The organism is Actinoplanes sp. ATCC 53533 (assembly GCF_003947245.1).
Genome location: NZ_QHHV01000028.1, coordinates 114,742 through 230,084 on the forward strand (window position 1 = coordinate 114,742; position 115,343 = coordinate 230,084).

General features: G+C 70.3%; 97 protein-coding genes and 3 pseudogenes (2 of these 100 only partly in view). 40 read left to right on the forward strand and 60 right to left on the reverse strand.

Features of this window, described 5'->3' with window-relative positions; translation table 11 throughout:
* Window positions 1-1,392, reverse strand: partial view of an ATP-binding protein gene (locus tag DMB66_RS10855; protein WP_125803915.1) — the 5' portion only. Its footprint begins 87 nt before the window's first position; only the first 1,392 of its 1,479 coding nucleotides appear in the window; its start codon is at window positions 1,390-1,392; its stop codon lies beyond the left edge, outside the window.
* A gap of 112 nt (window positions 1,393-1,504) precedes the next feature.
* Entirely contained in the window at window positions 1,505-2,149 is a 645-nt protein-coding gene (locus tag DMB66_RS10860) for an ATP-grasp domain-containing protein (protein WP_158647200.1), read from the reverse strand.
* Window positions 2,150-2,450: 301 nt separating this feature from the next.
* Between DMB66_RS10860 and DMB66_RS10865 the strand changes: the two genes are divergently transcribed.
* Entirely contained in the window at window positions 2,451-2,786 is a 336-nt protein-coding gene (locus DMB66_RS10865; protein WP_125803917.1) for a hypothetical protein, read from the forward strand.
* Here DMB66_RS10865 and DMB66_RS10870 read toward each other — a convergent pair.
* Window positions 2,732-5,827 carry an amino acid adenylation domain-containing SDR family oxidoreductase gene (locus DMB66_RS10870; protein WP_125803918.1) on the reverse strand — a complete coding sequence of 1,032 codons (3,096 nt, stop codon included), beginning with the start codon at window positions 5,825-5,827 and terminating at the stop codon, window positions 2,732-2,734. The genes DMB66_RS10865 and DMB66_RS10870 overlap by 55 nt on opposite strands.
* Window positions 5,828-6,306: 479 nt before the next feature.
* Here DMB66_RS10870 and DMB66_RS10875 point away from each other — a divergent pair, with 479 nt between their 5' ends.
* Window positions 6,307-7,806 carry a cellulase family glycosylhydrolase gene (locus tag DMB66_RS10875; RefSeq protein ID WP_158647201.1) on the forward strand — a complete coding sequence of 500 codons (1,500 nt, stop codon included), beginning with the start codon at window positions 6,307-6,309 and terminating at the stop codon, window positions 7,804-7,806.
* Window positions 7,807-7,843: 37 nt separating this feature from the next.
* Complete coding sequence (locus tag DMB66_RS10880) at window positions 7,844-8,311, forward strand: hypothetical protein (protein WP_125803920.1); 468 nt, start codon at window positions 7,844-7,846, stop codon at window positions 8,309-8,311.
* Between the two features lie 97 nt (window positions 8,312-8,408).
* On the opposite strand, the gene DMB66_RS10885 is transcribed toward DMB66_RS10880, so the two are convergent.
* Together DMB66_RS10885 and DMB66_RS65810 are read right to left on the reverse strand one after the other, a co-directional pair.
* A complete protein-coding gene (locus tag DMB66_RS10885) occupies window positions 8,409-10,178 on the reverse strand; it encodes a BTAD domain-containing putative transcriptional regulator (protein ID WP_125803921.1) in 1,770 nt (589 codons plus the stop codon).
* A 50-nt stretch (window positions 10,179-10,228) separates the two neighbouring features.
* Window positions 10,229-10,810, reverse strand: coding sequence for a zinc ribbon domain-containing protein (locus DMB66_RS65810; protein ID WP_125803922.1), 582 nt, complete (start codon window positions 10,808-10,810; stop codon window positions 10,229-10,231).
* Window positions 10,811-11,877: 1,067 nt separating this feature from the next.
* On the opposite strand from DMB66_RS65810, the pseudogene DMB66_RS65210 reads away from it, so the two are divergent.
* Window positions 11,878-12,660 (forward strand): annotated as a pseudogene (locus tag DMB66_RS65210) (HEXXH motif-containing putative peptide modification protein); the annotation flags it as partial.
* Between the two features lie 652 nt (window positions 12,661-13,312).
* Here DMB66_RS65210 and fxsT read toward each other — a convergent pair.
* The 4 genes from fxsT to DMB66_RS10915 form a co-directional block, all read right to left on the reverse strand.
* Window positions 13,313-17,638, reverse strand: coding sequence for an FxSxx-COOH system tetratricopeptide repeat protein (fxsT, locus tag DMB66_RS10900; protein ID WP_125803924.1), 4,326 nt, complete (start codon window positions 17,636-17,638; stop codon window positions 13,313-13,315).
* Window positions 17,639-17,640: 2 nt separating this feature from the next.
* A complete protein-coding gene (locus tag DMB66_RS10905) occupies window positions 17,641-18,678 on the reverse strand; it encodes an AAA family ATPase (RefSeq protein WP_125803925.1) in 1,038 nt (345 codons plus the stop codon).
* Window positions 18,675-20,723, reverse strand: a complete 2,049-nt coding sequence (locus tag DMB66_RS10910; protein WP_125803926.1) for a hypothetical protein — start codon at window positions 20,721-20,723, stop codon at window positions 18,675-18,677. The genes DMB66_RS10905 and DMB66_RS10910 overlap by 4 nt, the downstream gene beginning before the upstream one ends.
* 414 nt (window positions 20,724-21,137) lie before the next feature.
* Window positions 21,138-21,803, reverse strand: coding sequence for a TetR/AcrR family transcriptional regulator (locus tag DMB66_RS10915; protein ID WP_125803927.1), 666 nt, complete (start codon window positions 21,801-21,803; stop codon window positions 21,138-21,140).
* A gap of 96 nt (window positions 21,804-21,899) precedes the next feature.
* Here DMB66_RS10915 and DMB66_RS10920 point away from each other — a divergent pair, with 96 nt between their 5' ends.
* Complete coding sequence (locus DMB66_RS10920; RefSeq protein WP_125803928.1) at window positions 21,900-22,793, forward strand: SDR family NAD(P)-dependent oxidoreductase; 894 nt, start codon at window positions 21,900-21,902, stop codon at window positions 22,791-22,793.
* A gap of 23 nt (window positions 22,794-22,816) precedes the next feature.
* Here the strand turns inward: DMB66_RS10920 and DMB66_RS10925 are convergent, their stop codons facing one another.
* Window positions 22,817-23,611, reverse strand: coding sequence for an SAM-dependent methyltransferase (locus DMB66_RS10925; protein ID WP_125803929.1), 795 nt, complete (start codon window positions 23,609-23,611; stop codon window positions 22,817-22,819).
* A 120-nt stretch (window positions 23,612-23,731) separates the two neighbouring features.
* On the opposite strand from DMB66_RS10925, the gene DMB66_RS10930 reads away from it, so the two are divergent.
* On the forward strand, window positions 23,732-25,186 hold the full coding sequence (locus tag DMB66_RS10930) for an Nramp family divalent metal transporter (protein ID WP_125803930.1): 1,455 nt from the start codon (window positions 23,732-23,734) through the stop codon (window positions 25,184-25,186).
* 26 nt (window positions 25,187-25,212) lie between these two features.
* Here the strand turns inward: DMB66_RS10930 and DMB66_RS10935 are convergent, their stop codons facing one another.
* The 3 genes from DMB66_RS10935 to DMB66_RS10945 form a co-directional block, all read right to left on the reverse strand.
* Window positions 25,213-25,947: a hypothetical protein gene (locus DMB66_RS10935; RefSeq protein WP_125803931.1), complete on the reverse strand. Its 735-nt coding sequence runs from the start codon at window positions 25,945-25,947 to the stop codon at window positions 25,213-25,215.
* Window positions 25,948-26,089: 142 nt separating this feature from the next.
* On the reverse strand, window positions 26,090-26,281 hold the full coding sequence (locus DMB66_RS10940) for a hypothetical protein (protein ID WP_233624466.1): 192 nt from the start codon (window positions 26,279-26,281) through the stop codon (window positions 26,090-26,092).
* 93 nt (window positions 26,282-26,374) lie between these two features.
* Window positions 26,375-27,376: a DUF808 domain-containing protein gene (locus DMB66_RS10945; RefSeq protein WP_125803933.1), complete on the reverse strand. Its 1,002-nt coding sequence runs from the start codon at window positions 27,374-27,376 to the stop codon at window positions 26,375-26,377.
* Window positions 27,377-27,528: 152 nt separating this feature from the next.
* Here DMB66_RS10945 and DMB66_RS10950 point away from each other — a divergent pair, with 152 nt between their 5' ends.
* The 8 genes and pseudogenes from DMB66_RS10950 to DMB66_RS10975 all read left to right on the forward strand — a co-directional run bounded on the left by DMB66_RS10950 (window position 27,529) and on the right by DMB66_RS10975 (window position 35,524).
* A complete protein-coding gene (locus tag DMB66_RS10950) occupies window positions 27,529-28,308 on the forward strand; it encodes an ABC transporter ATP-binding protein (protein ID WP_125803934.1) in 780 nt (259 codons plus the stop codon).
* A gap of 31 nt (window positions 28,309-28,339) precedes the next feature.
* Window positions 28,340-29,233, forward strand: a complete 894-nt coding sequence (locus DMB66_RS10955; protein ID WP_125803935.1) for an ABC transporter ATP-binding protein — start codon at window positions 28,340-28,342, stop codon at window positions 29,231-29,233.
* Between the two features lie 23 nt (window positions 29,234-29,256).
* Window positions 29,257-30,141 (forward strand): annotated as a pseudogene (locus DMB66_RS65815) (ABC transporter substrate-binding protein); the annotation flags it as partial.
* Between the two features lie 214 nt (window positions 30,142-30,355).
* Window positions 30,356-30,736, forward strand: a complete 381-nt coding sequence (locus DMB66_RS63620; protein WP_233624468.1) for a hypothetical protein — start codon at window positions 30,356-30,358, stop codon at window positions 30,734-30,736.
* Window positions 30,733-32,496: an ABC transporter permease subunit gene (locus DMB66_RS63625; protein ID WP_233624469.1), complete on the forward strand. Its 1,764-nt coding sequence runs from the start codon at window positions 30,733-30,735 to the stop codon at window positions 32,494-32,496. Before DMB66_RS63620 ends, DMB66_RS63625 begins: the two co-directional genes overlap by 4 nt.
* 230 nt (window positions 32,497-32,726) lie before the next feature.
* Window positions 32,727-33,713: a serine protease gene (locus DMB66_RS10965; protein WP_125803937.1), complete on the forward strand. Its 987-nt coding sequence runs from the start codon at window positions 32,727-32,729 to the stop codon at window positions 33,711-33,713.
* Between the two features lie 161 nt (window positions 33,714-33,874).
* A complete protein-coding gene (locus DMB66_RS10970; protein WP_125803938.1) occupies window positions 33,875-34,141 on the forward strand; it encodes a hypothetical protein in 267 nt (88 codons plus the stop codon).
* 18 nt (window positions 34,142-34,159) lie between these two features.
* A complete protein-coding gene (locus tag DMB66_RS10975; RefSeq protein WP_125803939.1) occupies window positions 34,160-35,524 on the forward strand; it encodes a lactate racemase domain-containing protein in 1,365 nt (454 codons plus the stop codon).
* 66 nt (window positions 35,525-35,590) lie between these two features.
* Here the strand turns inward: DMB66_RS10975 and DMB66_RS10980 are convergent.
* The 4 genes and pseudogenes from DMB66_RS10980 to DMB66_RS10995 form a co-directional block, all read right to left on the reverse strand.
* Window positions 35,591-35,773: pseudogene (locus tag DMB66_RS10980) on the reverse strand (RidA family protein); the annotation flags it as partial.
* 103 nt (window positions 35,774-35,876) lie between these two features.
* Window positions 35,877-37,106 carry a nickel pincer cofactor biosynthesis protein LarC gene (gene larC / locus DMB66_RS10985; protein ID WP_125803940.1) on the reverse strand — a complete coding sequence of 410 codons (1,230 nt, stop codon included), beginning with the start codon at window positions 37,104-37,106 and terminating at the stop codon, window positions 35,877-35,879.
* Complete coding sequence (gene larB, locus DMB66_RS10990; protein WP_125803941.1) at window positions 37,093-37,908, reverse strand: nickel pincer cofactor biosynthesis protein LarB; 816 nt, start codon at window positions 37,906-37,908, stop codon at window positions 37,093-37,095. Before larB ends, larC begins: the two co-directional genes overlap by 14 nt.
* Window positions 37,901-38,761, reverse strand: a complete 861-nt coding sequence (locus DMB66_RS10995; RefSeq protein ID WP_125803942.1) for an asparagine synthase-related protein — start codon at window positions 38,759-38,761, stop codon at window positions 37,901-37,903. Before DMB66_RS10995 ends, larB begins: the two co-directional genes overlap by 8 nt.
* 67 nt (window positions 38,762-38,828) lie before the next feature.
* On the opposite strand from DMB66_RS10995, the gene DMB66_RS11000 reads away from it, so the two are divergent.
* The gene (locus DMB66_RS11000) at window positions 38,829-39,872 is read left to right on the forward strand and encodes a LacI family DNA-binding transcriptional regulator (RefSeq protein ID WP_125803943.1); all 1,044 of its coding nucleotides are present in this window, start codon (window positions 38,829-38,831) and stop codon (window positions 39,870-39,872) included.
* Window position 39,873: 1 nt separating this feature from the next.
* On the opposite strand, the gene DMB66_RS11005 is transcribed toward DMB66_RS11000, so the two are convergent.
* The 7 genes from DMB66_RS11005 to DMB66_RS11035 are packed head-to-tail and all read right to left on the reverse strand — an operon-like array spanning window position 39,874 to window position 46,890.
* Entirely contained in the window at window positions 39,874-40,743 is an 870-nt protein-coding gene (locus tag DMB66_RS11005) for a sugar phosphate isomerase/epimerase (protein ID WP_125803944.1), read from the reverse strand.
* The gene (locus DMB66_RS11010; protein ID WP_125803945.1) at window positions 40,740-41,798 is read right to left on the reverse strand and encodes a Gfo/Idh/MocA family protein; all 1,059 of its coding nucleotides are present in this window, start codon (window positions 41,796-41,798) and stop codon (window positions 40,740-40,742) included. The genes DMB66_RS11005 and DMB66_RS11010 overlap by 4 nt, the downstream gene beginning before the upstream one ends.
* On the reverse strand, window positions 41,795-42,622 hold the full coding sequence (locus DMB66_RS11015) for a sugar phosphate isomerase/epimerase (RefSeq protein WP_125803946.1): 828 nt from the start codon (window positions 42,620-42,622) through the stop codon (window positions 41,795-41,797). The genes DMB66_RS11010 and DMB66_RS11015 overlap by 4 nt, the downstream gene beginning before the upstream one ends.
* 21 nt (window positions 42,623-42,643) lie before the next feature.
* Window positions 42,644-43,627: a Gfo/Idh/MocA family protein gene (locus DMB66_RS11020; RefSeq protein ID WP_125803947.1), complete on the reverse strand. Its 984-nt coding sequence runs from the start codon at window positions 43,625-43,627 to the stop codon at window positions 42,644-42,646.
* Window positions 43,628-43,629: 2 nt separating this feature from the next.
* Entirely contained in the window at window positions 43,630-44,544 is a 915-nt protein-coding gene (locus tag DMB66_RS11025; protein WP_125803948.1) for a carbohydrate ABC transporter permease, read from the reverse strand.
* On the reverse strand, window positions 44,541-45,539 hold the full coding sequence (locus DMB66_RS11030) for a carbohydrate ABC transporter permease (protein WP_125803949.1): 999 nt from the start codon (window positions 45,537-45,539) through the stop codon (window positions 44,541-44,543). The genes DMB66_RS11025 and DMB66_RS11030 overlap by 4 nt, the downstream gene beginning before the upstream one ends.
* Before the next feature lie 13 nt (window positions 45,540-45,552).
* Complete coding sequence (locus DMB66_RS11035) at window positions 45,553-46,890, reverse strand: ABC transporter substrate-binding protein (RefSeq protein WP_233624470.1); 1,338 nt, start codon at window positions 46,888-46,890, stop codon at window positions 45,553-45,555.
* Between the two features lie 183 nt (window positions 46,891-47,073).
* On the opposite strand from DMB66_RS11035, the gene uxaC reads away from it, so the two are divergent.
* Together uxaC and DMB66_RS11045 are read left to right on the forward strand one after the other, a co-directional pair.
* Entirely contained in the window at window positions 47,074-48,471 is a 1,398-nt protein-coding gene (gene uxaC / locus DMB66_RS11040) for a glucuronate isomerase (protein WP_125803950.1), read from the forward strand.
* A complete protein-coding gene (locus DMB66_RS11045) occupies window positions 48,468-49,772 on the forward strand; it encodes a mannitol dehydrogenase family protein (RefSeq protein WP_125803951.1) in 1,305 nt (434 codons plus the stop codon). Before uxaC ends, DMB66_RS11045 begins: the two co-directional genes overlap by 4 nt.
* A 17-nt stretch (window positions 49,773-49,789) precedes the next feature.
* Here DMB66_RS11045 and DMB66_RS11050 read toward each other — a convergent pair whose 3' ends face one another.
* Entirely contained in the window at window positions 49,790-50,491 is a 702-nt protein-coding gene (locus DMB66_RS11050; protein ID WP_125803952.1) for a FadR/GntR family transcriptional regulator, read from the reverse strand.
* 117 nt (window positions 50,492-50,608) lie between these two features.
* Here DMB66_RS11050 and DMB66_RS11055 point away from each other — a divergent pair, with 117 nt between their 5' ends.
* The 4 genes from DMB66_RS11055 (at window position 50,609) to DMB66_RS11070 (ending at window position 55,531) form a co-directional block, all read left to right on the forward strand.
* Window positions 50,609-51,928 carry an SLC13 family permease gene (locus tag DMB66_RS11055; RefSeq protein ID WP_125803953.1) on the forward strand — a complete coding sequence of 440 codons (1,320 nt, stop codon included), beginning with the start codon at window positions 50,609-50,611 and terminating at the stop codon, window positions 51,926-51,928.
* A 6-nt stretch (window positions 51,929-51,934) separates the two neighbouring features.
* On the forward strand, window positions 51,935-53,362 hold the full coding sequence (locus tag DMB66_RS11060; protein WP_125803954.1) for an acyl-CoA synthetase: 1,428 nt from the start codon (window positions 51,935-51,937) through the stop codon (window positions 53,360-53,362).
* On the forward strand, window positions 53,355-54,710 hold the full coding sequence (locus tag DMB66_RS11065; protein ID WP_125803955.1) for a carboxyl transferase domain-containing protein: 1,356 nt from the start codon (window positions 53,355-53,357) through the stop codon (window positions 54,708-54,710). The genes DMB66_RS11060 and DMB66_RS11065 overlap by 8 nt, the downstream gene beginning before the upstream one ends.
* Before the next feature lie 275 nt (window positions 54,711-54,985).
* On the forward strand, window positions 54,986-55,531 hold the full coding sequence (locus tag DMB66_RS11070; protein ID WP_199752230.1) for a DoxX family protein: 546 nt from the start codon (window positions 54,986-54,988) through the stop codon (window positions 55,529-55,531).
* 25 nt (window positions 55,532-55,556) lie between these two features.
* Here DMB66_RS11070 and DMB66_RS11075 read toward each other — a convergent pair whose 3' ends face one another.
* The 5 genes from DMB66_RS11075 to DMB66_RS11095 all read right to left on the reverse strand — a co-directional run bounded on the left by DMB66_RS11075 (window position 55,557) and on the right by DMB66_RS11095 (window position 60,549).
* Window positions 55,557-57,803, reverse strand: coding sequence for a molybdopterin-dependent oxidoreductase (locus DMB66_RS11075; protein WP_125803957.1), 2,247 nt, complete (start codon window positions 57,801-57,803; stop codon window positions 55,557-55,559).
* Window positions 57,804-57,861: 58 nt separating this feature from the next.
* Window positions 57,862-58,446 carry a TetR/AcrR family transcriptional regulator gene (locus DMB66_RS11080; RefSeq protein WP_199752232.1) on the reverse strand — a complete coding sequence of 195 codons (585 nt, stop codon included), beginning with the start codon at window positions 58,444-58,446 and terminating at the stop codon, window positions 57,862-57,864.
* Window positions 58,447-58,632: 186 nt separating this feature from the next.
* A complete protein-coding gene (locus DMB66_RS11085; protein WP_125803958.1) occupies window positions 58,633-59,037 on the reverse strand; it encodes a hypothetical protein in 405 nt (134 codons plus the stop codon).
* Between the two features lie 112 nt (window positions 59,038-59,149).
* Window positions 59,150-59,764, reverse strand: a complete 615-nt coding sequence (locus DMB66_RS11090; RefSeq protein WP_125803959.1) for an NAD(P)-dependent oxidoreductase — start codon at window positions 59,762-59,764, stop codon at window positions 59,150-59,152.
* On the reverse strand, window positions 59,764-60,549 hold the full coding sequence (locus tag DMB66_RS11095) for an inositol monophosphatase family protein (protein ID WP_125803960.1): 786 nt from the start codon (window positions 60,547-60,549) through the stop codon (window positions 59,764-59,766). The genes DMB66_RS11090 and DMB66_RS11095 overlap by 1 nt, the downstream gene beginning before the upstream one ends.
* Before the next feature lie 66 nt (window positions 60,550-60,615).
* Here DMB66_RS11095 and DMB66_RS11100 point away from each other — a divergent pair, with 66 nt between their 5' ends.
* The 3 genes from DMB66_RS11100 to DMB66_RS11110 all read left to right on the forward strand — a co-directional run bounded on the left by DMB66_RS11100 (window position 60,616) and on the right by DMB66_RS11110 (window position 63,830).
* Entirely contained in the window at window positions 60,616-61,521 is a 906-nt protein-coding gene (locus DMB66_RS11100; protein WP_125803961.1) for a LysR family transcriptional regulator, read from the forward strand.
* A 198-nt stretch (window positions 61,522-61,719) separates the two neighbouring features.
* Entirely contained in the window at window positions 61,720-62,052 is a 333-nt protein-coding gene (locus DMB66_RS11105; protein ID WP_125803962.1) for a hypothetical protein, read from the forward strand.
* Between the two features lie 98 nt (window positions 62,053-62,150).
* Window positions 62,151-63,830 carry a PAS domain-containing protein gene (locus DMB66_RS11110; protein WP_233624471.1) on the forward strand — a complete coding sequence of 560 codons (1,680 nt, stop codon included), beginning with the start codon at window positions 62,151-62,153 and terminating at the stop codon, window positions 63,828-63,830.
* A gap of 91 nt (window positions 63,831-63,921) precedes the next feature.
* Here the strand turns inward: DMB66_RS11110 and DMB66_RS11115 are convergent, their stop codons facing one another.
* Complete coding sequence (locus DMB66_RS11115; RefSeq protein ID WP_125803963.1) at window positions 63,922-64,356, reverse strand: hypothetical protein; 435 nt, start codon at window positions 64,354-64,356, stop codon at window positions 63,922-63,924.
* Between the two features lie 167 nt (window positions 64,357-64,523).
* On the opposite strand from DMB66_RS11115, the gene DMB66_RS11120 reads away from it, so the two are divergent.
* Together DMB66_RS11120 and DMB66_RS11125 are read left to right on the forward strand one after the other, a co-directional pair.
* Complete coding sequence (locus tag DMB66_RS11120; RefSeq protein WP_125803964.1) at window positions 64,524-65,441, forward strand: acyltransferase domain-containing protein; 918 nt, start codon at window positions 64,524-64,526, stop codon at window positions 65,439-65,441.
* Window positions 65,442-65,728: 287 nt separating this feature from the next.
* Window positions 65,729-66,157 carry a protease complex subunit PrcB family protein gene (locus DMB66_RS11125; protein WP_125803965.1) on the forward strand — a complete coding sequence of 143 codons (429 nt, stop codon included), beginning with the start codon at window positions 65,729-65,731 and terminating at the stop codon, window positions 66,155-66,157.
* Window positions 66,158-67,075: 918 nt separating this feature from the next.
* On the opposite strand, the gene DMB66_RS11135 is transcribed toward DMB66_RS11125, so the two are convergent.
* On the reverse strand, window positions 67,076-67,384 hold the full coding sequence (locus tag DMB66_RS11135) for a hypothetical protein (RefSeq protein ID WP_125803967.1): 309 nt from the start codon (window positions 67,382-67,384) through the stop codon (window positions 67,076-67,078).
* Between the two features lie 450 nt (window positions 67,385-67,834).
* On the opposite strand from DMB66_RS11135, the gene DMB66_RS11140 reads away from it, so the two are divergent.
* Window positions 67,835-69,535, forward strand: coding sequence for a hypothetical protein (locus tag DMB66_RS11140; protein WP_125803968.1), 1,701 nt, complete (start codon window positions 67,835-67,837; stop codon window positions 69,533-69,535).
* Between the two features lie 107 nt (window positions 69,536-69,642).
* Here DMB66_RS11140 and DMB66_RS11145 read toward each other — a convergent pair whose 3' ends face one another.
* Together DMB66_RS11145 and DMB66_RS11150 are read right to left on the reverse strand one after the other, a co-directional pair.
* The gene (locus DMB66_RS11145) at window positions 69,643-70,887 is read right to left on the reverse strand and encodes a tyrosine-type recombinase/integrase (protein WP_125803969.1); all 1,245 of its coding nucleotides are present in this window, start codon (window positions 70,885-70,887) and stop codon (window positions 69,643-69,645) included.
* The gene (locus DMB66_RS11150) at window positions 70,884-71,933 is read right to left on the reverse strand and encodes a tyrosine-type recombinase/integrase (RefSeq protein WP_199752234.1); all 1,050 of its coding nucleotides are present in this window, start codon (window positions 71,931-71,933) and stop codon (window positions 70,884-70,886) included. Before DMB66_RS11150 ends, DMB66_RS11145 begins: the two co-directional genes overlap by 4 nt.
* A gap of 303 nt (window positions 71,934-72,236) precedes the next feature.
* Here DMB66_RS11150 and DMB66_RS11155 point away from each other — a divergent pair, with 303 nt between their 5' ends.
* Complete coding sequence (locus DMB66_RS11155; protein WP_125803971.1) at window positions 72,237-73,229, forward strand: hypothetical protein; 993 nt, start codon at window positions 72,237-72,239, stop codon at window positions 73,227-73,229.
* Between the two features lie 138 nt (window positions 73,230-73,367).
* Here the strand turns inward: DMB66_RS11155 and DMB66_RS65820 are convergent, their stop codons facing one another.
* A complete protein-coding gene (locus DMB66_RS65820; RefSeq protein ID WP_370318357.1) occupies window positions 73,368-74,147 on the reverse strand; it encodes a hypothetical protein in 780 nt (259 codons plus the stop codon).
* Between the two features lie 168 nt (window positions 74,148-74,315).
* Between DMB66_RS65820 and DMB66_RS11160 the strand changes: the two genes are divergently transcribed.
* Window positions 74,316-75,122, forward strand: coding sequence for a hypothetical protein (locus tag DMB66_RS11160; RefSeq protein ID WP_125803972.1), 807 nt, complete (start codon window positions 74,316-74,318; stop codon window positions 75,120-75,122).
* 96 nt (window positions 75,123-75,218) lie between these two features.
* Here DMB66_RS11160 and DMB66_RS11165 read toward each other — a convergent pair whose 3' ends face one another.
* The 7 genes from DMB66_RS11165 to DMB66_RS11200 all read right to left on the reverse strand — a co-directional run bounded on the left by DMB66_RS11165 (window position 75,219) and on the right by DMB66_RS11200 (window position 85,100).
* Entirely contained in the window at window positions 75,219-77,807 is a 2,589-nt protein-coding gene (locus DMB66_RS11165) for a caspase family protein (RefSeq protein WP_158647204.1), read from the reverse strand.
* Between the two features lie 371 nt (window positions 77,808-78,178).
* Window positions 78,179-78,532 (reverse strand): VCBS domain-containing protein, encoded by a 354-nt coding sequence (locus tag DMB66_RS11170; RefSeq protein WP_158647205.1) that lies wholly within the window; start codon window positions 78,530-78,532, stop codon window positions 78,179-78,181.
* A gap of 1,205 nt (window positions 78,533-79,737) precedes the next feature.
* Window positions 79,738-80,865: a phage antirepressor N-terminal domain-containing protein gene (locus DMB66_RS61100; RefSeq protein ID WP_370318358.1), complete on the reverse strand. Its 1,128-nt coding sequence runs from the start codon at window positions 80,863-80,865 to the stop codon at window positions 79,738-79,740.
* Window positions 80,866-80,942: 77 nt separating this feature from the next.
* Complete coding sequence (locus DMB66_RS11180; protein ID WP_125803976.1) at window positions 80,943-81,461, reverse strand: monooxygenase family protein; 519 nt, start codon at window positions 81,459-81,461, stop codon at window positions 80,943-80,945.
* A gap of 334 nt (window positions 81,462-81,795) precedes the next feature.
* Window positions 81,796-83,202, reverse strand: coding sequence for an amidase (locus DMB66_RS11185; RefSeq protein WP_125803977.1), 1,407 nt, complete (start codon window positions 83,200-83,202; stop codon window positions 81,796-81,798).
* A gap of 626 nt (window positions 83,203-83,828) precedes the next feature.
* A complete protein-coding gene (locus DMB66_RS11195) occupies window positions 83,829-84,596 on the reverse strand; it encodes a DUF6082 family protein (RefSeq protein WP_125803979.1) in 768 nt (255 codons plus the stop codon).
* A gap of 159 nt (window positions 84,597-84,755) precedes the next feature.
* Window positions 84,756-85,100, reverse strand: a complete 345-nt coding sequence (locus tag DMB66_RS11200) for a hypothetical protein (protein WP_125803980.1) — start codon at window positions 85,098-85,100, stop codon at window positions 84,756-84,758.
* Window positions 85,101-85,123: 23 nt separating this feature from the next.
* On the opposite strand from DMB66_RS11200, the gene DMB66_RS11205 reads away from it, so the two are divergent.
* Window positions 85,124-85,951, forward strand: coding sequence for a phosphotransferase family protein (locus tag DMB66_RS11205; RefSeq protein ID WP_125803981.1), 828 nt, complete (start codon window positions 85,124-85,126; stop codon window positions 85,949-85,951).
* 371 nt (window positions 85,952-86,322) lie between these two features.
* Window positions 86,323-86,679, forward strand: a complete 357-nt coding sequence (locus tag DMB66_RS11210) for a VOC family protein (protein ID WP_125803982.1) — start codon at window positions 86,323-86,325, stop codon at window positions 86,677-86,679.
* 444 nt (window positions 86,680-87,123) lie between these two features.
* Here the strand turns inward: DMB66_RS11210 and DMB66_RS11215 are convergent, their stop codons facing one another.
* The 7 genes from DMB66_RS11215 to DMB66_RS61110 all read right to left on the reverse strand — a co-directional run bounded on the left by DMB66_RS11215 (window position 87,124) and on the right by DMB66_RS61110 (window position 94,239).
* Window positions 87,124-87,612 carry a hypothetical protein gene (locus DMB66_RS11215; protein WP_125803983.1) on the reverse strand — a complete coding sequence of 163 codons (489 nt, stop codon included), beginning with the start codon at window positions 87,610-87,612 and terminating at the stop codon, window positions 87,124-87,126.
* A 540-nt stretch (window positions 87,613-88,152) separates the two neighbouring features.
* Window positions 88,153-88,521: a DUF2255 family protein gene (locus DMB66_RS11220; protein ID WP_158647207.1), complete on the reverse strand. Its 369-nt coding sequence runs from the start codon at window positions 88,519-88,521 to the stop codon at window positions 88,153-88,155.
* Between the two features lie 299 nt (window positions 88,522-88,820).
* Window positions 88,821-89,780 (reverse strand): PHB depolymerase family esterase, encoded by a 960-nt coding sequence (locus tag DMB66_RS11225; RefSeq protein WP_199752236.1) that lies wholly within the window; start codon window positions 89,778-89,780, stop codon window positions 88,821-88,823.
* Window positions 89,781-89,831: 51 nt separating this feature from the next.
* Window positions 89,832-91,871 carry an alpha/beta hydrolase gene (locus DMB66_RS11230; protein WP_125803986.1) on the reverse strand — a complete coding sequence of 680 codons (2,040 nt, stop codon included), beginning with the start codon at window positions 91,869-91,871 and terminating at the stop codon, window positions 89,832-89,834.
* 88 nt (window positions 91,872-91,959) lie between these two features.
* A complete protein-coding gene (locus DMB66_RS11235) occupies window positions 91,960-92,616 on the reverse strand; it encodes a response regulator transcription factor (protein WP_125803987.1) in 657 nt (218 codons plus the stop codon).
* Window positions 92,613-93,785: a sensor histidine kinase gene (locus DMB66_RS11240; RefSeq protein WP_125803988.1), complete on the reverse strand. Its 1,173-nt coding sequence runs from the start codon at window positions 93,783-93,785 to the stop codon at window positions 92,613-92,615. The genes DMB66_RS11235 and DMB66_RS11240 overlap by 4 nt, the downstream gene beginning before the upstream one ends.
* Before the next feature lie 316 nt (window positions 93,786-94,101).
* Entirely contained in the window at window positions 94,102-94,239 is a 138-nt protein-coding gene (locus tag DMB66_RS61110; RefSeq protein ID WP_158647209.1) for a hypothetical protein, read from the reverse strand.
* Between the two features lie 165 nt (window positions 94,240-94,404).
* On the opposite strand from DMB66_RS61110, the gene DMB66_RS11245 reads away from it, so the two are divergent.
* Complete coding sequence (locus DMB66_RS11245; protein ID WP_158647210.1) at window positions 94,405-97,506, forward strand: BTAD domain-containing putative transcriptional regulator; 3,102 nt, start codon at window positions 94,405-94,407, stop codon at window positions 97,504-97,506.
* A gap of 34 nt (window positions 97,507-97,540) precedes the next feature.
* On the opposite strand, the gene DMB66_RS11250 is transcribed toward DMB66_RS11245, so the two are convergent.
* The 7 genes from DMB66_RS11250 to DMB66_RS11280 form a co-directional block, all read right to left on the reverse strand.
* A complete protein-coding gene (locus DMB66_RS11250) occupies window positions 97,541-98,152 on the reverse strand; it encodes an HdeD family acid-resistance protein (RefSeq protein WP_125803990.1) in 612 nt (203 codons plus the stop codon).
* Between the two features lie 118 nt (window positions 98,153-98,270).
* Window positions 98,271-99,206: a YhjD/YihY/BrkB family envelope integrity protein gene (locus tag DMB66_RS11255; protein ID WP_233624472.1), complete on the reverse strand. Its 936-nt coding sequence runs from the start codon at window positions 99,204-99,206 to the stop codon at window positions 98,271-98,273.
* The gene (locus DMB66_RS11260) at window positions 99,203-101,053 is read right to left on the reverse strand and encodes a SulP family inorganic anion transporter (protein ID WP_233624473.1); all 1,851 of its coding nucleotides are present in this window, start codon (window positions 101,051-101,053) and stop codon (window positions 99,203-99,205) included. Before DMB66_RS11260 ends, DMB66_RS11255 begins: the two co-directional genes overlap by 4 nt.
* Window positions 101,017-101,601: a hypothetical protein gene (locus tag DMB66_RS11265; protein WP_125803991.1), complete on the reverse strand. Its 585-nt coding sequence runs from the start codon at window positions 101,599-101,601 to the stop codon at window positions 101,017-101,019. Before DMB66_RS11265 ends, DMB66_RS11260 begins: the two co-directional genes overlap by 37 nt.
* A gap of 12 nt (window positions 101,602-101,613) precedes the next feature.
* Window positions 101,614-102,066 carry a hypothetical protein gene (locus DMB66_RS11270; RefSeq protein ID WP_125803992.1) on the reverse strand — a complete coding sequence of 151 codons (453 nt, stop codon included), beginning with the start codon at window positions 102,064-102,066 and terminating at the stop codon, window positions 101,614-101,616.
* Window positions 102,067-102,082: 16 nt separating this feature from the next.
* Window positions 102,083-102,481 (reverse strand): hypothetical protein, encoded by a 399-nt coding sequence (locus DMB66_RS11275; RefSeq protein WP_125803993.1) that lies wholly within the window; start codon window positions 102,479-102,481, stop codon window positions 102,083-102,085.
* Between the two features lie 166 nt (window positions 102,482-102,647).
* Window positions 102,648-103,187 (reverse strand): DUF1269 domain-containing protein, encoded by a 540-nt coding sequence (locus DMB66_RS11280; protein WP_125803994.1) that lies wholly within the window; start codon window positions 103,185-103,187, stop codon window positions 102,648-102,650.
* A 278-nt stretch (window positions 103,188-103,465) separates the two neighbouring features.
* Here DMB66_RS11280 and DMB66_RS11285 point away from each other — a divergent pair, with 278 nt between their 5' ends.
* The 3 genes from DMB66_RS11285 to DMB66_RS11295 all read left to right on the forward strand — a co-directional run bounded on the left by DMB66_RS11285 (window position 103,466) and on the right by DMB66_RS11295 (window position 105,234).
* Window positions 103,466-104,005 (forward strand): hypothetical protein, encoded by a 540-nt coding sequence (locus tag DMB66_RS11285; RefSeq protein ID WP_125803995.1) that lies wholly within the window; start codon window positions 103,466-103,468, stop codon window positions 104,003-104,005.
* Window positions 104,006-104,242: 237 nt separating this feature from the next.
* Window positions 104,243-104,794, forward strand: a complete 552-nt coding sequence (locus DMB66_RS11290; protein ID WP_125803996.1) for a hypothetical protein — start codon at window positions 104,243-104,245, stop codon at window positions 104,792-104,794.
* Window positions 104,791-105,234, forward strand: coding sequence for an RDD family protein (locus tag DMB66_RS11295; protein ID WP_125803997.1), 444 nt, complete (start codon window positions 104,791-104,793; stop codon window positions 105,232-105,234). The genes DMB66_RS11290 and DMB66_RS11295 overlap by 4 nt, the downstream gene beginning before the upstream one ends.
* Before the next feature lies 1 nt (window position 105,235).
* Here DMB66_RS11295 and DMB66_RS11300 read toward each other — a convergent pair whose 3' ends face one another.
* On the reverse strand, window positions 105,236-106,000 hold the full coding sequence (locus DMB66_RS11300) for a metallophosphoesterase (protein WP_125803998.1): 765 nt from the start codon (window positions 105,998-106,000) through the stop codon (window positions 105,236-105,238).
* A 166-nt stretch (window positions 106,001-106,166) separates the two neighbouring features.
* On the opposite strand from DMB66_RS11300, the gene DMB66_RS11305 reads away from it, so the two are divergent.
* On the forward strand, window positions 106,167-107,033 hold the full coding sequence (locus tag DMB66_RS11305) for a M48 family metallopeptidase (RefSeq protein ID WP_233624474.1): 867 nt from the start codon (window positions 106,167-106,169) through the stop codon (window positions 107,031-107,033).
* A gap of 14 nt (window positions 107,034-107,047) precedes the next feature.
* Here DMB66_RS11305 and DMB66_RS11310 read toward each other — a convergent pair whose 3' ends face one another.
* Window positions 107,048-108,493, reverse strand: a complete 1,446-nt coding sequence (locus DMB66_RS11310; protein WP_125803999.1) for a DUF2252 domain-containing protein — start codon at window positions 108,491-108,493, stop codon at window positions 107,048-107,050.
* Window positions 108,494-108,685: 192 nt separating this feature from the next.
* Here DMB66_RS11310 and DMB66_RS11315 point away from each other — a divergent pair, with 192 nt between their 5' ends.
* The 4 genes from DMB66_RS11315 to DMB66_RS11330 all read left to right on the forward strand — a co-directional run bounded on the left by DMB66_RS11315 (window position 108,686) and on the right by DMB66_RS11330 (window position 113,296).
* Window positions 108,686-111,379, forward strand: coding sequence for a LuxR C-terminal-related transcriptional regulator (locus tag DMB66_RS11315; RefSeq protein WP_125804000.1), 2,694 nt, complete (start codon window positions 108,686-108,688; stop codon window positions 111,377-111,379).
* A 57-nt stretch (window positions 111,380-111,436) separates the two neighbouring features.
* The gene (gene ppk2 / locus DMB66_RS11320) at window positions 111,437-112,312 is read left to right on the forward strand and encodes a polyphosphate kinase 2 (RefSeq protein WP_125804001.1); all 876 of its coding nucleotides are present in this window, start codon (window positions 111,437-111,439) and stop codon (window positions 112,310-112,312) included.
* Window positions 112,313-112,345: 33 nt separating this feature from the next.
* The gene (locus DMB66_RS11325; RefSeq protein ID WP_125804002.1) at window positions 112,346-112,588 is read left to right on the forward strand and encodes a hypothetical protein; all 243 of its coding nucleotides are present in this window, start codon (window positions 112,346-112,348) and stop codon (window positions 112,586-112,588) included.
* A gap of 69 nt (window positions 112,589-112,657) precedes the next feature.
* A complete protein-coding gene (locus DMB66_RS11330) occupies window positions 112,658-113,296 on the forward strand; it encodes a potassium channel family protein (protein ID WP_233624475.1) in 639 nt (212 codons plus the stop codon).
* A gap of 9 nt (window positions 113,297-113,305) precedes the next feature.
* Here DMB66_RS11330 and DMB66_RS11335 read toward each other — a convergent pair whose 3' ends face one another.
* Together DMB66_RS11335 and DMB66_RS11340 are read right to left on the reverse strand one after the other, a co-directional pair.
* Entirely contained in the window at window positions 113,306-115,309 is a 2,004-nt protein-coding gene (locus tag DMB66_RS11335) for a phage holin family protein (protein ID WP_233624476.1), read from the reverse strand.
* Window positions 115,306-115,343, reverse strand: partial view of a sodium:proton antiporter gene (locus tag DMB66_RS11340; protein WP_125804004.1) — the 3' end only. The gene runs 1,243 nt beyond the window's last position; 38 of the gene's 1,281 nt are visible here — the last part of the coding sequence; its start codon lies off the right edge, out of view — the gene reads right to left on this strand; its stop codon occupies window positions 115,306-115,308. Before DMB66_RS11340 ends, DMB66_RS11335 begins: the two co-directional genes overlap by 4 nt.

A 115,343-nucleotide genomic window follows, 5' to 3' on the forward strand; every position in this document is an offset into this window, starting at 1 on the left:
GGGTGCGGCCTCGGCGAAGATACGGCCGCCGTGGCGGTGCACGATCCGGGCCACGATGGCCAGCCCGATCCCGGTGCCCTCGAACTCCGCGGCCGGGTGCAACCGCTGGAACGCGGTGAACAGCTTGTCCGCGTACTGCATGTCGAAGCCGGCGCCGTTGTCGCGGACCACGAAGAACGTCTCGTCGTCGCGTTCGCATCGGCAGACCTCGACGACGGGGTCGCTGCGGCGGCCGGTGAATTTCCACGCGTTGCCGATCAGGTTCTGCAGCAGCAGGCGCAGCAGTTGCGGATCGGCGTGCGTGTGCAGCCCTTCCCGGACGACCAGGGTCACCTGCCGCTGGGGATCGGCGGCGGCCAGTTCCTCGGCGACCTCGTCCGCTATCGCGCCCAGGTCGACGTCGCGCCGGCCGAGTTCCACCCGGGTCGAGCGGGACAGGTTCAGGAGATCATCGATCATGTGCCCCATCCGGGCCACGTTGGCCTGCAGCCGGCGCAGATACTCGCGCCCCGTGTCATCCAGCCGGTCGGTGTAGTCATCCTGCAGGGCCTGGCTGAAACCGTGCAGCGAGCGCAACGGAGCGCGGAGGTCGTGGGAGACCGTGTAGGCGAACGCGTCGAGCTCCTTGTTGGACGCTTCCAGTTCGGCGGTGCGGTTGCGCACCCGGGTCTCCAGCTCGGCGGCCAGCCGCCGGGCCTCCGCCTCGGCCTGTTTCAACTCGGTGATGTCGGTGGAGATGCCGCAGACCGCATAGGGTTTGGCGCTGCTGTCGAGGACCGGGAACTTGACCGAGACGTAGGTCCGCAATCCGTGGTCGGTCTGCGCGGTCTCCTCGAACTGCACTGTCCGGCCCTGCTCGGCCGTCCACAGGTCGTTCTCCCGTAACTGGTCGGCCAGCTCCTTGGGGAACACGCCCTGATCGGTCATGTTGATCACCCGTTCCCGGCCGACCTTGAAGAGCCGTTCCCACTCCTGGTTCACCAGCAGATAGCGCCCGTTGTCGACGCGCTTCATGTAGATCACGGCGGCGGTGTTGTCGATCAGCTTCTGGAGCTGGTTGTGGCTGGCCTGGGCATCCAGCTCGGCGGCGGCCCGTTCCCGCAGCTGCGCGCGGCCGGACCGGACGGCGACCCCGCCGTAGCACAGCAGGATGAGCGAGTCGGCGACGACGGCCACCAGTCCGGCCAGGGTGGCCCGCTCGGTCGCCGCACCCATCGCCACCGCCAGCACGCCCACCGTGGCCGCCGCCACGGTGGCGACTCCCAGCGTCGTCCAGTTCGGGGCGGACGCGGCCGCGGTGGGCCGGTCGGGCTCCTCCCACGAAGGCTCGTCGGAGGAATCCGGCTCGGAGTGCGAGGTTGTGGTCGCGGAGCTGGGTGCTGACGAGGACATGCGCCGCTCCTCACCGGGTACTTGCCGCTGACGGAGATGCTACGGCGATTTCACCTGAATAACCTGAATAGCGGCAATCATCAGTATTGGCCGGAACGATGCCGGTCAGCGGCTACTCGACCTCGACCGTGAGCAGGTCGTCAACGATGGTGACGAGCGCGAGGACACCGGCATGATCGGCTGCCGAGCCGTGCACGATGCCGAGGTATCCCAGGGTTCCCAGGCGCCAGTCGAGCCGGTCGCCGGCCTGCCGGAACACCTCCACGTACCGGATGCCCGGCACCCGGGACAACCGGTCGACGCCGTCCAGCCGGCGCAGCGTCGTCGCCGCCATCGGAGCGGTGAGGAAGTACTGAAAGGCGTGCTGCCGATATCCGGGCTCCGGGATGTCCACGCCGTGGCCGAGGGCGGCGGCCAACGCCGAGCGGACGAGATCGACCCGGCGGGCGCGGCGCACGAGATCGGCGACGTAGCCGCCGAGCCGCCCGTTGACCTCGATCAACCGCGGTCCGGCGGGCGTGAGCTTGACCTCGGTATGGGTGACGCCGACCGTGACACCCAGCGCGCGCAGGGCGGCCTCGGTCAGCTCGAACACCGCCCGCCGCCAGCCGGCGGACAGGGTCGCGGGGACGACATATCCGGTTTCCCGGAACGGCGGCGCCAGCGGGAACTTGCCGGTGATCTCGATGTGCCGCACCGACCCCGCCACCGTCACCGACTCCACGGAAACGTAGTCGCCGAAGCCCGGCCCGGCCACCGACGGGTCGCCGGGGCAGGATCTCCTCCAGGACGTAGGGCCCCGGCCCGGCCTGGAACTCGCGCAGCCGGCCGGCCGCCTCGACCAGGCTGTCCACCCGGCAGGTGCGGGCGCTGCCCGCGCCCACCCGGGGCTTGAGGATCGCGGGCAGGCCCACCGCGGCCACCGCGGTCGCCAGGCCGGCCGGATCCGCTACCGCGCGGCAGCGAGGGGTCGGCAGCCCCGCGCGGGCGAACAACTCGCGCTGCACGTACTTGTCCGTCACGGCCACCGCCGACGACGGGCTGAGGTAGGCGAAGGCATGCCGCTCGGCGAGCTCGGCGGTTCGGCGGATCTGCCCCTCGCTGAACGTGGTCAGGCCGGCCAGCCGCAGCCCGGCGACCCGGTCGCCGAGCCGGTCGCCGGACAGCCCGGTGAGGTCGCACACCTCGCCGAGTTCGCCCAGCTCGTCGACGAGCGTGCGCACGTACGGCAGCGCCCGATCGCACAGGAAGACGACCTCATACCGGCCGCGGGCGGCAGCCAGGATGCTCATCGGGGTGGCCGCGCCGAAGTCCAGCAGGACGCCGACCCGGGGAAGGGTCATCGGGCCGAGGCGGGACCGAGGAAACCCGCCTGCTGGAAGAAGTCGATGTAGTGATCCAGCAGCGCCGAGTCGACCGGTGGAACCCGGATCTCCGCGTCGGCGAGCGCGGCCCGCGCGTGGGCGCGGCCGAAGTCGGGAAAGTGCTCGGCGAAGAACATCTCCTTCAACACCAGACCGTTCCGGGGGCACCGGTCCACCCACAACGGCAGGAACGGCGCGAACGGGTGGTCCGGCCGATCGCAGGCGAAGCGAACCACCTGCGGCACCCAGTCCTCGAAAGGCGCCGTCCGGATCCGGTATCCGCGGGCGCGAAGCCGGGCGACCATGTCCCGCAAGGTGGCCGGCGCGGGATTGGAGAGATGGTACGTCCGGGACGTGCCGGCCTGCCGCATCACGATGTGGATGATCTGCGCGGCGAGGACGTCCACCGGGATCAGATCCAGGGCCAGGTCGATGTCGGGCGCCAGGCCGCTGTCCACGATCACCTTGAACAGCGCGCACGTGGCGCTCTCCAGGTTCCAGGCCCCGCTGATGAGGTCGCCGGAGATCTCGTACGGCCGGTGCACGGCGACCGGCAGCCCCTCCGCACGGGCCCGCGACAAGATCCGCTCGGCCACCCATTTCGTCTCGGTGTATCCCATGTACAGGTGCTCGGGAAACGCCAGCTCGGTGTCCTCGTCGACCAACCGCACGCCGGCGGCGCCGAACCCGGCGAGCACGGCGAGCGTCGAGACGAAATGCAGCGGGACGCTGCGGTGCGCGGCGGCCAGCCGGATCAGCTCGACCGTCCCACCCACGGTCACCGGGCCCAGGTGGGCGTACGGGTAGGTGAAGTTGACGTAGGCCCCCGCGTGCAGGATCGCGTCCAGGAACCGGCCGTACTCGGAGAATCTGCCCGCCGCCCAGCCCAGCGCGGGTTGCCCGAGATCCCCGGCCAGCGCGACCACCCGCCCGGTGGGCAGGTCGCCCAGGCCGTAGCGGAGCTGCTGGCCGACCAGCCGCTGCTGGGCCTGCTCGTCGCTGCCGGCCCGCACGAGGCAATGAACGCGGGCGTCGGTGTGCTCCAGGAGGCGGCGCAACAGGTAGGTGCCCAGGAATCCGGAGGCCCCGGTCAGCAGGATCTCCTCGGGCACCGGTGAAACGGTTCGCGCGGCGACGGCCGGCCGGGGCAGCTCGACCGAGGCGGCCCGCCACCAGTCGATGTCGTCCCCCGCGTCGTCCCGGGTGAGGGTTTCGTCTCGCGCCTCCTGGACGGCCAGCGCGCAGGCACGCAGCGAGGGATCGGTCAGCAGGCGCCGGGTCAGGAACCGGCTCTGCCCCGGGCCGACGCCGAACAGCGTGCGCAGCCGCGCGAAGATCGTGGCCGCCAGCAAGGAATTGCCGCCCAGCTCGAAGAAGTCATCCTCCGCGGCCACCCGGTCGACGCCGAGGACTTCCTCCCAGAGATGCGCCAGGCCCGCCTCGATGGGCGCGGCCGCGCGACCGGGCGGCGTCGGCGCGGTCACGGCGGGCAAGCGGACGCCGCCGCCGAGCTGGTTGCGGTCCACCTTCCCGCTGGCGGTCAACGGCATCCGCGGCACCGGCACGTATCTGCCCGGAAGCATGTAGGCCGGCAACCGGCCGCCCAGCGCCGTCCGCAGCCGGCCCGGGTCCGCTCCCGTGCCGGCTCCCAGCGTCGAGGTGTAGAACGCCTCGATCACTTTGCCGCCGGGTGACTCGGCGACCACCACGGCGGCGTCGCCCACTCCCGGACAACCACGCAGCGCGGCCTCGATCTCGTCCAGCTCGATCCGGAAGTCGCGCACCTTGACCATGCGGTCCCGCCGTCCCAGGAACTCCAGCGTCCCGTCCGGCAGCCACCGCGCGCGATCCCCGGTGCGGAACGCCCGCCCGCCCGGCAAACCGCCGAACCGATCCGGCACGAAGCGCCGGGCAGTCAGCTCCGGGTCGTTGACATAGCCCAGCGCGACGCCGTCACCGCCGACCCACAGCTCACCCTCCTGACCCGTCTCGGCCAGGGCCCCCTCGTCGGTGACCACGTAACACGTGGAGTTGGCGATCGGCCGGCCGATCGGAATGCGGGCGAGGTCGGGCGGGGCGTGGGTGATCCGGTACGTCGCGGAGAACGTCGTGTTCTCCGTGGGGCCGTACCCGTTGACCAGTCGGCCCGGTCCACCGGCCCGGAGCACCTCCCGCACCGCCTCGGGAGACAGCACGTCGCCACCGCTGATCAGAAACCCCACAGTCTGGAACATGTCCGGCCGCACCCGGGCGAGATGGTGGAACACTCCGGCCGACAACCACAACACGTCGATGCGTTCGTCCACCAGGAGCCGGTGCATCCGCGTCGCGTCCAGCAGCGTGTCCTGATCCACCACCACCAGGCATCCGCCGTTCAGCAACGCGCCCCAGAACTCGAAAACCGACGCGTCGAAAGGCAGGTAGCCCGTGGCCGCCACCCGGTCGTCCGGGCCGAAGGCCACATAGTCCGTGTCGATGACCAGGCGCGCGACCGACCGGTGCGCCACCGCGACAGCCTTCGGCACCCCGGTCGCCCCCGAGGTGAACAGGACGTAGGCGGGGTCCGTCGCCCGCACCGGCACCTCCGGGCGGCTTCGGCCCGGTCCTCGCCGAAACTCGCCGACCGGCAGCACCGTGAGCCCGCCGAGATCCGAAGCGTGGCCGGGCAGCGCCACTGCCCGGCTGATGCCCAGCTCCCGCACCAGCTCGCGGCGGCGTGGGGCAGGATCCGCGGGATCGAGGGGCACGTACGCGCCGCCGGCCTTCATGATCGCCAGGGCGCCCACCGGCGCCTCCAGGCACCGCTGGCCCAGCAACCCCACCGGCTCTCCCGGCGGCACACCGGCGTCGAGCAGGGCCCACGCGACCCGGTCCGACCACTCGTCGAGCTCGCTGTACGTGAGCTCCCTGCCCAGGTCGCGCACCGCGGGCGCGGCCGGGCGGCGACTCGCCCAGGCCGCGAACAACTGGGGAATGGTCTTGCCGGCCGGATACGCGGTGCGGACGCCGCGCCATCTCTCCACCGAGCCGCCGGCACCTTCGGGGCCGGCAGGCAACACGAAGCCCGTCACGGCACCTCCACTGGGTCAGGACGGAGAGGCCCCGGCTGGCAGGTCCTCCCCGGACCGGGTGGAACGACCCGATCTAGCGAGCACCACCAGTTTCCTGCAGGTCATCCCACCTCCCGCGGCGCTGTCCTTGATCCGACAGGCTTCCGCAGTCACGCTCGTCCGCGGCCGGCTCAGGCGGGAGCGGCCGCCTCGAGCCGTGCGGTGAAAGCGGCGATGCCCGGCCCGGTGCCCCGCTGACCTGCGCCTCAGCAATTCCACAGCCGAGCCGTCGGGGCGCCCCTGCGACGCTCTCGAGGCGGAACGGGGCCGACGAGGCGATGGCCGTGTCCGGCCCGGTAAGCGATACGGGGGTGGGCCGGGCACCGCGCACGCCGAAGGATCCGCGCGACCCGCACCGGACGAGGCGCCTGCTCCGCCGCGATCAGGTCAGCAGGCCGGCACCACATCATCGAAACGCAGACAGCGGGAGAAGAAATACAGTGACGCATGAACGGAATCGCGGATCCGCGCGACCATCGCGCGGGGGGTTCCGCAGGACGTACCGGGGAATCATCGTTCTCCTCAGCACCGTAGTCGCGGTAACCGGCCTGGCGGGTCCGTCGCCGGCGACGGCCGGGACGGCGAAGTCGGCCGCGATCGCCGCGGACGCGCCCAACCACGGTTTCCTCACCCGCAGCGGGCGTCAGCTGATGCTCGACGGCCAGCCGTACAAGTTCGTCGGTGTGAACGCGTTCGGGCTGACCGGCTGCGACGGCGCGTTGACCGATACCTCCGAGGCCGGGCTGGACGCCTACTTCGCGTCGCTGCGGCCCAAGAGCATCACTCGCACCTGGGCGTTCAAGCCGTTCGGGCTCGAGGTCGTGGACCGCGTGGTCGCCGCGGCCGAGCGACACAACCAGATGGTGATCTTCGCGCTGGCGGACGGGGCGAACTACTGCGCCGATGACGGACACGACGCCGCCTTCTACGCCGGCGGGTTCCGGGGCGACTACCTCACCTGGGTGCGTTCGGTCGTGCCGCGCTATCGCGACTCCAAGGCGGTCGCGATGTGGGAGCTCATGAACGAGCCGAAGGGCGCCTCGTCCGACACGGTCATGAAGACCTTCTTCGACGAGACCGCCGCGATCATCAAGTCGCTCGACCCGAACCACCTGGTGTCGTCGGGCTCGCAGGCCGCATATGTCGACGGCACCAACGACTACGCCTATGTGCACAGCGGGCCCGACATCGACGCGGGTTCGCTCCACGAGTACGACTACGACTACCAGAACAGCCACACGATCGTCTCCGGCTGGTTCGAGCCGGCGATCGAGGGGATGAACGCGCTCGACAAGCCGCTGTACGTCGGCGAGGTCGGGGTGGCCGCCGCCGACACCATCGCCGGCTGCCGCAGCCGCGCGGCGCGGGCCGATGTCTTCCGGCAGAAGTTCGACGCGTATCTCAACGGCGGCGCCACGGGCGTGCTGGCCTGGTCCTACCGCACCACGAAGACCGAGAACTGCGCCGACTCTGATGCCACCATCTACCCCGCCGACTCCTACATGGCGATGGCCAAGAGCTATGACCTGCCCGGCGTGACCGACCCGACCGACGGCCCGCCCGGGGTGGGTAGGTACGACGAGGAGTCCTACACGTTCTCCGGGACGTGGGCGGCCAGCGCCGACCCGGCGAAGTTCAACGGCGACGACCGGTTCACGCAGACCGCCGGTAGCTACTACACCTTCTCGTTCACCGGCACGAAGGTGCAGCTCTACGCCGCAGTCGCGAGCCACCACGGCATCGCCGCAGTCAGCATCGACGGCGGCGCCGAAGTCGACGTCGACTTCTACGCGGCAACCCGCGCCGAGCAGCACCTGTCCTACACCTCACCCACGCTGACCGCCGGCACCCACCTGATCAAGGTCCGCAACACCGGCCGCAAGAACACGGCCTCGACCGGCACGGTGATCGCCGCCGACCGGATCGATGTCACGTCCTGACGCTCTGCCCACTCACAGCCGCTTCAAGGGGACCCAGATGGGAAGCACCACCATGTTCTTCCGAAGAATATTCACCGTGATCGCGCTGAGCTGCGCCGCGATCCTGACGCCGGTAGCCGCCTCCACCGCGTCGGCGGTCAACGCTTTCGAGTGGAACTACACGACCGACGGCGACGAGGACGGGTACATCAACTGCACGTCGGTGGCCGGGGGCCAGCCACTCAGCGGCATCGCCGGATGCTTCCACCCGGTCGGTGACAAGTTCTGGGTGAGCGACTATCAGCGCGACGGCCTGTCGGCCGCCTTGTACTGGTTCAACTACAACAGTGATGGCACTATGTACCGCCACGGCGCCTGCGTCGAGAAGCGCGGCACGGGCAATAACGGCTGGTGCAACAAGGACTTCCGCGAAGGCAGTGAAATAAAGTTCAAGCTCTGCTTCCTCGACGTGCCGACCGGGGTGTTCGGCGACTGCGGCCGCCTCGTGTCAGACATGACAGCCTGATGGCTGAGCCCCGCTGAACGAACCGGGGCCATGGCGCCTGATGCCCGCACCGGCCGGTGCGGGCATCACGCATTCTCGCCCAGCGCGCGGAACGCACTCAGCTCGTGTACCGGGCCCAGTCCACATGCGTCGCCACCTGATCAGGCGTCTGGGGATTCGGCGCCGGCACCGGGCCATCGGGTCCCGGAATCACCTGCACGTAGAGAAACATCGGAACCGACGGGATGGTCACCCGCCCGGGTAGTTTCCGGGTGTCGAAGATGACCGCCCCGTTGAGCGAGAAGGTGACGAAATCGGCCCGCCACTCGATCGAGTACGTGTTCCAATCGGTGAAATCCCCGTTCACCGAACCGCCGTCGATCGGGCTGCCGCCCGCGCCGCGCATGACCGGATACATGGTCCGGCGGTCGCCTTCGTCGATCCGCGCCAGCGTCATGAAGCCCCAGCCCGCGGCATCCTCGTCGGCGCCCGAGTACAGCCCGATGACGGAGCCGTACCCGGCGCCGGCATCGACCTTGGCCCGGACCTCCCACACCCCGTAGGTACGGACGACTCCGCCTTCCAGACACCAGCAGACGGAGCCGGCCGTGTTTCCCCTGCCGGTCGGGCTCCGGCCCGCACCAGTGATCTGCAGTTCGCCACCGCCGACCCGCACCTTGCCCGGAGACCATGACGATCCGTTGTCGTGCGCCGTCTCGTGGGCGCTCCACTGCATGGGCGCCAACCCCGTGCCGGAGAAGTCCTCGGTAGCGGTGAATCGCACCTCGGCGGGCCTGTCGGAGGGCCGGTCGGGGTGTCGGGAGAGGCTGACCGCGCCAGCGGTGACGGCGAGCGTGAGGGTCATGGCGAAGGCCATGATGAAAGGACGGCGGCGCCGGCGACGCGGCTTCGCGGGAACGGACCCATCGGCACCCGCCGTCACGGCCTGGGATTCCCCGGCTGCGGCATCGGCATCGGCGCCGGCGGGCTGCGTCGCGCCAGCGGGCTGCGTCGCGCCAGCGGGCTGCGTCGCGCCAGCGGGCTGCGTCGCGCCAGCGGTCGCAGCGAGCCGGGCCGGTGGCGGCAGAGCGGGCGCCCGGGTAGCCGGCGTCTCCGACCGCCTCGCCGGGGCGGCGCCGACCGGCTGGGGATCGGCGCGCAGGACGGTCTCATAGAGCAGCATCAGTTGCGGGCTCGGGTCGGTGCCGTACTCATCGGCGAGACGCTGCCGGTGCAGGCGGCACCGTTCCAGCGCCTCGGTCGGGCGGCCCGCACCGACCAGCGCCCGCACCAACGCCACGACCAGCGGTTCCACCAGGGGGTTCGCATCGGCCAGCGCGGTCAGCGGCGCGAGCACCGCCGTCGCGTTGCCGAGGGCCACCTCCGCCTCCGCCCACTCGGCCCTGGCCGTCAGGAGCTCGCCGGTCAACTGCTCGCGGGTGCGTACCGCCCACGCCCCGTCCACTCCGGTGAGCGGGTCGCCTCGGTGCAGCGCCACGGCCCGCCTCAGCGAGTCGACGCGCTCCTCGGGGGTGCAGGACGGCATCCGGGCCTGAACGACCAGCTCACGGAAGCGGATCAGGTCGACCTGATCGGGCCGGGCCGTCAACCGGTAGCCGCCCGGCTGGTTGATCACGGTCACTGTCGCGTCGCTGAACGACTTCTCCAGCACTCGGCGGATCCGGGTGATGTAGGTGCCGAGCGTCCTGGCCGCCTGCCCGGGCGGATCGTCGCCCCAGACCCGGTCGATCAGGGTCGTCGTGGACACCACCCGACCCGCGTCGACCGTCAGCGCCGCCAGCACCGCCAGCCGGCGTGGTTCGCCGGCGTGGACGACTCCATCGTGGGCGAGAACTTCAACCGGTCCGAGTATCCGCAGCTCCGCCACCGTGCAACCCTCCCCGCCCAACCGCCGAAAGCCGCATGGCCGGCGACACCTTACCAACACCCGGATGGCAGGCTTCCGCGCTCACTCACAAAATGATCGATGTTTGGGTGCGCGGACCTGACCGCACGGACTCGACCGGCGCGGAGCCGCCCCAACTCCGCCAGTGCGGTGTCCACGAAATTCACCGGGTTGGGCTTTGGTGGCTGTTGTGGATCCTCGCTCACGGGTGTGGGCGAGCGACTCCCTACCGGTGAGGGTGGGGCGGGCCGCCGCCGGCCAGGGGACCCTGCCGATGTCGACCGTGGTGGTCGGCGTCTTGGGTCACGCCGTGCCGTTCGGACACCGGGCAGGTGTCGTCCGGCTCGACGGTGCGTGACCATCCCACCTGTTGCGGGTGGGGTGGTGAAAGCGCCCGGGGTACGGGTGGCGATGGTGAGCGCCGCGGCGAGGTCGCGGTGCCCGGTGAACCGGCGATGCTGGCAGGTCATCGCTCTGCCGCGGGGTTTGCTGATCCGGTGTTCGCAGTGGGGGCAGGTCGATGAGGTGCCGCGTTCGTCGACCCGGCGCACTCGGATCCCGGCGGGTCGCCACACCGGCGCCGCCAGGCACTGATCTCCAGGACGCAGGCCCATACGTCACCGGCCGACCGCAGCAGACCGAAACACCGCCGCCGCTGCGCCCGGCTCAGACGCAGGCCCAGATGGGCGGTGCGATGCACCACCCGACCAGTTCCTACATCCCGACGTCTAGGCATGCGACAAGTATGCACGAGACTCTAGGCGCACGACAAGTGCCTGAGGCTGCCAGGCCTTGGACGATGTCCAGCACCTCACCGACCCGGTCAACCTTTCATGGCCACCGCGCTAGCGACGCCGAGCCCGTCGAAGTGGTAAAACACTCTCTCCCGTCAACTGCGGCTGTGTGTCCGCTCACCGGCGGATGCAGGCTGGCCTAAGATGTAGACGCGAAAAACTCACATTTCCCGCTTCTTCCCTTTTTGAGGCAACGTTGGATACTAATCAGGACACCATCGAGACCGCCCTCGCCGATTTGCGCGGGGTCGGCCTCGACGAGTTGTGTCGGCGGCAGACCCCGGATGCCCTGGAGGCCTTCCGGGATGTGTTGATCAGTCAGATCGAACGCCCCCGTATCAACCTCGGATCCGGGCCGCCCGGCCGCGCCGATTAAAGGAGCACTCCGGCCGCACACCTTCCTGGAGAGAAGATCAATTTAGATGGATCCGGCTCACGCGCCACATGGCATCACCCGGCACCGCCTGTCCGCGGCGTCGTTTTCCGTGCTGTCCCACGGGGTGGGATCTTCGCGGATCACTCGCGACTTCTGGAGCACCGAGGAGAGCCGGCGCCTCCTGCTGGTCAGCACCCTGATCAATGAGATCGGGCGAGACCCGGCCGGCCTGGGCCCCCTCCCCCCGATAGCCGAGGTCTTCGGGGCGCTCAGCGAGGCGCGGCAGAAGGCGCCGGCCGAGGTGGGCGAGCTCCTGCTGGACCCACAGGTGGGCAGCGGTTGCGCCTATGCCCTGCGACGACTGCACGGGGGCGCCGTCAGCGACGCACCACTGTGGCTGGATCTCGGCATCCTGCACGCCCTGGCCCTGGCCGCGGCGGCACGGGCCGGCCTGACCTGGTCGACGCGGCTCCCCGCCCGGGACGGCAACGTGATGATCCCGAGCCACGGCATGGCTCGCCTCGGCGAAGGCAGTCCGACGGCGACGGTGACCGGGCGCACCGAGGGCGGGCAGATCCGGCTCTCGGACGGTGAACGGCACCTGACGGTTCCCCGGGACGAATCCGATGTGGAGGCCGGCGAGTCCGGCATCGGCTGGTGGTCGCTGCGCCGCGTCCGAGTCGGCGGCAAGCGACCGCTGTCGGTGCGGATCGACGATCTGGATCCGCACCGTGACCTGGCGGACCCGGTCCCGCCCGTTCGACTCGACCCCGACGCCCTGCGGCGCTGGGGCAGGCTGCTCGAGGATGCCTGGGAGCTGCTGTGCCGCGAATATCCGGCCGACGCCGAGGCGATGGCCGACGGTGTGGTCTCGATCGTTCCGCTCAAACACGAGCCGGGCTGGGAGACGCGTAGTGCCTCGAACGGCGAGGCATTCGGCAGCATCATGCTTTCCATGCCGCGGGACACGGTCGAGATGGCCGTTTCACTCATTCACGAGTATCAACACATTATGCTCGGCGCGCTGCTGCATCTGATTCCCCTGACGAAATCCGATGACGGTTCGCTCTACTATGCACCGTGGCGCGATGATCCCCGTCCCCTCGCCGGCCTCGTGCAAGGAATTTACGCCTTTTTCGGCATCGCCAGATTCTGGCGGATCAGGCGTGACACGACGAGCGGGAACGAGCGGGCCATGGCGGCTTTCGAATACGCCTATGCCCGGCAGCAGACCGTCGAGTCGGTACAGATCGCGCTGTCGTCGGGCGGTTTGACCGAAGCGGGCCGGCAGCTGTTCGAGGGATTGCGGAGCCGGCTCGACGATTGGTCGCGGGAGCCGGCGGACGCGGTCGATCCACGGATCGACCGGCTGGCGACGATCACCGCGGACAGCCATCGGATCGGCTGGCGCCTCCGGCACTTCCACCCTCGGGAGGAAGAGGTCGCCACCTTGATCAGTCAGTGGGCCGAGCGGCAGTCCCCCCGCCCGGGAAGCCCCGCACCCGCCGCGATCCGGCCGCATTCCGGCCTGCGCTGGGATCAGCGCATTCCGGCCGTGGCCCGCCGGCACGTCTGCGCCGGCACCGCGTCCACCGGGGACAGCGCCGGGCCGGCCCATGACCCGCTGAACGCCGGGGAGAACGCCCTGCTCGACCGCGACGCGCCGGCCGCCCGCGCCGCCTTCGTCAGCGCGATCGCCCAGCACGCCGGCTCCGCCCACGACAACCGGAGCGACGTGCGGGACGACGAGGCACGCGCGTGGGCCGGCTTCGCCATGAGTCTGGCCGCGGGGGGGAGACACGACGGCCGCCACGACGGTGAGCCGGCGCCCCGATCTGGTTCGCGCGGTCTACGCCGGATCGCCCACGAACGCCGACCCGGCCGAGGTCGCCGAGTGGCTCGCTCCGGTGGTCTCCGCCGGGACATAGCCGGCTCCGCCACGACGGTCAGAACTGCATCGGGTCGACATCGCAGTTCGCCCGTTGCCGGGCGCGGGCCGCCACGATGGCCGGGTGCTCGCCGAGCACCCGGCCATACGCGGCAAGCGTCTCGTCGTAGAGTCTCGCGCTCTCCCGCACCCGGCCGAGCGCCTCCAGGTCGAACGAGAGGTTGAGCGAACAGGCCAGCGTGGAGGGATGACCGTCACCGATCAGTTGCCGGCACTGGGCCAATAGCGTCGAGTCCAGATCGTGGGCGCCCTGATGGTTCTCGAGCGCCGCCAGGTCGCTGGCCAGATTGATGCCGCAGGTCAGCGTCAGCATGTGGGTCGGTCCCAGGATCCGCTCGAGCGTCACCCAGGCCGTGCGGTTGTTCTCCTCGGCCTCGGCCACCCGGCCCAGCAGCCGCAGGACGATGCCGAGATTGGTGCGGGCATAGAGCGTGTACGGATGCTCGGCTCCGAGCGTCTCCCGATAGGCGTCCACCGTCTGGGCCGCCAGCTCCCGAGCCCGGATCAGGTCGTCGGCCTCGCGCAGGTCGACCGCGAAGTTGAGCGCGGCGGCCAGGGTGTCGGGGTGCGTCGGTCCGAACCGGTCCCGGAAGCGGTTCATGGTGTCCTCGGCGAGCTTGTAGGCATCGGCGTGATTGCCCGCCCGGCGACGGGCCACGGCCAGGTTTCGGGCGATCCGGATCGTCTCCTGGTGCCCGACTCCGAAGAGATGGACGTATCGGGTGTAGTTCCGCTCGACCATCCGGCGGGACCGGATGTACTCGCCGCACTCGCGTTCGTCAATGGTCAGGTTGTTCAAGGTGCGCAGGGTCTCGGGATGGTCGTTGCCGAGGACGACGATCCTTCGCCGGTAGGTGTCCGCGTCCAACTGGCGTGCGGTGCGGAACTCCCCGGTGAGCCGGAGACTGATGCCCAGGTTGTGCGCGGCGCCCAGGGTGATCGGATCGTCCTTACCGAGGCTGCGCTGCGCGGTCCGGAACGCGTCGAGGTCGAGGTCGCGGGCGGCGGCGAACTGGCCCGAGACCCGCATCGTCGTCGCCACCATGGTCATCGCGTCGATCGTGCCCTCGTCCTCCGAGCCGACGGTTTCCAGATACAGCCGCAGGGTCGCGCTCTGGATGGCGGCCGCGCCGTCGAAGTTGCCCTCCAGCCACCAGTAGTAGCCGAGCAGCTTGGAAGCACTCAGGGTCTGCGGATGGGCGGCGCCCAGCCGTTCGGTCCAGTCGTCGACGACCCGCTGCGACAGCTCTCTTCCGCTGGGATAGTCGCCCCAGTAGAAGTAGAACTTCATCAGGCTGAGCACCACGTCCCGGGTCCAGTCGTCCTCGCAGGCCCACGCGCCGGAGGCGATGAGGTGGGAAGCCAGGGCCTGGTAGCGCAGCCACTGGTCCGGGTCAGCGGGATCGCCGAGCTTGACGCCCGCGGCGGCCAGCAACAGGTGTGCGCCGTGTTCCATGAATTCGCGCTGCTCCGGCGCGATGCGATCCTGCAGGACCTTCTGCACCAGCCGGTGCAGCTGCAGGCTGTTGCCGCGGTGGTCGATGCGCGCGAGAACGTACCGCTGGATGTCCCGGATCGCCTGGTTGAGCCGGTTGGGATTCTTCAGCACCTCGTCGAGCTCGCCCGCGCCCATCGCGCCCCGGACGCCCGCGAAGAGGTCACGGTCGATCGGCTCGGGGGCGAAGAACGAGCAGACCTGCAGGAGCTGCAGCGCGGCCAGGTTCTCGGTCGCCAGCCGGTCCAGGGCGACGTTGGCCGCGGCGGCGACCGGCATCTCGTAGCCGGAGGTCAGGTCTCCAGGGTTCAGCTCCGCCCGCTTCTCGTCGAGCAGCCGGAGATACTCCCCCGCCGCCATGCCGGTGGCATGCAGCCAGGCCGAGGCGTGCTCGATGGCGAGCGGAAGGTCCCCGAGCGCGTCGGCGAGCCGCTCGGCGTCGGCGCCGGGCAGATCCCGGTTGCGCCGCTTCAGCAAGCGGACGCTCTCGTCCCGGGTGAAGACGTCGACCTCGAGCGACTCGGCGATCTGGCTCCATTCCTGGTTGCGGGAGGTGACCAGGACCTTCCCCGTGCCGGCCTCGGGCAGGTAGTCATGGACCGTCTCCGGCGTCTCCGCGTTGTCGAAGACCAGCAGCCAGTTGCCGTACGGTGTGCCGGCGCGCAGAGCGGCCCGCACCTTCGGGATGGCCGTGATCACCTCGTTGCCCACGTCGAGCCCGAGCCGGTTGCCCAGCTCGATCAGCGAGGCGAGGATCTGGGCCGGCCGCTCCGAGGGGATCCACCAGATGACGTCGTAGTCCGCGCGGTGCCGGTGGGCGTACTCGATGGCGATCTGTGATTTCCCCACCCCGCCCTCACCGTGCAGGGCCTGCGGCAGCACCGCCGCGACGCGTTGCGTGCGCAGCCGGCGCTCCAGCTGCTCCAGCAGCGCCCGGCGACCGGTGAACACCGGGTTTCGGGTCGGCACGTTGCCCCAGATGATCGGCGACTCGTCGGAGCCCTGCCCCTCGAAGATGTCATCCAGGGACAACGGCTCCTCGTCGGACAGCAGGCGATCACCCGGCGAGCCGAAGCCCGCGTCCTCGGGGAACACGAGATCGCCGGATCCCTCATCGAAGCGCTCCGGGTCCGGTTGAGTGGCCACGTTGTCATCGCCTTCCGCCGCGTCCGTGGCGGGTTCGCCAACGGGGTCGTCCGGTTGATCTGGATCGCCACGGGTGCCGACCGCTTCTTGGGCGGGCGCCTCGAAGGCCTCGATCGCGTCGCTGAGCCGACGAGCCCGCACCGCGTACGGGCCGGACAGGGCGTTCAGGACGGCCAGTTCGATCCGGGCCATGTCGACAGTGGCGTGGGTGATCAGGATGTCGGGTGCCGCGTCCGGTGCCTCGATCACCCTGGCCAGGGTCAGGCCGGCCCGGCCACGACGGGGCTGATGGGCGGCGATGGCCCTCAGCACCCGGGCGGAGTCGTCCCGGCTCGCGCACGAGAGCAGCGACTGGCGTACCCCGTCGGTGAACTCGAACGAGGTGCCGACGTCGTTGGACCGGCGCACGAGGCCTCCGGTCAGCACCTCGGCCAGGTGATGCGGCGCCGATCCCGGCAGCAGGCTCTTCTGAATGTGATGCAGCAGCGGCAGATCGAGCGGGGCGGCGGCGAGCAGCGTGGCCAGCCTGAAGGCGGGCGGCGTGGCGGAACGCTGGAAGTGCAGGACCGCGGTGTCGGGGTCCACGGCCTCGACGGGATCATTCCGGTACGGCGGCGTGCCCGGGTCCACGACGTGCACGAGCCCGTTCACCCAGCCGGGTGGCCCGGTGACCAGCTCGGTCCACCAGCGCAGCCAGCGGGGGTTCAGCTCCACCACGGGCACCGCGAGCGCCCCCGGTGGCACCGGCGGGTCGAACGGATTGTGCAGCTCCTCCGGGTAGGTCACCTGCAGGTCGCTGTTCGGCGCGACCACGCGGGGCGCCCGCAGCCGGCACCGTCGCGGCACGAGGTTGCCCGACCGCCAGTGCCGCCGTGGGTAGGGATTGCCTATCATCAGCGGTCCCGCGCTGCCCCACAACCGCAGCATCGAGTCCACCCCGGGCTCGCGCCAGAGCTCGCCGTACCCATCGGTGAGGACTATGAAGAGCTGCCGCCCCGCGGGATCGAGGAGCTCGGCCGGGCTCCGGGAGCCGCCGCTGGGTGCGCGCAGCCGCAAGGTCTCGCCAGGCTCCCGGGCGAGGGAGAACGTGCGGACCGACCGGAACGCGCCGTGTCGTTCGAGCAGCAGCCGCAAGGCCGCGATGGTCGGTCGCCACACCGCCATCGACGGGCTGTCGTCCACGATCACGGCCAGTCCCAGCCAGCGCTCGTGCACCGCCCGGTACCGGGGCAGCAGCACGCCGGAGTCGACGGCGAAGTCGGCCGTCGCCTCCTCGTCCGGCTCGTTCTCCGTGACCGACCGGACCCGGCGCTTGAAGGGGTTCAGCACGCGGGCGATGTGCTGGCCGGCCGGCAGCGCGCCGAGCAGGCTGTTGTCCGCGACGTCCTCGATCTCGGCAGGGGCACCGATCCGGCGATCACGCGCGCCGGGCAGCGCGCCCAACGGCGCTACCGGAACCGCGGACGACAATTCCCCCGCCGGCGGGCGGATGCCGGGGGCGGCACCGAGCCCGCCCCGGTCGATGTCGTTCGGGTCCGCCCCGGGCCGCGGCTCCGGGTCCGGCGCCGACTCGCCCTCGGTCGCGATCACCGCGGCCAGCCAGATCGCGTCAGCGATCTGGCTCCAGTCGGGCTGAGGCCCGTCCGGCGCGCGGTCGGAGCGATGCGGGTCGGGGCCGGGCATGCCTACCGCTCCAACGAGAGTGAATGCCAGATACCCGTGATGAGCTGCTGCCAGGCCTCGCGGTCGTGGGCGTAGGCGCCGGCAGTGGTCAGGAACACCGCGTTGAGGAGCTGATCGCGAGCGAGGGAGTCGCCCACCGGGCGATTGAGGAAGTCGTCGATCAGCTGCCGCTGCCCGTCGACCAGCAGCGGAAGTTGCGCCCGGACCATGGCGGCGAGATCGGCGGCGCCCGGCATGAAGAGCTCCAGCCGCAGGCAGCGGCGCAGAAAGGCCGGGGGGAATTCCCGCTCCCCGTTGCTGGTGATCACCACGATCGGGAACGCCCGGCAGCGCACCCTGCCCTCGCGGATCACCGCCACCCGGTCGGGATCATCGGTGAAGACGGACGTCTCCGCCTCCCGCCGGCTCACCCGCACCAGCTCGGGCACGGTGAACTGGCCGTTCTCGAAGATGTGCAGCAGGTCGTTGGGCAGGTCGATGTCGCTCTTGTCGAGCTCGTCGACGAGCAGGACCCGCGGGCGCTCGTACGCCAGCAGCGCCGTCCCGAGCGGCCCGAGCCGCACGAAGTCCCCGGTCCGGGGCTCGGAGCCGGGCTGGGCCATCGCCGCCTGGGCCCGGCCGATCGCGTCGTATTCGTACAGCCCCGAGCGCAGCGTGGTGCGGCTGGTGATCGGCCATTCCAGCACCCGGCCGAGCCGCAGCTCCCGGGCCAGGCGGAAGGCGATGCTGGACTTTCCGCTGCCGGGGCTGCCGGTCACCAGCAGGGGGCGGCGCAGCAGCAGCGCCGCGTTGACCATGTCGCACTCGGCCCGGTCGGCGCGGCGCACGGCCTCCGCGTCGGGCCGGCCCAGCTTGCGTTCGATCTCCTCGTCCTGCTCCCCCGGCGGCGGCTGGACGGGCTCGCCGTGAAAACTGCGCCATGGCGGCGGCTCGGGCAGCCGGGCGCCCAAGTCGCCCGGGGCCGGGATGCCGTCGCCCCGGTACAGCCACCACGGCGGCGGCTGCTGCTCGCTGGTCGTGCCCGCCGCGGCGCTTGTCATAACTGCCCTCCTGGCTCATAGACGTTGCGGGCCGGGTCATCCCAGAGGAGCGCCACATGCCGCCCCGCGTGCTGCTTGCGATCGGGTTCGGGCAGCAGCGCGGCATCCACCCGTAACGTCCGGATCCGGGTCAGCACGTCGGTGGGCGGCCCCTCGGTCAGCTCGGCCAGCAGCCGGGCCATCTCGGAGGTCAGCGGTCCCGGCCGACGGTCCCAGAGGATCACCGGAATGCCGGCGTTCAGCGCCGACTCCAGCTCGTGGCTGCCGGACTCGCGGTCCGGCGAACTGCCCAGCACCACCGTGGTGAGGTCGCGGCGGTCCCGCAGGCGGGCGTTCCAGGGGCCCAGGCCTTCCCCGGCCGACCCGTCGCGACCCTGGTAGACGTGGTGCCGCGCGGGATGCTGCCACAGCGACCGCCAGCGCTGGTGCCAGACCCGGTGCCGATAGGCGGCCCGCATCCGGTCGAGGCTGCGGACGACGACCGGGTATTCGAGACACAGCGGGATGGGCGCCGGCGCTTCCAGTTCCGTGTTCCACCACTCGACGGCCGTGCGCAACAGGTCGCTGGGCAGCAACAGCTCGATCTCGACCGGCTCGCCGTCGACGGCGTCGCACCAGATCGTCTCCGCGTGCTGGATCGCCGCCTGGAGCACCCGCTCCACGTGGCGGAAGGTGGTCTGCCGGGGATTGCTGGGCTCCGGCTGCCACCGGTGGCCCTGACGCTGGATCCAGTAGCGGACTTCGCACCGCTCGCTGTCGATGTCGTCCCGTTCGATCTGAAAGAGCAGGCAGGGGCGGATCGGTGCGGGCCGGCCCGCAGCCTGATGCTCCCGGAAGCGGGACTCCTCGAGGCGGTGACGGTATGCCCGCATCCGGTCGCCCAGGTGCAGGATCTGCTCGGCGACCCGGTCGGTCCAGGCCCGGAGCTCTCCGGCCAGGCGGTGGGGAACCCGGACGGCGATGTGCTCCGCGAAGGCGAGCAGCGGCGGGATGAGGTCGGGCCGGGCGTTCAGCCCGGCGAGGAGCACGGCGAGCTGCGCCAGCGTCGCGGGGGTGTCGGGCATCGGCACCAGGCCCCCGGTGACCACCGGCCAGACCTGCCTGCCGTCGACATCAGGGGCCAGCTCCAGCAGGGCGTGCAGCCGGTCCATCTCCCACTCCGGCAACAACGTGCGCACCCCGGTAGGCGCCACCCGCCACACCACCGGGAAGGGCGGGCACTCGGCCAGGACCGCCCGCACGCAACCGGCCGCGGCGAGCGAGGCGTACGCGTGCCACTGGTCGTTCTTGTAGCCGTCGCAGTAGTCGACGATCCCCCGGACGACGAACCAGTTCAGGCCCCGGTTGGCGACCCCGGCGGCGACCCCGGCCGCCTCCATCTCGAAGGCGATGACCCGGTGGCGCGCCGCGAGGTTGTCGCGGAGCTCGGGGTCGGTGAGCAGGACGTCGGCGCAGCCGACGGCGCCGAAATGCACCTTGGGGGCGTCGACGGGATGACCGGAGAGCTCACGGTCCGGATGCGGGACCTTCCGCCGGCCGCGGTGCAGGCGGTCAGCGGCTTCGGGCGGCCGGGCGAAGATCGCCATCGGGCGCTCGCCGGCCGGGGCCAGCAACCCCGGCCAGGACAGCGCCTCGCCGAGCATCTGGCCCTGCTCCAGGTGCTGAGCCGCCCGTTTCAGGTCCATCGAGATCCCGCCGATCGGCCGGCGCGGCTCGGGCCCGTTCGGGCTCTGGCGCAAGTGGCCATAGTCGACGATGCCGTCGACCGCGACGACGACGTCGCCGAGCCGGACGTGCCGGTGCGGCTCCTCCGGCGCCGGCACGCCGCCGGCGATGCCGGCCATCACGACGCATCGGATCCGGGGGAAGCTACGGAGCATGTCGGTGCAGGTCGAGGCGGCGTTGCGGGTGTTGTCCTCGGCCATGGTGACCAGCACGATCCGGTGCGGCCGGCCGGCTTCCAGGCTCGCCATGTGGCCGACCCGGTATTCGTTCGGATCGCTGTCCAGGCGGGCGACCATGGAGTCGGCCATCAGGGCTCGCATGGCGGCTCCTTCGACCGATTTCGCCGCGATGATGCCGATCGTCACGTCGGACCAGACTTCGCCTTCGGATGCGGTCGGCCGGGCACTCCGGCTTGCTGACGACGACTCCACCTCAGGCGGCCCAGGACGTGGGACGAGAACGGCGGGACCGTGGAGATCGGCCCGTGCTCGACGAGGTGACGGCCGATATCGTTCGCTTCCGCGCCAAATTCACGACCCCATTCCGCCCTGAGATCAAGCTATTCACATCGGCCCCCCGGCTCACAGTGTTACAGAGCTATACACCGACGCACAACAATGTATATATGATCAAGAACGAATGATCCAACCATTTAGTGATCAAAGATCAAGGCGCCGCCGATGGCGTCCGCACAGCACAATGGTGAATGACGAGTGTCCACCTGTTCCGGCCGACTAGGACCGCGCCAATGTGCCTGCGATCAGCGTGGCGACGGCACTTTCCAGGGTGGCGCGCAGGTCCAGGCGGAGTTCGAGCACAATGGGATCGGCCTCGTAGGCGGCGAGCGCGCTGGCGGACGGCCGGCAGTAGCTCGACAGGGCACCGGCCAGGATCAACGTCGTCATCGACACGGCTCTGGCGCCGTCGCCGAGCTCCGGCACGTGCCGGCGGACGAGGTCGGACGTGGTCGCGATGCCGGCGATGGCGGACCGCTTGTGCCGCACGACGACCTCGACGGACACGTTGTGCTCCAGCACGTTGGTCTGCGCGTTGATGAGATCGCACAGCACCGTCTGGCGGGCGAGGGAGGCGCTGAGCACCGCGGCCACCTGGTCGCCACGCTCGCGTGCTGAACCGCGTGGCTCGACACCTGCGGCCAACTCGTCCGGCAGCTGCGCCAGCCATCCCGCCATGGCGTGCTCCAGCAACTCGAACAACACCGCCTCACGGGACTCGAAATACCGCAACACGTTCGACTTGGCCAGCCCGACCCGCCGGCTCAGCTCGTTGAGGCTCACCTCGGCCACCGGCATCTCGTCGAGCATCGCCACCGCCGTGTCCAGGATCGCCTGCCGCCGGATCTCGCGCTGCTCCGTACTGCGGGCCCGCAGGAATGTCATAGCCCACAGCTTACAAACCACCGGTCTCTTGACATCAGACCGGCGGTCTCTTAGCGTGGAAGCCATAACAGACCGACGGTCTATAAGGAGAGCGGCATGAACTGGAACGAGCGCGACATCCCCGCCCAGCAGGGCCGCGTGGCCGTCGTGACCGGCGCCAACACCGGCCTGGGCTTCGAAACCGCCCGCGCCTTGGCCGACCACGGCGCCACGGTGGTGCTGGCCGTGCGAGACGTCGGCAAGGGCAAACAGGCGGCCGCACGCATGACCGGCGACGTCACCGTGCAGGAACTGGACCTGACGTCACTGGATTCGATCCGGGCCGCCGCGGCCGACCTGCACGCCACGTACCCGGGGATCGACCTGCTGATCAACAACGCCGGGGTGATGTACCCGCCGAGGCAGACCACCCGGGACGGGTTCGAGCTGCAGTTCGGCACCAACCACCTCGGCCACTTCGCGTTCACCGGGCTGGTGCTGGACCTGCTGCTACCCGTGTCCGGCTCCCGGGTGGTGACGGTCAGCAGCGTCGCCCACCGCATCCGGGCCGCCATCGGATTCGACGACCTGCAGTCGGAGCGGTCCTACAGCCGGGTCGCGGCCTACGGGCAGTCCAAGCTCGCGAACCTGATGTTCACCTATGAGCTGCAACGCCGGCTCACCCGGCACGACACCACGATCGCCGTGGCCGCCCACCCGGGCCTGGCCAACACCGACCTCATGCGCAACCTGCCCGCCGCCCTCCGGGTGATCAGCCCCGTGCTCGGGCCCCTGGTGAGCCAGAAGCCGGAGATGGGCGCGCTACCGTCCCTGCGCGCGGCCACCGATGCCGCCGTCCTCGGCGGCCAGTACTACGGCCCGGACGGCCTCGGCGGATATCGAGGACACCCGCAGGTCGTCGCGTCGAGCCCGGAGTCCTACGACGTGGCCGTTCAGCAGCGCCTGTGGGCCGTCTCCGAGAACCTCACCGGCGTGAGATTCCCCGTCTGACAGGGCCGCTGCCGGCTCGCAGGTCAGGATTTCCGTGCCACCGCGCCGTAGGCGTCCAGCCACTCGGCCGCGGTGTCCGGGCGCCAGTTCGTGATCTGCACGAGGCCCGGTTCGACCAGGTCCAGCCCGTCGAACAGGCTGCCGATCTCGTCCGGGCTACGCAGGAGGTACGGCACGCCACCGCTCTGGGCCAGCCGTTCGGCGCCCGCGACCACGGCCGGCGTGGTGTTCGTGCCGTCCCACAGCACCAGATAACTGCCCGGCGGGGTCACCTCCATCACCCGGTGCACGATGGACGACACCACCGTCAGGTCCGGCTCGTAGCCCATGACACCCATGAACAGCACACCGATCGGCTCGGCGAAGTCGAGCACCTTCCGCGCCTCGGCGAGGATCAGCTCCGGCTCGTGATAGTCGGCGCCCACATGGACGGTGCGGCCCCGGTCGGCCGCCCGCACCATCAGGGTCTGGGCGTGCACCAGCACCAGCGGATCGTTGTCCACATACACCACCCGCGACTCGGACGCGACCGCCTGGGCGACCTCGTGGGTGTTCTGCATGGTCGGCAGGCCGGTTCCGATGTCGAGGAACTGCCGGATGCCGGCCTCGGCGGCCAGGCACCGCACGACCCGGATGAGAAACCGACGGGACTGCTTCGCCATCAGCACGATCTCGGGGTAGACCTGGGCGACCGCGTCCCCGGCGGCCCGGTCGGCGGCGAAGTTGTCCTCGCCTCCCATCCAGTAGTTCCAGATGCGTGCCGCGTGCGGCACCTCGGGCCGAAGCTGGGCGGAGATCTCGTCATCCGTGGGCGCCATGCGCACGTTCTACGGTAACCGCATCGGATACGCAAGCATCGATGCACCTCCGGCGGTTCAGGACCCTTGACACACCGAAGTGGTCGCCGGAAGGGTGGGAATCCCGATCGAGGAGCTGCTATGTCGACCAGCGACGACGTGGGCAACGCGGGCGAGACCACACCGGCCGGCGTAGCGGCGGCCTTCCCCACCCGCTATCTCCCCACTCCTCAGATCCGTGACATGCCGGACGAGCCGCGCAGCTACTGGCGGCTGATCGGTCCGGGCATCATCGCCGCCGGGGTGGGCCTGGCCTCCGGCGAGTTCGTGCTGTTTCCCTACATCGCCTCCCAGGTGGGGCTGGTCTTCGTCTGGGCCGCGCTGGTCGGCCTGGTCACGCAGTATTTCCTCAACATGGAGATCGAGCGGTACACGCTCGCCACCGGCGAGACCGCGCTGACCGGGTTCAGCCGGTACTGGCGGCACTGGGGGCTGGTCTTCGCGCTCCTGACGTACTTCGCCAACCTGTGGCCCGGGTGGGTGACGAGCTCGGCCACCCTGACCACGTACATCTTCGGCGGCAACCGCACCGCGATCGCCATCGGCATGCTGGTGACCGTCGGTTTGATTCTCACCCTGGCGCCCGTGGTCTACGTGGCCCTCGAAAAAGCGCAGATGCTGAAGGTCGCGGCGGTTCTGACGTTCTTCGTGATCGCGGCGATCTTCGCGATCGGCGCGGCGGCGTGGAGCGATCTGCCGCAGGTGGTGACGCAGCCGCGGCTGCCGATCGACGAGCTGGGCTTCGCGCTGCTGCTCGGCGCGCTCGCCTTCGCCGGCGCCGGCGGCGGGCAGAACCTGGTGCAGTCCAACTGGATCCGGGACAAGGGCTACGGCATGGGCACCTACGTGCCGCGGCTGGTCAGCCCGGTGACCGGCCAGCCGGAAGCGGCGCCGAGCACCGGATACGTCTTCGAGCCGACGCCGGACAACCTGCGGCGCTGGCGCGGCTGGTGGAAGTTCGCCAACATCGAGCAGCTCACCACGTTCGTGCTGATCACCTTCGTGACGATCCTGTTCACCTCGCTGCTCGCCTACTCCACCGTGTTCGGGCGCGAGGGCCTGGAGAACAGCATCGGCTTCCTCGAGATCGAGGGGCAGGTCCTGGCCGACCGGGTCGGCTCCTGGTTCCAGTACCTGTTCTGGATCATCGGCGCGTTCTCGCTGTTCGCGGCGGCGCTCGGCATCGTCGACTACACCAGCCGGCTGGCCGCCGACGTCATCAAGACCTCGTACGCCCGCAACGCCAACGAGAGCAAGGTGTACGCCGGGCTGGTCTGGGGCCTGGTCCTGATCGGCATCGCGGTCCTGCTGGCCGGCTTCAGCCAGCCCATCGTGCTGCTGGTGATCTCGGCGGTGGTGGGCGGCTTCATGATGTTCATCTACTCGGGTCTGCTGATCCTGATCAACCGGCGGATCCTGCCCCAGCCGATCCGGATCCGCGGCGTCCGCCTCGCCGCGCTGGTCTGGTCCTTCGTGCTGTTCGGCGTGCTTTCGGTGCTCACCTTCCAGGACCGGATAGGCGATCTGTTCGATTGACGGCGACCGGCACGCCGACCGCCGCACTACCGCGTTCTTACGGTGACCTCCGCGAGACAACGCTCCGGCCTCGCCAACCCTGACAGATCGAGCGTGCCGTCAAGCGGAATCGTCTTGAATCTGTTCTTCCAGGCGGTCGTCATCCGCGCGTCGGTGACCAGCACGCAATATGTGATCTTCAGTGGCGGGGGCCTGGAGAGAACGGCCGGCATCGGGTCGATCCAGTTGCCGTCGCCGTTCACCGCGATGGGATCGCGCGTTCGTGCAACGTATTCACCATTCGTCGATCGCGTGACGACCCACAGATAATTGTCACCACACATCGTGCCCCGACCGTAGACATCCGTATTCCTGGTGACCAGTTCACCCACGCGAGGACTGTCGATGCTGGCAGTGGGCAGGCACGGCGTCGCGGTCCTGTCGAATCTCACCATCGGAAGATGCGTCCCCGCGACGGCCCCCAGCACACCGAGGGCGAGCAGGGCTATCCCGAAAGGAAGGTACAGATCGCGGCGTCGCGCGAGCGAGAAGGCTCGGAGGCAGGGCACCGCCGCGGCCACGAAGGCGACGACGAGGAGGGCGACGACGATTCCCACGAAGACGTGAGAGGGTGCGAACCGCGACGCTGCCGCCGCCCCGAACGCTCCGACGATTCCGGTGCCCGCGGACATGCGGCTGAGCATGCGATCGTTTCCGGATTCCGAGCGTCGCTCGGTCACCTCCCCGGCGGCCTGGTCTCGCTGAGGAACATCGATACTCATCGAACATCTCCTTGGGTGCGGGGAGTACACCCAGCTCAACGGTCGACTCGTGCTCCGGTTATGCGACGGCTCAGGGCAGCGGCCGAGCGATCAAGCTCTCGGTGCCGAGGAACGGGCAGTCCCGATCTTCGTCGAGCTGCCGTCAGCGGCGGTCAGTGATGGCCGCTTCCAGCCGTAGGCCGATCCCGACGATCACAAGCAGGCCCGCGAAGACGTAGCCCTTGGCCGGCGTGCTGTCCGTAACCAGTCCGATGACCGAGATCAGGAGTCCGACGACCAGGGCGATGTTGCCCAAGATCCGCGCCGTGTCGGTTCGTCGTCCCTGAGCGTCCACGGAAAAGACCATACGCGTTCGTCGACGGGTGGTTCCCGGTCAGGGCCGGCGCGGGTGGTGGCGGCGGGCCACCGGAAGACCGGCCTCCGACGGCTACTTCGGGGCGTCGGCCTCCGTGCCGGCCTCGGCTTTCCCTTCGTCCCCGGTCTCGACCTCCTCGGCCGCGTCGTGCGACTTGCGGCGGTGGAACGTCACGGTCATGACGGCCACGATCACGGCACCGACGATCAGGCCGGCGATCGCGCTGGCCACCGTGTTGACCAGCCAGCCCACCAGCCCGCCCAGCACGCCGGTGGCGTCGTGGGCCGCCTCCTCCAGGTGGTGCACGGCGCCGTACAGCGCGTGGAGTCCGAGCTCGTCGGCGCCGACCAGCAGGATGTGCCCGCCGACCCAGAGCATCGCGGCGGTGCCCACCACGGTGAGCACGGTCAGCACCTTGGGCATCGCCTTCACCAGGCCACGACCGAACCGGGCGACAGCCTCGCCGGAGCGCTCCGCCAGCCGCAGGCCGACGTCGTCCATCTTCACGATCAGGCCGACCGCGCCGTACACCAGCACAGTCATGGCCACCGCGACGATCACCAAGATCACCAAGCGGGACACGAAGGACTCGTCGGCCACCTCGTTCAGCGAGATGACCATGATCTCGGCCGACAGGATCAGGTCGGTGCGGATCGCCCCGGACACCAGCGTCTTCTCGTCCGGCAACTGCTCCTTGCCCACGCCGTGCGTCTCGTGATGGGCGATCCTGGCCCACACCTTCTCCGTGCCCTCGTAGCACAGATAGGCGCCGCCGATCATCAGCAGCGGGGTCAGCAGCCACGGCACGAACTGACTGAGCACCAGGATCACCGGCAGGATGATCAGGAACTTGTTGCGCAGCGACCCCACGGCGATGCGCCGGACGATCGGCAGCTCGCGCTCAGCCGCCAGACCACGCACATATTGCGGCGTGACCGCGGCGTCGTCGATGACCACCCCGGCAGCCTTGGCGCCGGCCTTCGCCGCGGCCACCCCGACGTCATCGATGGACGCGGCCGCCGCGCGCGCCAGGACCGCCACGTCGTCCAACAATGCCGCGAGTCCAGCGCTCAAGGCGGGATCCTTCCCCATCAGTAGACGTGTGTGCGTGCTCATTCTCGCCCAGGTCCGCTACCCGCGCATGACCACCTCCCCGGTGGCCTCCGCATCGCGGTGCGGGGGTGTGGACGACACCCCTTCGTCAGGGCGAAATGAAAACGGTTATCATGTTCGCCGTGCTGAGACTGTCGCGCCTGTCGGTGCGTTTCGCCGACCGCGTCGTCGTCGAAAATGTGGATCTCGCCGTCGGGCCGGGTGAGTCCGTCGGCCTGATCGGCGGCTCCGGATCCGGCAAGACGCTCACCGCGCTGGCCGTGCTCGGCCTGCTGCCCGACGCCGCTCACGCCGGCGGCAGCATCCTGGTCGACGGCGTCGACCTGTGCGGCGCCCCCGAGCGGCGGCTGCGGCGGCTGCGGGGATCCCGGATCGGTTTCGTCGGCCAGGACGCCCTCGCCGCCCTCAACCCGCTCGCCACGGTGGGCCGTCAGCTGAGCATCCCGTTGCGCCGGCACCGCGGCCTGTCCCGCCGCCAGGCCGGCCACGTCACCGCGGAGCTCCTCAGCCGCGTGGGACTGCCGGCCGGCACCGGCAAGGCATATCCGGCGCAGCTCTCCGGCGGGCAGCGGCAGCGCGTCGCGATCGCCCTGGCCGCGGCCGGCCGGCCGGGCCTGCTGATCGCGGACGAGCCGACCAGCGCGCTGGATCCGCCCACTCAGGCCGGCATCCTCGCCCTGCTGCGGGACCTGCCACCGGCCGACGGCGGCGCGCTGCCCGCGCTGCTGCTGATCAGCCATGACCTGGCGGTCGTCAGCCAGGTCTGCACCCGGCTCGCCGTGATGCACGCCGGCCGCCTGGTGGAGCAGGGCGACACGGCCGAGGTCATCGCCTCGCCACGGCATCCCTACACCCGGGAGCTGGTCGCCTCGGCCCGGGAGCTGGCCGCGTGATCTCCCCCTGCCCACCGAACGGAGTGCCGTCATGACCGGTCTGCTCGTGGCCGCCGCGGCCGCCAAGTCCTACGGTCCGCGCCGCGTCCTCGACGGCGTGGACCTCGACCTCGCCGCCGGCGACCGGCTCGGCATCGTCGGCGCCTCCGGTGCCGGCAAATCCACCCTGCTGCGCCTGCTGCTGGCCGTCGAAGCCCCGGACCGGGGCGAGATCCGCTTCCGCGACCGCCCGGTCCGGCCGGCCCGGCCCGGCGCGCTGGCCTGGTTCCGCCGCGCGGTGCAACTGGTGCCGCAGGACCCGTACGGGTCGCTGAGCCCGCGGATGACCGTGGCGGAGATCATCGCCGAGCCGCTGGAGTGCCTGCGGGTGCCCGGCGATCACCAGGCCCGGGTGGCCGAACTGCTGGCCGCGGTGGACCTGGATCCGGCCCTGGCGCGACGACGGCCCGCGGCGCTCTCCGGCGGGCAACGGCAGCGCGTCGCGGTGGCCCGGGCCCTGGCCCCGCGCCCGGAGGTGCTGGTCGCCGACGAACCGGTCAGCGCGCTCGACGCCACCGTCCGGGTCAAGGTCCTGGACCTGCTGCGCGAGGTGTCCGAGCGTACGGGAGCCGCCCTGGTCATGGTCTCCCACGACGTTGCAGCGGTGCGCCGGGTCTGCACCCGGGTGGCGGTGCTGCACCAGGGCCGGATCGCCGAGTCCGGCACCGTGTCCGGCGTCTTCGGCGAGCCCGGCGCCCAGGCGACGCGGGATCTGCTGGCCGCGGTGCCGCGGTTGCCGCTCCCGGCGATGCGATGCGCCACCTGCGCCGGTGGCTCGTGCTCGCCGAGATCGTGCCTGCAGCCTGAGCGCGGCCGCGCTCCGGCTGCTCACCCCCACGACGGCCGGGAGCGAACCCGTGCCGTCCCACGAAAGGCAAGTTTGTGAAACGACGGATCCTGCTGGCGGCCATGGCCGCCGCCACCCTGGCGACGACCGCAGGCTGCTTCGCCGAACAGCGCGCGGCAGCCACCGGTGACGGCGGAAAGCGACTGCGGGTCGGCCTGGCGTTTCCCCCCGACGCGCGGTTGTCGCCCTACACCGACGACGCGACGCTGGTGACTCAGCTCGGCGCGGCCGAAGCGCTGGTGCGGCTCCAACCCGACGGCCTGGTGGCGCCCGCCCTGGCCGCGAGCTGGACCCGGCCGGACGCCAGGACGCTGCGGCTCGTCCTGCGCGACGGCGTCACCTTCCACGACGGTACGGCGCTGACCGCGCAGGCCGCCGCGGACGCGCTCAACCACGCGACCGCCGCCAAACCGGTGCCGCGGGCCATCGCCGCCGTCAAGCTCACGGCCACCGCCATCGACGACAAAACCTTGGAGGTACGCACCGCGCGGCCGGACCCCGTGCTGCTCAACCGGCTCGCCAGCCCGCAGCTGGTGATTCTCGCCCCGAAGGCGTACGCCAAGGACGCCGGCCGGCCGGACCCGGTCGGCAGCGGCACCGGGCCGTACCGGATCACCCGGGCGCAGGGCGCCTCGGCCGCCACGCTGGAGCGCTTCGACACCTACTGGGGCGGCCGCCCGCGGTTGGCCGGCCTGGACGTGCGTTTCCTGACCGACGGCGCCGCACGCGCCGGGGCGTTGCGGGCCGGTGAAGTCGACGTGGTCAACGCGCTGCCCGTCGCCCAGCTGCCGAACATCACCGACCAGCGGGTCGTCGAGATCCCGCTGCCGCGTACCGTCGGCCTGCACCTGATCAGCACCGAGGGCAGGGCCTTCGCCGACGCGGGGCTGCGCGCCGCCGCGAAGGCCGCCATCGACCCGGCCGCCATCACCACCGCCGTCTACGAGGGCCGGGCCGACGCCCCCACCGGCTTGTTCGGGCCCGCCTCCGCGTGGGCCACCACCGGCCGCGCCGCGGTGCCGCGCCGGGCACCCGGCGACCGCCGCCGACCCGGCCGATCGGAAGATCACGCTGGCCACCTACACCGACCGGCCGGAGCTGCCGGAAGCGGCGTCCGCGATCGCCGCGGCGCTGAAGACCGGCGGCTTCCAGGTCGAGACCGTGGTCCGCGAGTACACCGTGCTGGAACCGGACCTGCTGGCCGGCAAGTTCGACGCCGTCCTCGGCGCCCGCTCCTACCTGCTCGACTCCGCCGACCCGATCGGCTATCTGCGCTCCGACTTCTCCTGCGACGGCAGCTACAACCTCGCCCACTTCTGCGACCCGGCCGTCGACGCCCGGTTGGACTCCGCCGACACCCTCACCGACGTCGCCGGCAGGCAGCGCGCCGCGCTGCGGATCGAAGCGGACCTGACCGGGCGCGCGATCACCATTCCCATCACCCACGAGCGCGCCCGCATCGGCACCACCGGGGGCGTGAGCGGGCTCACCGAGGACCCGTACGAGCGCGTCCTCGTCACCGCGGGCACCAGCCTGCGATGATCCGCACCCTGACCGCCACCCGCCGATGGGCCGCGCTCGCCGCGACCATCGGCGGGCTCGCGGTGCTCGTCGCCGCGCTGCCCTGGCTGCGCGGCGACGACCCGGCCCGGTCCATCCTCCGCGCCCGCCTCGGCGAACGCGAACCCGACCCGGCCGCCCTGGCCGCCGTCCGCTCCGAGCTCGATCTGCCCGCCGGGCCGGTGCGGGGCGCGGCCGAGTGGCTGTCCGGCGCGGTCACCGGCGACCTCGGCCGGTCCTGGGTGGACGGCTCCCCGGTGGCCGAGACGCTGGGCGCCGCCGCCGGGGTGTCCGCGCTGCTCGGCGGCGCCGCGGCCCTGGTCGCGGTCGCCGTCGGACTGCTGCTGGCCGGGCCCGCCGCCTGGACCGCCGCGAACGGCCGGCGGCCACGGGCCGGGTTCACCGCGGCGACCCTGACGGCCTTGCCCGAGTTCGTGCTCGCCGCGGTGTTGATCACGGTCGTCGCGGTGAACTGGCGCCTGGCGCCGGCCGCCGGCTGGTTCGGTCCTTCCTACCTGGTGCTGCCGGCGCTCGCCCTCGGCATCCCCACCGGCGGGCTGCTCGCCCGGTTGCTCGGCGCGGCCGTCGAGGCCACCGCGGCCGAGCCCTGGGTGCACACCTGGCGCGCGGCCGGCAGCGGCCGCGGTGAGCTCGCCGCCGCGCTGCTGCGCCGCGCGTCGACCGTGGTCGTGCCGCAGGTGGCGGTGCTTTTCGTCGGCCTGCTCGGCGGTGCCGTCGCCGTCGAGCAACTGTTCGCCATCCCGGGGCTGGGCCGGATCGCGCTGGGCGCCAGCCTGGCCCAGGACCTGCCGGTCGTGCAGGGCTGCGTGCTCCTGCTCGCCCTCACCGGCGTGGTGGCCGGCGGCCTGGGCATCGCCGCGCACCGGCTGCTGCTGGGCCCCGCCGGAGCAGCCGCGGGCCTGATCCCCGCCGTGCCGGCACACCGGCACCGGGCCCACCGCGCGGTCCCGATCGCCGCGGCTCTGCTGCTCGCAGCCGTCATCGGGGCCGGGCTGCTGCGCGACGCCCAGCGGGTCCGACTCGAGGTGCGCCTGGCCGGGCCGTCCGGGGCGCATCCGCTCGGCACCGACCCGGTCGGCCGCGATGTGCTCGCCCAACTGGGTCACGGCGCCGTGCTCACCGTCGGCACCGCCGCTGCGGTCACCGTCGTCTCACTGCTGGTCGGCCTGGCCATCGGCCTGCGTGGCGGCGCCGCCCGCGCCGGCGCCGCCGATGTCCTCAACGCCCTGCCCCCGGTCTTCGTCGGCCTCGTCGTGGCCGCGCTGCTGAGCCCCGGATTGACCGCCGCCGCGCTCGCCGCCGCCCTGGTCGCCTGGGTCCCGCTGACCGTGCACACCCGCAGCCTCGCCGAGGAGGTACGCGCGAGCGGCTACTACCGCGCCGCGGAACTCTGCGGCGCCGGACCCGCCCGGCTGCTGCACCGCCATCTGCTGCCCGCGGTGCTCGGCCCAGTCGTCCTGCACGCGCTCGCCCGGGTTCCGGCCACCGCCCTGACCATCGCCGGCCTCGGTTTCCTCGGTCTCGGCGCCGGCCACGACTCCCCGGAGTGGGGCGCCCAGCTCGCCGCCGCCGTCACCTATCTGGAACGCGCCCCGCTGGCCGTGCTCGGGCCGGTGGCCGGGCTCGGCCTGCTCGGGGTGCTCGCCGCGGCCACGCCCACGACGGGCCTGGGCGAGGTGGCCGGGCGCCGCGATTTCTTCGTCGGCCGCAGCCGGACATGACCGGTCGCGCGCCATCATGCAGGCAGTCCAGCTTCTGCCGACAGTGGCAGTTGCCCAACGCCCGCAGCAGCCGGTCGGGGCGCGGCCGTCGCGACTCCGGCGGCGGCGACTCGTAACGTTTGGTGACGTGTCGGGTACGTGACGCCATTGTGGAGGATGACGCCCTAGTGTCCGTGGTGGCCCATCGAAAGTCTTCGATTTAGGGTCACTGGCGCACGAAGGGATGAAACATGGTCATCCGACGTATCGTCGCGACACTCACCACGGCAGCCGTGGCGGCACTGATGCCGTTCGCGACGCCGGCGACTGCGGCACCCGCCGTGGACCCGGCAACGGCCGCCGCCGTCAACGCCGCCTCACCGATTCCCGCACCGGCCAAGGGCCAGCTCACTGCCGAGCAGTACTGGACTCCACAACGGATGGCCGCCGCGGTGCTCAACGACCTGTCGACCATGCCGGCCAGCAGCCCGGCCCCGGCCGTGCTGCCCAGAGCGGGATCGAAGGGCGGCTCGGACGGCGTGGCGCCACCCAAACAGATGACCAAGGCGGCGAGCATCCACTCGATGTCCGGTCGGGTCTTCTACGTCAACGACCAGGGCTTGGACCGGTCATGCTCCGGGAGCACGGTCAACAGCGCGGGCAAGCGCCTGGTGTTCACCGCCGGGCACTGCGTGCACGGCGGAGGATCGGGGCGGACCTGGTTCGACGTCAACCGGTGGGTGTTCGTGCCCAACTACCACAGCGGCTCGCCCTACGGCACCTGGAACGCCTACCAGCTGTGGACGAAGAACGGCTGGATCAACGACGCCAACCGGGCCTACGACGTCGCCGCCGTCGTCATGCAGGACAAGAGCGGTCAACGCATCGTCGACGCGGTCGGCGGCCAGGGCATCAAATGGGGGTACGGCTACGGGCTCTCCGAATACATGTTCGGATACCCGTCGAACCCGCCGTACGACGGCAGCAAGCTGTACTACTGCTCGGGCACGACCCGGAGCGAGAGTGGCTTCCCCACGCTGGACTGCAACATGACCGGCGGGGCGAGCGGCGGGCCCTGGCTGGAGAACTACGGCGCGACCTTCTGGGCCTATGTCAACGGCGTCAACAGCTGGATGTTCTGGCGCAACAACGACCCGACACAGGTCTACAAGTGGCAGAGTCCATACTTCAGTGAGGACACCGCCGGCAGCCTGTTCAACACCGTCAAGGACATGTGACGGCACGAGCCGGGAGGGCGGCGCGACGCTCTCCCGGCTCGGTCACGGCTATGAGCGAGGCGAGGCGAGGCGGCGCGGCCGGCGGCTCCCGTGCGGGCGAAACCCGGACGGGCACCGACCGCGTCGAGCGGGGGTACCGCCCGAGGATCCGGAGGCCGATCGTGAAGCGACACCCATGGGCCGTCGCCGTGCTCGTAGCCGTGATCATCGGCGGGCTGGCCACGAGCGTCTGGCTGCTGCGCCCGGGCAGGGCACCCGCCGCACCCTGCACGAGCCCGGCGTCCGGAGACGGTAGCCCGGCCGCCGACGCCGCCGGACCGATCAGCACCGGTTCCGGCCGGGCCGAGGAATACTGGACCCCGGAGCGTATGCGCGGCGCCAGCGGCGCCGCGCGTCCCGACCCGCCGGAGACCCCTCCCTGCCGTTGATTCCGAGGTGGCCGAACCATGACGTTGATCAGTGCACTCCCGCCCGGCCTGGCCGCGTCGGCAGCCCGCGTCGGCGACGCCGCGACCGTGCTCGACGACGAGCAGATCACCGCGTTCATCACCGAGCAGCTCACCGCGTATCCGTTCGAGGGGCGCAGTGTCTGCGTGCTCGTGCCCGACGCGACGCGCACCTGCCCGCTGCCGCTGCTGATGCGGGCCGTGCACGCCGCGCTGCACGGCCGGGTCACGCGGCTGACTGTGCTGGTGGCGCTCGGCACGCACGCGGCCATGACGGAGGAGGCGCTCGGCCGGCACCTCGGCTACGAGCCCGGCCGGCTGGCCGGCACCTATCCGGGCACCGCGGTCCTGAACCACGAATGGTGGCGCCCGGAGACCTTCGCCGACCTGGGCACCATCCCGGCGGCGCGGGTCGCGGAGCTGTCCGACGGGCGGCTGAGCGTCGACGTGCCCGTGCTGCTGAACCGGGCGGTGGTGGAGCACGACATCGCCCTGGTGGTCGGCCCGGTGCTCCCCCACGAGGTGGTCGGCATCTCCGGGGGCAACAAATACTTCTTCCCCGGGGTCGGCGGCAAGAAGATCATCGACGTCTCGCACTGGCTGGGTGCGCTGATCACGTCGGCCGAGATCATCGGCACCAGCGGCACCACGCCGGTGCGGGCGCTGATCGACGACGGCGCCGCGCTGATCCCGGCCGCGAAGCTGGGCCTGAGCGTGGTCACCGCCGAGGTGGCCGACGGCGCCGCCGACGGCGCGGTGGACGATGCGGTTCCGGCCGCCGCCGCGGGACCGGGCGCGGGGGCCGGCAGCCGATTGCACTCGATCTCGTTCGGCGAGACCCGGGCCTCGTGGGCGTCGGCCGCCGAGGTGTGCGCCGCGACCCACGTCACCTACCTCGACGCCCCGGTCCGCCGGGTGTTGTCGATCGTTCCCGGCATGTACGACGAGATCTGGACCGCGGCGAAGGGCTTCTACAAGGTCGAGCCGGTGGTGGCCGACGGCGGCGAGGTCATCCTGTACGCCCCGCACGTCACGGAGTTGTCGTCGACGCATCCCGAGATCCACGAGATCGGCTATCACTGCCGCGACTATTTCGTCGCCCAGTGGGACCGCTTCTCCGGAATCCCCTGGGGTGTGCTCGCCCACTCGACGCACCTGCGCGGCGCCGGGACCTTCGACGCGGTGACCGGGCAGGAGCTGTTGCGGGTGCGGGTCACCCTCGCCACGGCGATTCCCGAGGACGTCTGCCGCGCCGCCAACCTGGGATATCTCGACCCGGCCCTGGTGGACCCGGCCACCTTCGCCCGGGACCCGGACACCCTGGTCGTCCCCCGGGCCGGCGAGACCCTGTTCCGGCTGCGCTGACCGAGCCCGTTCCGGCCGGGCCCGGTCAGGTCAGCCGGGCCGGCATCGACTGGTGCGGCGCAGCGGTCAGTTCATCACGGCGGTAGCCTCCACCTCGACCAGCAGGTCAGGCTCAGCCAGCGCGGCGACACCGAGGAGGGTGATCGGCTTGACCGGATCCACGCCCAGCTTCGCGGCCGCTCTGGCGACGCCTTCGCCCAGCAACGGCATCTTCTCAGGTGACCAGTCGACGACGTAGACAGTCAGCTGCGGCGACGACCCGGACACCTGCCACCGGTCGGTCGAACGCGGTTGGCGCATCCCGTCCTGACCCGCACGATCTCGCTCCGCCGGCCTCCACCAGCCGGGCCGGTCAGGCCGGCCGGGCGTGCGGCGGGAGGGCCGCGCCGGCGGTCAGGCCGGCCGCGGCCGCGGCGGCGGCCGCATCCAGCAGGACCAGCCGTTCCGGCCGGCCCTGCTCGCGGGCCAGGGTCGCGACCTGCTCGAACTCCGGCATCACCTGGACGATGACCCCGTCGCGGTGGCCGATCTTGATCGCGACGGTGCCGCCCGCGACCGCCACGTCGACGAAGGCGCGCGGCAGCGGCACCTTGCGCAACACCTGTTCCCGTACGCCGAGAGTGCTGGTGTGGCCGAACACCACCTCCCGCAGCGCCGCGGCCCGGTCGGGGTGGCACAGGACGCTGAGCGTGTGGGCGGGGCGCCCCTTCTTCATGATGATCGGCGCGAGCCAGGCGTCGGCCGCCCCGCCCTCCAGCAGCCGGGTGAGCACGCCGGGCCACAGGCGGGGATCGAGGTCGTCGACGTTGGCCTCGATGAGCACCGCCTCCTCGCCCGCCGGGGCGGCCGGGGCATCCGCGCGCCGGCCCACGACCACCCGCACGACGTTGGCCCGGTCCGGCCGGTCGCGGGTGCCGGCGCCCATGCCGACGGCCTCGACCAGCATCGGCGGGAGGTCCTCGCAGTCCGAGGCCAGGGTCCGCACCGCGGCCATGCCCGTCGGGGTGGCCAGCTCGCCGGGGCCGCCGCCCCGGACCCGCCATCCCCTGGCCAGCTGCGCCACGGCCGGCACGGGGACGGGCAACTCGCCGTGGGCGGTGCGGGCGACCCCCGAGCCGAGCGCCACCTCGCCGGCGGAGACGGTGGCCACGGCGAGGTCGTCGAGTGCCGCGCAGATGCCCACCACGTCGGCGATCGCGTCCAGGGCACCGACCTCGTGGAAGTGCACGTCGTCGGCGGGCACCCCGTGCACGTGCGCCTCCGCCTCGGCCAGCCGCGCGAAGACAGCGAGCGCGCGGGTCCGTACCGGATCGGCCAGCCGGCTGTCGCCGAGCAGCCGGCGGATGGTGCGCCAGGTCCGCCGGGGCGGATCCGCGGCGAGGATCTCCACATCGACCTTGACCGCCCGCAGGCCGGCGCGGGTCACCGCGGTGTCGGCGATCCGCACGCCACCGGGCAGGACAGCGTCGACCGCCTGCCGCACGGCCGTGCGGCTGGCGCCGGCATCGATGAGCGCGGCGAGCAGCATGTCACCGGCGACACCGGCGGAGGCATCGATCCAGGCGTGCCTACGGTCGGTCATGGGGGCTCCGGGGGTGACGAGGCCACGGCGACGGGCCCGAGAGTGCCGGATCCATCGGTGCCGGATCCGGCGAGGAAAGGTCCGGCGGGGACGACTCCGGCGGGGACGGCTCCGGCGGGGACGGCTCGGGCGGGGACGGGGCGGCGATCTGGGCGGCGAGGTGGCCGGCGCCGTAGCCGTTGTCGATGTTGACCACGCCGATGCCGGGAGCGCAGGCGTTGAGCATCGCCAGCAGCGCCGCGACGCCCTGGAACGCCGCGCCGTAGCCCACCGACGTCGGCAGCGCCACCACCGGGGCCGAGATCAGCCCGGCCACCACGCTGGGCAGCGCGCCGTCCATCCCGGCCGCCACGATCACCACGCGGGCGCGGCGCAGCAGCTCCAGCCGGGCGAGGACCCGGTGCAGGCCCGCGACGCCCACGTCCACCACCAGCTCGGTGGCGCGGCCCAGATAGCGGGCGGTCAGCATGGCCTCCCGGGCGACGGGCAGGTCGGAGGTGCCGGCGGAGAGGACGACGACCAGCCCACCCGACGGTCGCGGCGGCTCGGGCGGCCACGCCAGCAGCCGTGCGTCGCGGTCGTGGTGGGCCCGCGGCAGGTGCCGCAGGATGGCCCGGGCCTGGTCGGGGTCCGCCCGGGTGAAGAGCGTGACCGCCTCGGGTCGCCCGGCGGCGCTCGCCGCGATCGCCGCCACCTGCTCGGCCGTCTTACCCTGGCAGTAGACGGCCTCGGGATAGCCCCGCCGGGCCGCCCGGTCGAGGTCCAGGGTGGCGAACTCGGAAAGCTCCGCGGCCTCAGCCATGGTCGGCGGTGACCAGCGGGAGCGTGAAGGCGCCGGATTGCACGCCGGCCAGATCGACGGCGACGAACCGGAACCCGGCGGCGGTCACCGCCTCGTGCACCGCCCGCCGTACCGGGTCGGTCACCGCGCGGACCAGGTCGGCGCCGGGAAGTTCGATCCGCGCGACGTCGCCGTGGTGGCGCACCCGCAGGTCGGTGAAACCCAGCCGGCGCAGCGCCGCCTCCGCCTGCTCGATCTGTCCCAGCTTCCGCGGGTTGACCACGGAGAAGTGCGGGATCCGCGACGCCAGGCAGGGTGCCGCGGGCTTGTCCGCGCACGGCAGCTCCAGGGCCCGGGCGATCCGCCGTACCGCCGCTTTGTCCAGGCCCGCCTCCGCCAGCGGCCGCAGCACCCGGTGCTGCACCGCGGCGCGGGCGCCCGGCCGGTCCGGGCGGACGGCGTCGTCGGCGTTCTCGCCGTACGCGATCGCGTCCAGCCGGTACGCGGTGACCACCTCGGCGTCGATGCGGCCGAACAGCTCGTCCCGGCAGTGGAAGCACCGGTCCGGGCCGTTCGCCTGGTATTCGGCGCGGTCGCCCTCGCGGGTGGCCACCTCCACCACCGCGACGCCGATCTGGCGGGCCACGTCGTGGGCGGCGGACCGCTCGTCGGCGGCCAGGCTCGCCGACACCCCGAGGATGGCCACCACCCGGTCGTGGCCCAGCGCCCGGGCCGCCAGCGCCAGCAGCACCGAGGAGTCCACCCCGCCGGAGAACGCGACGCCGAGGCGACCGACCCCGGCGAGCGACTCGCCCACCGTGGCCGTGACGCGGTCGGCGAACGCGGCCGGGCTCTGCTCAGCTGAGCCGTTCATCGGGTCTCCGTCCGTCGCAAGTGATCAGATGTCGGTGCCATCTCAGTCAACGACTAGCATGTCGACCATGGGGCACCGTCCCACGATCTACGACGTCGCGCGCGAGGCCGGCGTGGCGGCGTCCACCGTGTCCAGGGCCTATGCCCGGCCGGGGCGGGTCAACAACGATACGGCGCGCCGGGTCTTCGCGGCCGCGGCGCGGCTGGGCTATCGCTCCGACCGGCTCGATGGTCAGCGGCCCGACGGCCGCGCCCTGAGCGAGGCCATCGCGCTGGTCATCGCCGATGTCACCAACCCGTTCTACGGCGAGATCATCAAGGGCGCCTACGAGGCCGCCCGGGAGGCCGGATACCAACTCGTCCTGTCGCACACCAACGAATCCCCGGAAGAGGAACGCCGAACCATCGAGCACGAGCTCGACCACGTCGACGGCATCGTCATCGCCAGCTCCCGGATGACCGACTCCGCGCTGCGGATGGTGGCCAAGCAGCGGGCCGTGGTGCTGCTGAACAGGATCCTGCCGGAGGCGAGTTGCGTGGTGAGCGACAACCAGCGCGGGATCCGGCGGGCCGCGGAGCACCTCGGCGCCCTGGGCCACGAGCGGATCACCTACGTGGCCGGGCCGGAGAACAGCTGGTCCGACGGGATGCGCTGGCGGGCGCTGCGGGAGGCCGCGGCGGAGCTGGAGCTGGAGGTGCGGCGTCTCGGCCCGCATGAGCCGACCGTGCTCGCCGGGCTGGCCGCGGCCCGGCGGGTGGCGCAGATCGACGCCACGGCGGTGCTGGCCTACAACGACGCGCTCGCCATCGGCGTGCTGAAGGGGCTGCGCAAGCTCGGCGTCGCCGTGCCCGAGGAGATCAGCGTGGTCGGCTTCGACAACATCATCTTCGACGAGCTGGTCGAGCCCGCGCTGACCACCGTCGCGGCGCCGCTGTACAGGATGGGCCTGACCGGGGTCCAGCACTGCATCGCGCTCGCCCGGGGCGCGCAGCCCAGCAGCGCGCCCCTGGTGCTGCCGGTGCGGCTCGTGGTCCGGCAGTCGACCGCTCACCGCCGGTCGCGGGGAGCGTCGCCGGTCCCCTCGCCGAGGGCACCGCGGACGACGGGGTAGGTCACGCAAGGGTGCGCCGGGCCCACTCGAACGAGATGCGATGCGACTCCCGCTTCGACGCCACGCTCGGCTCGTCCACTTCGATCATGAAGTCGCCGTCGTATCCGGCCGGGATCGCGGCCAGCACCGCGGCAAAGTCGATCACGCCCCGGCCGGGCTCGGCCCACAGCCGCTTGGTCCGCTGCACCTGGCGGTAGGTCAGGCCGGCGCGGCTTTCCGCCGCCAGCAGGTCGGGGAAGCAGTCCTTGAGGTGGATCCCCCCGATCCGGTCGGCGTAGCGGCGGATGAACGCCGCCGGTTCGACGCCGGCCCAGCGCAGGTGCCCGGTGTCCGGTCCGAAACCGATGACGTCCGGGCCCAGGTCGTCGAGCAACCGGACGATCTCCTCCTCGGTCTCGAAGACGCCGCCGACGTGCGAGTGGTGCAGCGGCCACAGCCCTTCGGCGCGCAGCACCCGGCACACCGTTCCGCAGTTGTCGATCGCGCGGGCCAGCCGGCCGGCGTCGAAACCGGCGCCGACCGCCGGTTCGGCCATCCGGGCCGGCACGGACATCGAGGAGATCATCGTACGGTCCAGGCCCAGCGCCACCTGGGTCGCGGCGAACCGCTTGGCCTTCTCCACCTCCTCGGCCAGGTCCACGGTCTCGTCGAACGGGGAGTTGAAGAGGCTCAGCGCCGGCATCAGGCCGTACCCGCCGATCCAGTCGCGATACTCCGCGGGACTCATGCCGTCGGGGACGTCCGCCTTGACCGCGGTGAAGCCGATCTCCTGGAAGTCCCGGAAGGCCTCGTCGAACACCTCCCGGGTCTTGCCGGCCGTGCTCCAGTACGGGATCGGGTTGGCGGCGATGCGACGCCGCGCGGCGGTCACAGCCGCACCGGCTTTCCGGTCCGGGCCGAGGAATAGACGCCGGCGATGACGCCGATCGACTGCCGGTTGGTCTCCAGGTCCACCCGCAGCTTCTCGGTGCCGTCCAGCGCGCCGAGGAAGTTCAGGTACTGCAGCCGGTGCGCGTCGGAGAGCTGGCCGGGATTGCTGCTCGCGGTGGCACCGGCCGCCGCGCCGGAGATGGTCCGCGTCGTGCCCATCAACCGCTCCGCCGGCTCGGTGCCCCGCGGCGTGGCGTGGAAGAACGCCAACTGGTCGTTGTCGATCACCACCGAACCGCGGTCGCCGTGCACCTGCAGGCGCGCGGACAGCCCCGGATAAGCCGCCGTGGTCGCGTGCAACACGCCCAGCGCGCCGGATGCGAACCGCACGACGCCGACCGCGACGTCCTCCACCTCGATCCGCTCGTGCGCCAGCGTCCCGGCGTACGCGAAGACCTCCACCGGCCGCCCCAGCGCGGCGACCAGCAGGTCGACGGTGTGCACGCCCTGGTTCATCAGCGCGCCGCCGCCGTCCAGGTCCCAGGTGCCGCGCCAGTCGCCGGAGTCGTAGTAGCTCTGCCCGCGCCACCAGTCGATCGCCGCGATACCGGAGGTCAGCCGGCCCAGCTCGCCGCGCTCGATGGCCGCGAGCATGGTCTCGGTGGCCGGGTCGAAGCGATGCTGCGAGATCACCGTCACCAGCGTGCCGGCCCGCTGCCGGGCCGCGATGATCTCGTCGGTACGGGCCACCGTGATCTCCGCGGGCTTCTCGACGATGACGTGCTTGCCGGCGGCGAGCGCCTCGATCGCCACCTCGCCGTGCCGGCCGGTCGGCGTGCACACCACGACGATGTCGATCTCCTCCGCCGCCAGCGCCGCGGTCAGCGACCCGTACGGCCGCCCGCCACGCTCGGCGGCCAGTTGCCCGGCCCGTTCGAGCTGGACGTCGGCCACCGCGACCAGCCGCAGGCGGTCCGCCAGCTGGCTGATCACCAGGCCGTGCTGCCTGCCGATGACCCCGGCGCCGACCAGTGCGATATTCCGTACGGTGCTCACTTGTATTCGATCCCCTCGGTCTTCAGCAGGTCAGTGAAGTCCTGCCAGGCGCGGCGGAACAGCTCCGGCCCGGAGAAGCCGCCCAGCGCCGTACCGGTGTCCAGGTGTGGTTCCAGCGAGAAGAACCCGTCGAATCCGTCGTGGCGCAGGGCGCTCATCGTCTCGGCGACCTCGCCGTCGCCCCGGCCGGCGGTCACCACCGTGCCGTCGGCGGCGCGAGCGTCCTTGATCTGGATGTATTCGAGGTGCGGCCGCAGGACCGCGTACCCCTCGGTGTAGGGCCGGACGCCGACCTGGACGAAGTTGGCCGGGTCCCAGGCGAGCCGCAGGTGCGGCGAGCCGACGGACCGGACGATGTCCAGGCACCGGGCCGGGATGTCGCCGTAGATCTCCTTCTCGTTCTCGTGCAGCAGGATCAGGTCCGCCTCCTCGGCGACCCGGGCCAGCGCGCGCATCCGGTCGATCACCTCGTCGCGGTGCGCGGCCGGATCGGCGCCGGGGCGCAGGAAGAAGGAGAAGATCCGGATGTACGGGGCGCCGAAGAAGTGCGCGACCTCCGCGGCGTGCCGCATCCGTCGCAGGTGCGGCGGGAACGGCTCGTCGATGAAGATCTTGCCGATCGGCGAGCCGATGCTGGAGACCTCGAGGTCGTGCTCGGCGAGCGTCTCCTTCATGACGGTCAGCTGTTCCTCCTTGAGGTCGAGGATGTTGACCTCCCAGGCGCTGCGCAGCTCCACGTGCGTGAGGCCGAGGCCGGACGCCACCCGGCACTGCTCGGTGAAGTCGGATGAGATCTCGTCCACGAAACCGGAGAGAGTCCACATGGGGAGGCGGTCCTTTCTGGGTCAGGTGTTGCGCTGATACAGCCGGTGGATCAGGCGCAGGGACCGGGCGCCCTCGCGCGGCCCGATCCAGAACGGTTCCGGATCGGCCAGCGAGGCGTAGAAGTCGGCGATGAGCAGCTCGTGCGAGGCACCCCAGTAGGCGCGACCGCCGGTGCTGGCCACCGGCTCGGCCACCGTCTCGACGCGCCCGTCGGCGTGGCTGACGGTCAGGTCGCCACGGATCAGCAGCACCGCCCGCTCGGTGACGACCTCGATCGTCACCGGCGCGTCGACGACGTTGCCGACGGTGGCGAACACGACGCTGCGCGCGCCGCCGGTGTGGTCGAGGAGCACGCTCGCGGTGTCCTCCACGTCGATGTCGTCCAGGGCGTGCCGCCCGGCGTGGCCGCGCACCCGCACGACGTCGCCGACCAGCAACTCCATCAGGTCGAGCGTGTGGATGGCCTGGTTGATCAGGACGCCGCCACCGCTGCGGGACTTGCGGCCGCGCCACGGCCGGCTCTGGTAGTACGCCGGGTCCCGGTGCCACAGCACCGTGGCCGAGCCGCCCCGCACCGGTCCCAGCTCGCCCGATGCGAGCAGGTCGCGGGCGGCCCGGGTGGTCGCGTTGTACCGGTTCTGCAGGCAGATCCCGATCTTGACGGCCGGGTGCCGGTCCGCCGCGGCGATCAGCCGGTCCGCCTCGGCCACCGTGTGCGCGACCGGCTTCTCGACCAGCACGGCGACCCGTGCGTCCAGGCAGTCGACGGCCACCGGGGTGTGCTGGTCGTGCGGCGTGCACACGTGCACCACGTCGGGGCGTACGGCTGCCAGCAGCTGCCGGTGATCGGCGAAGCGCGGCACACCGTACCGCTCGGCCGCCGCCGCGGCCCGGTCCTGATCGGTGTCGCAGACGCCGACCAGCTCCACCTCGTCGAGTTTCGCGATCGCCTGCAGGTGCACGACCGACACGTCGCCGCACCCGACCACGGCTGCCCGGCGCACCGTCACTTCACACCGCCGGCGGTGAGGCCTCCGACGAGGTAACGCTGGAACAGCAGATAGAGCAGCACCACCGGGGCCGCGGAGACCAGGGCGGCGGCCATGACCTGCGAGTACACCGGGATCGCGCCGCCCTCCTGGGTCGCGGAGAAGGTGGACAGCGCCACCGCCGCGGTCTGCGTCTCCGGCCGGGTGAGCACCGACGCGAACAGCACGTCGTTCCAGCCCAGCAGGAAGGCGAAGATCCCGGACACCACGATCGCCGGCAGGCTGAGCGGGATGATGATCCGGACCAGGATCCGCACCGTGGAGGCGCCGTCCATCCGGCCCGCCTCCTCCAGTTCCCGGGGCAGGCCGCGCAGGTAGGTGACCATCACCCAGGTGGAGAACGGCAGCGCGAAGGTCAGGTACGCGAGGAAGAGTCCCCAGCGGGTGCCCACCACGGTGACGCCCAGGTAGTTGCCCGCCGAGGAGAACAGCACGAACACCGGCAGCAGCATCAGCGTGCCGGGGATGCTCTGCAGGCCGACCAGCCCGCGCAGGATGGACAGCCGGCCGGTGAACGTGTAGCGGACCAGCACGTACGCGGTCATGGTGCCGAGCAGCGCCGAAGCGATCGCCACCAGGGCGCACACAATCATGCTGTTCACCAGGCCGGTGGCCAGGTCGGCGGTGGTCCAGATCTGGGTGTAGCTGTCCAGCGAGAACGAGCTGGGCCAGAACTCGCCGGAGGCCACGCCGACGTCGGAGTTCAGCGAGGCCAGCACGATGTACAGCGTCGGCACCAGGACCATCGCGCACAGGATCACGGTGACGATCACCAGCGCCGGCCGGGGCAGCAGCCGGTGCGCCTCGCCGGTCGCCGTCCGGCCGCTCGGCCGCCGGCTCCGCAGGGGCGAAGGGGTGCTGGACGCGGTCATCTCGCGCCTCCGTCCTCGTGCACGTCCAGCCGGAGCGCACGCAGATAGGCGAACAGGGGGATGGCGATGAGCAGCAGGGAGACGATCGCCATCGCCGCGCTGAGCCCGAACCGCAGGCTCTGGAAGCTGGTGACGTAGACGATCATCGGCATCACGTTGACGTCGTCCGGGGCCGGCGCGCCGAACAGGACGTACGGCAGGGAGAAGTTGTTGATGTGGTTCAGGGTGGCCAGCAGGCAGGCCAACAGCACCGGGCCGCGCAGGTACGGCAGGATGACGTGGGTCAGCTTGGGCCACCAGTTCGCCCCGTCGATCGCCGACGCCTCGTGCACCTCGCCGTCGACGCTCTGCAGGCCGGCCAGCGCCATCAGGTAGATGAACGGCCAGGCGGCCCAGATCTCCACCAGGATCAGCGTCCAGTACGACGTCGGCCCGCTCAGCCACAGCCCACCGTCGATGCCCACCTTCGCCAGCGTGGTGTTGACGATGCCGTCGGGCTGCAGCATGGTCCGCCACACCGTGGCGACGACGAACGACGGCAGCACGTACGGGATCAGGAACACCGCGCGCACCAGCGACCGGCCGCGGTAGCGGTTCTGGGTGGCGATCGCGGCGGCTATCCCGAACGGGACGGTGGCGATGGTGGAGATCACCGCGAACGAGACGCTGATCCAGATGGCGTGCGGCAGGCCGGACTGGAACGCCTCGGTGAAGTTCCGCACGCCGATGAAGGGCGCGTCCAGCCACCGGCGCAGCGTGTACTGATCCAGGTCGATGAGGGAGATGTAGATCGCCAGCAGCAGCGGGATGACGATGATCAGCGTCATCAGCAGTCCACCGGGGATGAGCAGCCACAGCGGGCGCTGCCGCTCGGTGACGCCGCGGCGGGGCCGCTGCCCGGGGCCGGATTCGGCCGGGGTGCCCGGGCCGGGCCCGGCGGCCACGGTGGCCGCCGGACTCGGTACCGAGCGTGTGGTCGTGCTGTCGTCGGTCATCGCGGCCGGCTTCCTACTTCGCCCGGTCCAGCGCCGACTGCGCCTTCTTCTGCGCGTCCGCGAGCCGGCCGTCGAGCTGCGCGTCGCTGACCGCGCCCTTCGAGAGGTCGGGGATCGACTGCACCACCACGTTGGTCAGGGCCAGCTGGATGTCCGCCCACCCGCCGGTGAACGGCGTCGCCACCGATTTCTGCGCCGCCTGGGCCACCGTGGCCAGCTTCTCATCCGTCTTCAGGGACTCCAGCGCCGCGGCGTTCGCCGGCAGGTTGCCGAGCTTGGCGTAGTAGTCGAGCTGGAACTCCGGGTCGGTGACCAGCTTGACGTACTCGAACGCCAGGTCCTGGTTCTTGGAGTAGTCCGCGACCAGCAGGTTGTCGCCGGACAGGATGGACGCGGCGTCCACCCCGTTCGCCGGGCGGCTGGTCGCACCGGGCGGCACCGTCGGCAGCAGCGCGAACGCCCACTTGCCCTTGACCGCGCCCTCGTTCAGCGCCTTGGCGGCGGTCACGGTCGTCAGCGCCAGGTAGCCGGTCTTACCCTCGGCGAACGCCGCGACGGCCTGCGGGTTCGTCCACCCGATGGCCGCCGGGTCGACCACCTTGTCGGCGGTGAGCCAGCCGAAGTACGTCTGGTACGCCTTCCGCACGGTCGGATCCTGGAGCCGGGCCGTCTTGCCGTCCACGAGCGGGTTGCCGGCCTGCACCGACATGCCCCAGACGAACTTCCACGGGTCGAAGTTGTCCTTGTACGCCACCGCCAGGCCGTACTGGCCGGGCTTCGTCATCTGCTTGGCCTGCTGGCCGAGCTCGTCCCAGGTGGTCGCCGGCTTGCTGATCCCGGCCGCCTTGAGCAGCTCGGTGTTGTACGCCATGACGAACGGCCGGCTCACCCACGGGATGCCGACCTGGTTCTGCTGGTCCGGCCCCGAGATGCCGAGGGTCGCCGGCACGAACTTGTCCTTGCCGCCGACCTTCTTCCACTTCTCGTCGTCGAGCTTCACGAACGCGCCGGTCGAGTAGGCGGTCGGCGTCAGCGTGGTGCCGACCGCGTACACGTCCGGGCCGGTGCCGGACACGACCGAGGTCTGGATCTTGGTCAGCTCCTCGTTCGCGCTGGCGAACGTCTCGAACTTGACGCTGGCCCCGGTCTGCGCCTTGAACTTGTCGCTGACCGATTGCTGCCAGGCCTGGAACTCCTTCGGGTACTGCGTGTTCGCTCCGATCAACACGTTGAGTGTCTTGCCGGCGCCGCCGCTGCCGCCCTCATCGTCGCCACCGCAGGCGGCGAGCCCGGCCGTGAGCACCGCCACACCGGCCAGTGCCATGACCCCGCGCATCGTATTCATACTCATCGTCCTTCTCCTTCGGGTGGCCCGCCGGTGCGGTGTGATCCGCGTAACGGCACTGCTGGGTTACGAGAAGGTTTCGCCGCGTCGACCGGCGAAATCAACGAGTTGCCAGATGTTGCCTGGGTGGCAAGGCAACAAACGGCAACAGCTTGCTCGACGGTCGGTCGCCCCGGGACGCTGACCGCCATGGCTACCTTGACGGTGCACCCCGACCGGCTGTTGCCCCCGGACCCGGGGGTGCGGGAGATCGCCCGCCGGCTGTACCACGCGGTCCGGGACCTGCCGATCATCTCCCCGCACGGGCACGTCGACAGCCGGATGCTGCTGGACGACGAGCCGTTCGCCGACCCGACGGCCCTCTTCATCCAGCCCGATCACTATGTGACCCGGCTGCTGCACGCCGGCGGCGTCGCGCTCGACCGGCTCGGCGTGGGCGAGGGCGCGCTGGCCGAGGACCGGGCCCGGGAGGCGTGGCGGTTGCTCTGCGGCCACTGGCACCTGCTGCGGGGCACGCCGGTGCGGTACTGGTTCGACAGCGAACTCGCCGAGATCTTCGGCGTCACCGAGCGGCCGGACGCGGACAACGCCGACGCGCTGTACGACCGGATCGCCGAGCAGCTGCGGCAGCCCAGCCACCGGCCCCGGGCCCTGCTGCGCCGGTTCGGCATCGAGTTCCTGGCCACCACCGACGACCCCGCCGACGACCTGCGCGCGCACGAGGCGCTGCGGGCCGAGCCGGACGTCGCCACGACCGTGGCACCCACCTTCCGCCCCGACCGCTACCTGGAGATCGGCCGGCCGGGGTGGGCGGCGACCGTCAAGGGCCTGGGCGGCGACGTCGGCGACTACGCCGGCTACCTCGCCGCGCTGGAAGAACGCCGGCGGTATTTCATCGCCAGGGGCGCGGTGTCCGCCGACCACGGCCACGCCGACGCCGGCACCGAACCGCTCGCCCGCCACGATGCCGAGCGGATCTACCGGGCGGCGCTGGCCGGCACCGCCGCCGCGGCCGAGGCCGCCGCGTTCCGGCGGCACATGACCTTCGAGATGGCCCGCATGTCGTGCGACGACGGCCTGGTGATGACGCTGCACCCGGGCATCCACCGCAACCACCACCCGGCCACCTCGGACCGGTACGGCCCGGACACCGGCCACGACATCCCGGTGGCCGTCGAGTACACCCGCGCCCTGCAGCCGCTGCTCCAGCGGTTCGGCACCCACCCCGGCTTCCACCTGGTGCTGTTCACCGTGGACCCGGACGTGTACAGCCGGGAGATCGCACCCCTGGCCGGCTTCTACCCGGCGGTGTACGCGGGCGCGCCCTGGTGGTTCGTGGACAACCCCGCGGAGATCGGGCGCTTCCAGGAAGCCGTCACCGAGATCGCCGGCTTCAGCCGGCTGTCCGGGTTCATCGACGACACCCGCGCCTTCTGCTCCATCCCGGCCCGCCACGACATGTCGCGCCGCCTGGACGCCGGCTTCCTCGCGGGCCTGGTGGCGGCGCACCGGCTGGACGAGGACGAGGCCCTGGACACCCTGCGGACCCTGGTGTCCGACCAGCCGCGAAAGGTGTTCAAGCTTTGACCCCGGTCCGGATCGTCCATCTCGGGCTCGGCGGGTTCTTCCGGGCACACCAGGCCTGGTACACCGGCGCAGCGCCGGACGCCGCGCACTGGGGCATCGCCGCGTTCACCGGCCGGTCCCGTACGCTCGCCGACCAGCTGAACCACCAGGACGGGCGGTACACGCTCGTCGTGCGCGGACCGGACCACGACGACATGTCCGTGCAGCACGCCGTGGCGGCGGCCCACCCGGGCACGGACCTGGAGTCCTGGTGCGACTATCTGACCCGGCCGCAGGTCGCGGTGGTCACGCTGACCGTCACCGAGGCCGCCTACCGCAGCGACCGGGACGGCGGCCTCGACCTGGATGACGAGGACGTCCGCGCCGACCTGGCCGCGCTGCGGCACGGCGGGACGACCGGCACGGTGCCGGGGCGCCTGGTCGCCGGCCTGGCCGCGCGGCGCGCCGCGGGCGCCGGGTCGCTGGCGGTGGTGTCCTGCGACAACGTGCCGGCCAACGGAGCGGCCACCGAGCGCGTGGTCACCGAGCTGGCCGAGGCGGTGGAGCCGGCGCTGGCGGGCTGGATCCGCGAGCACGTGGCGTTCGTGACCACGATGGTCGACCGGATCACCCCGCGGACGACCGCCGACGACGTGCGGGCGGTGGCCGAGCAGACCGGCTGGGCGGACGCGGTGCCGGTGGTCACCGAGCCGTTCACGGAATGGGTGCTCGGCGGCGCGTTCCCGAACGGGCGGCCGGCCTGGGAGGCCGCCGGGGCCCGGTTCGTCGACGACGTCCACCCGTACGAGACCCGCAAGCTGCTGCTGCTCAACGGCGGGCACAGCCTGCTGGCGTACGCCGCCGGCGCGCGCGGCCACGACACCATCGCCCAGGCGGTCGCCGACCCGGACTGCCGCGGCTGGCTGGACCGGTGGTGGGACGAGGCCGTACGGCACGTGCCGCTGCCCGCCGCCGACCTCACCGCCTACCGGGCGGCGCTGCTGGACCGGTTCGCCAACCCGCGCATCCGGCACACGCTGGCCCAGATCGCCGCGGACGGCTCGCAGAAGCTGCCCATCCGGGTGCTGCCGGTCCTCCGGGCCGAGCGGGACGCCGGCCGCCTGCCGTCCGGGGCGATCCGCATCCTGGCCGCCTGGATCGACCACCTGCGCGGGATCGGCGCCCCGGTGCACGACGCCGGCGCCGGCCCGTACCGGGAGCGCGCCGGCTCGGTGCGCGACGTCATCGCGCTGCTGGCGCCCGACCTGGCCGAGGACCGGGCGCTGATCGACGCGGTCGGCGCCGCGGTGCGGCCGGGCTGACATCGCCGGGGGCGAACTCAGTCCTCCGGCACCCAGGTCAGCAACCGCACCTTCGCGACGGTGCGGACGTGCTTGCGCATGGCGGCCGCCGCCCGCCGCGGCTCGCCCGCGGCGATGGCCTCGTAGATGGCTGTGTGCTGGGCGAGGGAACGGGACGGGCGGCCGGGCTGGCGCAGTGACTCGGTGCGGCTCTCGGTGATCTGGCCGGCGATCGCTTTCATGAAGTCCGCGAGCAACGAGCTGTGCCCGGCCGCCGTGACCGCGGCGTGGAACCGCCGGTCGCCCTCCACGCCGAAGCCGCCCCCGGCGATCTCGTCGCGCATGAAGTCGAGCGCCCGCCGGATCTCCTCCAACTCGGCCGCGGTGCGGCGGTCGGCGGCGAGCTCGGCGAGCTTCGTCTCCAGTGCCTCACGAGCCTCCAGCACCTCCGGGAGGCGTTTGCGGCGTTCGACGAGCTGCTCGAGCGGTTCCCCGTCGAGGGTGTCGCGCACCAGGTAGGTGCCGCCGCCGTGGCGCGATTCGAGCAGGCCTTGAACCTCCAGCACCACGATCGCCTGCTTCACCGACGCGCGGCTCACGCCGAGGCGCGTGGCCAGGTCGCGCTCGGCGGGCAACCGGTCGCCCGCGCGCAGGTCGGCCTCGGCCACGTGGGCCCGCAGGCGTTCCACCACCTGCTCGTACAGGCGGGACTTCACCATCGGCCGCAGCGCTTCTGACATCGGTCCAGATTATCGCCCGAGTGGCTCAGCCATTGGACCACCCTTGACAATCGATGGCTGTCGACGGAAAGTGGCTGAGCCACTAAGCCACTGGGAGCCCACCGACGGGAGCGCCCGATGTCCCCCGAACTGATTTCGATACTCGTGCTGGTCGTGGTGTTCGTCATCGCCACGACCCGGTCGATCAACATGGGCGCGCTCGCGTTCGCCGCGGCCTTCGGGGTCGGCACGCTCGTCGCGGGCATGGAGACCGACGACATCTTCGACGGCTTCCCCGGCTCGCTGTTCGTCGTGCTGGTCGGTGTGACGTTCCTGTTCGCCATCGCCAGGGCCAACGGCACCACGGACTGGCTGGTGCACATGGCGATCCGGCTGGTCGGTGGGCGCATCGCCCTGATGCCGTGGGTGATGTTCGCGATCACCGGTGTGCTGACCGCGATCGGCGCGGTGAGCCCGGCGGCGGTCGCGATCGTCGCGCCGATCGCGATGGGCTTCGCCGCGAAATACAAGATCAGCCCGCTGATGATGGGCGTGCTGGTGGTGCACGGCGCGCAGGCGGGCGGGTTCTCCCCCATCAGCATCTACGGCACCATCGTCAACAGCATCGTCGCCGAGGAGGGCCTGCCGGGCAACGAGATCGTGCTGTTCCTCGCCAGCGCGGTGGTGAACCTGCTGATCGCGGCCGTGGTGTTCGTGGTGTGCGGTGGCCTGAAGCTGGCGAGGCGGCCCCTGGACGTGCCCGTGCTCGTCCGCGCCGGCGGTGGAGTGGGCGACAGCGACAGCGACAGCGACGCCGGCGACAGCGACGCGGCCGTGGCCGAGGCCCAGGAGCGCGTCGGGCTGACCGCGCCGCGCATCGCCACCCTCGCCGGTCTGGCCGCGCTGGTGCTGGTGACGCTGGTGTTCGATCTCGACGTCGGCCTCGCCGCGATCACGGTGGCGGTGCTGCTCAGCGTGGTGTGGCCGGAGCAGAGCAGGCAGGCGATCGCCCAGATCACCTGGCCGACCGTGCTGCTGATCTGCGGCATCCTCACCTACGTCGGCGTGCTGCAGACGATGGGCACGATCACCTGGGCGGGTGACTCCGTCGCCGGCGTGGGTGCCCCGCTGGTCGCGGCGCTGCTGATCTGCTATATCGGCGCCATCGTGTCCGCGTTCGCCTCGTCGGTCGGCATCATGGGCGCGCTCATCCCGCTCGCCGTGCCGTTCCTGCTGCGGGGTGACGTCAGCGCGGTCGGGCTGATCGCGGCGCTCGCGGTGTCGGCGACGGTGGTCGACGTGAGCCCGTTCTCCACCAACGGCGCGCTGGTGCTGGCCGGTGCGCAGGACGTCGATCGCGACCGATTCTTCAAGCAGCTCATGGCCTACGGCGGGATCATAGTCGTGGCGGCGCCGCCGCTGGTGTGGCTCGTTTTCGTCGTCCCCGGAATCTGGTGAGCCGTTTTGCTTCCCGCATCACATCCGAACCGCGTCGCGCTCCGCTTCGGCGACCGCACCCTCACCCACGCCGAGCTGGCGTCCTGCGCGGGAGCCCTGGCACAGCAGCTGGTCGGGCAGCCTCGGGTGGCGGTCTGGGCGACGCCGACCATCGAGACGTGCGTGGCGGTCGTGGCCGCGCTGCTCGCCGGGGTGCCCGCCGTCCCGGTCAACCCGAAGACCGGGGAACGGGAGCTCGGGCACATCGTGGCGGACAGCGCACCGGCCGGCGTGCTCGCGGCTCCCGGCACGCCGCTGCCGGAAGGTCTGCGGCCGGTGCCCCGCTGGGATGTCACGCTCGACGCCGGAGACGCCGGAGACGCCGGAGACGCCGGACCGCTGCCGGAGCCGGGCGCCGAGGCACCCGCGTTGATCGTCTATACCTCGGGCACCACGGGAGCGCCCAAGGGCGTCGTGCTGCCGCACCGGGCAGTCATGTCCACATTGGATGCGGTGGCCCAGGCGTGGCAGTGGACCGGGGACGACGTGCTGGTGCACGCGCTGCCGCTGTTCCACGTGCACGGGCTCATCCTGGGTGTGCTCGGTCCGCTGCGCCTCGGCGGCACGCTGCACCACCTCGGCAAGTTCTCCACCGGGCTCGTGGCGCGGGCGCTCGCGGACGGGGGCACCATGCTGTTCGGCGTGCCGACGATGTACCACCGCATCGCGGCCGAGGTGGACGGCAACCCGGAGCTCGTCGCGGCGCTGCGGCAGGCACGGCTGCTCGTGTCGGGCTCGGCGGCGCTGCCGGTGGCCGACCACGAGCGCATCGCCGCGGCGACCGGTAAGCGGGTCGTGGAGCGGTACGGCATGACCGAGACGCTCATGAACACCAGCAATCGCGCGGACGGCGACCGTAAGCCCGGCTCCGTCGGCGTCCCGCTGCCGGGAGTCGAGGTCCGGCTCGTCGACGACAACGGCGCGCCGATCCAGCAGTCCGATGTGGTAGGCGAGATCCAGGTCCGCGGACCGAACCTCTTCACCGAATATCTCAACCGGCCCGACGCCACCGCGGAGGCGTTCGCCGACGGCTGGTTCCGCACCGGCGACGTCGGCACCCGCGACCCCGACGGCCACTACCGGATCGTCGGCCGAAAAGCGACCGACATCATCAAGAGCGGTGGATACAAGATCGGCGCGGGCGAGATCGAGAACGCGCTGCTGGAGCACCCGGCCGTAGCGGAGGTGGCGGTGACCGGCGAGCCGGACGACGACCTCGGCGAGCGGATCGTGGCCTGGATCGTGCCCGTCGGCGCGCCGCCGGAGGAACGCGAGCTCGCCGACCACGTCGCACGGCTGCTCACCCCGCACAAGCGCCCCAGGGTCGTGCGTTTCGTCGAGTCCCTGCCACGCAACGAGATGGGCAAGGTCATGAAGCGGGCGCTCCGTGCGTGAGCCCGCGCGCGCCGTGATCAGCCAGGTGGCCACGTCGTTCACCGAACTGCCCGACCAGGGTGAATCGTCCGCGGTGGACGGACCGCTCGGCTGGCCCGGCTACGACGAGGCGCTGGCACGCGCGCGCGATCGCACCGGCGAAGGCGAGTCGGTCGTCTGCGGCGTGGCCGACATCGGCGGCGTCACGGCCGTCCTGGTGGCCTTCGAGTTCGGCTTCCTGGGTGGCTCGCTCGGCACCCGGACCGGTCGGCGGATCGAGCAGGCGTTCACCAGGGCCCGCGAGCTCGCCGTGCCGGTGGTGTCGTTGATCGCGACCGGCGGCAGCCGGATGCAAGAGGGCACCCCGGCGCTGACCCAACTGCAACGCGTCGCCCGTCAGCTCGCCCTCACCCGCGCCGCGGGGCTGCCCCACATCGCCGTGCTGCGCGACCCGGCGACCGGGGGCGGCTGGGCCACCCTCGGTGCCGGCGCGGACGTCATCATCGGCCTGGACGGCGCGCAGGTCGGCTTCGCCGGATCGCGGGTGCGTCCACCCGGGTACACCGTCGCGGAGCAGCTCGCGGCGGGGCAGGTCGACCAGGTCGTGTCCCACCCTGAGCTGAAGGACCGGCTGGCACGCTGGCTGCGGCTGCTCACCACGCCCTCGGCGGCGCCCGCCGTCGTGCCGGTCGCGCTGGGCTCCGCGACGCTGCCCGAGACCGGCTGGGACGCGGTGCGACGCGCACGCGCACCGCATCGCCCGCGCGCACAGGCCTACCTCGACGAGTGCTTCGACTGGCGCGAACCGATCAACGGCGACCGGGGTGGCGGCGTCGACCCCGGAGTGCTCTGCGGGTTCGGCCACCGCGACGGCGGCACCGTCGCCTACGCCGCGCAATGCGGAACGGCGACGCGGCCCGCCGGGTTCCGCACCGCGGCACGGCTGGTCCGGCTGGCCGACCGACTGGGCATCCCGGTGCTGACCCTGGTCGACACGCCGGGCGCGGCCAACGACCCGGAAGCCGAGCGGGCCGGCGCCGGGGCCGCCATCGCGGAGATGTTCGCCGCGATCGCGTCGGCCACCCTGCCGGTGACCACGATGCTGATCGGCGAGGGCGGCTCCGGCGGCGCTCTCGCATTCGCCGCGCCGGGCCGGATGTGGGTCACGCCGGACAGCTACTTCGCGGTGATCTCCCCCGAGGCGGCCGCGGCCATCCTCAAGCAGCCGCCGTCCGAGGTCAGAGCGACCACCGAACGATTGCGGCTGCGACCGCAGGACCTGGTCGAACTCGGGGTCGCCCGGGGAATCGCCGAGCGCGCCACGCTTGATCGCCAGCCGCGCGACACCACGGGATCCGCCCGGCAGTAAGCGCCGCCTGGCCCTGTCGGGCAACCGCGACCCACCCCTCCGCACGCAGATCATGACGCAGGTCACATCGCCGTGTGTCACGTCCGGGCGTTCGGAGGTGTCTTGAAGGCGTGACCGCCCCCCGTACAGCTGACCGCGTTGGCGCGTCCGCGTCGGATCAGCCGATAGCGGCGATGCCCAGTGCGATCAGGACGTGCGCATGATCGTTCAACGAGGAGGGATGGATGCACACCCAAACGAACCAAACGGTCCAGAGCCGGAGCCGGATCCGACCCGTGGTCTTCTGGGTCACCACGTTCGTCGTCGTCTTCGAGTTGGCTGCCGGGTCGGTGTGGAACCTGGTGCCGCTCGAATGGGTTGAGATTCAGTTGCGACACCTGGGATACCCGCACTTCCTCACCTACATTCTCGGTGGGTGGCAGGCCGCCGCAGCCGTGGCGATCGTCGTACCGCGATTCCCACTGATCAAGGAATGGGCGTACGCGGGTGCCCTTTTGCTGTGGTCGGGTGCCGCGGTGTCGCATCTGGCAATCGGCGACGGTGTCAGTTCGTGGGGGCCGCCGCTGATGTTCGGGGTGTTCGCCACCGCGTCGTGGATGCTCAGGCCAGCTGATCGCCGCCTGGCGGGGACGCGGCTGCGTCGATACCGCCCTGCCGACGCTCGACAGGATGGTGCCGAGCGGCCCGAAACCCGCCCCCGCGCCTGGGCCGTCTCGATCGGGCTCCTCGCTGCCCTGTATGCCGTTTCGTTCCTGACGCTGCCCGCGGCCGAAGCCGTCATGCACGAGCAGGCAGTCGAGCGTGGCTGGATCCACGAGTAGTAACCCGCACGGGCTACCCAAGGTCTCAGCTCGGGAGTGGTTCGATGCGGGCGGGTACGTGTTTGTGCCACGGGGTGCCGGCGATGGGGTCGCGCCATTGCCGGTCGGTGAGGTCGTTGAGTGCGACGCCGGTGCGCGTGGTGGTGCCGGTGTCGGTGGTCAGGTCGAGGCCGAAGCCGTTGGGCAGCGCGGCGTTTCCCGGTTGCAGTCGGTCGTCGATCTCGATGGTCGCCCGGGCTGTGCCGCGCAGGGTGGTGATCTGGGCGGGTGCGCCGTTGTCCAGGCCGAGTCGCTGGGCGTCGTCGGGGTTGATCCGCAGGGCGCCGCCGCGGTCCCGCAGTCGCCAGCCGGCGTCGCGGAAGATGGTGTTCGCGGTGAAGGCCCGGCGCTGCCCGGCGGCGAGGATGAAGGGGAATTCGTCGCTGGTGTGCACCGCGGTGGTCTGGTCGAGGCCGGCGAGCAGGTCGAGGAGTTCGGGGATGGGCAGCGGGATGCGGCGTTCGGGGTGGGGAACGTAGCGCCAGGCGTCGGCGGGCTCGTCCTGCGTGAAGGTCATGCCGGATCGGGCGGTGAGCATGGCGTCGAAGAGTGTGTCGGCGCTGGTGTGGCCGGCTCGGCGGATCGCCTTCGGGTGCTGCCTGGCGATGCGCTGGGCGAGCGCCCACAGGACGGCGGCGGAGCGGGCGCCGTCCGGCAGGGTCGGGCCCAGGGTTTCGTAGAGCAGGTACGGAGCGAGGGCGAGGGTGCGCTTGTCGGCTGCGGCGAGGGCGGCGAACGCGAGTTTGAACGGGGTGCGCCCGAGCCTGGCGGCGCCGCGCAGCAGGCCGAGCCGGGTGCGTGGGACGACGCCGAGCCGCCGGATCAGCCGGGCGTAGATCTCGGGCTCGGGCAGGGTGCCGGGCAGCGGGTCGAGGACCGGGGCGCGCAGGTGGAAGGTGTTGCGGGGAAACTCGAAGGTGAAGAACGTGGCTTCCCACTTCTCGAACTGGGAGGAGGCGGGCAGCACGTAGTCGGCGTGCCGGCCGGTTTCGGTCAGCGCCACGTCGATGACGACAACGAGGTCCAGGGCGGCGAGGGCGGCGCGGAACGAGGCGGAGTCGGCCAGCGAATGGGCCGGGTTGGCCGACTCGATGATCATGGCTCGGAAGCGGGACGGATGGTCGGTGAGGATCTCGTCGGCGATGACGTTGCAGGGCACCAGCCCGCCGGGCATGCGGGCGGCGGTGACCGGGGTGTGGCGGGTGCGGGTGTCGTAGGTGGCGAGCGGTGCGATCCAGGAGTGCGGTTGCATGGCGCCGGGTTTGCCGAAGTTACCGGTCAGCAGCCAGCTGAGCTTGTTCAGGTAGGACACGAGGGTGCTGTTGGGGCTCTGCTGCACGCCGAGGTCCTCGTAGGTCGACACGCTGCCGGCGGCGCCGATGCGCCGGGCAGCGGCGCGCAGCAGCTCCTCGTCCAGGCCGCACACCTCGGCGCAGCGGGCGACGTCCACGTCGGCCAGCTGCCGCAGCACGGTGTCGGCTCCGGTGGTGTGTGCCTCCAGGAAGGCGTGGTCGACGAGGTCTTCCTGGACGATGGTGCCGAGGATGCCGGACAGGCACCAGGCGTCGGTGCCGGGACGGACCCGCAGATGGATGTCGGCCAGATCCGCCGTCTCGGTGCGCACCGGATCGATGACGATCATGCTGCGGGCGGGATCCTTGGCGATCTCCTTGAGCACGGTGCGGGCGCGGGGAACGCCGTGGGACTGCCACGGATTCTTGCCCAGGAAGATCGACACCTCGGCGTGTTCGAAGTCGCCGGTGGTGTGGCCGCCGGTCAGGTGCGCGTCGACCCATCCCTCGCCGGTCTTCTCCTGAGCGAGCGGGTTGGAGCGGTAGCCGGCGCCCAGGGCACGCATGAGTGAGCCGCTGTAGGCGCCGCCGAGGTGGTTACCCTGCCCGCCACCGCCGTAGAAGAAGATCGTCTTGCCGCCGTGGGTGTCGCGCACGGTCGCGAGCCGCTCGGCGATCTCGGCGATGGCGGTGTCCCAGTCGATCGCGGTGTGGCTGCCGTCGGCTTCGCGGCGCAACGGTGTCGTCAGCCGGTCGCCGCCGTTCTGGTAGTGGTCGAGACGCAGCGCCTTGTTGCAGGTGTATCCGCCGGTGGCGACGTGGTCCTTGTCGCCGCGGATCTTGACGAACCGGCGCCCGTCCCGCTGGATCTGGATGCCGCAGTTGTTCTCGCACAGGATGCAGGCGCTCTTGTGCCAGGATTCCTCGGGCCGGGTGGTCATCGGCTTTCCTCCTCGCTAAGGGCCGGGCGCGGGGCTCGACCTCGTCCGGCGCCCGCGTTCATCGGTCTCGCAGCGCGTGCACCAGCAGGTCATGGATCTCGGCACCGGCCGCTTCCAGCGGGCTGATGCTCTGCTCGGCGCGGCACATGATCACCGCGCCCTCGATCGCGGCGATGATGAAACCGGCCAGCCGCCGGGACCGCTCCGGTGGCAACCCGTGGCGGACGAACATGGCGCCGAGCGCGTCGCGCCATCGGGCGAAGACCTCAGCCGCGGAACGGATCAGTTGCGGGGCGTCGTCGTTGGTCTCCACCGCTACCGCCACGATCGGGCAGCCGGCGCGGAACTCGCTGCTGATCAGGCGTTCGCGCCACAACGCGAAGAAGGCGTCGACGGCTTCCAGGGGATCGTCGGCCCGCGTGGCGGTCTCGATCAGGCCGGAGATGAAGGCGCCGGCGAGTGCCACCGCTTCCTCGATCAGCTGCGCGCGCCCGCCGGGGAAGTGGTGGTAGACCGAGCCGCGCGGTGCTCCGCTGTGCGCGAGGACCCGGTCGATGCTGGTCGCGTTCGCCCCGTACTCGCGCAGCAGCGCCGCAGCGCTGAGCACCATGCGCTCGCGGCTCTCGCCCCGGCGCGGGCTCACCGACCCACCCCACTCGCGGCGGGACGGTGCGCGGCCTCGCGCCGCTCGCCCATATCCACGACCGGATGCTACTCGCCGGTAATTTATGGCACAAGCCATAGAACATAGAAGGCGCCGCAGGCGGCCTCCCCCGGCCCGGCCGAGAAACCCGGGCCGGGCCGGATGGCCAGCGGATCAGGCCGGAGGTCAGTCGCCCTTGTTGCCCGGGCAGTTGATCGCCGCCGGCACCGAGACCGTGGTGCCGGCCGCGGTGACGGTGATGACGGCGGTCCCCACCCCGTTGCCGCCGGGGATGTTGACACTGTGCAGGTCGGTCAGGCCGGCACCGGCGGCGTCGGTGACGAAGGTGGTGGTCGGCGCCCAGAACCCGCTGCCGGTCGCGGTGTATGACGCGCTGGCGAGCCCTCCGCTGACCGTGACCCGAACGTGCGCGCCGAGGTCGTCGCAGTAGATGCCGAGGTACTGCCCCGCGGTGACCGTGCCGATCGGCGACTCCACTGTGTCCGCGGAGGCGGCCGACGAGGGCAGGACCACGGCGGCGAAGGCCGCGGCGCAGGCCGCGAGACCGAACGCGCGCTGGGAACCGAGCATGGCGGAGTTCCTTCCGTTTGGTGCGATCCATCGAAGACCGACTAAACCTAGGCGTCCCGGTGCGGAACGGGCGACGCGGGGTGGAAGTGACCCCGGGCGACGGTGCGTCCACTCAGCCGCTGACTACGGTGACCGTCTGCCCGCCGAACTGCTCCCGCACGGCCTCCTCCACCATCGCCGCCGCCGCGGTTGCCCGGCTCACCGCGCCCGGAAACAGCCGCTTCGGGGCCAGGTCCACCGTCAGGGTGCGCCGGGCCGGGGAGACCGGGCCGTCGTTCATCGGACCGAGGTGGAAGACGGTGCCACCCGCGGCGATGATCGTCGCGTCAGCCTCCACCTTGTCCGGCAGCTCGTTTCTCAGGAAGACCCCGAGCATGGTCCTGGTCAGCATCCCGGCGGCGGCGGCCGACGGGCCTGTCCCCAGCGCCCCGAGCCAGATGCTCCGGTCGATGCCGGACGCGACCACGGCCCGGGCGCCGGCGGTGAGGGTGCCGGCGGTTAAGCCTTTGGTGGCGCCCAGTCCGGACAGCAGCACGTCACATCCCGCGACCGCGTGGGCGATCGACTCCGGGTCGTGCACGTCGGCGGCGACCGCCGTGAGTCCGGGCAGGACGGGCACACGTTCGGGATGGCGGGCCAAGGCCGTGACCGGCAGGCCCCGGTCGAGCGCCGCGGTGACCATCAACCTTCCGGTGGCGCCGGTGGCTCCGAGCACTGCGATCCGCATCAGAGCGTGCTCCGCAGGACCTCGAGGGCGGCGGCGTGCACACCGGGCGCGGCGGCCACGTAGCCGGCGCTGGTGAGCTCCCACGGCTTGCCGTCGAAGTCGGTCACGGTGCCGCCGGCTTCCCGGACCAGCAGCACCGGGCCGATGTGCGAGCGCACGTTCTCGAACTGCCAGTGCACGTCCATCCGGCCGGCGGCCACCTGGGAGAGCTGGTGTCCCACCGGCACCGACGAGCGGACGTACAGGGCGGTCTGCAGCATCGCGGTGATCGAGGCACCGACGCGCTGAGCCACGACCGCCGAGCCGCCGGGCCGGGCCTGGCCGGTCCCGGTCAGGGCGACGGCGAGATCGGTCTTGGCGGAAACCGCCAGGCGCCCGCCGTTGAGGAACGCGCCACCGCCGTCGGTGGCGGTGAACATCTCGTCGGACCCGGGCGAGTAGAGCACCGTGAAGTCGGGACGACCATCGCGGACCAGGGCGACGCCGATGTTCCAGTCGGTCATGCCGTTCACGAGGTTGAGATTGCCGCCGACCGGGTCGACGACCCACTGGTCGCCGGCGGTCATCGGACCGGTGGCGTGCTCGTCCTCCTCCCAACCGGAACCGGGCAGAGCCGCGAGCAGGCCGGGCCGCAGCAGGTCGGCGACGGCGGCGTCGTTGCGCCGCAGGCCGGCGAAGAGGTCGTCCTTGGTGGCGGCGCGGTTGTCCGGTGAGTACAGGCGAAGCAGGCGGGCGCCCGCTTCGCGGACGAGGGCTGTGGTGGTGAAGATGAGCTCGTTGGTCATGACCTAACCCTCGGCCGCCGCAGAGGATAAGTCCAATGCACTCTTTGTAAGTTAAGGTTTACCACCATGCAACTGGACCTGAACCTGCTGACGGTGCTGGACGCCCTGCTGACGGAGGGCAGCGTGATGGGTGCCGCGAACCGGCTGCACCTGTCGTCGCCCGCGGTGAGCCGCTCGCTCGGCCGGATCCGAAAGCTGACCGGCGACGACATCCTCGTGCGGACCGGCCGGACCATGACACCCACCCCGTACGCCCTGGCGATCCGGGAGCAGGTGAGCAAACTCCTTCAGCAAGCGAACGCCGTGCTGGCCCCGATCCGCGAGCTGGACCTGGCGACCCTGGAGCGCACCTTCACGCTGCAGTGCCACGACGCGCTGACCACGGCGCTCGCGCTGCCGCTGCTGGCCTCGATCGCCGAGCGGGCCCCGGGCGTACGGCTGAGGTTCCTGACCGAGGCGGCGGTCGACACCGACGACCTGCGGCACGGCCGGGTGGACCTCGAGATCGGCGCGGCCTCCCCCGAGCTGCCGGAGTTCCGGACCGAAACCCTCGGCTACGACCGGTTCGTCGTCGTGCTGCGCAGAGATCACCCGTACGCCGGGCGCCTGGACCTCGAGGCGTACGCGGCTCAACCGCACCTGCTCGTCTCGCGCCGCGGCCGGTTGAGCGACCCAGTGGACGAGCTGCTCGCCTCGCACGGCCTGCGTCGCCACGTGGTGGCGGCGGTCGGCACCACCGCGAGCGCCCTGCACGTCGCGAGCCGCAGCGACGCCGTCCTGACCGCGCCGGAGGTGATCTGCCGATCGCTGATCGCGGCGTTCGGGCTGACAACCGAGCCGCTGCCGGAACTGCCGGAGCTGCCGCCGGTGCCCGTCGTGTGCAACTGGCACCAGCGGTACGACACCGACGCCGGCCACGCGTGGCTCCGTGATCAGACCCGGGAGGCGCTGAGAACGATTCTCGGCACGTAGATTCACTGATGAACGCGGCCCTGTTCGGTGCTCCGATCCCCCGCCTGGGCCGCCAGGGGCGGGGAAGTTGACCATCCGAACGACGGCAGCGTCGTAAGCACGACAGACGGCGGACGGACCTGGCAGAACGTCACTCCACCCGATGGCGCCGCGGAGGTCTTCCGGGACGTCGAGGCAACCGACGGCGATCACGCGATCGTGCTGGCAATCGAGCCGCCGTCGCAGATCTACCGCACCGCCGACGGCGGCGTCACCTGGCACGTCGTCTTCGAGGACGCGGACCCCAGCGCCTTCTACGCCTGTGTAGCCTTCTTTGACCACCGCAGGGGCATCGCGGTGAGCGATCCCGTCGGCGGGCGGTTCCGCCTCGCCGGCACTGAGGACGGTGGCCGCAGCTGGCACGTCCTCAAGAACGTCAAGATTCCGCGCTTCGACGACAAGCTCATGCTCGGTGTCGACTGCCGACGTGCGGCGGGCTGCTGGGCGGTCGGCGGCGGCGGCCTGGCCGCGAGGCTGTCCGTCAACCGCTGAAGTCTTCAGCTGAGGCTGCACGCCCGGGGCCTACTCATCGAGTCGCTCTCCGTGTTGTGTGCGGATGATCCAAGTCATAACGCTACGTATATAGCGACGTGGACACACAGCAACGCCACTGGTACAAGTTAGGCGTGCTGAGGGCCATGGAATGGATTGTGCTGGGAATCGGTAGCGCGGCCGCCATCGTCTACGGCGTCCGGCGTCACCGACCCGCCCGGACCGGAGCCTGGCTGCTGCTCGCCGGCGCCATCGTGGCGAGCGCCGCCGGCGACGTGTTGACCGCGTTGAACCGGCCCGGCGTCGCCGATGTCTGCTTCTACGCCATGTTCGTGCTGGTCACCTGGAGTCTGCTGCAGCTGACCCGCGTCGGTGCGATTCTCGTCGACCGGGCACGGCTCATCGACCTGCTCGCGTTCGCGTGTTCGACGCTGCTGGTGGTCTGGGTGTTCGTCATCGGCGATGCGGGCCGGATCGGGAACATCTCCGGGGCGTACGTCATCGGAGCCCTGCTGCTCCTCGCGGTTGTCGCCCGTGTGCTGGTCGCCGTCGGCCGGAACCTCTCGGCCGCGCTGCTGGTCATCGGTGCGGTGGGCGTTCTGGTCAGTGACATCTTGCAGCCGTTGTGGCCGGGCCGGCTGAGCGAGTCCGGGTTCGTGGTGCTCTACCTTGCCTGGGGCGCCGCCGCGCTGCACCCGTCGATGGTCAGGCTCACCGAGCCCGCGACGCCGCGGGCGAGCCCGTGGCGCGTGCGCTGGGCGGCGCTGCTGGGCATCTCCGTCGCCACCCCGCCGGTCGTTCTGCTGATCGAGGCGGTCCACGGCACGGTCGGCGACGGCGTGGTGATCGCGGTGGCCGGGGCGATCACACTTCTCCTGACCATCACGCGGCTTACCGACTCGGTGACCCTGAACGGCCACGCCTTGACGCGTGAGCGCGGCTTGCGGCAGGCGAGCGCCGCGCTGGTCGCCGCCGCCGACACACCGGCCGTGGACGGGGCTGTCCGAGCCGCGGTCGCCAAGCTCATGCCACCGGGCGCTATCCGCAGCACCGTCTTCGCCATCGACGACCGCCAGCTCACGCTCGAAGCGATGCCCGACCCCGAGGCCGGCTCACCGCCCCGCAGCTGGTGGATCGAGGACGTGGACCACGACCACGACCACGCCACACTGGTCTGTCCGCTCTGGCTGGAACCGCTCGCCGTCGCCCGACCCAGCGGCGGAGCCCTGATCCTGGTGGGGCGCCGGGACACCCTCACCGCCACTCGCGACACCCTCGAGGTGCTGGCCGCCCAAGCGGCGCTCGCGCTGGATCGCATCTCCCTGGTGGAGGCGGTCGGCCGCCGCGACAGTGACCTCTATCTGCGCGCGGTGATCCGGAACAGCGCGGACATCATGGTGGTGATCGAGGAGGATCTGCGCATCCGGTACGCCAGTCCCTCGCTGCGCGAGCTGCTCGGCGCCGACGACCTTCCGCCGCTGGCCACACTCGACGATCTGGTGCATCCGGACGACGGCAACCAGCTACGTCAGGCCTTCCGCAGCTCCGGCGACGGCGTGGTGTTCTGCTCGCTGTTGCGGGCTGACCACAGCCAGGTGCTGGTCGAAGCCACGTACCGCGACCTGCGCGAGGACCGCTTGGTCCAAGGTTTTGTAGTGACCATGCGGGAAATCACCCAGGGCCGTGGGCCGGACGAGCAGCTGCCCCAACGCGACAACCTGGACGAGTTACCGGGCCGGGTGAACCGGCGCAGCGCCCGGCACAAGTTCCGCTACTAACGCCGACCCTTCGACCATCACCCGGAACATGGCGAAGCGCCGGATACCGGTGCAGCCGGGAAGCTGGCAATCGGCACCGCCAAGAGTGCGGTTAGCGGTATGGAAGATACCGCGTGCTCCGTGACCATCGCGGCCATAGTGGAAGCGGCAGGCAGGCGGCCAGCCCGTCGTATCCGGTCTCGACCTCCGCGGACCCGTCCCGAAGCGTCACCGTGACGCGAGAACGTCGATACGCGAAGACTTCTGATACCCGACCGGCGGCTACCGACATGACCAGGTCCTGCATGAACGCGAGATCGGCGGCTTCCGCGGCCAGTTCCCACCGACCACCGATATCGCCGACCTGCACGATGATCTCGTCCCTGAAGTCGATCCACTCGATCGGACGCGCACCGGTACGATGCGGCGTCACCCGCACGATCAAGCCGAAATCGGTTCGGCTGATCTCGGTCTCGGCGGCGCCGTCGAGTTCGACCGCGAGCCGGCGGGCGAGCGGCAGGGACGGCTCGTTATTCGAGTCGGACACGAGGACCCTCCCTGCTCCTACCCCAACGCACGAGCTGAGCCTACGGCCACCAGGCCCGTCACGAGGTGTTCCGGTCACTGTCAGGAATGGTGCGCCCGTGGCTGTCGCCCGAGCTCTTCCGTGTCGACCTTCTCGGGGGTGGCGAGCGGACGCCGTACGTTGGGTACATGCTTGAACTTCCCTCGAACGACGAAGCGGCGCGTTTGTTGGAGATGCTGGGTGCGTCGCCTGAAGACCGAGACGAGACGCTGTCGGCTCGACCTCATCCGCAGGAGCATCCCGATTTGTGGCAGCACCTTGAGCGGTGTTATCACGACTTGAGGTCGAGTATCGGTTCAGGGCTTGACTCGGCGAGCGGATACCGCGGTTTCCCGGCGATGTCCATTGACGCTGGCCCAGTCGCGCTTCATCTCTACGTGTGGCTCTATCTTGCCATCCTCCCGGAGACACTCCGCTACCACGCCGAGCGAGGCATCGATCATCAACGCTCCTGGGAGACGTTGTCGAGCGTGGGGCCCATGATGGCTGAACACCGAACCGTGCACGGGCTCGGTGGTAGCGGGGGATTCCAACAGTGGTGCCCACCGTTGACGTTTCGCGGAGCCGAGTACCGGCTCGGCCGACTTGACTACGACCGTACCCGCGGCGAGCGCCCAGACGGAGCGACCGGATTTCTGCTGAACGTGCACATCCCGTCCGGTGGTTCGCTGTTCCCACGGTCCTGTGACGAATCGTTCGATCTTGCCCGTAAGTTCTTCCCGCGTCATTTCCCTGACGAACCGGTCTCGCATTTCACGTGCCACTCTTGGCTACTCGACCCCCAGCTCACCGAATACCTTCCCGAGCGGTCGAACATCGTGCGCTTTCTCCACCGTTTCCAGCTAAAGCCGCTCACGTCCCTCGATCAAAATCGCGCAGACGGCGACATGCTGGTGTACATCTTCGGTCGACCGAGCCAGAATCCTCCGGTGACCGCGAGCCTGCTCGCAGACCTTCCGCAACAAACGTCCCTTCAAAGGGCGTACGTGACTCACCTACGCTCCGGACGGAACTGGCATGCACGCACTGGTTGGATGACTTTCTGACCAGGCCCGGAGCACGTCGGCATGCGCCGAAGGCTCGGGCCACCCCACGCAGATCGCGATTGCGCCGCCACCAAGGCCCAAGATCGGGTGCACTCTTCTCCGCAGTTCAGCACGCCGACCCGGTTCGGAGGTCAGCACTCGAGCGTGACCGCCGATTGAGCAAGTCGCGCGCATGGTCGGCGGCAGATCCGGTGCGCCTCCGGGGCGCGGGCGATACCCAGTGAGCGGATCAGCAGGCGGCCGTTCGGGAGTGTTCCGACCGTCGCGGGCGCCGGTACAGTGACCTGATGGTCGAGTCGGCTGCCAGGGTGCTTCCGTTCCGTACCGTCGACAACCTTTCGTGGCCGGACCGGAATCTTTCGAAGGGTCTGCACGTCGTACGCGATGCGGACGATTGGACCCGAGTGTGGGCGCAATCGTCCTCTGGCCAACCATCCGAGCCGCCGGTGCTGGCAGTGGACTGGCAGACTGAGATGTTCGTTGCCGTCGCGCTCGGGCTGCGTTCGAACGGCGGATATTTCGTCTGGATCGATGGGATCGTGGTTGTTGGCGGCCTGATCAGGGTCCTGGTGTGGGAGATCCGGCCCGGCTCCAACTGCGCGACGACGCGTGGCATCACCCATCCGTTCCATGCTGTGGCAGTGCCTGCCCACGCCGGTATGGCCGAGATGGTCATGCGCATCGCCTACCAGGACTGTGAAGCGACCGAATATTGAGCGCGCAGTCTCCTGCTGCCCGGATCACCCGGCGAGCCGTTGCACCGGCGGCTGCCGATCCGGACGGCATCGACCACTGACAGCTTGCCTGGCCCGGATGGCTGTCATCGGCACGGCCGTAGAGCGACCACAGGAGCCGCAGTCGACTCCGGCAACGATCGCCTCGCGGCAGATCAATGCACAGACCTTTTGGTCTCATCGGGTCCGACAAAGGCGAATCGATACGATTGATATAGCCTTTTAAGGAAGTCATCTTGGCCGTATTGCAAATATCCCCGGTTCTCCAGCAGGTTGCCGGAGAACCGGGGATATTTGCAATACGGCTCGACCGAGGTCGGTCAATGCATGACGATCCCTCTTCTTGGCGTCAGGCGGTGAACAGGTCTGCTGTGGTCACGGGCATAGTCCTCTACATCGTGGCGGACGTAAACAGGACCCATGGCGAGCTCCGCCACTGGATAGGGAAAGCCGACCTTACGCGCGAGCTGGGCGGCCCGCTGTCGCGACACGCCTAGAATCGTCGATATCTCCGACAGGCCAACCAGTTCAGGAAGATAGCTTGTTTCTCCAACAGGCCGAATTCTCATGGTTATGATGTTGGGCGCCGACAAGTGTGCTGCCGCATCGGCTATTATCCGATAGGCCCTATTGGCTGCGCCGTTCACATCTGTTGCCTTTACCGGGATTCGCAGACAGGTGCGATCGTCATGCTCGGTTGATTGTCGTCCAGGAAGAGACGCGGATTGCAGCCACGCATTGGTCTTCTCGTCTTTGCGGAAATCAATCTCAATAGACCACTGCCTCTTAATAGGTTGCTGGCGGCCACTTCGCCTTGAGACTGCAGGGTCGACTGGTCGCGCGGGGGTGTCGGAGATGAGGTTAACGCGAGGGCTGACTTGAAAGGCGGGCCCGTGCGAGCTAGTCACTGATCCACCGATCCAGTGCGTTGTAGACCAGCGGTACCGCTACAACCGTGAGAACAGCGTCATTTCCCGTTCGTCGCCATACGGCCGCCGCCGCCAACAGGGAGATCATCACGATGACGAATCTGCGGAGCGTGATGAGCTGCGGCCGCTTGGCGTCCGGTTGTTGCCCCACTTGGCGGATGTGCTTCTGACCGCGCGCATGTAGGGTCACGAAATTCCCTTCCTGCCAGGATCGGAGTAAGGCGGCGCCCAGGAAGCAGCCTGGGCGCCGCCGCGTACCTGCTCGGATGAACGCGTACATGTCAATGATTCTCAGTCGCGGTCAACCAAACGACGGACTACCTGTGCGACTCGTGTGCGCAGTAGAAGCTCACGGGCAAGGCGCTCTTGCCTTTGTCAACTAGAAGCTGTCAAGGGCCCGGGCATTCTCGCTGCTACCGACGTGACCGCGCTCTGATCAGGCCTGCGGCTGGTCGACCGAGTGCGCGCCGATCACGTCTACTGTCGGCAATGTGACGCCAAGGGTTCCCATCCTCCGAGGGTATGTGTCGATGAGCCGCAGGGCGTCGGGCGAACCCATGCGGTTGCTATACGGCCGAAGGCTCCCCGCCAAATATGGCGCATATCGGAATATAATGACCGTTCCCGTAAGCGAGAGGTGTTCACTTTGATCGGGTTTCGACGAAGACCAGAAAGGTCAGAAGCCGAGCAATTACTCATTCGAGTGACCCGAAATTCCTCCGGCGCTCAGGTGACGATCGGTGATGGACTTCCCGAGTCCGCGTCGAGAGCAAGCGGAGAGCCCACCCGTACTGTCAGCGCCGATGTCCTGCGAGGGTTGTTGACCGGTGGCATCAATGAACCAGCCCGCAAATTCAGGCTGCAAGGAGCACGTATTGCGGGAAAATTGGATCTAACAGGAGCGGCATTGGTAGTGCCTATCGACTTTCAAGACTGCTCTTTTGACGAGCCTGTGACGCTCGTTGGCTTGACAGTGCCATCCGTCAACTTGCGTGGATGTCATCTGCCGTCGCTGGAGGCTAGTCGACTCAAAACACGTGACCTCGATGCGTCGGACGGTTTCAACGCGAAATCGGTGCGACTTGATCAAGCCGATGTTAGTGGATCAGTGATGTTTGACGACGCCACCCTACATAACCCCGGCAAGGTGGCCTTCTTTGGGCGGGCCCTGAATGTCGGCCAGTTCCTCAGCCTCGGAAACGGCTTCACGGCACACGGCAAAGTTGACCTTGTTGGCGCAACCGTCGGCAAGAGCCTGGTTTTCACGGGTGCCACACTCAATCATCCGGGAGAGTTTGCGCTGGACGCCCAGGGCGTTTCGGTGGGCTTCGCTGTCTTCCTGGGCAGCTCGATCAGTAATCCGCTCGGCTTCACCGCACTTGGCGGTATCCGATTAATTGACGCCCGCATCGATCAATTTCTCTGTTGCTGGCAAGGGCGCATTGAAAACCCTGGAGGATACGCAATTGCCGCCCAGGGGATGAATATCCGACAGACTCTGCTTATGCAGAATGGATTCTCCGCAGTCGGAACGATCGATCTGAATGAATCAGCTATCGGTGGAAGCTTTCATCTATCCAACGCCGATCTCGATGGAGGCGATGGTTGTGCGTTGACTGCTGAGCGGATGGAGTGTGGCGCATCTCTAAAGTTGGCTGAAAAGGTAGTCGTCCGAGGTTCCGTGACGCTGGACGCCGCCATCATTGTGGACCGTCTGGAGTTGGTGGATGCAGATCTTTCCGGCTGCCCGTCGTTGAACTTGGCGTACCTGCGGGCGCGGTCTCTCGTTTTCAGTCCGTCATGTCCACCAAGCGAAATGGATCTGCGCCATGCAGCAGTGGCAGTGCTGGCCGACGACATCGATTGCTGGCCGAAGGAATACTCCTTGCAGGACTTCTCGTACGATCAACTCGGACGCGGCAGCGATCCATCAGCAAGTCGCCGGATTGAGTGGTTGCGGCGAAACAAGGAAGGCTACCTGCCTCACCCGTATGAGCAGTTAATCGCGGTGTATCGTCGGCGCGGAGACGAGCGTGCCGTTCGCCGCGTGTCCGTCGCTAAGATGCGCCATCAGCGAACCGCACTCAACTGGGCAGGAAAGGCCTGGAACCTACTGCTACAAGTGGCAGTCGGATATGGCTACCGAACCTGGCAAGCGGGTATCTGGCTACTCCTGTTGGTGATTCTCGGTGGACATGCATTCTCGGTCGCCGACGGAACAGAAATTGTGGCAATCAAGCAGCCGGCACCTTCTTTCAACCCATATGCATACGCGGCTGAGGTTTCGATTCCCGTTCTTAACCTTGGGCTCCGGTCATCCTGGGCAGCCCGTGGGTCGGCGGCATATTGGTGTTGGGGCCTCACTGCCGGCGGCTGGATTCTCACGACAGCGGTCGTAGCGGGGATTGCCAGGCTGGTCAAACGGGATTAGATGGGTAGCACTGCGTCGCCCTTAAAGGAAGGAGTGGCATTACACTCCAAGCGGTTCCCAAAGACGCACTGTCATCGGCATTATGCAGGTAATCCTTGTCAAGTTGATCATGATGCTTGTTGGTCCAGGCCGTCCAGGAGCCGGGTGAACAGGTCGGCGCGGTGGGTCTGGTCGTGTTCGGCGGCGTGGTCGTGCTGGGCTTGCAGGGTGGGCCGGAACTCGATGCTGGTCTGGAAGAAGGTGCAGGTCTCGCAGATGGCCTCGAACGCGCAGTCGAGCTCGGGTGGGCGGGTGCAGTAGCCGTTGCCGAGGAGCCGGTGGTGCTCGCGGCGTAGCCGGGCCATGCGGGGCCCGATGATGTCCGCGGGTAGTGGTTTCCCTTGCTGGTAAAGGGATTCGACTTTCTCGGTGACGGCGAAGTACTCGTCGGCGACGGTCCGGTTGGCGATTTTGGCGTAGCGCAGGGTCATGTCGAGGCTGCGGTGCCCGAGCAGGGCGGCGATGGCTTCGAGGGTCATGCCGCGGTTGATGGCCTGGGTGGCCAGGGTGTGCCGGAGTTGGTGTGGGTGGATGTGGGCCAGGCCGGCTGCGGCGCCGGCTTTGTTGATCAGCCAGGTGACGGTGTGCCGATCGAGGGGGCGGCCGTTCTCCCGGGGTAACAGCAGCGGATTGTCGGCGGCGACGTGGGCGGTGCGGTAGTCGCCGATGAGGGTGACCAGGTGCGGGTGCAGCGGCAGGTAGCGGTCGGTGCGGAGTTTCCCGACGGGGACGTGCAGCCAGTGCGCGGCGCCGATGAGCACGATCGCGTCAGCTTGCAGTGCGGTGAACTCGCCGACGCGCAGTCCGGTGCGTAACAGGACTTCGACGACGACGCGTACCAGCAGGCGGGGTTCGGCCTGCGCGGCGCGGAGCAGTTTCGCCGCTGACGGGTCGTCGAGGGCTTTCGGTAGGGGGTGGTCTTGGCGTGGCAGGTCGGCGGGGATGATCGGGACCCTTGGGGGTGCTTCGGGCCAGTCCCAGTCGGTGATCCGGACGAAGAACATGCGCAGGGTGCCGAGCCGGTGCGCGAGGGTGGCCGGGGTGAGCCGGACGGTGCGGTAGCCAGGCCTGGTGTTCAGCCAGGTGCGGAAGTCCTCGATGTGGCGGCGTCGGATGTCGGCGATGAACCGGACCTCGGGCGCCTGCTCGACGAGGAACGCGGCCAGCGATCGCAGGGCCAGGTCGGCGCCGGACACGCTGCCGGGCCGCAGGATGCAGGCCAACTGGTCGAGGTAGCGGCGCATCGGGGTCACCGTGTCGGGGATCGCGGCGGTGAGCTGGTCCCAGGCCGGTAGCCGCCGCGAGCCGTTCACCGTCCACCTTCGATCGTCTCGAAGCCGTTGCGGGGCAACGGTTTGCCGGACAGCAGCTGGGCGTCGATCGCCTCGGCGGCCCGCCGGTATTGCGAGGCCAGCCAGTCGTCGGCCAGGTGCAGATAGATGCGGGTGGACTCGATCGAGGCGTGGCCGGCCTGGGCCTGGACGGCTTCCAGAGCCATGCCGGCCTCCCGCAGCCGGGTCAGGCAGGTATGCCGCAGCTGGTGGCAGGTCACCGTGCCGAGCCCGGCCCGCTGCCGGGCCGAGTCCAGGATCTGATCCAGGCCGGCCGCCGACAGCGGCCGGCCCCGCCGCGGGCCTTTGAGGACCACGAACAGCCGGTCGGTCGCGGCGCCGGGCGGCCGTTCGCCGTCGAGGTAGGCGGCCACGGAGGTGAAGAACCGGCCGGAGACCGGGATCTGCCGCTGATGACCGCCCTTGCCCTCGGCGATGAACACCCGCCGGGCGGCGACCTGCAGGTCTTCCAGACGCAGTCCGAGGACCTCGCAGCGCCGCAGTCCGCCCAGCACCATCGCCTCGGCCATCGCCCGGTCCCGGTGCGTGCGTAACGCCGCCAGCAGCGCATCGACCTGGACTGGCTGCAGGATCCGCGGCAGCGTCCGCGGGGTCCGCACCAGCGGAACGCCCTGGCGGGGACGCTGCCGTTCCCGGCGAGTCGGCAGGCCGCGGGGCACCGGGTTCGCCTCGACATCACCACGTGCCTGCAAGAACGCGAACAACCCGGACACGCTCGACAACCTGCGCCGGACCGTCCGTGCCGACACACCACCCGCGTCGTCGCCGGCGGCCTGCAACCGCCGGGCCGGACCGCCCGCGTACTGCGCGGTCACGAAGGCGAGCACATCCGCCGCGACGACCCGGCCCGGGGCCTTGCCGACCACGGTGAAGAACACCTTCAGGTCATAGGCGACCGCGACCACCGTGTTCGGCCGGGACCGCACCGCCAGAAACTCCAGATACGCATCCAGCAGCGCGACCCCGAACCGCACGACCAGACCACCGGCCGCGTCCCGAGACCGCACCAACCGCAAACCACTCCACACCGACATCCAGGCACCCCTCACTACCCGATCCACCAGCACAAACACGCCGTGGATCACCAAGGATTACCTGCATATCAAGCATGTCGGTGCGTCAGCCGCTCGCCTCGCCGTGACGCTGCGTAGCGCGCGGATCGCGGCAGATCCGGGGGTTGCTGTCTCGGAATTAAGCATGATCGCCAGGTCGGCTTTGAGTCGTCGCTGGCTGCCGTTGGGCCCGAGGCTGCTGTCGCCGAGCGCGTTACGGCCGATGGTGACGATCATGATCGTTTACCCTGGTCCACCGTGAGCTACTACGGCACCATCCTGATGACCCGGGCCGATGTGATCATGACCGGCTTGCCGCACCTCGCATCGATCGGGTTTCAGCACCGGCGGCTGCGCGAGCTCGGAGACGGCTGGCAGGTTCTGGAGACGGCGGGATGGGACGACCCGCCGGACCTGGAACAGGCCGTCGGTGCGGCGGCCAGACAGTGGGAAGCCCCGGTGTTCGGTGCGTATGTCGCGGATGGCTGCGCCCAGATTCACGGTGCGGCTGCCGGTGTGGCCACCTGGTCGGGACATCTGCCGGACGCCACTGACGTGGACTGCGGGATGCTCCACCGGCCGCGGGTATCCGCCGGCGCCACTCTGGACGACCTTGAAGTTCGCATCGTCGACTGGGCCGCCGCTGCCGGCTCGACGCTGTGCGCCGCACGGCTGAGCCGTGCGCTGCGATACCGGCATACCTGGCGGGACGACGAAGACCGCCCGTACATCTTCCAGTTCGAGCAGATCTTCGAATTGGTGCGGGCATTCGGCTTCCCCGTGCTGCCCACCCCGCGGGCGTACGCGTTCGACCCTGACGACGAGCCCTTCGCGGAGGTGACCTCGGGCCTGTGGGGATTGGCCGTACAGGCCCGTTCAGCTGCCGCGTATCGCGCTCAAGGGGTCCAGAACGACACCACCGCCGGCTGGGAAGCCGAGGCGATCGCGCTGGAGCTGGACGTCTACGCCGCGCTGTACGGCGGCGGGCATCCACTCGCGGAGCTGACCGCGCGTGCCGAGTGGATCAGCTCGGCGTATCGCGCGGCCCGAGACGGCACACCACCGCCTCCGCGAGAGCTGAGCGTCGGCGGAATGATGGCGACCAACTCACAGCGCATCATGTACGACCTGGGCCCGAGTATGGTCGCCGACCAACTGGCGTTCGCGCGAGAGCGCAGCGACTCGACGCCGAACGGAAGCAGCCCTGGCGACCCGACAAGCGGTCCCGGCATTTGGCCGGAGCTGGCCTGACCGTGCCGGCCACCATTGCTGCCGCTGCAGCAACATGGTCCTTAATCACCGCGCATTCCATTCTCGGCACGATGACGACCGCCGAGCGAGGCACCGTGACCTTCCGCAGCGAGCGACTTGCGGCAGTTGAGTTGAGACCTATCTAGATCCGCTGGTCGACTGGCCGCGCAGCTTTCGCAACATTTCTTGCCGTATATCAAGGAGAGATACAAGGTGCCCGTGGCGCCGCACCTTCCAATCACGCCATCCGTTGACTGACTGCGCTCCTGTGATTGCCTTTGCAGCCGCCGAAGGGGCATCAAAGGAACGTCCGTCGCCGATCTGAATCCTTCCGGACTGATTTACGTAGGCTTCGTATATTCTACCTTTGTGTGTAATGGTCAACTCGTCGCCAGTGCCGACCACGCCAGCACTTACCAGGCTCGGGACGGCCACAACAGTCGAAAACCCTGACCTCCTCCCGCGCGAAGGAGCCTGCTGGGGTTCGGGCTGTGGTGGGTGCATCGTCGAGTCCAGAACTCCCGCCAATGCCACCCACTCTGGGTTTGACTCTTCAATGCTCGTCACACCAAGGTAGGAAAGCAGTGCTTTTTGATCGCAAGAGTCGAGTCTACCGAACACAGAATAGGCCACTTCTCGAAATTCACTACGCGGTGAAAGCGAAAGAAGGGCGATAATGACAACCCAAGACAGCGAGGCCACGTGGAAGAAGCGGTCGTTACGAACGAAGTCCAGTGCGCTAATGCGAACTAGCGCCGTAGCCGACTCGCTCTCGCCTTGCTGGGCGCGGTGCGCGAGTTCAAGTACTGACCTTGCCCGGTACGGACTGCGCCGATTGACCAGCCCTTCCAAGTCGGTGACGCTAAGATCGCTGTAAGCCGGTGGCTTCGGGAGGCTAAGCGGGTGTGGCAGATTCATGGCTGCTCTCCGAGGAAGATTCGCCGGTACTCTTTGGAAAGGCACTCTATTAATTTTCCTATGGAGTCTCGGTCATCGAGATCAAGTGCATACATTTATCCGAAGATCGCGGGTTGGCCCTACCGGGCAGGCAGCCCATGGCAGACCGATCTACCGACGACCGGCCCGGTGCGGGGCAGCTTCACGGGACGGCTGGTCGACAGCGCGGAGGCCAGGTCAGCGCTGGCAGATCTCTACGGCGTGCCGATGCGCCAGATCCGACGAGCCGGCCGGCGGGCCCTCTGGTCCGATAGCGGGCTGGGGGTCACATACGAACCATTCACGCCATGGTTCGAAGCCCTCGGTATCGACATCGACGAACCAGTCGGCGAAGAGACGGTGCTGGTGCGTGGCCGGCCGGTCTGGCGAGAGGCTTTCCTGAGGTACGCAATACCGAACCTCCCCGGCAGATGGCATGTTGTCGACGATGCCGCGCTGCTCACCCCGATCGACCTGATCGTCTGCGGGATACAGCGCGGAATCCACGCCGGTCTGAGGGTTGTGCTCCAGCCTCTGTACCAGGGGATCGACTCTTCGCTGCTCCTCAGCCATCCCGATGAGGTCGGTACCCGCAGGTGGGGACACTTCGAACGGGTCGAGGACGCGGAAGACTACATGCGTGAAGCGGTAGCGACGATCCGAAACGACGTGCTGCCAATGCTCGAAACCCACGGCTCCCTGGACGGCTACCGCCGCTTCTGCGCCGAGCTGGCCGGCGGTTCGAACAAACCGCGATCGCTCTATCTGCTGGCCGCGACCGAGATCATCCTAGAACGCTACGACGACGCGAACGCGGCACTCGACGAAGCACGGGCCAGAGTCCAACACCAACCCGACCCATGGCATCCCGGCCCGGCCACCCCGGAAACCCGCACGCTGCTCCTCGCCCGAGCCGCCGAGCAACGACGCCTGCTCAGCCTGCCCGAATCCTACTGAGTCCGCGTTCGTGCCCGGCACGCCCTGACAGCGGGAGAGGTGTTGGTCAAGTCCCTGGGAGTGGTGTTTCGCGGTTGAGGCGTGCTCCTTGGCCGGTCAGTTGTGGACGTACCACTGGCGTACGGTTGCGTCGGTTCCGGTTGTGAATAGCGTTTGGCCGTCCGGGCTGAATGTCATGTCGGTCACCGTGCCGGTGTGGCCGGTCAGCGTGGCCACGATCTCCCCCGTGGTGGCGTCCCACAATTTCGTGGTTCCCTCCTCGGATACGGCGGCGACGGTCCGGCCGTCCTTGCTGAACACCACGGGCGTGCGCACCCTGCCGCTCAATGTGATTCGAGTGTCCCTGAAGGTGCGGTTCCACAGCCGGATCCGGCCGTCGGCCTCGGTGAGGTAGGCGGAGGAGTCCGGCGTGAACCCGGCGAACTCGCCGTCGTCCTTCACGGTCGCGGTGAGCTTGCCCAAGGGCATGGCGCGAAGCTGGAAAGCCTGGCCTGATGGGCCGTTGGCGAGGGTCTTGCCGTCGGGGCTGAGCCACAGCGGAAACCAGGCCTTCGTGAGCGTCGCGGTGCTCTTGCGGGTCGCTATGTCCCAGATCTTCGTGATGCCGCCGGCTGCGCTGGAGACGAGCGTCCGCCCGTCTGCGCTGAACACCATGCTCTGGATCCCGTTGCGGTGGCCGGGCAGGGTGGCCAGCAGCTTGCCGCTCGGGCTCCACAGGCGGATCGGCGCGTCGTAGTCTTCGTCGCCGGCCATGGTGCTGGCGGTGGCGAGGGTCTTGTTGTCCGGGCTGAACAGCACACGGGCGCCGCCCTGGTGGCCTGAGATGGTGGCCAGCTTCCGTCCGGTAGCGGTCTCTCTCGTCTCGACGAGTGTGTCGCCGCCGGTGAGCAGGCCGAGCGGCTGGTTGTCCACCGTGGCGACGTCGCGCTGGCCGGTGAAGACGCTGGTGGCCACCATGGTTCCGTCTGGGCTGAACGCGGACTCACCGTCGACGTCGAACGTCGCGACGGACTTTTTCGTCGATACGTTCCACAGGCGCGCCGGGTGCGTGGCGGATTGGCTGGGGGCCTGGCTCAGCGCGATCAGCCAATGTCCATCCGGGCTCAGGTTCGCCGTCTCGACGGGGCCGTCGTGGTCGAAAGACTGAGAACCGGTGGAGCTGCCGAAGACCGGCTTCGCGTTCGAGGGGCCGCCGTCGGGGCGGCGGAGTTGCCAGACGAGGCCGGCCGTCCCCGCCAGGGTCATGGCGAGGCCGACGGCCAGCACGCGAGAACGTACGCCGCGCCGGCGGCCGGGCGTGGCCTGCACCGGCCGGGCCGGTGGCTGGGCCGTGGCGGGTGGCGGCGTGGCGGGCAGTGGCGTGGTTAGGGGTGGTCGGGCTTGGGTCGGTCGGTGGGTGGTGCCGAGGGCCGACTGGGCCGCGGTCCGGACCTCGTGGCTGTCGTCGTGGTCACTGAGGTGGAGAAGAGCCGCGTGCGCCGCCCGCCGGTAGCCTTCCCGGGAGCCGTACAGCAGCTTGGCCAGCTCCTTGACTGCCTCCAACCGCAGCACGGTGCGGCCGCTGCCGAGGTCGACCCGGATCTCATCGGGAAGCAGTGCCGGGCGAACGCTCCGGGCCACGACCAGGGGCCCGGTCACGTTGAAGTTCCATCTCCGGGGCACCTGACCGGCCTGGGCGTCGCGGACCCGCCGGGAGGCGTACTCGAACAGTTCGTCGGCCGCGATATCGCCGTCGTGGTCGAGGTCGGCTTCGCCGGTACGCAATCCGTTGACCAGTGCCTCGGTGAAGAACGACGGGCTCACTTCGTACGAGGTGAGCCCACCGCTCTCGAAGGAGTATTCGGTGGCGCTGGAGGCGGTGAGGACCGTGCGCCCCGTCCCACCGCCCTGGAACTCCTCGGCCACGTGCACGGTGCGATCGGCGCGCGGGCTGAGGTCGCGGGCGAACGCCCCGCTGTAGCAGCAGTCCAGAATGAGCAGCACGGACCGTGACTCGGACTCGTTCATCCGTTCGGAGACGAACGACGCCGGCAGCGCCGTGGCCGCGAGAGAGTCCAGTTCGGTGTCGGCGGCCGCCAGATGCAGCCGGCCCCTCTGGTCCTTGAGGCCGTGGCAGGAGAAGTGCAGGAGCAGGACATCGTCTGATGCCCGGTCGGCGAAAAAGGCCGCGACCCGGCGGCGCACCACGGCTTCGTCGGCGTCGACGAGCGTCTCCACCTCGAAACCGCCGATATCCGGCTCGCCGAGCACCTCGGCGAGCGCCTGGACGTCAACGGTCGGTGAGCGAAGCCTGCTGAGCCCGCGGTCCAGGTAGGCGCCGTTCGCGACCAGGAGCGCACTCCGCCGCCCCGACCTGGGCACGGCGGCGGCTGGGGGCGCCACCACGGCGACGTCGACCCGCTGACGGCTCGGCTGCTCCGCGCGCCACCGCTTGACGAAGTCGGTGAGCTGCGCCGCGTCGGCACCGAAGGAGACCCCTCCAACGAGGAGGCTGATGCCCGCGACGATCAGCTCGGCGGACCGTGTGCCGGCCGGCGCCGGCCCTTCCGTGTCGCGCTCCACCCGGGGCGCCCCGGACGCCAGCAGGTCCTGTCGAAGCTGAAGGGCGAGCTCCTCGACCTCCGAGGCATCCACATCGGCGCCGGCCGCCGTGATCCTCAACGAGAGGCTGTTTTCGTCGCGCATCGCCACTCCGGACCACTGGTGCGAGCCACCTGACCGATCGAATTTTAGTCCCGCAGCCCGGCCTGAGACGTCGGCCATCCGACTTCGACGGGCGCCAATCACCCGTTGACCGCGGAAGGCCGCTTGGTGATGGAGGAGACTCGGGTGAACACCAGGTAGGCGATCATGGCAATCGCGATCACCGCGAGCTGGCGGGCCATCGTCCCGATAAGTACCGCCTGAGCTGTGTGCCAATTTATGGAACCGCTGGCGGGGGAGGGGACTCCGCGGAGCTGGAGCGCCAGGCTATGTGGTGAGTTCTGCGACCCTCTGAACGACGAAGCGCCCCTTCCCGGTGTGGGGAAGGAGCGCTTCGACCGCTTCTTGACCAGCTACTCCCGCAGCAGCGGGTCGTTGACGTCCGGCGGCAGCATCCGGTAGCCGCTGTGCCACCCGTCGAGCTGTCCGCGCTGGTAGAAGACCTGGTGGTCGGCCAGCATGGACTCGCCGACGAGCAGGGATCCGCTGGCGGTCGCGAGGATCAGCGCGGTGGCGGCGGCGATCGTCGTATGGATGCTCGGCTGGGCGATCCCCACCGTGATCAGTGCGATGCTCGCGACGCTGGTCACAGCGGTGAAGACCCAGACGCCCCGCATGATCAGGGTGATGCTGCCGGCATCACCGTCCTCCGTTTCGGAGGGTCGCATGGCCTGGTCTCGGGCGTCGCGGTCAATCGATGTCGTCATCCCTGGCCCTTCACTGGGGTGCCCCGTCGCTCTTGGCCCGCCACCCAAGAGGTGAGGGCGAATCATGTCGCGCTGCGAAGATCACAGCCAGTCTCCGCGCCGCTATAGATCGGTAACCTTCCAATGCCGACCGATCGAACACATGTTCGAGACGATCGGCCCATGCCTGCAGCATAGTCATACGACTAGGGCGCCGCGAGCCCCGGAAGGGTCTCCTTCGGACCACTCCCCGTACGCCAGCCCGCACCCGAGCACGCAGCCCGCGTCGGGATCCAGCTCGTCCGGCCAGATGTGACCGCAGCCGGCCGTAGATGCAGGGGGTTGCCGCACTGGGTGCCCAGTCGCGATCCGGGATCCGGCCGACCCGACGCGAGAGTCGGTGTCGATAAACGGTGCCATGCGAGCTCCTCACGGAGCCGTGACCAGGCACGACGGCACAACTCAGCACCGCCCCTGCCTGGGCGAACACAGGCGGGGGCGGTAGAGTCGCACCTCGACGGCCGGGCGGTGCGCCAACACCACCAGCCGTCGTGCGCGCCAGGACCACGGTCCAGCGTTGTAGGGGCCCGAACGGTGGCGACTGGTCAAATGAAGTCACCGTTCGGGCGTTCAAATTCTGGCGTGACTCTACCCGCCCTCCACAGCGAACTCCAAGGCGAGTCCACCAACTCCGGCCACACCTGTCCGCACCTTTTCCTATACACGCGCTGGGCAGGCGTTGCGCGTATGCAACCTCTAGGCCGATCGCGTGGAGGTATGCGAGATCTAGGCCATCCCAGTTGGCCAGGAGTTTGCATCGCCGCACGTCAGGCATGTACGCCCGACAAGCCTGGCATGTCCGCCCTAGATCAAGTAACCCATGCAACGCCATGCAGGAAACGCGTCGCATAAAAGCGACGGTGCGCGTCGCCAGGCTGACACTGTGCACACCCCGCGTCATAGCGCGAACTAACGTAAACGAACGTGCTGTTCGCTACAGCCGACGCGTTTTGCGTTGACGCAAATTGCGTCGGCGAACAATGTGCGTGACAAAAGGAGAGCGCGCAAAATTTGCGTGCTCAAATTTTGCGTGATCAACGATATCGCCCCGGCGAGAGGGCCAAGGGTCCCCACAGTGTGGGTAGCCCGGCGGCGGGCACAGTCGGACCTGAGCGTCATCGGACGCTGAGTGGGGCAGAGCCCCATGCAGGGCCCATGACCTGGCCTCAGACGACGCGCAGAGGCCGGTACCGGCAGCCGATACTGCCTCGCCGGGCCGGGTAGCCGAGGGTGTTCAATCGGCGGCCCAGCCTGGTCATGGTCGGCTGGTCACTGTCCGCGATCCCGCGGGCCCGACACCAGTCGATGAGGGTCGCGTATAGGTGGCTCCCCCGCGTGCCGGGTCCGTACGGCTCGCAGGTCTCGGCTAGCCACTGCTCTACCCGGTCTGGCGGGTCGGGCTCGGACCGTACAGTGGGCGCGGCCTGCGGTACCACTGTGGTGTCCAGACCGACGGCGCTGGCGTAGCTGACCCAAACGAGTTGAATCAGGCCCTCCTTGGACGCCGTGCTGACGGTGTCCCCCATCGCGTTGATGATGCCCAGGTGCCGGCGCGCCGCAGCTGCGCTCTCCTCGGCCTCCATTTCCCGGCTCCGGGAAATGGGCTGGTCAACGCGCGGGTTGGTTGCACTACCGCGGGCCCAGTAGTCACGCAGCGCCTTGGCGCTTTCACGCTGGTACCGGATGACCAATTCGCGCACAGACCCAGCGACCCGGTTCTCATCGATGTTGGCCAGCAGCATCGCCCAGGTATCGAGGTTGACCGTGGTCATCAGACGAACTTTGCCGTCGTCAGCAACCGTGGCAGTCTCGGCCACGGTTGCCCATGACCTGGTCTTCAGCTTCTTGATCTGGGCTGAGGCGTCGAGGCCCATGTTCTCGATCGCGGGGCGGATTACCACATGCGGTTCGTCCCCGACAAGTACGGTGTGAATCTCAGTGGGTGTTTTAGAGGGGTGTGACTCGGGCTTGTTGCAGGGTGCGGCGTTGCTGCCGGCGGGCGGGTTTGCCGCGGGTGATGCGGCGTAGCCCGGCCAGACCCCACAGCGACACGGTGTCGCCGCGGTTGGCGGGCCCGCCGGTACAAGGCCTCGGCGTGGGCGGTGTCTCTTACTAGCTCCCGCAACCCGGCTACATGTAGCTCCCGCAGCGACACGGTGTCGCCACGGTCGGCGGAACCGTCCCCACTCCGGTAAAGCCCGAACCTCGGGGTCGGCACCGCGAACCTGGCGTACGGTTCGCGAAGCCGTACCGGAACTGGTCTTAGGCCAACGGCACGGCACGATCACCTGCACATCAAGCAAATGAGGAAGTCGAAAATGCTCGACTGGCTCCGCGCTGAACCCGACGGCCTTGATCTACGAGACAGAACCTAGTGCCCGGTCTCGGGGGTGTAGAGGTCGTCCTCGGTGACGACCGGGGCGACGTCGTCCTCCGGGCGCCCGACCCGCGCGGCCGCGCCGAACATCGCGCCGCGGGCCGGGTGCACCGGGGCGAAGGATGCGAAGCCGCAGCGCTGCGGGATGTCGTCGTAGACCGCCTCCATGCCGCCGCGCAGCAGGTAGGTCTCGTGCCAGAAGCCGGTGCCGCCGCTGTCGCGCAGGAAGTCGCGCCACCACAGGCGGTGCGGCTCGGAGCGGGCCCAGGTCAGCAGCGCGGGCAGGTCCCGCCAGTACTGGCGGATGCCGAGGTGCATGGGGAACAACGACCAGAGGAGCGGCTCGTGCGCGAGCAGCCCCTCCGGCTTGTCGCCCGACCGGTCGATTCGCGGACCGCGGGCCATCAGGGTGCGCAGGCCGTAGAGCCGGTTGACGCGCATACCCAGATAAACCACCACCAGGTCGGGAAAGGACGACAGGTCGACGGTCTCTCGATTGACGCGGCTCAGCATCGCCGGATCTCCTTCAGGTCAGGATCCTCCGATGGTAAGGCCGCGCACCGACCATCTACCTTGATGCGCACCGGCGAATGGCGTGGAGGATCGAACGGCGTGCCCACCCTGAGCATTTCGATCTCGGCGACGCGCTCCCGATCCGTTCCAGGATGTACGCGGCCAGTTTGTCCGGCACCTGTTCGGGGTTCCAGTGTGAACGCCTTCGAGCGCCTTGAGTCGAACGGGCCCGTCACCCACCGGCTGGTCAACCAGGTGAACCCGGGTGATGACCGTGCCAGGCTTTTGTTGCTCGGCCAGGGTGGTACACAGTTCGCGCTCGGGCGGCGGGTTGTCAGCCGCGGTGCAGTGGCGGCCGGGTGCGGGTCCAGTTGGTGGCCCGTTCGTAAGCGCGGGCGGCTCTGAGTACGAGCGCATCGGCGTGGCGAGGGCCGACGATCTGCAAGCCGGCTGGAAGGCCGTCGGAAGTGAATCCGCAAGGCACGCTCGCGGCCGGCTGTTGGGTCATGTTGAACGGGTACGTATAGGGAGTCCAACTGGTCCAGTCCACCGAATGCCAACCGTGTGGGACATCCCTACCTTTCGGGAACGCGGTGATCGGCAGGGTCGGCGTGAGCAGCAAATCGTAGGACTGGTGAAAGCGGCCCATTCGCACGCCGAGATCCACCCGCACCGCGGTCGCCTCCAGATAGTCCGCGGTGCTGACGCCAGCAGCCCATTCCACGCCGCGGCGCAGGCCGGGATCCACGCGCCGCAGGGCGTCAGTTCCGTAGGCCTCAAGGACCTTGGCTGCGCCCGCGAACCACAGCACACGGAAGGCGTCGACCGGATCGGCGAAACCGGGATCGGCCTGCTCGACGTGCGCACCGGCATCGGCCAGGACCGCGGCAGCGGCCCGCACCGCGGCCTCGACCTGTGGGTCGTTGCGCACGTAGCCCAGATCCGGCGAGAACGCGATGCGCAGGCCGCGCACGCCGTCGTCCAGCCCGTCCAGGAACGACGCGGTCGGGGTGGGCAACGCCGACCAGTCCCTCGGGTCGAAGCCGGTGAGGATGTCGAGCATCAAAGCGGCATCGGCGACGCACCGGGTGATCGGGCCGGCGTGCGAGAGGGTCCCGAACGGGCTCGCGGGCCACACCGGGACCAGCCCGTACGTCGGCTTGATCGTGACCGTACCGGTGAACGCGGCGGGAATGCGTAGTGATCCACCGCCGTCGGTGCCGACCGACCACGCACCCATGCCGAGCCCGACCGCCGCCGCGCTGCCCCCGCTCGATCCGCCGCAGGTCAGCGCGGCATCCCAGGGATTGCCGGTGGGGCCGTGGCGCAGCGAGTCGGTGACGCCCTTCCAACCGAACTCCGGCGTGGTGGTCTTGCCCAACAAGACAGCTCCTGTTTCCCGGAGCCGGGCCACCGTCGGGGCGTCCTCAGTCCACAACCCGCGCTCATCGATCAGGTTTGTGCCGCGCAGCGTCGGCCATCCACGGGTGTACAGGAGGTCCTTGATCGAGGTCGGTATGCCGTCACCCGGCCCGAGCACGCTGCCGCAGCGCCACCGGGCCTCGGACCGCACGGCGGCAGCCACCGCACCCTCGGAATCGACCAGGACGAAGGCGTTGACGTCGTCGTTGCCGGCATCGATCGCGGCCAGCGCAGCCCGGGTCACCTCAACCGGAGAAACGCTACCGTCCCGATACGCGGCGACCAGTTCGGTGGCCGTCAGGCGAGTCAGGTCGGTCATCGTCTACCTCACCCGTGGCCGTGATACGAACCCGAACCGCTCATTCGGGGCCACGCCCAGAACGGTCCGCAGCCGATCACTACTATCTCGCACGCCTCGATGAGATCGGGCGTGGTCGTCGGTGGTGAGTTGAGATCGTGAGGAGTATCAGCACTCGGCTCGAGCTGCCTCCCGGGGCCGGTGCCAAGCTATACCCCGCCGATCTGTGGTTCTCCCAGCGCTGCGACGAGGTCCGCAACGACGCCTATGGGGCGGCCGTACATACGGTGATGGACCACGTCGCCGGACCACTCGGATCGCGCCAGGAGAGTTACGCCATCAACGCCGCAGATGTACCCTATCGGCTGCTTCTCGGGGTTGAAGCTCTGGCGCAACCTACGATGCTGTAGAACTTACATTCGTGTCATCTAGGCCTGACTTGAGTGGTGCCCTGCCTGCGGCGCCGATCAACCGACGCGTCGGACTTCCTCCCTCGCTAAGGGGCAGCGCAACCAACTGCACGTGTCCCGACGTCTTCGAACTGGCAGACGGAAACTTCGCGATCGTTGGGACGGACCGGACGGCCGAGCTCAAGGGACGGCTTCCGGACGACGCCGGAGTCGCAGCCTATGAAAAGATCGTCGTAATTACGCGGGAGACACTGCTTGCAGCTGCGAAGGATCTCCCGTAGGAGTTCGGCAAACGGGTCCCCCGGGTGCCGCTGGCTCGGTGTCATCGGCTGCGACTGAGCGACCGCCCGGTGGCGTCGGTTCGTTGTCGCCAGAGCAGGCGAGTACTGCCTCGTACTCCCGCCAGATCTCGTCCGCAACCGCAGCCATGCTCGCCTCTATCGTGTCTTCGACGTAGACGCTTCGCCGGCTGTTCGCGGTCTTTGCCCAGAAGGCGCGCACCTTCGGGCTCGCGAAGAGATACCGGAAGTTACTGATCATCTCTTCCCTCGTCGCAAGACCGGTCGTGTACTGCAACCAGGCATGCTGAAGGAGCAGGTTGGCGTACATGTGCTGCGACTGGGCCACCGGATCTTCCATCGTGGTCCGAGGCCACACCTCAGCGAGATGCGGGTTGTCGATAGCCATGCGGGTCAGGGTGACGTGGAGTTGCCGTACCGAGACTTCCGTTTGCTGGTCGCGCTGACTGCGGGACTGCGCCATTGAAGTAATGACCAAAGCCGCCACAGCGAGTGCGGCAACCACAGAGTTGACAGCGCCGAAAGCCTGCCCGACATCGCTCCAGCGTCTCCACGTGCTGTCGTCGCCGCTCCGCCCGACAAGACCCACTATCCCTACGCCAGCGGCCACCACGGCGCCAGCGAGAACCAACGCCGCGCTAACAACCCAGAACAGGACCTTCGGGGGCATGAGTGACCGGCCAGCTGCGTACTCGTCGACCCTCATCGTCTGGCCCCTTCTCAATGGCACCCTCGCCGGGTCCGCCAAGGCGCGTCGTCAAGTCGGTTGGGCTACCCGCTCTCTCATGTTTTAAGAAGAGTGTGCAACACGAGCGCATTGCTTGGCGAATGTCGCACACATGAATGAAAAAATAGAAATTAAGCGCTATGGCGGCCAGCGACCTAGCTGATTGCCATAGCGCAAGGAGAAATGTGGCTCGGCAGTGGCGACCGCCTCCGTCTTCGTATCTCCACAAGGATCGACGAAGTGGTCGAAAGTTGCAAGTTGCAGATTTGCTTTGGTCGAGAGAACATCGCACTGAATCGAGTTCAATCGCATTCGCATCGTCAGCTGCACTGTCATCGGCACGAGCGTGTACCGACCCCAGCAGACCATACGCAGCGTGACGGCCATGCCGAGCGCCGCGCACGACCAGCGGCAGATCCCGATGCAGTCGCCGCCGTTCAGGTCTCCTGACTCAAGGCAGACGAAATACGGCTGCTGCGCCACGAACGCCGGGCTACGGTGCTCCGATGCAGGCGTATGAGGCTCAGCGGGCAACACAGGCAGCCATATCGAGCGCCTCATCGCTCGGTCTGGCCGCCCACGACGCCGCCGTCCTGCACAACTCGAACAAGCTCACCCTGCGTCTGCAGCCCTGCGACGTGCTGGCCCGGGTGGCGCCGGCGGCGGGCCAGTGCGCCCAATTTGAAGTGGATGTCGCTCAGCGGTTGGCCGAGCTCGGGAGCCCGGTGGCCGCGCTGCGAGCGCCCGAGGTCTTTGTCCGGGGCGACTATGTGGTCACCCTGTGGGCCTACTACGAACCGGTCACTACTCAGGCGATCCCCAACGCGGACTACGCTGGCGCGCTCGAACGTCTGCACGCCGGAATGCGCAGGGTCGACCTGGCCATCCCACACTTCACGGACCGGGTTGCTGAGGCCCAGACGCTCGTGGCCGACCAAGCCCGAACGCCGGAACTAGCTGACGCGGACCGGGTCTTCCTCGCCGGCACCTTGGACCGCATGCGCCGAGCGGTCAGCGAGAGCGGCCGGCCCGAGCAGCTCCTGCACGGCGAACCACATCCTGGCAACCTGCTCTCGACCCAAACCGGCCCGATCTTCATCGACTTCGAGACGTGCTGTCAGGGGCCGATCGAGTTCGACCTGGCCCACGCACCCGACGAGGTCGCAGAACACTACCCGGGCGTCGATCACCGGCTGCTCCGAGACTCCCGGACCCTCATGCTGGCGATGATCACAGCGTGGCGCTGGGATCGCGACGACCAATTCCCTGACGGCCGCCGGCTCGGCATCGAGTGGCTGAGCGAACTCCGAAAGGCAGCGGCTCAGTCTGGCTAGGCACGCCGACTCACGTTATCGACAAGTGGCGCACGGGAGCTACTTCTGGGCCGTCGATCAGTTGATCGTGCCAGAGCCGGGAGTCCCAGCGATGATTTCGGCAATACGGGAACTCGTCCGAAGCGGCGATATAGTCAGCGCCGGAATTCGGTGCGAGGATTCCACTAATCCGGTCTTCTCGAACGGCGCACTCTTCTCGGCACGTCCGCACGTCCGCACGTCGGGTGGCACGGGCCGTCGGCCACGGAACGTCACGGCTCGCGCCTTGGCCCGGCGCGGTCGGCGGCGGAACAGGGCGTTGTGTCGTTGCGGCGGCCGGTGGCGCCAAATTGCGTTGGGTCCTGGACTGATCATGGCCTACGGTGCTGCGGATGAGACTGCGTCATGTGACCGTCGATTGTGCGGATCCGTACGAGCTGGCCACATTCTGGAGCCGGTTGACCGGCTGGCCGATTTCCGGGATCGATCAGCCCGGCGACGACGAGGTGCTCGTCGAGGCGGCGGACCCGGTGCCGGGTCTGCTGTTCGTTCGGGTTCCCGAGTCGCGCTCGGCCAAGAATCGGGTCCACCTCGACTGGAAGCCCGACGGGCGGACCCGCGACGAGGAGGTCGAGCGGGCTGTCAGCTTCGGCGCCACGATCCACGAGGACCACCGCGGTCCCGAGGATCGCGGCTGGGTGACCCTGCGCGATCCCGAGGGCAATGAGTTCTGCATCGAGCGGCACTGAATCGCGGGCACCAGGAGGCCCCGTTGACCGAGCTGAAGAACGACGCGGCCAATAGCGGACGCACGCTCACCGCATGACAATGTGCTGGCAGCCGACAGACCGGGTGGCCGCGCCGGCGGCGCACGGGATGGGTTGGGTGGGTAGGACCCAGCCGGCTTTGGAGTACGGGCATCGCTTCGCCGCTGACTACGACGTCGCGTGGCGGATGCCGGCGGAGCAGCCCGAGCTGATCGGTGATCACCTCGTCGCTCTCGCGGATGGTGGGCCGTGTCGAGTCTCAGCGAGACTGGCGAGCGCGCCGGGCTTGCGCGTTGCGCCTCGCCCCGGCGGGTGCCGCCACCCCGGACGTTGTCGCGATGCTGTGGGCTTGCTTCGGACGGCCGCCTGGCAGGGCCGCAACTCGGTGGGCCGGCACCAACCCATGGGACCGAGCGGGTCGTTGCTCTACGGCTCTTCGCGGACGACGGCCGTCAGCCGGGAAAGCCAGTCGTCATCGTCGGGGAGCTGGTAACGCTCGTAGTGTGTTCGCTTGATCTCGCGGATCTGGCCGCCCTGAGGTTTGCGTTCGCCGGACCAGCGCAGGACGTCGGAGGGGCCCTCGGCGAGCCAGCCCTCGGCGTCGAGGCCCAGCCAGGTGAGGGCGGCGAAGATTCCGTCGCCGTCGAGGTCTTCGATGGGGTTGTCGGCCTCGGTCGGGATTGGATCGCCGATCGCCATGCCGCGGGTCATCCCGGCGTGCTGGACGAACACGCAGCGCATTGGGACGCCGTCCCGCGCGGCGGTGATCCAGTAGGTTCCCGACACCGTCTCCGCGCCGGCGCAGACCACGGTGCCCAGCCGCTTCGACATCTCCAGCACCAGGTCGTCTGCGTTCGACAGCGTCATGGAGGTGTCGCGGACGAAGGTGTGTCCGTTGCGCTCGCCGATGGTCATCTCGTCGTCGGCAGTGGCCGGTGGCCCCACCTCAAACTCTCCGGCGTGCCGGGTGAGCTCTGTGAGGAACTCCTGCCGTGTGGCCGTGGCCGCGATGAGTCCATAGTGCATCCCCATGAAGTGGAGAGGATAACCGGGGCGACAACGCTTCGGTAGGGTCGTTCGGGTGAACACCGGACCGGTGTCATGCCGTGCATGGATTGGTGACGCGGTTGATTTTGTTCGCGAGAACGGAACTCCCGAACAAACCACCCAGACGCCTGCGATTGCACGAACACGGGCATGCCTTCACCACCGGCCACGGCCAACGCCGGGTGCTCGTCGATATCAGTAGAGCCAATTCAGCATGATCGAGTGCACAGTCATCAAGCAGGACGGCCAGAGCCCGGGCCAACTCCACCGGGGAGGACGGGGAGGACGGGCACGTCAGGCCCGGACGGCGAACCGGTACGGCACCGCCACGACCCCGACGAGGGTCAGGTGCCCGGCGACGAACCGTGGCGACTCGCTCCGTGATCAGGCCCGGGAGGCGCTGATCGTTCAGGACGCTGGTTCGAGGCGCATCGTGGTGCCGGCCGCCGGTGGGCGCGTCATGGCCTCCGAGTATGCGGAGTCGCCGTACTTGTGCAGGTAGGCCTGGTCGATCTTGGTGTCCAGGTCGGGCTCTCCGGCGGGTACGAAACGCACCTGGTGTTCCCGGCCGGCCATGGCGACCGAGCCCGTGCCGTAGCGGTGTGCCCGCCGATACCAGCGGCCCGCCTCGCCTTTCCAGGACCGCACATACAGCTCGCCGTCAACGGCCACGACCCAGATCGGTGCCCGCACCACCGGATGGCCCGGCGCCGCGACGATGACGTCGATCTCTCGAGCCTGTCCCAGTTGTGCCGCGATGCTGGCTTCCCATGGCATGGTGTTCTCCCGTCGTCGCATTCCATCTGACCACAGGTTGTCGGATCCGGGCCGGCGGGAAGACCTCGTCGACTCCCCGGAAAGCTGCTCTGGCCTGCCACCGGCAGCCCCCTCATCATCGCCATCCAGTGTGCCGGACGCGTCCTCGGCCGACGCGCTGATCGCCGAGGCGACCAAGGCCGTCGTCGCGACGGTGCGCTGATCCGCGATCGCCGTTCGTGGGCTTGTCCTTGCCTGGGCGCCGCATTCGTCAAGGTCGCGGTCAGCGAGGCCGCGACGGAGGACGGCGAGCGAGCGGGCTACCGCTGAGGGTGGGCGGCGAAGAAGCGCCAGATCGTGCCGGTCGCGTTCAGGGCGGTCGAGGGCGCGTCGAGGTGGAGCAGTCGGGCGGCGGCCGGCACCGGGCCGGCCGAGCCCGGCCACTGGTGACCCGCTTCCGCGACGGTGATCAGCTCGACCGCGCGCCCGTTCGGGCACTGCGCGGTCGAGGTGGTCACCGAGCCCGCGGTGGACTCCGCCGGCGCCGGGCACGAGTCGACCTCACGCCAGCGGGCGAGGAGGTCCGGAACCGCGGGACCGTCGATCTTGACGGGTAGCCGGCCGGTGCCGCCGTTGTCCCGGCGGCCCGGCCCTCCGCCGTACGGGATGGTCCGATCGGTCGTGCCGTGGATGTGGATGACCGAGATCGGGGCCGGGCGCGGGCACGGGTTGATCATCGTGCCCGCGACCGCGCCGATCGCCGCGAAGACGGTCGAGTCGCAGGCGAGCCGGTACGCGAGCAGCGCACCGTTCGACATGCCGGTGACGTAGACGCGGCGCGGCTCGATCGGCGCCTGACCGCTCAGGGTGCTCACCAGTCGCTCCATGAAGCCCACGTCGTCGACCTGGTCGCGGGCGGCCCGCCCACAGCAGTCGGGGCTGGCGTTCCAGGTGCGGCCCACCCCGTCCGGGAACGCCACGACGAACCCGCCCCGGTCCGCCTCGGCGTCCCAGCCGTACGCCTGCTCTGCTTGCTCGCCCGTGCCGACCGCGCCGTGCAGGACGATCACCAGCGGCACCGCCGCGTCGGCCGGCAGCGAGGCCGGCCGATAGACCCGATAGGTGCGATCGAGCCCACCGGCCCGCAGGGTGTGCGCGGAGTGCCCGGCCGGAAGGCCGGCCGGTGCGGTCGGCACCGGCGCCGGTTGGCCGCCGCCGGTGCATCCGACCAGCACCACGAGGGGAACCAGCAGGGAGGCGAGGCGCCAGTGCAGCGTCATGGCCACCATTGTCGTTGCCGGGCGCCAGGTGGTCGGCGTTTGATGCGTCGATCAGCTTCGGACGACGCCGCGCAGCCCGGTCTCCTGCCCATCGCGCTCGGCGTCCGCCGGGCGCCGGGCGAGCCGCTCGGCGAGCGCGTCGAGCGCCACCAGGGCGAGGTTCCCCACCGCTGCCGCGCCCACGACGGTGGTGAGCAGCGCGGCCAGATCCGCCGTCGCGCCGAAGCCGAGGGCCGCCCCGAGCAGGGCCCCGCCGGCCGCCGCCGCCAGGCCCGCGTGCCGGATCCAGCCCGGCCGGCCCCGGCGGGTCCAGGCCAGGTAGGCGCCGAGACCCACGGCCAGACCGACCGAGGGTACGGCCACCGCCGCGCTGCCCACGAAGACCTGCGGCCGTACCGTCCAGACCAGGAGCACGGCCAGGAGCCATCCGCCCAGGCCGAGCGGGAGCGGCGTCAGGACCCGCAGCCAGGCGCCGGTCCGGCGCCGGAAGCCGCCGCGCCGCCGGGCGTGGCGGGCCATCGCGACGAGCAGGAGCACGGCGAGCAGCGCACCGCCGGTGGCGACGCCGAGCAGGATCCGGCCGATGGCCGCCATGGTGAGCGCGGCGGGCTCGAAGTCGACGGCCCGCGGGCCGAACTGCGAGGCGTCCACCGTGCCGTTGTCGAAGAACGTGGTCAGCAGGTGCCGGCTCGCCTCGGGGCGGTGCTCCCAGAAGTCGCCGGTGTGGCCCAGCTCGGGGAGGACGACCTGTTCGCCACGGGACAGCGTGGGCAGCAGTTCCGTGGTGGCCAGCTCGGCGGGGGTGGAGAAGTCGACCGACCCGCCGATCAGCAGGGTCTCGACGTCGCTCGGGCGCAGGGTGCGGTACTCGGCGTTGTCGGGGCTGTCCGGCCACACCTGGTGGAAGCCCGACGGGCCGCCCCAGAGCAGGTCCGTGGCCGCGTTGCCGAGGATCGAGCCGGGGTCACCGCCCGCGCCGTAGTAGCGCTCGGCGGCCGGCGCGTCGATCATCCCGAACGCGGCGAACTCGCCCCACACGAACGAGCCGGGCAGGACCAGGTCGCCGAATGTCGACAACGCCCAGAAGGAGCCGGCGTCGGCGCGCAGGTAGGCGTCGATGAGCGCGGGCGCGTTGAGCGGCGCGGAACCCCGTCCGTTCTGGAACATGCCGAACAGCCCCGCGATCCGGACGTTGCCCTCCTTGATGGGCAGCGGGCCCCAGCGCCCGGGAACGTCGGCGGCGGCTTTCCGCATCGAGGCCACGAGATCATCGGTACGGGCGGAGCACGTGCTGTCCGCGCGGCACAGTTCCGCGTACCGGGCGAACTGCCGGTCGGTGATCCGCGGGTCCCAGACGAAGTGGCCGGGGGGATTCACCGAGATCATCGCGGAGCGGTACAGCGACCGGGGATACCGCCAGGAGTAGATCATCGCGGTACGCGTGCCGGCGCTCGTGCTGAGCAGGTTGATCCGCGGGTAGCCGAGGGCGGTGCGGGCGGCCTCGAGGTCGTCGACCCGCTGCGCGATCGAATATCCGGCGAGGTCGATGCCCTCCCCGGTCAGCCGGCCGGCGCAGGTGGAGAAGGCCCGGGTGGCGGCGCGCAGGGACTCGGCGCCGGCGAGGTCGGCCGACGACTGCAGGGCCTCGGTGACCTCGGGACAGTCGAGCCGCCGTGAGCCGTCGACGCCCCGGTAGCCGACCAGGATCACGTCGTGGTTTCCGGTGAGCCGGCTCGCCTGCGGAAACTCCAGGTTCGTCGCGCCGGGCCCGCCGTTGAGCCGGAAGATCGGCTCGCCGGGACTGGGCCCCGTGGACCGGATCCGGATCACCGGCAGCGCGATCAGGTCGCTGTCCGGGTCGCGCCGGTTCTCCGGTACGACGAGCGTGCCGCAATCGGCCGGCACGGTCCCGGCCTCGGTGTCGTAGTCGCAGGGCTGCATGCTGAGCGAACCGGGCTGCGCGCCGGCCGGGACCGCGAGGGTCTCCTGCGGGCGCAGGTTGAGGTAGGCGAGGGCTAGCACGAGGATTCCGGTGACCGCGAGGGCGATGACGCGGGCGAGGGTGCGGCGGCGGGGCTCGATGGTCGTCATGCCTGAGAACCTAGAAATCCGCGGCCGTCGGCACGTCCCTCCGTGGAGGGGAGCTCACGTACCCCAGCTGGGGTATGCCACCCTGGCACTACATCAGGCCACCCCGGTAGGCGACCACCACCGCCTGGGCGCGGTCCCGCGCATCGATCTTGGCGAGGATCCGCTTCACGTGCGTCTTGATGGTCGATTCCGCGATCGTGAGCAGATCGGCGATCTCGGCATTGGAGTAGCCCTCGGCGACCAGCTTCAGCACCTCCCGCTCGCGCCCGGTGAGCTGGTCCAGCCGTCGTGACTCGGGCGACGCCGTACGGCTCGTGGCGGAACCGGTGACGAACTGGCCGACCAGCTCGCGGGTGACCGCGGGGTCGATCAGGGCGTCGCCGGAGGCGAGTGTGCGCACCGCGTCGATCAGCCGCTCGGGCGACGCGCGCTTGAGGAGGAAGCCGCTGGCGCCGGCCTGCAGCGCACCCCAGACGTACTCGTCGTGGTGGAAGGTGGTGAGCACGAGCACCCGGGTGGGCGACCCGGCCGCGACGATCCGCCGGGTCGCCTCGATGCCGTCGACCCCGGGCATCCGCACATCCATGACGACCACGTCCGGGCCGAGGGTGCGGCACAGCGCGACCGCCTGCAACCCGTCGGCCGCCTCGCCGACCACCTCGATGCCGTCGGCGGTGCCGAGCACGACGGCCACTCCCGCCCGGAGCAGCGCGTCGTCGTCGGCGAGCAGCACGCGTACGGTCATCGAGCCGACTCCTCGGCGGCGGCCGCGACCGTGGTCAACGGCAGGCGGGCGGCGACCTGGAAGCCGGCCCGGCCGGCGGTACCGTGGGTCACGGTGCCGTCGAACAGGGCGACCCGCTCGCGGATGCCGATCAGGCCCCGGCCGGGCCGGTAGTCGGCGGCCGGTCCCCGCCCGTCGTCGCGGATCACCAGGTCCAGCCACTGCCCGTCCCGGCGCAGCGTGACGTCGGCGGTGCCGGCGTCGGCGTGCTTCAGCGCGTTCGTCAGGGCTTCCTGGACGATCCGGTAGGCGGTGAGGTCCAGGCTGCGCGGGAGGTCCGCCAGGCCGGCACCGATCCGGACGGTCACCCGCAGGCCGGCCTGGGTCATGCGCTGGGCGAGGTCGGGCAGCAGAGCGAGGCCGGAGGCGTCCGCCGGGCGGTCGCCCTCCGGATCGTCGCTGCGCAGCACGCCGAGCACCCGGTCGAGCTCGGTGAGGGCGTCGCGGCCGGCCCGTTCCAGGTCGGACAGCAGCGCGCGGGCCTTCTCCGGGTCCTTGTCCAGCACCCGGCGTCCCGCCCCGGCCTGCATGAGCATGAGGTTGACCGTGTGCCCGACGAGATCGTGCAGTTCCCGGGCGATGCGGGCACGCTCGCCGGCCACCGCCCGTTCCTGGATGAGCCGGCGAGCCGTCCGCTGCTCCTCGCGCCGCCGGGCCATCGCATAGCCGACCGACCACATCGCCAGCCACACCAGCAGAACCCCGGCCGGCTGGGTGGGCGCGGTGACGCCGCCGCGGGCGACGAAGTAGACGGCGACGCAGCCGAGCAGGATCCCGAGACTCCACCAGGCCTGGCGGCGGGTGCCATACAGCGCCACCGAGAAGACCCCGAGCAGATTCGCGTACGGCGCCAGCCAGGACGGCGACGTGATCAGCACTTCCAGGCACAGCGCGGCCGCGCTCAGCACGAAGGCACCGAACGGGAAGCGCCGGCGCAGCGCGATCGCCACCGCGAGCCCGACGCCCGCCACCACGCCGGGCGCGGCGGACCGAGCCCCACCGGGGTCCAGCATGAACCGCTCGACCAGCAGAGCCGCCAGGAAGCACGCGCCCAGGGCCAGGTCGCGGGCGAGCACCGGCGCGCGGCCGGAAGCGCTCGCCGGCTGCGTTCCCGGCTCGGGAGGGGGCATGATGGACGCACGCTACCAGCCTCGCGACGAACCGCGGCCGGGCGTTCTGTCGATCAACTCTCGACGCGCCGCTTCGCCGGGGTCGGGCAGAATCGTGGCATGCTGCCCTCGCCGCGGAGGTTCTCGCGAGAGCCGGCGGTCCGCTGTTCGAGGGCTATCGGACGTGAGGCGCCGCCTGGTCGACAGCCGGTCAACTCAGCTCGCAGCCGGGTGCGAGTAATGCTGAACCCGGTGAAGTCAGAACGCCCTGTGCGATGTGGTCCTCGCCGCGGCTGAGTGAGGCCCCGCCTCCCCCGTTAGCCGGCGGGGCCTCACATCACCTGGGAGGGTCGGTCATCTCCAGTTCAGCCGCGCGGGTCTGGTCCAACAGCGCCGTCCAGTACCGGGCCTGCTCGGCCGCGATCGCCGCGCCGGGGCCCGCCACGCCGCCGGGCACGACACCGACGACGGTCACTGCTGCGGCAAGCGCGCCTACCCACCAGAACCTTCCCCCCGATACGGTCGGTGTCGGCACGTTAACCTGATCCGCTGTCGTTCCCCTTACACGGCGCTGACACCCCGATTGCACCGCTGTCGCGGTCGATTCGATCCCCGGCGTCCGGCCATGCGAGCATTGACCGTGATTTATCAACCGCGCCCGCCGGACTGGATGGAGTTTCGCCTGCTCGGAGCGTTGCAGGTGGAATCAGCGCAGGGCGCGGTGCCGGTGTCCTCGGCACAGCAGCGGGTCTTGCTGGCAACGTTGCTCGTCCGCGCCGGCCAGGTCGTGCCGGCGGACTTCCTCGTCGGCCAGGTGTGGCAGGACCGCCCGCCGGCCAGCGCGCGGGCCGCGCTGCAGGTGCGCATCCTGCGACTGCGCCGCCTGCTGGGCGACGGTGACCGGCCGGAGCCGATGATCGTCACTCGCCAGTCCGGATACCTGTTCCGGCTCGCGGACCCCGACCAGCTCGACATCACGCGGTTCGAGCGACTCCTGGTGGAGTCCCGCACCATCGAGGATCCGCGGCGCCGTTCGGCCGGCCTGCACGAGGCGCTGTCGCTGTGGCGCGGCCCCGCGCTGGTCGATATTCCGTCGCAGGCACTCCAGGAGCTCGCGGTGCAGCTCAACGAGAGCCGCCTGGTGGCGCTGGAGCAGCGCATCGAGGCCGACCTGCGCCTGGGCAGGCACCAGGATCTCGTGGCCGAGCTGCGCGGGTTGACCGCCGAGCATCCGCTGCGGGAGGGATTCTGGGCCCAGCTCGTCCTGGCGCTCGCCGGCTCCGACCAGCGAGCCGCCGCCCTCGCCGCCTACGACCAGGTGTACCGCCGGCTGTCCAGCGAACTCGGCGTCGAGCCGGGGCCCGCGCTACGAGCTTCCCATCTCGCCGTTCTCCGCGAGGGCGCCACCCCTGAGACGCCGGACGCCGCGCCCGTCACCGGCCGTACGGTCGCGCCCGTCCCGGCGCTGCTGCCGCCGGATGTACCGGACTTCACCGGCCGCGAGCGCCAGCTGGCCGAGCTCCGAACCGTCCTCAACGGGCCGGATCGGCCGGCCGCCGCGCTGCCGATCGCCGGGATCGCCGGCATGGGCGGCATCGGCAAGACCGCGCTTGCCGTGCACCTCACGCACCGGTTGGCGGCGTCCTACCCGGATGGACAGCTCTTCGTGAACCTGCGCGGCGCGGAGGCAGCCGCGCTGGACCCCAGCGACGTGCTGCTGCGGTTCCTGCGGGCGCTGGGCATGGAGAGCCGGGCCGTGCCGGCCGACCCGGTCGAACGGGCCGGGCTCTACCGCAGCCTGCTGGCCGACCGTCGGATCCTGGTCGTGCTGGACAACGCCGTGTCGGAGGCGCAGGTCCGGCCGCTGCTACCCGGCGTGGCGACCTGCGCGGTGCTGATCACCAGCCGGGCCCGGCTGACCGGGCTCGAGGGCGCCCGCTGGATCGAGCTCGACGTGCTCGAGCCCGACGAGGCGGTGCGGTTCCTCGGCCGGGTGACCGACGAACGCCGGATCGCGGCTCAACCAGGCGACGCGGCGGAGATCGTCCGGCTCTGCGGGCGGCTTCCCCTGGCCGTCCGGGTCGCCGGCGCCCGGCTGACCGCGCGCCCGTCGTGGACCCTGGCGCATCTGGCCGGCCGGCTCGGCAACGAACGGAGCCGGCTGGACCAGCTCACCTCCGGGGACCTGGGCGTGCGGGCGTCGCTGGCGCTGAGCTACGACGGACTCGACGAGCGGGCCCGCCGGCTGTTCCGGCTGCTGGGGCCCTTCGACATCCTGGAATTCCCGGAATGGATGGCACCGGCGCTGCTCGGCTGCCCGCACGACGACGCGGTGGCCAGCGTGGAGTCGCTGGTCGACGCCCAGCTCCTCACCATCGCCGGCACCGACCCGTCCGGGCAGAGCCACTACCGCTTCCATGACCTGGTCCGGCTCTACGCCCGGGACCGGGCCGAGGCGGAGGACGACGCGGGCGTTCGGGCGGGCGCGTTCGAACGGGGCCTCGGTGCCTGGCTGGCCCACGCCGAACGAATGGCCCGGCGGGTGCCCGGTCCGTGTTACGCCGCCATCCACGGCGACGCGCCCCGCACCCCGGTCGACGAGATCACCGGGATCGAGCCGCTCGCCTGGTTCGACGCCGAACGGGCGGGGCTGATGTCCGCCGTACACCAGGCCTGCGACCTCGGGCTGCACGAGCTGGCCTTCGACCTGGCCGGCTGCCTGGAGAAATACTTCGACCTGCGCGGCATGTACGTGGAGTGGGACGCGGTCAACAAGCACGTGATGAGCGTCTGCCGCGCGGCGGGAAACCTGCGTGGCGAGGCGGTCATGCTGCGCGGGCTGATCGAGGTGAGCACCTGGAACAGCGGCGACAGCGCGGGCGAGGCGATGGACCACCTGCACTCCGACGCGCGGCGGCTGTTGGAGATGTTCACCGAGATCGGCGACGCGCGCGGCACCGCCGACGCCGCCGTGCAGTATTCCTGGGCGCTGGCGGCGCGGGGCGAGCACGGGCAGGCGGTGGAGACGGCGACCCGGTCGCTGCGGCTGGCGGAGGGTGCGGGCCACCTCGGCGGCCAGGCCAGGGCGCACGTCGCGCTGGCGGTAGCGCACGCCGAGCACCTTCGTTTCGACACCGTCATCGAGCACCTGACCGAGGCGCTGCAGCTGACCCGAAACCTGGACAACCCGCGCTACGAGGCGACCGTGCAGCAGTTCCTCGGCATCGCCTACAACGCCGTCGATGACCTCGACGCCGGAGAACGGGCCCTGACCGCGTCGCTGTCCATCTCCCGGCGCTACCGTGACGATTACACCGAGACCCTGACGATGCTCGGCCTCGCCCGCCTGTATGCCAAGCGCGGTGACGCCCGCGCGGCGGCGGCCGCCGAGACCGCTCTGGCGATGGGCCGGGAATACGACATGACCCACCACGTGGCGGACGCGCTGACCATCCTGGGCGAGCTCGACCTGGCCGCCGGCCGGCGGGACAGCGCGATCGCCCGCCTGCGGGAGGCGGTGCGACTGTGGCGCACCCGGGGCTGGCAGTCGTTTCTCGCCACCGCCCTGCGCAGCCTCGGCGACGCGTACGCCGGAACCGACGAGGCAGCGGCCCGGGCCGCGTGGACCGAAGCCCGGGCGCTGTTCGCACGCTCCGGCCAGGAGCCCCGCGCCGAGGAACTCGCCCGCCAGCTCGACGAGCGAGATCAGGTCGCCGGACACCCTGGTCAGCACCTGCGGTAGCCCGCTGACCGGCGTCGACGCGTCGGGCCCTCGATCAAGCCTCCTCGGGGTGCCCGGCCGTTCGGCGCAGGACGAGCGCCAGCGCCACCTCGGCGAGACCGACAACCAGACCGCTGACCCCGGTCAGGATCACCAGCGTCGCCAAGGACAGATCGGGCACCAGCAGGAAGACGACGCCGGCCGCGAAGGAGAGCAGGCCGGCGCAGACCAGACCGATGCGCGCCGGACCGGCGCGTTGAAGACCGAGCAGCACCTCGGCGAGTCCACTGAGGATCCAGGTCACCGCGAACAGCAGGGAGAGCACGGCGAGGCGGCTCACCAGGTCACTCAGGCAGACCAGACCCGCGATGAGGATCACGACGCCGACGATCCCGGACAGCACGTGGCGCGCGACGCTTCCGCTGCCGGGCAGGAAGGCGCCGATGATCCGAGCGATGCCGGCCAGGAGCAGCCACACCCCGGTGAGCGCCGACATGATCCGCAGCGAGACATCCGGCCAGATGAGCACCGCGGCGCCGAAGGCAGCACCGAGAATGCCGGTCGCCAGGACGGTTCCCCAGGGTACGGGGATCGACCTCAGCTCCGCGGCGGTGCTCGGCCAGCCGTTCGTCGTACCGTTGCCGACTTCCGCGGATGTCCCGGTCATGCTGGCCTCCTCGGTGCTTACCCGTGCGGTCCGGCGCGATCGCCGTGCTGAGCAAACCCCGGCGGCGAAGCGCGGTCATCATCCGCGGCGAGGGAACCCCGCCGAGGCACCGGCCGCGTCACGGCAATCGAGACTCGATGCGCTGTCCGGGAACTCGTTCCTGCTCCCGGGCCAGCAGCGTGAGGGCATGCGCGTCGGCGGCGGTGGGCCGGCTCCGGTCGATGGCGCGGGGCCACAGCCGCGCCCGGTGCACCGCGGCGACCTCCGCCGCGACCACCAGCGCGAGGCTCAGCAGGTACAGCAACGTGAACATCCCGGCGACGGTCGCGAAGGCGCCGTAGACCGGTCCGGCCCGGCGCACGATCCCGGGCAGGACCTCCGCGCCCAGCTCCAGCACGACCATCACCGCCACCGCGCCCGGCGCCGCAGCCGGCCACAGTGCCCGCACGGGTGCCGGGCGCTCCAGCAACAGGCGCGCGACGAGCAGCAGGACGACGAATGCGGCCGCTAGTTCCCCGGCCACTACCAGCAGGCGGGACACCCAGGGCAGGCCGGGGTTCGCCGCGCCGACCACGACCAGGCAACCGACGGTCACCGCGCCGGACAGGATGAGGGCCAGGGCTGCCACCACCCGGGCCGGGCGCCACGCGGTGCCGGTCCGCAGCCGGTAGGGAACGGCGGCGAGATGGTTGAGTGTGCCGCCCGCCGCGCGAACCACTCCCGTACCCGAGAGCACCAGCCCGGCCAGTGCCACGACGAAAGCCGCCCGCGCGGCCGGCAGGGCGGCCACCGCGCTCTCGACCGTGGCCTGCAGCGACGGCGGGACCATCGCCGCGATCACGCGCCGCCGCAGTTCCGGGTGGTTGTGGAGAGCCCACGCGACGGCCGTCTCGGCGAGCAGCAGCGCCGGGAAGATGCTGAGAAACCCGTAGTAGGTGATGAGCGCCGCTTCCCGGCCGCCACCGTCGTCGGCGAACTTGCGGAGGACGGCATGGGCGAACTCCAGCGCGGCCCGCCGCCGCTGGAGGCGATCCAGCCGCTGTCCGATCGTCACGGGTCCGCGATCATCCTGCCGTCATGCTCCGCGCGGCGGCCCGGGCTGGACGTCACCCTCGACGGTCGCCCCATCGTCCGGCGCCACCCAGGCGGCGCCGGTTCGCGACCGGTACGCGGCGACCGCCTCGTCCAAGGTGGCGAAGAAGCGTGCGGGCCGATGGCCGCGGTCAGGCCGTAGCGGTCCATTTTGCGCCGTACCGGATCCTTGAGCTCGGCCCAGACGAGCGACGTCCCCTCGGTGTCGAGCTCGCCCACCAGCGCACCCAGCATGTCGGCGGCGGTGATGTCGACGTCGGTGACGGGTTCCGCCGCCAGCACGATCCAGACCGGCCGCGGGTCGGTGCGGGCCAGCTTCCGGATCTGGCCCCGGAACACCCGGGCGTTGGCGAAGATCAGCGGCGCGTCGAAGCGGAACAGCACCAGCCCCGGCAGGCGCTCGGCGTCCGGGTACGAGCGCACGTCGTGATAGCCCGGCACGCCGGGCGCCCGGCGCAATTCCGTCTGGTACGGCCACCACACCCGGCGGAACACGTTGAGCACCGACAGTCCGACCGCGACACCGATGCCGGGCAGGACCCCGAGCAGCGCCACTCCGAGGAACGCCGTGACGGAGACCAGGAACTCCAGGCGCCGTCGACGCCAGAGTCGTACCGTGCCGGGGATGTCGGCCAGCGACAGCGACGCGGCGATCACCACGGCGGCGAGCGCGGGTTGCGGCAGATTCCGCAGCAGACCGGGTGTCAGCACCAGCATGATCAGGATGACGGCGGCGCCGACGACCCCGGTCAGCTGGGTGCGGGCACCGGACTGCTCGGCGACCGCGGTCCGGGAGCCGCTGGTGCTGACCGGGAAGCCCTGGAAGAACGACGCCGCGACGTTGGCCGCGCCGACACCGATCATCTCCTGGTCGGCGCGGACCTCCTGCCCCGTCCGGGCGGCGAACGACGAGGCGGTGGAGATCGTGTCGGTCAGCGACACGACGGTGATGCCGACCGCGCCGGCCAGCAGCAGCACGAGCTGCGACCAGGACGCGTGCGGCACGGCGAGGGGTGGGAAGCCGGCCGGCAGCGGACCGACCAGATCCACACCACGATCGCCCAGGTCAAGAAGCGAGGTCGCGGCGATCGCGGCGACCACGGCGATGAGGACGGCCGGCACCTTGGGCAGCCAGCGCTGCACCACCACGATGATCGTCAGGGTGACCAGGCCGACCGTGCAGGCGGCCGGCACCGCGGCCCCGTCCGCCAGCCCGTGCACGAAGCCGGACGCCTCGCCGACAAGTCCGTCGGCATCGACGGAGAACCCGCATAATTTGGGCAGCTGACTGACGAAGATGGTGACCGCCAGGCCGTTCATATAGCCGATCTGGGTGGGTTTGGACAGCAGGTCGGCGATGAAGCCGAGTTTCGCGATGCCGGCCACGGCCATGGTCACGCCGACCAGCAGCGCGAGCATCGAGGCCAGGCCGATGGCCACGGCCGGGTCGCCGCCGGAGCCGATGGTGGCGATGAGCACCGCGGCGATCATCGGTCCGAGTGAGGAGTCGGGTCCGACCACCAAGATCCGCGAGGCGCCGAAAAGGGCATAGGCGAGCAGGCCGAACACCGTTGTGTAGAGGCCGGTGATGGGCGGCAGGCCGGCGAGTTCGGCGTACGCCATGCCCTGCGGGACCAGCAGGCTCGACAGCACCAGGCCGGCGACGACGTCCTTGGCCAGCCACCGCCGGCGGTAGGTCGTCACGGTCCGCACACCCGGCACCCACCGGCCGACGGCTCCGCGCGCGCCGGTCGCCCGCTCCCTCGCCCCGGTCACCGTCTGCTCCAGCGCGGGCCGATGATCTGCCATTCCGTCTCCCACGACCGCATCCGGCGGCGGTCGAGGCGCCAGACGACGACGCGCCGGACGCCTACCAGAAACGCGATCACAGCGGTCACCGCGAATGTCGCGGCCACCGAGGCGTCCAAAGTGGGGTTGCGCCGCCGGGGCGGCGACGTCAATGCCCCGTGCTCGTCGACCCAGACGGTCACCGGGCTGCCGGCTCGCGTGCCCACCGCCACCGGGACGGCAGCCGAACGGACCGTGCCGTCCGAGTCGGTCCAGCGCACCGGCGCCGGCACGTGCTCCGGGCCCGGCAGCGCCTCACCGGCGGGCGGGTCGGCGGCGGCATCCCGCACCAGGACAGCGGCCACCGCGCGGCGGTGCGCCACTTCCCACTCGCTCGCGCGGACCTCCGCACCGTACGTCGTGCTCGCCGTCCACCAGGCGACCCAGGGCGCGGCCGGGAGCACCGCCATGATCACTACCAGGGTGAGCCACGCCTGGATCTTGTCCGAGCCGCGGCGCAGCGGAGCTCGGCGCCACGGCATCCGGCGGACGATCCGCCTTTCCCACATGCGGTCTCCTTGTCAAGTGTCGCCGTACGCGCCGGCGATCTCGGACCCGTGCACCGCCACCGCGTAGACGACCAAGGTGATCATGGCCAGCGCGGTGACTGACCACACGGGATAGATCCCGACGAAGGCGAAGTTGACCAGGGCGGCCACGCCGGACAGGAACACCGCGAACAGACGCGCCCAGCCGGATCCGCGGACCAGGCCCACGCCGACGACCACAGCCACGACGCCGAGCACGATGTGGACCCAGGCGAGGGCATCCAGAGTCACCGGCAGCAACAGGTCGGCACGTCCCCCGGCCAGCACATCGGGGCGCACGAGCGCCACCAGGCCGGTGCCCACGTGCACGGCGCCGAGCATGACGATCATGATCGCGCCGAGCAGCACCCAGCCGACCCACGCCGTCGCCGTGCTCCGCTCCACGCCGGTGTATGGCGCGCTCCGCGCCGGACCGCTCTCGGACATGGCGTCCCTCCCGGTCTCAGCAGGTGCCCGACATGGCGTCGCCGAGATTTTCCAGGCTGGACCGCAGGGCGCCCAGCGTGGTCCGAACCTCGCTGATCTGGGCCGCGTCGGGCGTCTGCTGGGCCGTGGCGACGCTCGTCGAGACCTGCTCAGCCGCTGCCCGCACCCCCTCGACCTCCGGCGCGAACTGCGCCGCGGCATCGGTGAGCAGCAGGCGGACATCCACCTTCAGCTGCTGGAGATGGGCCTTCAGCGGGGCCAGGCCATTCTCCGACACGTTCACGTTGCGGATCTGGTGCATCGTCGTCTGGACGGCGGCGAGGCTGTCACATACCGGCGGCGGGTCGGTGCCGCATCCGCCGAGGACGAGTGTCGCCGCCGTCACGGCGGCGGTCCGGGTAGCCATCCGTTTCATGGGCCGAGCCTCACTTCCGCAGTCCGGTGGTGCGTCATCTCGCGGTGATGAACACCGCGGCAAAGGGGGATGCCGGCCCACGCACGTCCACGCGGACCGGCATCCCGGTAAGTCCGCCGCCCGCCTCAGATCCTCGCCGGAGACCAGGCGGGCGGCGGACCGCTCATCACAGGGCAGCGCTGGCCGACGTGGTTTCCGTCGTTCCGGCCTGCGCGCTGCCGCCCTCGCCGTGCAGGGCTGCCTGCAGCTCCGCCTCGGTCTCCTTGGGCAGCGACGACTTGAGCACCGTGCCGCCGAACTGTGCCAGCCCGTCGATGGCCTTGTCGGGTGTGACGTGCTCGACCACGAGGAACAACGCCGACGTCCCGGGCTGAAGCATGTCGCGTACCTGCGCCTGGAACTGCTTGTTGATCGCGCCCTTGGTCATCTTGCCCATGAGGGCGCCCAGGCCGGCGCCCACGGCCATACCGAGAAACGGGATGAAGAACAGGATTCCGAACAGCAAGCCCCAGAACATTCCCCAGGAAGCCCCGCCGGCCACCGCGTGGTGGTTGGTGGTGACGTGGAACTTGCCCTCACGGTCGCGGATGATGGCCGCGATGGCGTCAGGCTGGATGATGAGGTCCTTGGCGAGGCGTTGCGCTTCCAGCGACGCGGCTGTCGCGGTGGTCTCGTCGGGGTAACCGATGGCGACAAGTGTTGCCATGATCGAACACATCCCTTCACTGATCTGCACGGCCGGGTCGCGTCTCCGGCGTCGGAACCAGTCAGCCATGCCGGCCGGGAGCCGGGCCTCATTCCCGGCGAATGAAGCTGCGCCCGGTCGGCACGACGCCACGGAACGGCTCCGCACCGACGTCACCCGCACCGGATGAGGCGGCAGCCGGGCACCCGGCTGGAGGATCAGGCATGGGTGGGCCACGGCAGGACGTCGTTCGCAGTGGTTCCCGCCCATCGTCCGGTCAGAGGAAGGAGTGGCAGCAGATGGCCATCGGTCCGGTCCAATTGATCGTGCTGGGTTTCAACCATCCGGATTTCCACGGCGAGGTGATCGCGGAGCTGGAGAAGCTGCGCAGGAGTGACACGGTTCGCGTCATCGACGCCCTCGCCGTCTACAAGGACGCCCGCGGCGAGATCGGGGTCGAGCATCTGAGCAACCTCTCCACCCAGGAGGCCGTCGAACTGGGTAGCAAGATCGGCGCGCTGATCGGGCTCGGCATCGACGGCGAGGCCGGCGCCGAGGCCGGCGCCACCGCCGGAGCGCAGGCCGCCGTGGCGGGGCTGAAGGCGTTCGGTGACGACGACGCCTGGGACATCCTCGCGGAGATCCCCGACGACTCCGCCGCGGCGCTCCTGCTCATCGAGCACCACTGGGCCGTACCGCTGCGCGATGCCATCGCCCGGGCCGGCGGCTTCCGGATCAGTGACGGCTTCATCAGCCCGTTCGATCTGGTCGGCATCGGCCTGACCACGGCGGCGGAGGCCAAGGAGCTGCACGACCTCGAGACGGCGGCGGCCCGGTAGCGGCCCGCCGTGAACACTCAGGGAGGTGAGGAGATGTTCGGATCCCGCCGGGTGGCCCGGCGTACGGCACGTCGCACGGCACGACGTGTGTCGAGGCGCCGCCGTTGACCACATAGCACGCCGATGCAGCCGGAGCACCACCGTCCGGCTGCATCGGCGTTCGTGCCGCTGGGTGCGGCCCGCGTTCATCCGTTGCGGGTGGCGCGCCCGGTGCGCGTGGCGGGGCATCGTGAGGACATGACCAGCACGGATCCGCAATCCGCTTCCCCGTCCGCCGCGGACACGCCGACCGGCGGGCCGGCGGGCACTGCTCAACCGCAGGCACGGCGAACGTCGCTGCGGTGGGGAGACACCGTCGTGGGCGCCGCCTTCGCGGCCGAGGGCGCCACCACGGATGCGGTCGCCGGCCTGCGCCGGCGCGCCGACCGGCTGGCCGACCGCGGCGCCACGGAACGGGCGCGCTGGCGACGTCGGGCCGAGCAGGCCGCCCAGGCCGCGGTGTCCACGGTCGCGACCTCGTCAGTCGTCGACCGCGTCGTGGACGGCCAGCTCCAGCGGGTGCTCCGCCCGGTGGTGCTCGCCGTCCTCGATGACGTGCTGCTGCTGTTGGAGAAGGAGCCCGAGCGGATCCAGACGCTCATCCGGGGTCAGCGCGAGAGCATGGTCGACGAGCTGGTCGGGCGGCTGCGGGCCGGCGCGCAGGCCGGCGACACGGCGGTCGACCGGATGAGCTTCCGGGTGTTCCGGCGCGGCACCCGCCCCGAGCCGGGACCGCCGCTCGAGCTATGAGCACCCCGGCGCCGCGCGAGTACGCCGGGCCGGTCAGCCGGGCCGTCGCGTACCTGATGGACGCCTTCGTGGTCGCCGTGCTCTGTACCGCCGCCGCCTCGGCCGCCTCCATGATCGCCTCTGTCCTGGGCGCGCGGCTGCACGACGTGGCGCTAGCCGCCGCCTCGGCCTGCCTGGTGGTGCTGCCCGCCCTGCTGGCGACGTACTGCGCCGTGTTCTGGGCGCTGGCCGGCCGGACCCCGGGCATGGCGGTGCTGGGCCTGCGGGTCGTCGCCACTCGTCGCGGTCGGCTGTCCTGGCCGGCGGCGCTGCTGCGGGCACTCGTGCTGGCATATTTCCCGATCGGCGCGGTGTGGGCCCTGGTGGACCGGCGGCATCAGGCGGTCCATGACAAGGTGGCACACACCGCGGTGGTGCGGGCGCCCCCGGTGGCGCGCTGACTCAGCTGGGCCTGGGGAAACGTCGTACGACTCCGGTGCGCCATCCGGTGGCCGTCTGCAAGCGCTCCTCGACGACGACGGCCCTCCGATCGACGCGGATCGCCGTCCACGAGCGACCGGTGCCCCGGGTACGCCGGCTGACGGCGGTGCCGGCCACCACCTCGACCGGCCGGTGGGCCGTCGCACCCGGCTCCACCAGCACCGCCCCGGGCACGTGGGTGTGCCCGGCCAGGATCAGGTCCACGCGAGCGGAGGCGACTGCCCGCATCAGCCGGGTGCGCCCGACGATCCGGGCGAGGCCGCCGGCCCGCGGCGGGTGATGCAGCGCCAGCACGCGGACGGCGCCGGTGGGGGCGGAGCCGAGCACCGCCAGGACCGCCTCGCTCTGCCGCCGGGAAACCCGGCCACTCTTCCACCGCCACGGCGGAGTGGTCTGCAACCCGATCACGGTCACGCCGGGCAGCCGCAGCACCGGATCGAGCTCCGGGTGGATCAGGCGCCGGTAGCGACCGTACGGCGCCAGCAGCCGATCGACGCTGACCAGCGGCACGTCGTGGTTGCCGGGTATGACCAGCCTGGGCGTCGGCAGCCGATCGAGAAGGTCACGGGCGAGGCGGAACTCTCCGGCCCGGGCCCGCATGGTCAGGTCACCCGTGACCACCGTCAGCGCGGGAAGCACTGCGGTGACATCGGCCGCCACGGATGCCACCGCGGACGGATCGTGCGCCCCCAGATGCAGGTCGGACAGGTGTGCGATGACGAGCATGGCCGCCTCCGTCGCAGCTCGCGGGCCTCCCGGCATTCTCGTGCCGGGCGAGCGCACCGACCTCACCTCGGCGGGGTGAGGCAGCAGCGGGCCAGACGGCGCACTCTCGGCGTCAGCGCGGCTCACGGTCGTGCGCCAGCGTCAAGAACGAAACAGGAGGATCGCTGTGTCGACGACAAAGCAGCAACCCACCACCCCCGTCGGCAGCCTGCGGCACCCCGCCGAGCTGCCGTTCTTCATCTTCATGGCGTTCCTCAACCTGGTCATCATCGGCTTCATCGTGCAGGCCGCCGTGATGCTGCCGGTCCTGCCCGAACGGCTGCAGGACACCGGCTGGGCCACGGCCGTGCGCAGCGCTCTCATCGGCCTGCTGCTGCTGGTCCCCGCGCTGATCGTGGTCCGCGAGACCCAGCGGGCAGCGGTCCGCGGGACGGCGGTCGAGCTGTCACCACGCCAGTACCCGGAGCTCTTCCAGACCGCGGATGCCTTCGCCCGCCGGCTCGGTCTGCGCCGCCGACCGCAGATCTACCTCGGCAACGGCAACGGCGCGCTGAACGCCTTCGCGGCGCAGGCCACCGGTCACGACTACGTCGTGCTGTCCAATGAGCTGTTCGTGAATCTTTACCACAACAACCGGGACGGCCTGCGGTTCATCCTGGGGCACGAGCTCGGCCACATCCGGCTGCACCACGTGTCGCTGTGGTATCAGCTCGCGGTGGCCTACTCCGAGCGCATCCCGCTGCTGGGCCCGGCGCTGTCCCGGTTGCGGGAATACTCCTGCGACCGGCACGGTGCCCACCTGGCGCCGCTGGGCATGACGGGTCTGGTACTGCTGGCGTCGGGCCGGCACACCGAGCACACCGTCGACGTGAACGAGCTGGTCAGGCAGGGCCGGTCGCTCACGGGTTTCTGGGTCGCCGTCTCGCAGCTGCCGCGTTCCCACCCGTTCACGGTCCGCCGGCTGGAGCGTCTCTACCGCCTCGGGCTGTTCCATGCGCGTCTGCGCGAAGCCGAGACCGAGACGCCGGTCTGAGCCGGGCCGCGTGCTCACAAGCCCTCGCGGACGGGGATCCGGCCGGATCGTGCCGCGGCCACCAGCAGGCCGTAGTCCCGCTCGTTGCGGTCGGCGTAGTGCTCGGCGAACTCCACCATCGCCCGGTCGAAGGCGTCGTCAGCGCCGAGATATCCGGCGATCGCGATACGGTCACCGGTGCGGGCGTGCGCCCGCGCGAGGGTCCAGCCGCAGAGAGCGCCGTACACCCGCATCGTCTCCGGGTCCATCGTCTCGACGACCGCCGAACCCTTCCAGTCGCGCAACTGCCGCACGTAGAAGTCACGCGTGCGGTCGTCGATGCCGGTGATGGTCTGCCAGCCGAGGAAGATGTCACCGGTGGCCTGCATCAGCCGCTGTCCGGTCACGACCCGTTCGCCCTCGCTGCGCCACCCGGTCACGGGCCGGTCCGGGACCTGCCCGGCGAGGACCGAGGGCGGCGCCTCCTTGACCTGAAGCAACAGCGGATCGTTCTCGTCGCGCCCGCTGAGCAGGACCACCCAGCATCGGGTCCCGACGCTGCCGACCCCGACGACCTTCCGGGCGAGGTCGACGAACCGGAACGAGGAGAACAGCAGGCGGCGATCGGGGGGCAGGGTGGCGGCGTACCCGGCGAGCAGGTCGCGCACCTGGCTCTCCAGCTCCCGGCGATCGGTGTCCGGCAGCAGATCGTCCACCGGAACGAGCAGCGGCGGATCGGCCACGATGCGGCGCCGCCCGTTCACCACGGCCGTCATCTTGCGGAACGCCTGCATGCTGTCATGCGTACGCGCCTTGGCCTGAGCCGCGGCGAACCGTTTGCGGCGCGCCCCGCTGAGCTGGTCCCGGAGCAGAAGGTTGATCTCCTCCAGGTCGGCGCGGGCGTACCAGACCTCGACGTGTCCCTGGTCCGCGAAGCGGCGCATCGCCTGCCGGTAGCGGCCCACCGCGGCGAGCACGACGCCCGCGCGGACCTTGCGGCGGAAATCGTTGTCACGGCCGGCGACGACCAGGCTCGCCACCAGGCGTTTGAGATCCCACTCCCACGGCCCCGGGTAGGTCTCGTCGAAGTCGTTGACGTCGAACACCAGCCGGCGCTCCGGCGAGGCGAACACCCCGAAGTTACTCAGGTGCGCATCCCCGCAGAGCTGGCAGGTCAACCCCGACGCCGGGGTCCGGGCGAGGTCAGCGGCCATCACGGCGGCGGCGCCCCGGAAGTACGTGAACGGGGAGACGAGCATCCGCCCGTAGCGGATCGGTACCAGCTCGGGCAGCCGGGTCGCGGACTGGGCGACGAGCACCTCGACCGGGTCGGGCCGGTCATCGGCGGCGGGCATGCTGACGTGGGAGTCCAGGGTCGCCCGGGCGCGGGCCACGCGTCCGGCCGCCAGGCTGCCGGCCGGGGTCGCGGCCGCCTCGCCGGACCCCGTTCCGATGCTTCTTCGTACCGCCTGACCTGCCATGGAGCTCCCTCCCGCGCGGCGGCCGGCCGAATCCGGCCACGGTGTCACCAGACATCGGAACCGCCCCGGGACGCACCATCCGCCGGGGACGAATCATCACGTGACTAATCCGTTCCGGACGATGTGGACACTCGGAAGGTCCGGAAGGCTGGGCATCCAGTTCCGTGATCGGTTCACCTTCGAGGAGGTCCCGTGCGTGCTGAGCTCGCCCTGCCCACGCCCGTCCGCAAGCTGAGGCCGGAAATTGATCCACTCCTGCCGTCCAGGTTCGAGATTCCCGAGCAGCCCCGCTTCCTGGTGGCGCGGCCCCGCCTCCTCGAGGCGATGCCCGATCGTGATGACACGCCGGTGACCCTGGTGGTGGGGCCGGCCGGCAGCGGCAAGACCCAGCTGGTGGCCTCGTGGGCGCATGACCAGGGCCCGGACGCCGCCGTGGCCTGGATCACGCTCGAACACGACGACGATCGATCAAGTGCCTTCTGGACGTATGTCGTGGCGGCGCTGCGTCACGCGGGGATTGCCGTCTCGCCGTCACCGGCCGTGCGCCCCGGGCCGGACGCGGTGGACCGGTCGTTTCTCGTCCGGCTGGCGGCGGAGCTCGCCGCGCAACCCGTTCCCCTGCTGCTGGTGCTCGACGGCGCGTCGGTGACCGGCGGCGAGTGCTGGGCCACGGAGCTGGAGTTCGTCCTGCGGCACGCCGGCCCGATGCTGAAGCTGATCCTGATCGGACGCTGGGATCCACCGCTGCCGTTGCACCGGTATCGGCTCGCCGGCCGGCTGGCCGAGATCCGCACCGGGGACCTGGCCTTCACCGTCGCGGAGGCCGAGGAACTCCTCACCCTGCACGGTGTCGAGCTGAGCCCGGCGGGGCTGGCCACGTTGCTGGAGCACACCGAGGGATGGGCGGCCGGCCTCCGGTTGTTCGCCATGGCCCTGCAGGACCAGCGCGACGCCGACCGCCTCGTCGGCACCATCACCGGCAAGGATGCCGGCGTCGCCGCATACCTCGTCGACGAGGTGCTCCGGGTGCAACCGCCGCACGTACGGACCTTCCTGCTGGAGACGAGCATCCTGGACACCTTCACGCCGGAGCTGGCGGAGGCCGTGACCGGACGGGGTGACGCCCGGCGGCTACTCGTCCACCTGCATCGCCACAACGCCTTCGTCCAGCCGGTCGCGGAGTATGCCGCGGCATACCGGTTCCATCGGCTCTTCGCCGAGCTGCTGCGCGCTCAGCTGCTGTGCGAGAATCCGCAACGGACCGCCGCGCTGCACAGCCACGCGGCGCGCTGGCTGGCGGACCGCGGCCAGACCGTCGACGCGATCGGCCACGCCATCGAGGCGCAGGACTGGTCGACGGCCGCCACCATCGCTGTCGACCACTACGCGGTCGGCCAACTCGTGATCGAAGGACGCCACGGCCGGCTGGGCGCCATATTGGCGCAGCTCCCGGAGGACTGCGACAGCGCCGAGGCCGCCATCGTGTCGGCGGCCCTGGCCCTCGCCGACGCATCGGACGATCGGTGCGCGCTTCAGCTCGCCCGCGCGCAGGATCTCGTCATCCGCCGCGACTGGGAGTACAGCCAGGCGCTGGCGCTGGCCGATTCGATCCTCGGTGTGCTGCTCGCCGCCGCGCGGGCCGATCATGCGGAGGTGCTGCAGCTGAGCCCGGCGACCGAGCAGGCACTGGCTCAGACACCGTCCGAGGTGACAGCGGCACACCCCGAGTTACGCGCGCTGACCATGGCCGCCCGGGGAATCGCACACAGCTATGCCGGCGCCGTCGACGCGGCAGCGTCGTGCCTCACGGAGGTCGTCGGCGCGGCGGCCCCGGGCTACGAGGACCTGACGATCAGCTGCCGGCAGCACCTCGCGCTGATCGAGGCCCACCGGGGCCGGCTGCGGCATGCCGAGAGACTCGCCACCGAGGCCACCGACGATGCCGACCGGTGCGGCGTGGCGCCGGCCCGCTTGGCCCGGGTGGTCCTTGCCTGGGTGGCGCTGGAACGCGACGACACCGAGACGGCCGCGAACCACCTCCGGACCACCGATCCGCGGCGCCACGGGTGGGATGACGCCTTCGCCGCGGCCGCCTCCACCCTCGTCCAGGCGCGCCAGATGTGGATCCGCGGTGACCTGCGCGGCGCGATACGCCTGATCGAGCAGGCCCGGGCCACGGTCGGCGGCACGCTGCCCGCGTGGCTCATGCGCGAGCTGAGCGTCTCCCACGGGCGTCTGCTGATCGGTGCCGGACGCCCCGGCGAGGCGCTGGCCACGGTCGGGGAGTACGAGCGACCGCACCCGCCGGATGTCGCTGTGCTGCACGCTGAGGCCCTCGCCGCCGGAGGTGAGCCGGAACGGGCCGCCGAGATCCTCACGCCGGTCCTGGCCGACGCGGGGCTGCCCCCGGCGGTCTGCGTAGCCGCCTGGCTCGCCAGGGCGCGGATCGCCGAACAGCTGGGCGAGGCGGATGAGGCGCGCACTGCCCTGCGGCATGCCTCGCGCGCCGCTACTGCGCTGGGCCGGCGCCGCGACGTCGCCCTCGCGCGGGGTCGCCTGAGCGGGATCGCCGGCGACGACCTCGGCACCCAGCACCGGGCGTGGGCGGACGAGACGCCCGCCGCCGGCCGTCGCGCCGATCAGACACCGGCCCTCCACGAACTGGTCATCGTGGAAGCGTTGAGCCCTCGCGAGATGGAGGTGCTGCGGAGCATGGCGGCGCTGCTGCCCACCGAGGAGATCGCCGCGACGCTCTACGTGTCGGTCAACACGGTGAAGACCCACGTCCGCAGCATTCTGCGCAAACTCTCGGCGGCACGGCGCAACGAAGCGGTTCGCCGAGCCCGGTCGCTGGGGCTCATTCCCGACGTCACTCACCTGGGATGAGCCACCATGCCTCGCGATGGCACAGGCTGAGGGCCAGCCGGCAGAAGGAGGAGCACGATGGCCCCGTCACCGTCCTCGGCGGACATCGCATCGGCGTACGAGGAGGCGATGCGAGAGCTCATCGCGCTGCGGCGGGATCGGGTCGTGCTGACACGCAAGCTGAGATCCGATCGTCAGCTGCGACCGTGGCAGGTCGAGCTCCTCAAGCTGCAGCGCTACCTCGAGGACGAGGGCCTCCGGATGATCGTGCTCTTCGAGGGGCGGGACGCGGCCGGCAAGGGCGGCGCGATCCGTCGGGTCACGCGATACATGAACGAGAAGCACTACCGGGTCGTCGCGCTCGGCCGGCCCACCGAGGAGCAGCGATCGCAGTGGTACTTCCAGCGGTACGTGGCGCAATTCCCGGCCGGCGGAGAGATCGTGCTGTTCGATCGGAGCTGGTACAACCGCGCGATGGTGGAACGGGTCTTCGGGTTCTGCAGCGGCCGGGAGTACCAGGACTTCCTGCGGGGTGTGACCGGATTCGAGAAGGATCTGGTGCGGCAGGGCACGGTGCTGGTGAAGCTGTACTTCAGCGTCACCAAGCAGACGCAGGCCCACCGCTTCGAGCGCCGGCTGACCGACCCGCTGCGCCGGTGGAAGCTCAGCGAGATCGACCTGCAGGCGCAGAACCGCTGGGACGACTTCACCGACCGCAAGTACGAGATGCTGCTGCGTACCAGCACGAAGGCGGCCCCCTGGCTCATCATCCGCTCGAACGACAAGCAGCAGGCCCGGCTGAACACCATGAAGGTCATCCTCGGCGCGGTCGACTACAAGGAGCGGAATCCCGACATCGACTTCGTGCCCGATCCACGGATCGTCGTCCCGGGCCGGGAGGAGATCGCCATGATGCAGGCCGAGTTCCGGCGCAACGGCAGGTTCACGGGATGACGAATCGGCGGACGCGGCGAGGAGGCACGGCTCATGCTTGAGGCGTCATACCAGGTCAGGGTCTCCGGGGTCATCCCGGCCGAACTGCTGGCGGAGCTGCGCGACCTGACCGTCAGCGTGGAACCGCCCGAGACGGTGTTGCACGGGTCGCTGCCGGATCAGTCCGCGGTCGTGGGACTCATCTCGCGCATCCACGGACTCGGGCTCCGCCTCATCGAGGTGCGGCGGCTGCCCAACGACGAGGATCCGCCGTCGCCGCCGGATCCGGCGCGCTGAGCCGGGTCCGGCGGCATGGAGCAGGGGGCGCCGCGGCGACCGGCGCGACACGGATACGCCCTCGTCCTGATGCTGATCGTCGCGACCTACGGGCTGGCGCTGGTGCCCGGCGAACGGTGGCTGCCGACCGTGCTGCTGGTCCTGCAGACCGGCACGGTATGGCAGGCGCTGCGGGTGTCCCGCGCCCGTCCCGTGGTCCGGGCCGCTTCCGCCGCCGTGGTCGCGCTGGCCCTGGTGACGGCGGCGTTCGCCCCGTTCGCCCCCGGCACCGCGCTCACCGGGCTGACCTTCCTGGCGGCCGGCGGCCTCTATCTCGTCGCGCCCCTCTCGATCGTCCGCGACCTCGGTGTCCACCGCCGGGTCGATCGGGAGACGATGCTCGGGGCGCTGGCCGCATACCTGCTCATCGGCATGGCGTTCGGCTTCGCGTACGCCTGCCTCGCGGCCTTGCAACCGGGCCCGCTGTTCGGTGACGCCGGCGATCCGGCGCTGCCCCAGGCGCTGTTCTTCAGCTTCGTCACCATGACCACGACCGGCTACGGCGACCTCGTACCCGCGACCAACCCGGCGCAGAGCATCGCCGTGCTGGAGGCCCTGATCGGCCAGCTCTTCCTGGTGACCGCGGTGGCCAAGGTGGTGGAGAACTGGCGGCCCCGTGGCTGGCGGCACACCACCGAGGACTCCGGCGAGGCCGGCGGGGCGCACTGACCGCGGCGATCACAGGTTCGGCCGGGTCGCCTGCCGCAGGCCGTCCCGCTCACCGTAGCGCTCCAGCCAGCGCACGAGCTGGTCATGCACGGCATCAGCTCCGGTCAGCTCACCGTCGACCGGCCACGCCCTGGGATGGATCAGCACCGGGCGGTCCTGCCAGCCGCCGAGACCACCGTGGCAGCCGATCAGATCCTCGAAGGCGGCGACCTCCTGGGTCACCGGGTCGTACACGCTGTTGACGACGATGTCGCCGGTATGCCGCAGCTCGTCGTGGCGGCGCAGGTCGGCGGCGGCGGCCGGGCCGAAGCCGGCCAGCGGGTCCGCGCCCTCGACCCGGTCGCCGCGCAGCAAGCGGCGGCCCGCCCGGCCCAGCACCACCGGCCCGAGGCGGCGCGACCGGACCATGATCCAGCCGACACCCGGATGGTCGACGAGCCCGGTGAGCAGGTGCGGGTGGCGCTCCTCGATCTCCTCCATGGTCACCCGGCCCGGCCGACGGGCAAGATAGACCAGCCCGAGGTTGCCCGACGCGGCCACCACGATCTCCGGTCGCGGCGGGACCGGCGCGTCCGGGGCCGGCTGCGCCGCACCCCGGACCAGCTCGTCCCTCAGCACCCGGGCCCGCCCGGCATGCTCGTCGTTCCCGTCGGCCGCGACGGCCGCGCCCGGGCCGGAACTGAGCCGCTGCACCAGCTCCTCCAGTGAGGTGCCGTAGCGCTGGACGAACGTCGCGCCCTGGCTCTGGCCGTGGTCGGAGACGACGACGAACCGATACGGGCGCGGCGCGGCCAGCGCAACCGCCTCGAGCGTGGCGAGCACGTCGTCGATGCCCTCGAGGGCGGCCAGCGCCTCCGGGCGGGTCGGCCCGGCGTGATGCGCGATCTCGTCGTAGTCGACGAAGTCGCAGTAGACGACCGGGGCACCCCGCATGACGTGCTCCGCGACGATCGACAGATTGAGGTGGCGCAGCAGCGCGTTGGTCAGCCCGCGCAGCAGCACGTACGAGGCGGTCCGCGCGGTGCGCGGACGGACCCGTCGCAACCGCTGTCTCCTGGCCTGCCGCAATTCCTTGACGATCTCCGCGGCGGTCAGGAACAAGGACCGGGTGAGGCCGAACGGGTCGAGCAGGTAGACGGCGACGTAGCGGGCCGGACGCCCGGACGCCCCGCGCCTCCCGATCGTGCTCATGGTCAGCAGGCTGGTCGGCGCATCGCCGGAGAAGACGTTGCTGACACTGACGCCGCCGTCGGCGAGCAGGCCGCGGCCGTCGGAGAGCCGGGACTCGACCAGCGCGCTGTCACGCGGCCGGTTGGTGACGACGAAGCGGCCGGAGTCCTTCTCGAACCACCGGAAGGCCGGTACCTCGGCACTCGCGCCGTGCAGCAACCCGGCCTGGCTCGCGGGGGTGGTCGCGGGCAGCTGCGCGTGCCACTCCACCAGGGTGTGGCTGCCCTCGCGCAGCCACCTGGCCACCGTCGGCAGGGTGCCGGCGGCGAGCGCCCACCTGGCCAGCGGCGCGGACAGCCCGTCGATCTGGATCAGCACCACACCCGGCACGTCGCTGGCGGTCGCGGCCCGCCGGGCACGGCGGTTGACCCGCAGCAGATGCCGCACGACCATGGCCGGCTGACCAGCGGTGACGGCCCAGAGTCCGGCGCTGACCAGGCCGGCGTACACCCAGGAGGCCCAGAAGACGGTCGAGAAACCGGCGACGTGCAGGCCCGGAGTCACCGACAGCGCCACATAGACGAGCAGCGCCTGGCCCAGCAGCCAGCCGCCGAGCACGCCGGCCCAGCCCACCCGGGTGAGCAACACGGCCGCCGCCGGGCGCAGGGCCGCGCCGAGCAGCCCCAGTACGATCGCGGCGAGCAGAACAGCTCCGCCGCTGCTCGCCGAGATGCCCGGCACGACGGCGACCGTGACGGCCAGCGCAGCCCAGCAGAGCAGCACCACGATCACCACTGTGGACGCCCGCGAGGTGCGCCGGGGCATCGCCGCGCCCGCGCTCACGGCGTACGACCGGTGATCACGTCCTCGCCGGGAC

Bases quoted from the DNA above. Each gene is read 5' to 3' on its own strand.
- DMB66_RS10865 (WP_125803917.1), top strand. From the start codon at position 2,451: ATGCCGCTCGGCGAGCTCGGCGGTTCGGCGGATCTGCCCCTCGCTGAA.
- DMB66_RS10880 (WP_125803920.1), top strand. From the start codon at position 7,844: ATGGGAAGCACCACCATGTTCTTCCGAAGAATATTCACCGTGATCGCG.
- DMB66_RS65810 (WP_125803922.1), bottom strand. From the start codon at position 10,810: ATGGGCCTGCGTCCTGGAGATCAGTGCCTGGCGGCGCCGGTGTGGCGA.
- fxsT (WP_125803924.1), bottom strand. From the start codon at position 17,638: ATGCCCGGCCCCGACCCGCATCGCTCCGACCGCGCGCCGGACGGGCCT.
- DMB66_RS10905 (WP_125803925.1), bottom strand. From the start codon at position 18,678: ATGACAAGCGCCGCGGCGGGCACGACCAGCGAGCAGCAGCCGCCGCCG.
- DMB66_RS10910 (WP_125803926.1), bottom strand. From the start codon at position 20,723: ATGCGAGCCCTGATGGCCGACTCCATGGTCGCCCGCCTGGACAGCGAT.
- DMB66_RS10915 (WP_125803927.1), bottom strand. From the start codon at position 21,803: ATGACATTCCTGCGGGCCCGCAGTACGGAGCAGCGCGAGATCCGGCGG.
- DMB66_RS10920 (WP_125803928.1), top strand. From the start codon at position 21,900: ATGAACTGGAACGAGCGCGACATCCCCGCCCAGCAGGGCCGCGTGGCC.
- DMB66_RS10925 (WP_125803929.1), bottom strand. From the start codon at position 23,611: ATGGCGCCCACGGATGACGAGATCTCCGCCCAGCTTCGGCCCGAGGTG.
- DMB66_RS10930 (WP_125803930.1), top strand. From the start codon at position 23,732: ATGTCGACCAGCGACGACGTGGGCAACGCGGGCGAGACCACACCGGCC.
- DMB66_RS10935 (WP_125803931.1), bottom strand. From the start codon at position 25,947: ATGAGTATCGATGTTCCTCAGCGAGACCAGGCCGCCGGGGAGGTGACC.
- DMB66_RS10950 (WP_125803934.1), top strand. From the start codon at position 27,529: ATGTTCGCCGTGCTGAGACTGTCGCGCCTGTCGGTGCGTTTCGCCGAC.
- DMB66_RS10955 (WP_125803935.1), top strand. From the start codon at position 28,340: ATGACCGGTCTGCTCGTGGCCGCCGCGGCCGCCAAGTCCTACGGTCCG.
- DMB66_RS63625 (WP_233624469.1), top strand. From the start codon at position 30,733: ATGATCCGCACCCTGACCGCCACCCGCCGATGGGCCGCGCTCGCCGCG.
- DMB66_RS10965 (WP_125803937.1), top strand. From the start codon at position 32,727: ATGGTCATCCGACGTATCGTCGCGACACTCACCACGGCAGCCGTGGCG.
- DMB66_RS10975 (WP_125803939.1), top strand. From the start codon at position 34,160: ATGACGTTGATCAGTGCACTCCCGCCCGGCCTGGCCGCGTCGGCAGCC.
- larC (WP_125803940.1), bottom strand. From the start codon at position 37,106: ATGACCGACCGTAGGCACGCCTGGATCGATGCCTCCGCCGGTGTCGCC.
- larB (WP_125803941.1), bottom strand. From the start codon at position 37,908: ATGGCTGAGGCCGCGGAGCTTTCCGAGTTCGCCACCCTGGACCTCGAC.
- DMB66_RS10995 (WP_125803942.1), bottom strand. From the start codon at position 38,761: ATGAACGGCTCAGCTGAGCAGAGCCCGGCCGCGTTCGCCGACCGCGTC.
- DMB66_RS11000 (WP_125803943.1), top strand. From the start codon at position 38,829: ATGGGGCACCGTCCCACGATCTACGACGTCGCGCGCGAGGCCGGCGTG.
- DMB66_RS11015 (WP_125803946.1), bottom strand. From the start codon at position 42,622: ATGTGGACTCTCTCCGGTTTCGTGGACGAGATCTCATCCGACTTCACC.
- DMB66_RS11025 (WP_125803948.1), bottom strand. From the start codon at position 44,544: ATGACCGCGTCCAGCACCCCTTCGCCCCTGCGGAGCCGGCGGCCGAGC.
- DMB66_RS11030 (WP_125803949.1), bottom strand. From the start codon at position 45,539: ATGACCGACGACAGCACGACCACACGCTCGGTACCGAGTCCGGCGGCC.
- DMB66_RS11035 (WP_233624470.1), bottom strand. From the start codon at position 46,890: ATGAGTATGAATACGATGCGCGGGGTCATGGCACTGGCCGGTGTGGCG.
- uxaC (WP_125803950.1), top strand. From the start codon at position 47,074: ATGGCTACCTTGACGGTGCACCCCGACCGGCTGTTGCCCCCGGACCCG.
- DMB66_RS11050 (WP_125803952.1), bottom strand. From the start codon at position 50,491: ATGTCAGAAGCGCTGCGGCCGATGGTGAAGTCCCGCCTGTACGAGCAG.
- DMB66_RS11055 (WP_125803953.1), top strand. From the start codon at position 50,609: ATGTCCCCCGAACTGATTTCGATACTCGTGCTGGTCGTGGTGTTCGTC.
- DMB66_RS11075 (WP_125803957.1), bottom strand. From the start codon at position 57,803: ATGACCACCCGGCCCGAGGAATCCTGGCACAAGAGCGCCTGCATCCTG.
- DMB66_RS11085 (WP_125803958.1), bottom strand. From the start codon at position 59,037: ATGCTCGGTTCCCAGCGCGCGTTCGGTCTCGCGGCCTGCGCCGCGGCC.
- DMB66_RS11090 (WP_125803959.1), bottom strand. From the start codon at position 59,764: ATGCGGATCGCAGTGCTCGGAGCCACCGGCGCCACCGGAAGGTTGATG.
- DMB66_RS11095 (WP_125803960.1), bottom strand. From the start codon at position 60,549: ATGACCAACGAGCTCATCTTCACCACCACAGCCCTCGTCCGCGAAGCG.
- DMB66_RS11100 (WP_125803961.1), top strand. From the start codon at position 60,616: ATGCAACTGGACCTGAACCTGCTGACGGTGCTGGACGCCCTGCTGACG.
- DMB66_RS11120 (WP_125803964.1), top strand. From the start codon at position 64,524: ATGCTTGAACTTCCCTCGAACGACGAAGCGGCGCGTTTGTTGGAGATG.
- DMB66_RS11125 (WP_125803965.1), top strand. From the start codon at position 65,729: ATGGTCGAGTCGGCTGCCAGGGTGCTTCCGTTCCGTACCGTCGACAAC.
- DMB66_RS11135 (WP_125803967.1), bottom strand. From the start codon at position 67,384: ATGTACGCGTTCATCCGAGCAGGTACGCGGCGGCGCCCAGGCTGCTTC.
- DMB66_RS65820 (WP_370318357.1), bottom strand. From the start codon at position 74,147: ATGAATCTGCCACACCCGCTTAGCCTCCCGAAGCCACCGGCTTACAGC.
- DMB66_RS11165 (WP_158647204.1), bottom strand. From the start codon at position 77,807: ATGCGCGACGAAAACAGCCTCTCGTTGAGGATCACGGCGGCCGGCGCC.
- DMB66_RS11170 (WP_158647205.1), bottom strand. From the start codon at position 78,532: ATGACGACATCGATTGACCGCGACGCCCGAGACCAGGCCATGCGACCC.
- DMB66_RS11180 (WP_125803976.1), bottom strand. From the start codon at position 81,461: ATGCTGAGCCGCGTCAATCGAGAGACCGTCGACCTGTCGTCCTTTCCC.
- DMB66_RS11185 (WP_125803977.1), bottom strand. From the start codon at position 83,202: ATGACCGACCTGACTCGCCTGACGGCCACCGAACTGGTCGCCGCGTAT.
- DMB66_RS11195 (WP_125803979.1), bottom strand. From the start codon at position 84,596: ATGAGGGTCGACGAGTACGCAGCTGGCCGGTCACTCATGCCCCCGAAG.
- DMB66_RS11205 (WP_125803981.1), top strand. From the start codon at position 85,124: ATGCAGGCGTATGAGGCTCAGCGGGCAACACAGGCAGCCATATCGAGC.
- DMB66_RS11210 (WP_125803982.1), top strand. From the start codon at position 86,323: ATGAGACTGCGTCATGTGACCGTCGATTGTGCGGATCCGTACGAGCTG.
- DMB66_RS11215 (WP_125803983.1), bottom strand. From the start codon at position 87,612: ATGACCATCGGCGAGCGCAACGGACACACCTTCGTCCGCGACACCTCC.
- DMB66_RS11220 (WP_158647207.1), bottom strand. From the start codon at position 88,521: ATGCCATGGGAAGCCAGCATCGCGGCACAACTGGGACAGGCTCGAGAG.
- DMB66_RS11225 (WP_199752236.1), bottom strand. From the start codon at position 89,780: ATGACGCTGCACTGGCGCCTCGCCTCCCTGCTGGTTCCCCTCGTGGTG.
- DMB66_RS11230 (WP_125803986.1), bottom strand. From the start codon at position 91,871: ATGACGACCATCGAGCCCCGCCGCCGCACCCTCGCCCGCGTCATCGCC.
- DMB66_RS11235 (WP_125803987.1), bottom strand. From the start codon at position 92,616: ATGACCGTACGCGTGCTGCTCGCCGACGACGACGCGCTGCTCCGGGCG.
- DMB66_RS11240 (WP_125803988.1), bottom strand. From the start codon at position 93,785: ATGCCCCCTCCCGAGCCGGGAACGCAGCCGGCGAGCGCTTCCGGCCGC.
- DMB66_RS11250 (WP_125803990.1), bottom strand. From the start codon at position 98,152: ATGACCGGGACATCCGCGGAAGTCGGCAACGGTACGACGAACGGCTGG.
- DMB66_RS11260 (WP_233624473.1), bottom strand. From the start codon at position 101,053: ATGGCAGATCATCGGCCCGCGCTGGAGCAGACGGTGACCGGGGCGAGG.
- DMB66_RS11265 (WP_125803991.1), bottom strand. From the start codon at position 101,601: ATGTGGGAAAGGCGGATCGTCCGCCGGATGCCGTGGCGCCGAGCTCCG.
- DMB66_RS11270 (WP_125803992.1), bottom strand. From the start codon at position 102,066: ATGTCCGAGAGCGGTCCGGCGCGGAGCGCGCCATACACCGGCGTGGAG.
- DMB66_RS11275 (WP_125803993.1), bottom strand. From the start codon at position 102,481: ATGAAACGGATGGCTACCCGGACCGCCGCCGTGACGGCGGCGACACTC.
- DMB66_RS11280 (WP_125803994.1), bottom strand. From the start codon at position 103,187: ATGGCAACACTTGTCGCCATCGGTTACCCCGACGAGACCACCGCGACA.
- DMB66_RS11285 (WP_125803995.1), top strand. From the start codon at position 103,466: ATGGCCATCGGTCCGGTCCAATTGATCGTGCTGGGTTTCAACCATCCG.
- DMB66_RS11290 (WP_125803996.1), top strand. From the start codon at position 104,243: ATGACCAGCACGGATCCGCAATCCGCTTCCCCGTCCGCCGCGGACACG.
- DMB66_RS11295 (WP_125803997.1), top strand. From the start codon at position 104,791: ATGAGCACCCCGGCGCCGCGCGAGTACGCCGGGCCGGTCAGCCGGGCC.
- DMB66_RS11300 (WP_125803998.1), bottom strand. From the start codon at position 106,000: ATGCTCGTCATCGCACACCTGTCCGACCTGCATCTGGGGGCGCACGAT.
- DMB66_RS11310 (WP_125803999.1), bottom strand. From the start codon at position 108,493: ATGGCAGGTCAGGCGGTACGAAGAAGCATCGGAACGGGGTCCGGCGAG.
- ppk2 (WP_125804001.1), top strand. From the start codon at position 111,437: ATGGCCCCGTCACCGTCCTCGGCGGACATCGCATCGGCGTACGAGGAG.
- DMB66_RS11325 (WP_125804002.1), top strand. From the start codon at position 112,346: ATGCTTGAGGCGTCATACCAGGTCAGGGTCTCCGGGGTCATCCCGGCC.
- DMB66_RS11330 (WP_233624475.1), top strand. From the start codon at position 112,658: ATGCTGATCGTCGCGACCTACGGGCTGGCGCTGGTGCCCGGCGAACGG.